The organism is Nonomuraea sp. NPDC049725 (assembly GCF_040674795.1).
In the GTDB taxonomy this organism is placed as follows: Bacteria; Actinomycetota; Actinomycetes; order Streptosporangiales; family Streptosporangiaceae; genus Nonomuraea; species Nonomuraea ceibae.
On record NZ_JBFANJ010000001.1, the window covers coordinates 660,171 to 768,823 of the forward strand.

The 108,653-nt window shown below is 71.3% G+C and carries 117 protein-coding genes, 3 tRNA genes and 1 riboswitch (2 of these 121 cut by a window edge); of the genes, 61 read left to right on the plus strand and 59 right to left on the minus strand.

Annotation, left to right across the window (positions count from 1 at the left end):
• Positions 1-211 carry the 3' portion of a SigE family RNA polymerase sigma factor gene (locus tag AB0J53_RS03425; protein ID WP_364168269.1) on the plus strand. 278 nt of this gene lie to the left of the window's left edge, so the window shows 211 of its 489 coding nt (coding positions 279-489); its start codon lies off the left edge, out of view; the stop codon is at positions 209-211.
• Here AB0J53_RS03425 and AB0J53_RS03430 read toward each other — a convergent pair.
• A complete protein-coding gene (locus AB0J53_RS03430) occupies positions 180-662 on the minus strand; it encodes a MarR family transcriptional regulator (RefSeq protein ID WP_364168270.1) in 483 nt (160 codons plus the stop codon). The two genes, AB0J53_RS03425 and AB0J53_RS03430, sit on opposite strands and share 32 nt — an antisense overlap.
• A gap of 95 nt (positions 663-757) precedes the next feature.
• Here AB0J53_RS03430 and AB0J53_RS03435 point away from each other — a divergent pair, with 95 nt between their 5' ends.
• The 3 genes from AB0J53_RS03435 (at position 758) to AB0J53_RS03445 (ending at position 2,356) form a co-directional block, all read left to right on the plus strand.
• Positions 758-1,327, plus strand: a complete 570-nt coding sequence (locus AB0J53_RS03435) for a YceI family protein (protein WP_364168272.1) — start codon at positions 758-760, stop codon at positions 1,325-1,327.
• Between the two features lie 216 nt (positions 1,328-1,543).
• Positions 1,544-1,632, plus strand: a tRNA-Ser gene (locus AB0J53_RS03440).
• Between the two features lie 106 nt (positions 1,633-1,738).
• Positions 1,739-2,356: a hypothetical protein gene (locus AB0J53_RS03445; RefSeq protein ID WP_364168274.1), complete on the plus strand. Its 618-nt coding sequence runs from the start codon at positions 1,739-1,741 to the stop codon at positions 2,354-2,356.
• Here the strand turns inward: AB0J53_RS03445 and AB0J53_RS03450 are convergent.
• The 3 genes from AB0J53_RS03450 to AB0J53_RS03460 all read right to left on the minus strand — a co-directional run bounded on the left by AB0J53_RS03450 (position 2,351) and on the right by AB0J53_RS03460 (position 4,668).
• A complete protein-coding gene (locus AB0J53_RS03450; protein ID WP_364168276.1) occupies positions 2,351-3,364 on the minus strand; it encodes a DUF418 domain-containing protein in 1,014 nt (337 codons plus the stop codon). The genes AB0J53_RS03445 and AB0J53_RS03450 overlap by 6 nt on opposite strands.
• Positions 3,365-3,480: 116 nt before the next feature.
• On the minus strand, positions 3,481-4,026 hold the full coding sequence (locus tag AB0J53_RS03455; protein WP_364168278.1) for an SMI1/KNR4 family protein: 546 nt from the start codon (positions 4,024-4,026) through the stop codon (positions 3,481-3,483).
• Between the two features lie 39 nt (positions 4,027-4,065).
• Complete coding sequence (locus AB0J53_RS03460) at positions 4,066-4,668, minus strand: hypothetical protein (RefSeq protein WP_364168280.1); 603 nt, start codon at positions 4,666-4,668, stop codon at positions 4,066-4,068.
• A gap of 76 nt (positions 4,669-4,744) precedes the next feature.
• Between AB0J53_RS03460 and AB0J53_RS03465 the strand changes: the two genes are divergently transcribed.
• Positions 4,745-5,347, plus strand: coding sequence for a hypothetical protein (locus AB0J53_RS03465; protein ID WP_364168282.1), 603 nt, complete (start codon positions 4,745-4,747; stop codon positions 5,345-5,347).
• Between the two features lie 36 nt (positions 5,348-5,383).
• Positions 5,384-6,523 (plus strand): MraY family glycosyltransferase, encoded by a 1,140-nt coding sequence (locus AB0J53_RS03470; RefSeq protein ID WP_364168284.1) that lies wholly within the window; start codon positions 5,384-5,386, stop codon positions 6,521-6,523.
• 81 nt (positions 6,524-6,604) lie between these two features.
• On the opposite strand, the gene AB0J53_RS03475 is transcribed toward AB0J53_RS03470, so the two are convergent.
• The 5 genes from AB0J53_RS03475 to AB0J53_RS03495 form a co-directional block, all read right to left on the minus strand.
• Complete coding sequence (locus AB0J53_RS03475; RefSeq protein WP_364168286.1) at positions 6,605-6,910, minus strand: YbaB/EbfC family nucleoid-associated protein; 306 nt, start codon at positions 6,908-6,910, stop codon at positions 6,605-6,607.
• A 4-nt stretch (positions 6,911-6,914) separates the two neighbouring features.
• Positions 6,915-7,292, minus strand: a complete 378-nt coding sequence (locus AB0J53_RS03480; RefSeq protein WP_364168288.1) for a YbaB/EbfC family nucleoid-associated protein — start codon at positions 7,290-7,292, stop codon at positions 6,915-6,917.
• Positions 7,293-7,297: 5 nt separating this feature from the next.
• Entirely contained in the window at positions 7,298-8,188 is an 891-nt protein-coding gene (locus AB0J53_RS03485; protein ID WP_219498706.1) for a hypothetical protein, read from the minus strand.
• Positions 8,189-8,201: 13 nt separating this feature from the next.
• Positions 8,202-8,690 carry a hypothetical protein gene (locus tag AB0J53_RS03490; protein ID WP_364168290.1) on the minus strand — a complete coding sequence of 163 codons (489 nt, stop codon included), beginning with the start codon at positions 8,688-8,690 and terminating at the stop codon, positions 8,202-8,204.
• A gap of 116 nt (positions 8,691-8,806) precedes the next feature.
• Positions 8,807-9,388 carry a YdeI/OmpD-associated family protein gene (locus AB0J53_RS03495; protein ID WP_364168292.1) on the minus strand — a complete coding sequence of 194 codons (582 nt, stop codon included), beginning with the start codon at positions 9,386-9,388 and terminating at the stop codon, positions 8,807-8,809.
• A gap of 158 nt (positions 9,389-9,546) precedes the next feature.
• On the opposite strand from AB0J53_RS03495, the gene AB0J53_RS03500 reads away from it, so the two are divergent.
• The 5 genes from AB0J53_RS03500 (at position 9,547) to AB0J53_RS03520 (ending at position 11,467) form a co-directional block, all read left to right on the plus strand.
• Positions 9,547-9,798: a hypothetical protein gene (locus tag AB0J53_RS03500; RefSeq protein ID WP_364168294.1), complete on the plus strand. Its 252-nt coding sequence runs from the start codon at positions 9,547-9,549 to the stop codon at positions 9,796-9,798.
• Positions 9,774-10,241, plus strand: coding sequence for a hypothetical protein (locus AB0J53_RS03505; protein WP_364168296.1), 468 nt, complete (start codon positions 9,774-9,776; stop codon positions 10,239-10,241). The genes AB0J53_RS03500 and AB0J53_RS03505 overlap by 25 nt, the downstream gene beginning before the upstream one ends.
• A gap of 216 nt (positions 10,242-10,457) precedes the next feature.
• Positions 10,458-10,685 carry a hypothetical protein gene (locus tag AB0J53_RS03510; protein WP_219498691.1) on the plus strand — a complete coding sequence of 76 codons (228 nt, stop codon included), beginning with the start codon at positions 10,458-10,460 and terminating at the stop codon, positions 10,683-10,685.
• A gap of 19 nt (positions 10,686-10,704) precedes the next feature.
• A complete protein-coding gene (locus AB0J53_RS03515) occupies positions 10,705-11,109 on the plus strand; it encodes a TIGR03668 family PPOX class F420-dependent oxidoreductase (RefSeq protein ID WP_364168550.1) in 405 nt (134 codons plus the stop codon).
• 67 nt (positions 11,110-11,176) lie between these two features.
• Positions 11,177-11,467, plus strand: a complete 291-nt coding sequence (locus AB0J53_RS03520) for a YiaA/YiaB family inner membrane protein (protein ID WP_219498689.1) — start codon at positions 11,177-11,179, stop codon at positions 11,465-11,467.
• A 3-nt stretch (positions 11,468-11,470) separates the two neighbouring features.
• On the opposite strand, the gene AB0J53_RS03525 is transcribed toward AB0J53_RS03520, so the two are convergent.
• From AB0J53_RS03525 to AB0J53_RS03550, 6 genes are all read right to left on the minus strand, one after another.
• The gene (locus tag AB0J53_RS03525) at positions 11,471-12,121 is read right to left on the minus strand and encodes a response regulator transcription factor (protein WP_219498686.1); all 651 of its coding nucleotides are present in this window, start codon (positions 12,119-12,121) and stop codon (positions 11,471-11,473) included.
• Entirely contained in the window at positions 12,118-13,221 is a 1,104-nt protein-coding gene (locus AB0J53_RS03530; protein ID WP_364168298.1) for a DUF5931 domain-containing protein, read from the minus strand. The genes AB0J53_RS03525 and AB0J53_RS03530 overlap by 4 nt, the downstream gene beginning before the upstream one ends.
• A gap of 20 nt (positions 13,222-13,241) precedes the next feature.
• A complete protein-coding gene (locus tag AB0J53_RS03535) occupies positions 13,242-13,679 on the minus strand; it encodes a GNAT family N-acetyltransferase (RefSeq protein WP_364168300.1) in 438 nt (145 codons plus the stop codon).
• A gap of 32 nt (positions 13,680-13,711) precedes the next feature.
• A complete protein-coding gene (locus AB0J53_RS03540) occupies positions 13,712-14,080 on the minus strand; it encodes a VOC family protein (protein WP_364168302.1) in 369 nt (122 codons plus the stop codon).
• Complete coding sequence (locus AB0J53_RS03545) at positions 14,080-14,457, minus strand: VOC family protein (protein WP_364168303.1); 378 nt, start codon at positions 14,455-14,457, stop codon at positions 14,080-14,082. Before AB0J53_RS03545 ends, AB0J53_RS03540 begins: the two co-directional genes overlap by 1 nt.
• Positions 14,458-14,559: 102 nt before the next feature.
• Positions 14,560-15,690, minus strand: coding sequence for a S1 family peptidase (locus tag AB0J53_RS03550; RefSeq protein ID WP_364168305.1), 1,131 nt, complete (start codon positions 15,688-15,690; stop codon positions 14,560-14,562).
• Between the two features lie 82 nt (positions 15,691-15,772).
• On the opposite strand from AB0J53_RS03550, the gene AB0J53_RS03555 reads away from it, so the two are divergent.
• The 5 genes from AB0J53_RS03555 (at position 15,773) to AB0J53_RS03575 (ending at position 20,072) form a co-directional block, all read left to right on the plus strand.
• On the plus strand, positions 15,773-17,695 hold the full coding sequence (locus AB0J53_RS03555) for an MDR family MFS transporter (protein WP_364168307.1): 1,923 nt from the start codon (positions 15,773-15,775) through the stop codon (positions 17,693-17,695).
• Positions 17,692-18,108, plus strand: coding sequence for a hypothetical protein (locus tag AB0J53_RS03560; RefSeq protein WP_357591224.1), 417 nt, complete (start codon positions 17,692-17,694; stop codon positions 18,106-18,108). The genes AB0J53_RS03555 and AB0J53_RS03560 overlap by 4 nt, the downstream gene beginning before the upstream one ends.
• Positions 18,105-18,359 carry a hypothetical protein gene (locus tag AB0J53_RS03565; protein ID WP_364168309.1) on the plus strand — a complete coding sequence of 85 codons (255 nt, stop codon included), beginning with the start codon at positions 18,105-18,107 and terminating at the stop codon, positions 18,357-18,359. Before AB0J53_RS03560 ends, AB0J53_RS03565 begins: the two co-directional genes overlap by 4 nt.
• 29 nt (positions 18,360-18,388) lie before the next feature.
• On the plus strand, positions 18,389-19,114 hold the full coding sequence (locus AB0J53_RS03570) for a M15 family metallopeptidase (RefSeq protein WP_246643587.1): 726 nt from the start codon (positions 18,389-18,391) through the stop codon (positions 19,112-19,114).
• A gap of 112 nt (positions 19,115-19,226) precedes the next feature.
• Positions 19,227-20,072 (plus strand): NUDIX domain-containing protein, encoded by an 846-nt coding sequence (locus AB0J53_RS03575; protein WP_219498662.1) that lies wholly within the window; start codon positions 19,227-19,229, stop codon positions 20,070-20,072.
• Here AB0J53_RS03575 and AB0J53_RS03580 read toward each other — a convergent pair.
• Positions 20,055-20,381: an STAS domain-containing protein gene (locus AB0J53_RS03580; protein WP_219498660.1), complete on the minus strand. Its 327-nt coding sequence runs from the start codon at positions 20,379-20,381 to the stop codon at positions 20,055-20,057. The two genes, AB0J53_RS03575 and AB0J53_RS03580, sit on opposite strands and share 18 nt — an antisense overlap.
• 51 nt (positions 20,382-20,432) lie before the next feature.
• Between AB0J53_RS03580 and AB0J53_RS03585 the strand changes: the two genes are divergently transcribed.
• A tRNA-Ser gene (locus AB0J53_RS03585) sits at positions 20,433-20,519 on the plus strand.
• Position 20,520: 1 nt separating this feature from the next.
• Here AB0J53_RS03585 and AB0J53_RS03590 read toward each other — a convergent pair.
• Complete coding sequence (locus AB0J53_RS03590; RefSeq protein WP_364168310.1) at positions 20,521-22,536, minus strand: AAA family ATPase; 2,016 nt, start codon at positions 22,534-22,536, stop codon at positions 20,521-20,523.
• Positions 22,537-22,647: 111 nt separating this feature from the next.
• On the opposite strand from AB0J53_RS03590, the gene AB0J53_RS03595 reads away from it, so the two are divergent.
• On the plus strand, positions 22,648-23,604 hold the full coding sequence (locus AB0J53_RS03595) for an NAD(P)H-quinone oxidoreductase (RefSeq protein ID WP_219498657.1): 957 nt from the start codon (positions 22,648-22,650) through the stop codon (positions 23,602-23,604).
• Between the two features lie 5 nt (positions 23,605-23,609).
• Positions 23,610-24,122, plus strand: coding sequence for a bacterial proteasome activator family protein (locus AB0J53_RS03600; RefSeq protein WP_364168312.1), 513 nt, complete (start codon positions 23,610-23,612; stop codon positions 24,120-24,122).
• Here AB0J53_RS03600 and AB0J53_RS03605 read toward each other — a convergent pair.
• On the minus strand, positions 24,113-24,919 hold the full coding sequence (locus AB0J53_RS03605) for an HAD family hydrolase (RefSeq protein WP_219498652.1): 807 nt from the start codon (positions 24,917-24,919) through the stop codon (positions 24,113-24,115). The two genes, AB0J53_RS03600 and AB0J53_RS03605, sit on opposite strands and share 10 nt — an antisense overlap.
• A 223-nt stretch (positions 24,920-25,142) precedes the next feature.
• On the opposite strand from AB0J53_RS03605, the gene AB0J53_RS03610 reads away from it, so the two are divergent.
• On the plus strand, positions 25,143-25,346 hold the full coding sequence (locus AB0J53_RS03610; protein ID WP_043619750.1) for a cold-shock protein: 204 nt from the start codon (positions 25,143-25,145) through the stop codon (positions 25,344-25,346).
• A gap of 164 nt (positions 25,347-25,510) precedes the next feature.
• Entirely contained in the window at positions 25,511-26,989 is a 1,479-nt protein-coding gene (locus tag AB0J53_RS03615) for a hypothetical protein (RefSeq protein ID WP_364168314.1), read from the plus strand.
• Positions 26,990-27,020: 31 nt separating this feature from the next.
• Here AB0J53_RS03615 and serS read toward each other — a convergent pair whose 3' ends face one another.
• The 3 genes from serS to AB0J53_RS03630 are packed head-to-tail and all read right to left on the minus strand — an operon-like array spanning position 27,021 to position 30,471.
• The gene (gene serS, locus AB0J53_RS03620) at positions 27,021-28,283 is read right to left on the minus strand and encodes a serine--tRNA ligase (RefSeq protein WP_219498646.1); all 1,263 of its coding nucleotides are present in this window, start codon (positions 28,281-28,283) and stop codon (positions 27,021-27,023) included.
• 41 nt (positions 28,284-28,324) lie between these two features.
• Positions 28,325-29,245, minus strand: coding sequence for a prephenate dehydratase (gene pheA, locus AB0J53_RS03625; RefSeq protein ID WP_219498644.1), 921 nt, complete (start codon positions 29,243-29,245; stop codon positions 28,325-28,327).
• Between the two features lie 2 nt (positions 29,246-29,247).
• Positions 29,248-30,471 carry a glycosyltransferase 87 family protein gene (locus AB0J53_RS03630; protein ID WP_364168316.1) on the minus strand — a complete coding sequence of 408 codons (1,224 nt, stop codon included), beginning with the start codon at positions 30,469-30,471 and terminating at the stop codon, positions 29,248-29,250.
• A 60-nt stretch (positions 30,472-30,531) separates the two neighbouring features.
• On the opposite strand from AB0J53_RS03630, the gene AB0J53_RS03635 reads away from it, so the two are divergent.
• On the plus strand, positions 30,532-33,348 hold the full coding sequence (locus tag AB0J53_RS03635; RefSeq protein ID WP_364168317.1) for a hypothetical protein: 2,817 nt from the start codon (positions 30,532-30,534) through the stop codon (positions 33,346-33,348).
• Here AB0J53_RS03635 and mptB read toward each other — a convergent pair.
• From mptB to AB0J53_RS03650, 3 genes are all read right to left on the minus strand, one after another.
• Positions 33,236-34,735 carry a polyprenol phosphomannose-dependent alpha 1,6 mannosyltransferase MptB gene (gene mptB / locus AB0J53_RS03640; protein WP_364168319.1) on the minus strand — a complete coding sequence of 500 codons (1,500 nt, stop codon included), beginning with the start codon at positions 34,733-34,735 and terminating at the stop codon, positions 33,236-33,238. The two genes, AB0J53_RS03635 and mptB, sit on opposite strands and share 113 nt — an antisense overlap.
• A gap of 73 nt (positions 34,736-34,808) precedes the next feature.
• Entirely contained in the window at positions 34,809-35,528 is a 720-nt protein-coding gene (locus AB0J53_RS03645) for a glycosyltransferase family 2 protein (protein ID WP_364168320.1), read from the minus strand.
• Complete coding sequence (locus AB0J53_RS03650) at positions 35,525-35,872, minus strand: STAS domain-containing protein (protein ID WP_082309855.1); 348 nt, start codon at positions 35,870-35,872, stop codon at positions 35,525-35,527. The genes AB0J53_RS03645 and AB0J53_RS03650 overlap by 4 nt, the downstream gene beginning before the upstream one ends.
• Before the next feature lie 273 nt (positions 35,873-36,145).
• Here AB0J53_RS03650 and AB0J53_RS03655 point away from each other — a divergent pair, with 273 nt between their 5' ends.
• Positions 36,146-36,547, plus strand: coding sequence for a hypothetical protein (locus AB0J53_RS03655; RefSeq protein ID WP_219498620.1), 402 nt, complete (start codon positions 36,146-36,148; stop codon positions 36,545-36,547).
• 19 nt (positions 36,548-36,566) lie between these two features.
• Here AB0J53_RS03655 and AB0J53_RS03660 read toward each other — a convergent pair whose 3' ends face one another.
• Both AB0J53_RS03660 and AB0J53_RS03665 read right to left on the minus strand, forming a co-directional pair.
• The gene (locus AB0J53_RS03660; RefSeq protein WP_364168322.1) at positions 36,567-37,751 is read right to left on the minus strand and encodes a HAMP domain-containing sensor histidine kinase; all 1,185 of its coding nucleotides are present in this window, start codon (positions 37,749-37,751) and stop codon (positions 36,567-36,569) included.
• Complete coding sequence (locus tag AB0J53_RS03665) at positions 37,748-38,437, minus strand: response regulator transcription factor (RefSeq protein ID WP_219498615.1); 690 nt, start codon at positions 38,435-38,437, stop codon at positions 37,748-37,750. Before AB0J53_RS03665 ends, AB0J53_RS03660 begins: the two co-directional genes overlap by 4 nt.
• Positions 38,438-38,546: 109 nt before the next feature.
• Here AB0J53_RS03665 and AB0J53_RS03670 point away from each other — a divergent pair, with 109 nt between their 5' ends.
• From AB0J53_RS03670 to yidC, 3 genes are read left to right on the plus strand one after another with little or no spacing between them, the layout of a single operon-like run.
• Entirely contained in the window at positions 38,547-38,705 is a 159-nt protein-coding gene (locus AB0J53_RS03670; protein WP_219498614.1) for a hypothetical protein, read from the plus strand.
• On the plus strand, positions 38,702-38,923 hold the full coding sequence (locus tag AB0J53_RS03675; protein WP_219498612.1) for a DUF6412 domain-containing protein: 222 nt from the start codon (positions 38,702-38,704) through the stop codon (positions 38,921-38,923). The genes AB0J53_RS03670 and AB0J53_RS03675 overlap by 4 nt, the downstream gene beginning before the upstream one ends.
• A gap of 46 nt (positions 38,924-38,969) precedes the next feature.
• Positions 38,970-39,617, plus strand: a complete 648-nt coding sequence (yidC, locus tag AB0J53_RS03680) for a membrane protein insertase YidC (protein ID WP_364168325.1) — start codon at positions 38,970-38,972, stop codon at positions 39,615-39,617.
• On the opposite strand, the gene AB0J53_RS03685 is transcribed toward yidC, so the two are convergent.
• Positions 39,601-40,035, minus strand: coding sequence for an ATP-binding protein (locus AB0J53_RS03685; RefSeq protein WP_308125557.1), 435 nt, complete (start codon positions 40,033-40,035; stop codon positions 39,601-39,603). The two genes, yidC and AB0J53_RS03685, sit on opposite strands and share 17 nt — an antisense overlap.
• Positions 40,036-40,177: 142 nt before the next feature.
• On the minus strand, positions 40,178-42,001 hold the full coding sequence (locus AB0J53_RS03690) for an ATP-binding protein (protein ID WP_364168327.1): 1,824 nt from the start codon (positions 41,999-42,001) through the stop codon (positions 40,178-40,180).
• A 133-nt stretch (positions 42,002-42,134) separates the two neighbouring features.
• Between AB0J53_RS03690 and AB0J53_RS03695 the strand changes: the two genes are divergently transcribed.
• A complete protein-coding gene (locus AB0J53_RS03695; protein ID WP_219498599.1) occupies positions 42,135-42,695 on the plus strand; it encodes a methylated-DNA--[protein]-cysteine S-methyltransferase in 561 nt (186 codons plus the stop codon).
• Here the strand turns inward: AB0J53_RS03695 and AB0J53_RS03700 are convergent.
• The 3 genes from AB0J53_RS03700 to AB0J53_RS03710 form a co-directional block, all read right to left on the minus strand.
• Positions 42,670-44,013 (minus strand): cytosine permease, encoded by a 1,344-nt coding sequence (locus AB0J53_RS03700; protein ID WP_364168329.1) that lies wholly within the window; start codon positions 44,011-44,013, stop codon positions 42,670-42,672. The genes AB0J53_RS03695 and AB0J53_RS03700 overlap by 26 nt on opposite strands.
• Positions 44,005-44,118: riboswitch (TPP riboswitch) on the minus strand. (Overlaps the previous gene by 9 nt.)
• Before the next feature lie 25 nt (positions 44,119-44,143).
• Positions 44,144-44,467: a rhodanese-like domain-containing protein gene (locus tag AB0J53_RS03705; protein WP_219498509.1), complete on the minus strand. Its 324-nt coding sequence runs from the start codon at positions 44,465-44,467 to the stop codon at positions 44,144-44,146.
• On the minus strand, positions 44,464-44,901 hold the full coding sequence (locus tag AB0J53_RS03710; protein WP_219498505.1) for a helix-turn-helix domain-containing protein: 438 nt from the start codon (positions 44,899-44,901) through the stop codon (positions 44,464-44,466). The genes AB0J53_RS03705 and AB0J53_RS03710 overlap by 4 nt, the downstream gene beginning before the upstream one ends.
• A gap of 79 nt (positions 44,902-44,980) precedes the next feature.
• On the opposite strand from AB0J53_RS03710, the gene AB0J53_RS03715 reads away from it, so the two are divergent.
• Positions 44,981-46,378 carry an MFS transporter gene (locus tag AB0J53_RS03715; protein WP_364168332.1) on the plus strand — a complete coding sequence of 466 codons (1,398 nt, stop codon included), beginning with the start codon at positions 44,981-44,983 and terminating at the stop codon, positions 46,376-46,378.
• Position 46,379: 1 nt separating this feature from the next.
• On the opposite strand, the gene AB0J53_RS03720 is transcribed toward AB0J53_RS03715, so the two are convergent.
• Together AB0J53_RS03720 and AB0J53_RS03725 are read right to left on the minus strand one after the other, a co-directional pair.
• Positions 46,380-47,258 carry a DNA-formamidopyrimidine glycosylase family protein gene (locus tag AB0J53_RS03720; protein WP_364168334.1) on the minus strand — a complete coding sequence of 293 codons (879 nt, stop codon included), beginning with the start codon at positions 47,256-47,258 and terminating at the stop codon, positions 46,380-46,382.
• A gap of 39 nt (positions 47,259-47,297) precedes the next feature.
• Complete coding sequence (locus AB0J53_RS03725; protein ID WP_219498498.1) at positions 47,298-47,903, minus strand: transcriptional regulator; 606 nt, start codon at positions 47,901-47,903, stop codon at positions 47,298-47,300.
• A 23-nt stretch (positions 47,904-47,926) separates the two neighbouring features.
• On the opposite strand from AB0J53_RS03725, the gene AB0J53_RS03730 reads away from it, so the two are divergent.
• Positions 47,927-48,568 (plus strand): GPP34 family phosphoprotein, encoded by a 642-nt coding sequence (locus AB0J53_RS03730; RefSeq protein ID WP_364168336.1) that lies wholly within the window; start codon positions 47,927-47,929, stop codon positions 48,566-48,568.
• Between the two features lie 4 nt (positions 48,569-48,572).
• On the opposite strand, the gene AB0J53_RS03735 is transcribed toward AB0J53_RS03730, so the two are convergent.
• Positions 48,573-49,844, minus strand: a complete 1,272-nt coding sequence (locus AB0J53_RS03735) for an LCP family protein (RefSeq protein WP_364168338.1) — start codon at positions 49,842-49,844, stop codon at positions 48,573-48,575.
• A 258-nt stretch (positions 49,845-50,102) separates the two neighbouring features.
• Here AB0J53_RS03735 and AB0J53_RS03740 point away from each other — a divergent pair, with 258 nt between their 5' ends.
• Both AB0J53_RS03740 and AB0J53_RS03745 read left to right on the plus strand, forming a co-directional pair.
• Positions 50,103-51,437, plus strand: coding sequence for a hemolysin family protein (locus AB0J53_RS03740; RefSeq protein WP_246643583.1), 1,335 nt, complete (start codon positions 50,103-50,105; stop codon positions 51,435-51,437).
• Complete coding sequence (locus AB0J53_RS03745; protein WP_364168339.1) at positions 51,434-52,450, plus strand: hemolysin family protein; 1,017 nt, start codon at positions 51,434-51,436, stop codon at positions 52,448-52,450. Before AB0J53_RS03740 ends, AB0J53_RS03745 begins: the two co-directional genes overlap by 4 nt.
• A gap of 231 nt (positions 52,451-52,681) precedes the next feature.
• Here the strand turns inward: AB0J53_RS03745 and AB0J53_RS03750 are convergent.
• Positions 52,682-52,764 (minus strand) — tRNA-Leu (locus AB0J53_RS03750).
• A 199-nt stretch (positions 52,765-52,963) separates the two neighbouring features.
• Between AB0J53_RS03750 and AB0J53_RS03755 the strand changes: the two genes are divergently transcribed.
• The 7 genes from AB0J53_RS03755 (at position 52,964) to pknB (ending at position 61,652) form a co-directional block, all read left to right on the plus strand.
• On the plus strand, positions 52,964-53,704 hold the full coding sequence (locus tag AB0J53_RS03755; protein ID WP_219498484.1) for a DUF3662 and FHA domain-containing protein: 741 nt from the start codon (positions 52,964-52,966) through the stop codon (positions 53,702-53,704).
• Positions 53,705-53,721: 17 nt separating this feature from the next.
• Positions 53,722-54,192: an FHA domain-containing protein gene (locus AB0J53_RS03760; protein ID WP_219498481.1), complete on the plus strand. Its 471-nt coding sequence runs from the start codon at positions 53,722-53,724 to the stop codon at positions 54,190-54,192.
• On the plus strand, positions 54,189-55,463 hold the full coding sequence (locus AB0J53_RS03765; protein WP_219498479.1) for a Stp1/IreP family PP2C-type Ser/Thr phosphatase: 1,275 nt from the start codon (positions 54,189-54,191) through the stop codon (positions 55,461-55,463). Before AB0J53_RS03760 ends, AB0J53_RS03765 begins: the two co-directional genes overlap by 4 nt.
• Positions 55,464-55,493: 30 nt before the next feature.
• On the plus strand, positions 55,494-56,858 hold the full coding sequence (locus AB0J53_RS03770) for an FtsW/RodA/SpoVE family cell cycle protein (protein ID WP_364168342.1): 1,365 nt from the start codon (positions 55,494-55,496) through the stop codon (positions 56,856-56,858).
• On the plus strand, positions 56,855-58,315 hold the full coding sequence (locus AB0J53_RS03775; protein ID WP_364168344.1) for a penicillin-binding protein 2: 1,461 nt from the start codon (positions 56,855-56,857) through the stop codon (positions 58,313-58,315). Before AB0J53_RS03770 ends, AB0J53_RS03775 begins: the two co-directional genes overlap by 4 nt.
• Positions 58,316-58,339: 24 nt before the next feature.
• Positions 58,340-59,698, plus strand: coding sequence for a protein kinase (locus tag AB0J53_RS03780; protein WP_357591192.1), 1,359 nt, complete (start codon positions 58,340-58,342; stop codon positions 59,696-59,698).
• Positions 59,699-59,783: 85 nt separating this feature from the next.
• A complete protein-coding gene (gene pknB, locus AB0J53_RS03785) occupies positions 59,784-61,652 on the plus strand; it encodes a Stk1 family PASTA domain-containing Ser/Thr kinase (RefSeq protein WP_364168346.1) in 1,869 nt (622 codons plus the stop codon).
• Positions 61,653-61,778: 126 nt separating this feature from the next.
• Here the strand turns inward: pknB and AB0J53_RS03790 are convergent, their stop codons facing one another.
• Genes AB0J53_RS03790 through AB0J53_RS03800 form a run of 3 tightly spaced genes read right to left on the minus strand, consistent with a single transcriptional unit; the run spans position 61,779 to position 63,119 of the window.
• Complete coding sequence (locus AB0J53_RS03790) at positions 61,779-62,351, minus strand: gamma-glutamyl-gamma-aminobutyrate hydrolase family protein (protein WP_364168348.1); 573 nt, start codon at positions 62,349-62,351, stop codon at positions 61,779-61,781.
• Complete coding sequence (locus tag AB0J53_RS03795; protein WP_219498462.1) at positions 62,348-62,506, minus strand: hypothetical protein; 159 nt, start codon at positions 62,504-62,506, stop codon at positions 62,348-62,350. Before AB0J53_RS03795 ends, AB0J53_RS03790 begins: the two co-directional genes overlap by 4 nt.
• Before the next feature lies 1 nt (position 62,507).
• The gene (locus AB0J53_RS03800) at positions 62,508-63,119 is read right to left on the minus strand and encodes a class E sortase (RefSeq protein ID WP_219498461.1); all 612 of its coding nucleotides are present in this window, start codon (positions 63,117-63,119) and stop codon (positions 62,508-62,510) included.
• 139 nt (positions 63,120-63,258) lie between these two features.
• Here AB0J53_RS03800 and AB0J53_RS03805 point away from each other — a divergent pair, with 139 nt between their 5' ends.
• The gene (locus AB0J53_RS03805) at positions 63,259-63,504 is read left to right on the plus strand and encodes a cell division protein CrgA (RefSeq protein WP_219498459.1); all 246 of its coding nucleotides are present in this window, start codon (positions 63,259-63,261) and stop codon (positions 63,502-63,504) included.
• Between the two features lie 37 nt (positions 63,505-63,541).
• Here AB0J53_RS03805 and AB0J53_RS03810 read toward each other — a convergent pair whose 3' ends face one another.
• Positions 63,542-64,402, minus strand: coding sequence for a rhomboid family intramembrane serine protease (locus AB0J53_RS03810; protein WP_364168350.1), 861 nt, complete (start codon positions 64,400-64,402; stop codon positions 63,542-63,544).
• A 74-nt stretch (positions 64,403-64,476) separates the two neighbouring features.
• Entirely contained in the window at positions 64,477-65,016 is a 540-nt protein-coding gene (locus tag AB0J53_RS03815) for a peptidylprolyl isomerase (protein ID WP_364168352.1), read from the minus strand.
• A 158-nt stretch (positions 65,017-65,174) separates the two neighbouring features.
• Here AB0J53_RS03815 and AB0J53_RS03820 point away from each other — a divergent pair, with 158 nt between their 5' ends.
• From AB0J53_RS03820 to AB0J53_RS03830, 3 genes are all read left to right on the plus strand, one after another.
• Complete coding sequence (locus AB0J53_RS03820; RefSeq protein WP_364168353.1) at positions 65,175-65,675, plus strand: hypothetical protein; 501 nt, start codon at positions 65,175-65,177, stop codon at positions 65,673-65,675.
• 74 nt (positions 65,676-65,749) lie between these two features.
• Positions 65,750-68,602 carry a LuxR C-terminal-related transcriptional regulator gene (locus AB0J53_RS03825; RefSeq protein WP_364168354.1) on the plus strand — a complete coding sequence of 951 codons (2,853 nt, stop codon included), beginning with the start codon at positions 65,750-65,752 and terminating at the stop codon, positions 68,600-68,602.
• A gap of 55 nt (positions 68,603-68,657) precedes the next feature.
• Positions 68,658-69,557 (plus strand): alpha/beta fold hydrolase, encoded by a 900-nt coding sequence (locus AB0J53_RS03830; RefSeq protein WP_364168356.1) that lies wholly within the window; start codon positions 68,658-68,660, stop codon positions 69,555-69,557.
• Here the strand turns inward: AB0J53_RS03830 and AB0J53_RS03835 are convergent.
• Entirely contained in the window at positions 69,538-70,140 is a 603-nt protein-coding gene (locus AB0J53_RS03835; RefSeq protein WP_364168358.1) for a TetR/AcrR family transcriptional regulator, read from the minus strand. The genes AB0J53_RS03830 and AB0J53_RS03835 overlap by 20 nt on opposite strands.
• A gap of 61 nt (positions 70,141-70,201) precedes the next feature.
• Between AB0J53_RS03835 and AB0J53_RS03840 the strand changes: the two genes are divergently transcribed.
• Positions 70,202-71,488, plus strand: a complete 1,287-nt coding sequence (locus AB0J53_RS03840; protein WP_364168359.1) for a cytochrome P450 — start codon at positions 70,202-70,204, stop codon at positions 71,486-71,488.
• On the opposite strand, the gene AB0J53_RS03845 is transcribed toward AB0J53_RS03840, so the two are convergent.
• Positions 71,451-71,621, minus strand: coding sequence for a DUF3073 family protein (locus AB0J53_RS03845; protein WP_219519304.1), 171 nt, complete (start codon positions 71,619-71,621; stop codon positions 71,451-71,453). The two genes, AB0J53_RS03840 and AB0J53_RS03845, sit on opposite strands and share 38 nt — an antisense overlap.
• Positions 71,622-71,707: 86 nt before the next feature.
• Here AB0J53_RS03845 and AB0J53_RS03850 point away from each other — a divergent pair, with 86 nt between their 5' ends.
• The gene (locus AB0J53_RS03850) at positions 71,708-72,040 is read left to right on the plus strand and encodes a metalloregulator ArsR/SmtB family transcription factor (protein ID WP_049574618.1); all 333 of its coding nucleotides are present in this window, start codon (positions 71,708-71,710) and stop codon (positions 72,038-72,040) included.
• Between the two features lie 22 nt (positions 72,041-72,062).
• Positions 72,063-72,941: a 1,4-dihydroxy-2-naphthoyl-CoA synthase gene (locus AB0J53_RS03855; RefSeq protein WP_357591183.1), complete on the plus strand. Its 879-nt coding sequence runs from the start codon at positions 72,063-72,065 to the stop codon at positions 72,939-72,941.
• Here AB0J53_RS03855 and AB0J53_RS03860 read toward each other — a convergent pair whose 3' ends face one another.
• Positions 72,942-74,690 carry an ABC transporter ATP-binding protein gene (locus AB0J53_RS03860; RefSeq protein WP_364168362.1) on the minus strand — a complete coding sequence of 583 codons (1,749 nt, stop codon included), beginning with the start codon at positions 74,688-74,690 and terminating at the stop codon, positions 72,942-72,944.
• Positions 74,691-74,763: 73 nt separating this feature from the next.
• Here AB0J53_RS03860 and AB0J53_RS03865 point away from each other — a divergent pair, with 73 nt between their 5' ends.
• On the plus strand, positions 74,764-75,321 hold the full coding sequence (locus tag AB0J53_RS03865) for a TetR/AcrR family transcriptional regulator (protein WP_364168364.1): 558 nt from the start codon (positions 74,764-74,766) through the stop codon (positions 75,319-75,321).
• The gene (locus AB0J53_RS03870; RefSeq protein ID WP_364168365.1) at positions 75,306-76,232 is read left to right on the plus strand and encodes an aminoglycoside phosphotransferase family protein; all 927 of its coding nucleotides are present in this window, start codon (positions 75,306-75,308) and stop codon (positions 76,230-76,232) included. Before AB0J53_RS03865 ends, AB0J53_RS03870 begins: the two co-directional genes overlap by 16 nt.
• Here AB0J53_RS03870 and AB0J53_RS03875 read toward each other — a convergent pair.
• Entirely contained in the window at positions 76,219-77,004 is a 786-nt protein-coding gene (locus tag AB0J53_RS03875) for an aminotransferase class IV family protein (protein ID WP_364168367.1), read from the minus strand. The genes AB0J53_RS03870 and AB0J53_RS03875 overlap by 14 nt on opposite strands.
• 133 nt (positions 77,005-77,137) lie before the next feature.
• Here AB0J53_RS03875 and AB0J53_RS03880 point away from each other — a divergent pair, with 133 nt between their 5' ends.
• Positions 77,138-77,710, plus strand: coding sequence for a dihydrofolate reductase family protein (locus AB0J53_RS03880; RefSeq protein WP_219519298.1), 573 nt, complete (start codon positions 77,138-77,140; stop codon positions 77,708-77,710).
• Between the two features lie 6 nt (positions 77,711-77,716).
• On the opposite strand, the gene AB0J53_RS03885 is transcribed toward AB0J53_RS03880, so the two are convergent.
• On the minus strand, positions 77,717-78,580 hold the full coding sequence (locus tag AB0J53_RS03885; protein WP_364168369.1) for an alpha/beta hydrolase: 864 nt from the start codon (positions 78,578-78,580) through the stop codon (positions 77,717-77,719).
• An 88-nt stretch (positions 78,581-78,668) separates the two neighbouring features.
• On the opposite strand from AB0J53_RS03885, the gene AB0J53_RS03890 reads away from it, so the two are divergent.
• Complete coding sequence (locus AB0J53_RS03890; protein ID WP_357591175.1) at positions 78,669-79,184, plus strand: CGNR zinc finger domain-containing protein; 516 nt, start codon at positions 78,669-78,671, stop codon at positions 79,182-79,184.
• Here the strand turns inward: AB0J53_RS03890 and AB0J53_RS03895 are convergent.
• The gene (locus AB0J53_RS03895) at positions 79,162-80,097 is read right to left on the minus strand and encodes an NADP-dependent oxidoreductase (protein ID WP_364168371.1); all 936 of its coding nucleotides are present in this window, start codon (positions 80,095-80,097) and stop codon (positions 79,162-79,164) included. The genes AB0J53_RS03890 and AB0J53_RS03895 overlap by 23 nt on opposite strands.
• 132 nt (positions 80,098-80,229) lie before the next feature.
• On the opposite strand from AB0J53_RS03895, the gene AB0J53_RS03900 reads away from it, so the two are divergent.
• Genes AB0J53_RS03900 through AB0J53_RS03910 form a run of 3 tightly spaced genes read left to right on the plus strand, consistent with a single transcriptional unit; the run spans position 80,230 to position 87,677 of the window.
• On the plus strand, positions 80,230-80,775 hold the full coding sequence (locus AB0J53_RS03900) for a hypothetical protein (protein ID WP_364168373.1): 546 nt from the start codon (positions 80,230-80,232) through the stop codon (positions 80,773-80,775).
• Positions 80,775-82,871: a flotillin family protein gene (locus tag AB0J53_RS03905; protein ID WP_219519273.1), complete on the plus strand. Its 2,097-nt coding sequence runs from the start codon at positions 80,775-80,777 to the stop codon at positions 82,869-82,871. Before AB0J53_RS03900 ends, AB0J53_RS03905 begins: the two co-directional genes overlap by 1 nt.
• Positions 82,872-82,874: 3 nt before the next feature.
• Positions 82,875-87,677 (plus strand): DNA repair ATPase, encoded by a 4,803-nt coding sequence (locus AB0J53_RS03910; RefSeq protein WP_364168375.1) that lies wholly within the window; start codon positions 82,875-82,877, stop codon positions 87,675-87,677.
• Here AB0J53_RS03910 and AB0J53_RS03915 read toward each other — a convergent pair.
• Both AB0J53_RS03915 and AB0J53_RS03920 read right to left on the minus strand, forming a co-directional pair.
• The gene (locus AB0J53_RS03915) at positions 87,664-89,613 is read right to left on the minus strand and encodes an ATP-binding cassette domain-containing protein (RefSeq protein WP_364168376.1); all 1,950 of its coding nucleotides are present in this window, start codon (positions 89,611-89,613) and stop codon (positions 87,664-87,666) included. The two genes, AB0J53_RS03910 and AB0J53_RS03915, sit on opposite strands and share 14 nt — an antisense overlap.
• Positions 89,614-89,763: 150 nt before the next feature.
• Entirely contained in the window at positions 89,764-90,213 is a 450-nt protein-coding gene (locus tag AB0J53_RS03920) for a MarR family transcriptional regulator (RefSeq protein WP_364168378.1), read from the minus strand.
• A gap of 84 nt (positions 90,214-90,297) precedes the next feature.
• On the opposite strand from AB0J53_RS03920, the gene AB0J53_RS03925 reads away from it, so the two are divergent.
• Positions 90,298-91,443, plus strand: coding sequence for an FAD-dependent monooxygenase (locus AB0J53_RS03925; RefSeq protein WP_364168380.1), 1,146 nt, complete (start codon positions 90,298-90,300; stop codon positions 91,441-91,443).
• On the opposite strand, the gene AB0J53_RS03930 is transcribed toward AB0J53_RS03925, so the two are convergent.
• Complete coding sequence (locus AB0J53_RS03930; protein WP_364168382.1) at positions 91,405-92,283, minus strand: 4-hydroxy-tetrahydrodipicolinate synthase; 879 nt, start codon at positions 92,281-92,283, stop codon at positions 91,405-91,407. The genes AB0J53_RS03925 and AB0J53_RS03930 overlap by 39 nt on opposite strands.
• 71 nt (positions 92,284-92,354) lie before the next feature.
• Here AB0J53_RS03930 and AB0J53_RS03935 point away from each other — a divergent pair, with 71 nt between their 5' ends.
• Together AB0J53_RS03935 and AB0J53_RS03940 are read left to right on the plus strand one after the other, a co-directional pair.
• A complete protein-coding gene (locus AB0J53_RS03935) occupies positions 92,355-93,236 on the plus strand; it encodes a LysR family transcriptional regulator (RefSeq protein ID WP_364168384.1) in 882 nt (293 codons plus the stop codon).
• Positions 93,237-93,345: 109 nt separating this feature from the next.
• Positions 93,346-93,777: a GNAT family N-acetyltransferase gene (locus AB0J53_RS03940; RefSeq protein ID WP_364168386.1), complete on the plus strand. Its 432-nt coding sequence runs from the start codon at positions 93,346-93,348 to the stop codon at positions 93,775-93,777.
• Here the strand turns inward: AB0J53_RS03940 and AB0J53_RS03945 are convergent.
• Both AB0J53_RS03945 and AB0J53_RS03950 read right to left on the minus strand, forming a co-directional pair.
• On the minus strand, positions 93,753-94,730 hold the full coding sequence (locus AB0J53_RS03945; protein ID WP_364168388.1) for a serine hydrolase: 978 nt from the start codon (positions 94,728-94,730) through the stop codon (positions 93,753-93,755). The genes AB0J53_RS03940 and AB0J53_RS03945 overlap by 25 nt on opposite strands.
• 82 nt (positions 94,731-94,812) lie before the next feature.
• Positions 94,813-96,066 (minus strand): ATP-binding protein, encoded by a 1,254-nt coding sequence (locus AB0J53_RS03950; protein WP_364168390.1) that lies wholly within the window; start codon positions 96,064-96,066, stop codon positions 94,813-94,815.
• Positions 96,067-96,581: 515 nt separating this feature from the next.
• Here AB0J53_RS03950 and AB0J53_RS03955 point away from each other — a divergent pair.
• Together AB0J53_RS03955 and AB0J53_RS03960 are read left to right on the plus strand one after the other, a co-directional pair.
• On the plus strand, positions 96,582-97,241 hold the full coding sequence (locus tag AB0J53_RS03955; protein WP_219508221.1) for a hypothetical protein: 660 nt from the start codon (positions 96,582-96,584) through the stop codon (positions 97,239-97,241).
• A 51-nt stretch (positions 97,242-97,292) separates the two neighbouring features.
• Positions 97,293-97,901 (plus strand): hypothetical protein, encoded by a 609-nt coding sequence (locus tag AB0J53_RS03960; protein ID WP_219508220.1) that lies wholly within the window; start codon positions 97,293-97,295, stop codon positions 97,899-97,901.
• Here the strand turns inward: AB0J53_RS03960 and AB0J53_RS03965 are convergent.
• Together AB0J53_RS03965 and AB0J53_RS03970 are read right to left on the minus strand one after the other, a co-directional pair.
• Complete coding sequence (locus AB0J53_RS03965; protein ID WP_364168393.1) at positions 97,828-99,267, minus strand: MFS transporter; 1,440 nt, start codon at positions 99,265-99,267, stop codon at positions 97,828-97,830. The genes AB0J53_RS03960 and AB0J53_RS03965 overlap by 74 nt on opposite strands.
• A gap of 43 nt (positions 99,268-99,310) precedes the next feature.
• Positions 99,311-99,988, minus strand: coding sequence for a class I SAM-dependent methyltransferase (locus AB0J53_RS03970; protein ID WP_364168395.1), 678 nt, complete (start codon positions 99,986-99,988; stop codon positions 99,311-99,313).
• 206 nt (positions 99,989-100,194) lie between these two features.
• On the opposite strand from AB0J53_RS03970, the gene AB0J53_RS03975 reads away from it, so the two are divergent.
• Positions 100,195-101,520, plus strand: a complete 1,326-nt coding sequence (locus AB0J53_RS03975; RefSeq protein ID WP_364168397.1) for an LCP family protein — start codon at positions 100,195-100,197, stop codon at positions 101,518-101,520.
• Between the two features lie 117 nt (positions 101,521-101,637).
• On the opposite strand, the gene AB0J53_RS03980 is transcribed toward AB0J53_RS03975, so the two are convergent.
• The 3 genes from AB0J53_RS03980 to AB0J53_RS03990 form a co-directional block, all read right to left on the minus strand.
• Positions 101,638-102,756 carry an SRPBCC family protein gene (locus AB0J53_RS03980; protein ID WP_364168399.1) on the minus strand — a complete coding sequence of 373 codons (1,119 nt, stop codon included), beginning with the start codon at positions 102,754-102,756 and terminating at the stop codon, positions 101,638-101,640.
• A 10-nt stretch (positions 102,757-102,766) separates the two neighbouring features.
• Positions 102,767-103,441, minus strand: a complete 675-nt coding sequence (locus AB0J53_RS03985; protein ID WP_364168401.1) for a VC0807 family protein — start codon at positions 103,439-103,441, stop codon at positions 102,767-102,769.
• Positions 103,442-103,553: 112 nt separating this feature from the next.
• Complete coding sequence (locus tag AB0J53_RS03990; RefSeq protein WP_364168403.1) at positions 103,554-104,033, minus strand: tetratricopeptide repeat protein; 480 nt, start codon at positions 104,031-104,033, stop codon at positions 103,554-103,556.
• Positions 104,034-104,104: 71 nt separating this feature from the next.
• Here AB0J53_RS03990 and AB0J53_RS03995 point away from each other — a divergent pair, with 71 nt between their 5' ends.
• Positions 104,105-105,043, plus strand: a complete 939-nt coding sequence (locus tag AB0J53_RS03995; RefSeq protein ID WP_364168405.1) for an ATP-binding protein — start codon at positions 104,105-104,107, stop codon at positions 105,041-105,043.
• A gap of 86 nt (positions 105,044-105,129) precedes the next feature.
• On the plus strand, positions 105,130-105,516 hold the full coding sequence (locus AB0J53_RS04000; RefSeq protein ID WP_219508212.1) for an SCO5389 family protein: 387 nt from the start codon (positions 105,130-105,132) through the stop codon (positions 105,514-105,516).
• A gap of 5 nt (positions 105,517-105,521) precedes the next feature.
• On the opposite strand, the gene AB0J53_RS04005 is transcribed toward AB0J53_RS04000, so the two are convergent.
• Genes AB0J53_RS04005 through AB0J53_RS04015 form a run of 3 tightly spaced genes read right to left on the minus strand, consistent with a single transcriptional unit; the run spans position 105,522 to position 108,196 of the window.
• Entirely contained in the window at positions 105,522-106,544 is a 1,023-nt protein-coding gene (locus AB0J53_RS04005) for an LLM class flavin-dependent oxidoreductase (protein ID WP_364168408.1), read from the minus strand.
• A 33-nt stretch (positions 106,545-106,577) separates the two neighbouring features.
• The gene (locus tag AB0J53_RS04010) at positions 106,578-107,249 is read right to left on the minus strand and encodes a ribonuclease HII (protein WP_364168410.1); all 672 of its coding nucleotides are present in this window, start codon (positions 107,247-107,249) and stop codon (positions 106,578-106,580) included.
• Positions 107,250-107,260: 11 nt separating this feature from the next.
• Positions 107,261-108,196: a LysR family transcriptional regulator gene (locus AB0J53_RS04015; protein ID WP_219508209.1), complete on the minus strand. Its 936-nt coding sequence runs from the start codon at positions 108,194-108,196 to the stop codon at positions 107,261-107,263.
• Positions 108,197-108,275: 79 nt separating this feature from the next.
• Here AB0J53_RS04015 and AB0J53_RS04020 point away from each other — a divergent pair, with 79 nt between their 5' ends.
• Positions 108,276-108,653, plus strand: partial view of a pyridoxal phosphate-dependent aminotransferase gene (locus AB0J53_RS04020; RefSeq protein WP_364168412.1) — the 5' end (the start) only. It continues 897 nt past the right edge of the window; only the first 378 of its 1,275 coding nucleotides appear in the window; it begins with the start codon at positions 108,276-108,278; its stop codon lies off the right edge, out of view.

Consider the following 108,653-nt stretch of genomic DNA (forward strand, 5'->3'; position numbering starts at 1 on the left):
AGAAGCCTGCGGCGACGTGCACGAGCGGCTCGAACTGGCCCTGCAGAAGCTGCCCGAGCGGATGCGGGCGGCCATCGTGCTGCGCTACTACGAGGACATGACCGAGCCGGAGATCGCCAGCGCGCTGGGCATCAGCGTCGGCACGGTGAAGAGCACGGTGTCGCGGGCCATGGCCAAGCTCAGGAGTGAATTGGGTCTGCCCCGGCCGTAGCGCAGGGCCGTACGACCTGCCGGATCTTGCGCAGCGTGGCCAGGAACGTCTCCAGCTCGGCGGAGCTCAGCAGCCCGGTCAGGCACTCGTCGATGTCCTCCAGGTGGCGGGGCAGCACCTCTTCCAGCTTGTCGCGGCCGGGCCCGGTGAGCGTGGCGTAGGAGGCGCGCCGATCGGTGGCGCACGCCTCGCGGGAGACCAGGCCGTCACGTTCCAAACGGTCGATCACGCGGGTCACGCCACTCGTGGACAGGCCGGTCTGCGCGGCCAGATCGGTCATCCGGAGCTGCTGACGCGGCGAACGCCCCAGCCTGACCAGGGTCTCGAAGTCGACGTCCGACAGCCCGGCCGCGCTGAACACCGGCTGCATCCTGGCCGTCAGCCCGGCATGCACCTCCGCCAGCAGGCCCATGGCCGTCAGCCTGGGGTCGTCAATGTTCGTCACGCTCATACCCTAACGGACGTTGGTTGACGCGCGGAATATTCCTCGTGTAGAAATTTGTTGGCGCAAACGTCCGCACAACAAGCTCCATCGGAGGGAACCCCATGAGCACCCGCACCTGGAACGGCCTGACCGTCCCCGCCGCCGGCACCTACACGCTCGACGTCGCCCACACCACCATCGGCTTCGTCGTCAAGCACATGATGGTCAGCAAGGTACGCGGCAACTTCTCCACCTTCTCCGGTTCCGTCACGATCGCCGAGAACCCGCTGGACTCGTCCGCCGAGCTCACGATCAAGACCGAGAGCATCTCCACCGGCGTGGCCGACCGCGACGGCCACCTGCGCAGCGACGACTTCCTCGCCGTGGACAAGTTCCCGGAGATCACCTTCAGGAGCACCCGCGTCACCGACCACTCGGGCGACGAGTTCACCGTCGTCGGCGACCTCACGATCCGCGAGGTCACCAAGGAGGTCGAGCTCACGGTCGAGTACGGCGGCGCCGGCACCAACCCGTGGGGCCAGGCCGTCTGGGGCTTCTCCATCAACACCGAGTTCGACCGCGAAGACTTCGGCCTCACCTGGAACCAGGCCCTGGAGACGGGCGGCGTCCTGGTCGGCAAGAAGATCAAGGTCGAGATCGAGGGCGAGGCGAACCCGGCGGCTGCCGCCTAGGCTTCGCGGTTGTCCACAGCGGGGGGTTATCCACAGCCCTGAGCCCGCTCCTGACCAGGAGCGGGCTTTGTCCACAGCCCGTTACCCACAGGGTGTGGACAACTCGTTGGACACTGGTTGGACAGCGGCGGGGCGGTCGCGCGGGGACGCGTGACGGGAACCGCTTTGCCGCACTGCCAGAAGGCCGGTACGCTGTCCTGAGCCACGTGGCTACCAGGAGGATTCGCCTAGTCAGGTCTATGGCGCCGCACTGCTAATGCGGTTTGGTGGCAACACCATCCGGGGTTCAAATCCCCGATCCTCCGCAGCTGAAAGGCCCTCGCCCCTTGAACGGGGAGAGGGCCTTTTGATTTTTTCGACGTGTGCTGTGACTGGCCGGCCGGGTCGTGCCCAGCGGATATGCGTTGGCCCATGATGCCCGTCTCGGGTGATGCTGTACCGATGTCGTCATCGTTGCTGACCCAGGCGGAGTACGAACGTACGGCTGCCATGTTGCGAGGTCGGCGTATCCAGAGGGTCGTCTACTACCCGTTGATGGGCGGCGACGACGGTTGCGACGTCGAGGAGTGGGACTTCGGGACGTGGCACCAACCCACCATGGGGGTGGAACTGTTCACCGACTGTGGTGCCTGCTTCTCGGCTGTGTGGGGCAGCAGTTTCGACCACTTCGGGCTTGAAGTCTTCCCTGAGCCGATGACCGCTCACCTGCGGATGATCGGGCAGCCCGGCGGGTCGGCGGCGGTGGACGTGACGGATCACCCACGCTGGTCGGGCCTCGTCGGCAGAAAAGTCACCCGCGTCGATATCGCCTGGTCCTCAGACTCCGAGAGCGGCCTCCCGACGCCGAACGCGATCAGGTTGTGCTCGCGGGAGGAGGCCGTGTGGATAGCCGTCGCGAGCCCGGCGGAATGGCCGCCAGCCGAGGTCTACCACCTGGGCACGGACGATGTCATGGTCGTCTTCACCGCTGAGTTCGCGGCCAAGGTAGGCATTCCCTCTGTCGGCGCCGGCCACGACTCCGGTTCATGACGTCCTAGCTCGGCTGAGGCGTGGGCGGTGCAGCCAGGTGGTCCAGCGCCAGAGCCACTCCAGGGGCCCCTGGCGGTAGTGGCGTAGCCAGAGGGCGCTGAACAGCCACTGGGTCAGAAGGATGGCCCCCGCGGTCCAGTACGCCGTCTCCAAGGACTGGCCGATCGGCAGGCCGAGGACACGACTGGCCGCCAGTACGAGGAGTGTGGCGGTCAGGTAGTTGGTCAGCGCCATCCGGCCCAGTGGCGCGAAGACGAACTGCAGCACCGGTCGCAGCGGCGTTCGGAGCAGGAGCAGCAGGCCGCACACGTACACGCCGACGAGCAGCAGGTCGGCGAGGCTCGTCACGGAGGGCAGGTGCGTCGTGGCGCCCACGGCCCGCAGGCCGGCCTTCGCCCACAGGGCGGTAGCCAGTGCCGCCGCGAAGAGCAGGCCCAGCAGGAGCGGCCCTCGGGTGGACTGCTCGATCCGCTCGATCACGCCATATCGGACCAGGGCCGAGCCCAGGACGAACAGCCCGGCGATCAGCAGGGGCCCGCCCATGCCGAAGATCATCGCCGCCGGGATGAGTGCGGCGGCGAGGCCGGCCAGGGCCCACCGCGGCAGCCAGGTCGAGGGCAGCAGCACCAGCATGCCGACGAGGGCGTAGATGGTGAGGATCTCGCCTGGCCAGAGCAGCATGTGTACGAGACCGATCGCGAGCAACGCCAGGAGCCGGCGCAGCAGGACCAGGCGGGGGCGGGGGGCGCAGTTCGCGGCGGAGTTCAGCAGCAGCGCGAACCCGATGCCGAACAGCAGCGAGAAGATCGGCAACCCCAGCCAGGGGTCCCAGTCGCCCATGGGCTGCACCACGACGGCGGAGGCGCCGGTGGCCATGAGCTGGATGTTGGCGAGCAGGATCTCGCACAGCGCGAACCCGCGCAGCACGTCGAGCGCGATGATCCGGGGCCGCCCCAGGGACGGGAGGCGGCGGCTGGACGGGGCCTCGGGGAGGTCTTCGCGTGGCATGGGGCCTCATCCTGTACGGCCTCCCGGGGGACGGCACCGGTCCAAAGCAGGATCCGGCGCGCCCGGGATCGTCCTTTCGGCCGGTTCGAGCTGAGGACGAGGCACAGCCGGTCAGGTCAGCTGGTCGCTGAAAGGCGTTGCCGGGCCGCCTCCCACGGCCGCATCCCGCCGTCTTCGCCGGCGTCCTCCTCGTACCAGCCCGTCCCAGAAAGCCACGTCTCCAGCCAGCCGGCCAGCCCTTCGGCGTCGACGTACCACGCCTGGGACCACCCGTCGTCGACGCCGTTCGGCTCGAAGAGCAGCACGGCGCCCTCGGCGCTGCGGCAGTCCACGGCGGCGAACATGCCGCACCCCCAGTCGAGGACCGGCAGGACGTCCGCAGGCCAGTGCGGAGCCCCGTCCGCAAGCTCCTCGCGTTCCTCGCGGTAGACACTGACCGCGGTACGGCCTTCACCCACGAGCGGAAGGAGCTGGTAGTCGGGGCCGAAGCCGCCGTTGGCCACCTCGCGGTAGAGCCGGACGAGCAGAGGAGGAAGGCCGAACCCCAGGGCGCTCTCCGCCTTCGCCATCTCCTCAGCCGTGGCAGGGGGAGGTAGCTGCTGCTCCGCGGTCGCGTACGCCTTCGCCCGCACCCGCTGAAGAAGATCGTCCAAGTTCGTCACAGCGATGATGCTGCCATCCGGCCCCGACATTCTCGGCTGTCAGGCGGAGGGAGCAGAGCGGTGGAGGCGATCCCAGGCGAAGCGCCGGCGTTCCGCTGACAGCCCCTGGTCCCTCATGGCTCGATCCAGCAGGTCCACCTCACACCCGTGCGCGCTCAGGTGGCGGAGAAGGGGCTCGTACCGGTCGGCTCTGTCCCGTACGAGCTCCGTCGCCAGCCGTAGCTCCAGCCGGACCGCGGGCACCCGGTGCGAGCCGCATGCGACCCATACGTAGTGCTGCCACGGGCCGCGCCCGATGCATTCCATCCCGTCGGAGTCGAACGGTTTCTCAACGGTGCTCATCTCCACCTTGACCCCGCGCACCTCGTACCTGGCGAAGTATTGCGAGGACTCCGCAATCCACGAGGCAGCGTAAAGGCAGGGAAACGAGGCGAGCGCGGCGCCGAACGTGTCGACGTCCTCCCGTCGCGCCACCAGAAGGTCGATGTCACCGACAGGAAGGTGAACCCCCTGAAGAAGGGCCGCGCTCGTACCCCCGAGGCGGTAGGTGATGTCGGCGCCTGCAGCTCGCATGGTGGTGAGCACCGTGTCCAGCGCCGCAGTGATGTCCGCCAGCCGGGGATGTGTTTCGCCGTTGTCCATGAGGCGCAGCGTAAGAGCCTGAGGATCCAGTATGTCAGGGCACCGGAGAGTCGGGGCGGGCCTACACTCGGCGCGCATGCGACTGAAGGCGATCTTGGCGCTGTTCGCCGTGTACGCCGTCACGGCGGCGCCTGAGTTCCTGCCCGGCGGGTGGCGGGTGATCGTGCAGCCCGCGACGAGCGACGCCGCCGAGGTCTACTACCAACCGGTTTCACCCGTGCTGCTCCGGTCGCACGAGGGCATCGAGCCCTTCCAGGACGCCCAGCAAGCCGCCCTGCGGCGGGCCGAGCTCCACCCGCACGATCTGGCTCCGCCGTACATCCTGTACGAGCCGTACCGGCTGGTCGCCCCCTACGTCACCGCGCGAGGACGCGCGCTGGCCTCGCCGCCGATCTCCGGGGTGAGCCGGTCGGACGGGAAACCCGTTCCGTACGTGATCGTGCCCCAGGTCCGGCCGGTGGAGAACAGCCAGGCGGAACTCACCGCGTTGATGGAGGCGGAACGCGGACCGATCGACGAGCCTGAAGTGTGGGGCATGGGAATCAGGCCGGAGCTCAACCGGATCGTCCTCCAGACCAATGCCTTCGATCAGGGCTTACGCCGCCGGATGGCCAAGCAATATGGCGGACTCGTCACCATCGAATGGGACCCCTCCGGCCAACGCCCGCAGCTCGACTGAGAATCGGGAGGCGGTCGGCGTGAAACACTGCACGGCGTGCGCGAATATCTGTACCTCGTTCTCACGGCAGCGGTGGCGACGTACATCCTCGTGCCACTCGTTCGCAGATTCGCCGTCTCCATAGGCGCGATGCCCGAGGTCAGAGAGCGTGACGTGCATGCCACCCCGACGCCCCGGCTGGGCGGGCTGGCCATGTGCGCGGGTTTGGTGACGACCCTTCTGATCGCCGCTCAGCTCGACAAGTCGGGCGCCAAGCTCGCGGACAGCGAATTCCTTTACGGGCTGATCATTTCCTGCGTCGTCATCGTGGCTCTCGGCTTTCTTGACGACTGGCTGGGTCTCGGCTCACTCACGAAGCTCTGCGGGCAGATCGCCGCAGGTGGAGTGCTGTCCTTCTTCGGGATCAGGCTACCGTGGATACCGCTTCCCAACGGGGCGACGTACATACTCGACAGCACGCTGAGCACGATAGTCACCATCGGCATCGTGGTGGCCATCATCAATTCGCTGAACTTCGTCGACGGGCTCGACGGCCTGGCCGCAGGCATAACGACGATAGCCGCGGCAGGGGTATGGCTCTATTCGATCATGCTTTCCCAGCATCTGAGCGGCGACCGCATTCAGGTGACCGCCATCATGTCCGCCATTCTGATCGGCGTCTGCCTAGGGTTCCTGCCGCACAACTTCCACCCCGCACGGATTTTCATGGGCGACACAGGCTCCATGCTCCTGGGGCTGGTGCTTGCGACCTCCATGGTGCTGGTGACATCGGATATCGCGCCGGACGCGGTTGCCGAGGTGAACCGCTTTCCGATGGTCATTCCGCTCATCCTGCCCGTCGCGCTGATCGCCGTGCCTCTCGTGGACCTTTTGAGCGCCGTCATACGCAGGACGTCCCACGGGAAATCCCCGTTCGCCCCGGATCGGGGGCACCTTCACCACGTCATTCTGGACAGCGGACACTCCCACACCCGGACGGTGCTCATTCTCTACGCCTGGGCCGGCATCTTCACGTTCGGCGTGGTGGCCCTCGCCCTGGGCGGTGTTCCGCTGGTCGTTCTCCTGGTGGCAGTAGTGTTCGCGCTGCTGGTCCTGGCGGCCACCCTTCACCCTCGCCTGCGCGCCGCAAGTGATTCCGCAACTGCACGGGAACACAGGGGCACAACGCGCCCATAGGCCCCAGGCAGTTCCCGGATCATCCTCGGAGACCGGCTTCGTACGGCAGCTCGAAGGCTCGTGGTCGAGGCGGAATGAGCCTCAGGGCTTCGTGCGGGGTCCTGGGTGCAGGTCGGTGAGCAGGGCGTCCCTGGAGGCGGTGGCGGCTTCCTCGGCCGTGGTGATGGCCTGCAGGATGGCGGCGGCGAGGTTGGTGGCGTCCAGGCGTCGTCGGGTGCGTGGGGAGATGTCCAGGCGGGTGAGGGCGCCGAGGGCGTCGGTGACGGCGACGATGCCGCCGTCGTCGGCCCGGCCGGTGAACTCGGCGGCGCTCCACTCGTCCACCCGCGCCTCCGCCCGTGCGGCGGCGGCGATCAGCTCCTCCAGGCGCGCGTTCGCGTCCTGCATGCGTTCAATGCCCTTTCAGCACGTTGCGGATGTAGCCCTCCAGCGGGTCGGCCGCGCTGCCGGCGGCGCCCGGGACGCTCAGGCCCTCGATGACCTCCTCCAGCCGCTCCCCCATCGTGGCGTGGGCGGCGGCGATCGCGTCCAACACGGCCTGGGCGAGCTGCAGGTGGTCCAGGTCGCGGGAGAGGCGCGGGTCGATGGTCAGGGCGCGCAGGCGCCCGCCGCCGGACACCACGGCGCGTACGGCCCCGCTCGGGTCCGTGCCTTCCAGCCGTTCCTGCTGCAGGTCGCTCATCGCCCCGGACAGCGCGCCGGCCCAGCTCTCGGCCTCGCGCAGCAGCCCGGAGAGGTTGTCGGGCCGCCCTTCTGCGAACGATTCCACGTGCCTCATGTCGTGGCCTGCGGCTGCTTGGGCTGCTGGGGCTGTTGCGGCTGGGAGGCCGGGACCCAGTATTCCTTCAGCCGGAAGGGGTCGGCGATCGCGGGCGTGAGGTTGAGGTCGCGCGCCCCCATGTCGGGGTTGCCGCTCTTGTAGAAGGCGCCTCGCAGCTCGTTGAGCTTGAGTTCGAGCTTGTTGAGATCACCTTCGTACGAGTTGTACACGTCGGCGAACTGCTTGACCATGTTCCCCGCCATGCTCATGAACACGCCCACCTGGGTCCACAGCGCGACCTTGCCCACCGGGTGGGCGCTGAGGGAGGCGATGGTGCGCAGCACGGGCGCGGAGGAGGCGTACAGGCTGAACACCGACAGGTCGTACTCCAGCACCTCCTTGAACTGGCTGTGCATGGTGCTGCTCATCTCGCCGGAGATCTTGCCGAGCTGGCTGTAGAGGCCGTTGACGTTGAATCGCACGTACTGCTGCAGGGTTTCGACCGCGCGGCCCTTCCAGTTGGGCGCGATGTCGTCGAAGAACGACCGCCACAGGTCAGAGCGGCTGCCTTCGAGCTGCCCGGCCATGTCCTTCCACTGTTCGCGCCGGTCGTAGAACAGGAACGGGTTGCCCATGTTGAGGGTGGCCGCCACGTCCAGCGCGAGTGCCGCGACGCCGAGGCCGGAGATGACCATGGCGCTGCGGGTGGTCTGGCGCAGGGGGTTGAGCTGCGAGATCAGCCGCCGGTAGAAGCCGGGGTCGGTGCGCGGCTGCGGCGGCGAGACGGTGATGGTGCGCTGCACGGCGCCCCGGGCGTTGGCGACGTGCAACTGCTGGCCGCCGGCAGGAGGCGTGGTCTGACCCGGCACGATCAGTTTCGGCGGTTCGCCGGATGGGGTGGTCATCGCGGGGTTCCTCCTACTTGATGGTGCTGGCCTTCTGGGCGGCGACGTAGTTCGCGGCGGCGGTGGAGATCTTGCCGCTGTCGGTGCGCAGCACGTCGGTGAGGATGCCGGCGCTGTCCCGCCAGGTGTCGGCGATGGTGTTGAGCCGGTTGACGAACATCAGCCCGACGATCGGGATGCCGGCCATCGGGGCCAGGTGCCAGCCTTCGAAGCGGGGCGTCCACTGCTTGACGCTGTCGACGCCGATGGCCGAGTCGCCCATCGTTCCGGCGAACTTGCGCACGTACCAGGCGTCGACCTCGTAGCCGCCCGAGGGGGTGCCGCCTCCGGGGTCGGCGACGGACGGCGGTGGCGCGGACGACGCCTGTACGGTCTGCGCCGACTGCGCGCGCACGGTGGGCGGGAGGCAGACCGGTGGCGGGCACGCGGGAGTGTGCGGGCACGGGCTCACCAGCGGCGGCGGCACCGTGCCGGCCTGGGAGGACGGGTCATCGGTCGACACGGCCTCGTTTTTACCAATTTGGATCAAGGCCGTGGGGTGATTCGGTGCCCCTGAAGCCAATGTTCAGCCGTTCGTCACCATTGCGACATTTACCCGTCCTCGGCACGCCCGGGGGCTCACGGGTAGATCTTCTGGTGCTCCCTCAGCATCGCGACGAACTTCTCGATCCGGGCCGCCCGCGTCGCGGGCCGCTTGGCGTCGCCGACGCGGTAGAGGATCGCGTAACGGTTGGCCCTGTCGAGCGTGGCGAAGAACTCCGCCGCCACGGGGTCGGCGTCGAGCGCCGCCTGAAGGTCATCGGGTACGGTCGCCGTGCTCGACGATTCGTAGGCCGCCTCCCACCGGCCGTCGGCCTTCGCCTTCTCGACCTGCGCGAGACCGGCCGGGCGCATCGCCCCGGCGGCGATGAGCCGTTCGACCTTGCCGCAGTTGACCTTCGACCACCGGCTCCTCGGCTTGCGCGGGGTGAACCGCTGGAGCCAGTGCTCGGCGTCGAACTTCACCTTCTGCCCGTCGATCCAGCCGAAGCAGAGCGCCACGTCCAGCGCCTCGGCGTACGTGACGGACGGGATGCCGGAGTCCTTCTTGGCGATCTTCAGCCAGAGGCCGGGCGAGACGACGTGCTCGGCGTCGAGCCACTTCTCGAACTCGGCCTGGGAGGCGAAGGCGAGGATGGGGAGATCTTGCTTGTCCGTCACTGCTTTGACGCGCTCCTTCGGAACGGGGTCGGTCCCGGCTCGATCGTCGCACCCGGGCGTACGTAGGGCACCTTGAAGTGCGTACTTCCTGGTAGAAAGCCGCTCTCCATACGGTAGTCCGCGATTCCTGAAATATCCGGAACTGGGGGCGATTCTTCATGCGTGCCGTTGTCATCCGGGCCTTCGGCGGGCCCGAAGTCCTGCGGATCGCCGACGTCCCGGCGCCGGTCGCCGCGGAAGGGCAGGTCCGCATCCGGGTCGAGGCCGCGACGGTCAACCCGGTCGACCTGGCCACCCGGTCCGGCGCGCTCACCGGAGCGGGCCTGCTGCCGGCGCGCGACGTGATCGGCATCGACTGGGACGCCGCCGGGACCGCCTGTCGCCCGTGGAGGCCGCCACGCTGCCCCTGAACGGCCTGATTGCCGCCCAGGCGCTCGACGGGCTCGGACTGGACGACGGGCAGACGCTGCTGGTGACCGGGGCGGCCGGGGCCGTCGGCGGGTTCGCGGTCCAGCTGGCCGTCGCGCGCGGGCTCCGCGTGGTCGCGGTCGCCGGGGCCGCCGACGAGCCGCTGGTCCGGCGGCTCGGCGCCGACCTGTTCGTGCCCGCACGGCCGAAGCGGGCACCCTCGCCCTCCGCGTCGCCGGCACCCTCCCCCTCGACCAGGTGGCCGCCGCCCACCACCGCCTCGCCACCACTCCCCTCCGCGGCCGCCTCGTCCTCACTCCGTAGCCGTACGATCACGCACGGCATGCGACCCGGACGAGGAACCGTACGGCGGGCAATCCAGAGGCCCGTCGACACCCTGCTGGCGTCCGGGCGGGCACCGGGTGCTGGAGGTCGCCTGGGGTGAGCCGGGTCAGGACCGGTTCGGGATGACGGTGGCGCCCGGTGTTCAGCGGATCTGGCCGGACCGGCCGGAGCGGGGTCTCACGCCTACCACATAGGCGGATTCGGAGGGGGATTCGGCCCCACAAGCCTTCTCCAGCCTGGTGCGAACAGTGTTCACCACGGACAAGTAACCTACCCCCGGTCGCGGGTAGTGGCCCGGGCGGCACATACTGGAGGGGTGAAGCCAGCTAGCGGCGCGCCCCGCCGCCACCTGCCTACCAGTCCCTTCAAACCCCCGCCTCCCGCTCCACCGGTCGAGCAGCTCAGCCTGAACGACCGGGTCACCCATGACCGTTTCGGCCTGGGTGTCGTCATCGGAGTGGAAGACGAGATCGCCGTCGTCGTCGACTTCGGGTCACGGCAGGAGCGGATCACGACACCTTTCCACAAGCTGTACAAGCTGTAGGACCGCTCAGGCGGTGCGATTGGATGCCGGGACGGCGCGCCGGCTGTTCGGGGCCGCGCGGGTCGCCCGGCTGGGCACCGCCGGTTCCGACGGGATGCCGCGTGTGGTGCCCGTGACGTTCGCCGTGCTCGGCGAACGGGTCGTGACGGCTGTCGACCACAAGCCGAAGCGCACCGCCGACCTGAGGCGGCTGCGCGACATCCGCGCGAATCCAAACGTCTCGCTGCTCGTCGACCATTACGAGGACGACTGGACGCGCCTGTGGTGGGCGCGTGCCGACGGCAGCGCGCGGATCGCCGACGAGGCCGAGCGTGCCGAGGCGCTCGACGCGCTGGTGGCCAAGTACGACCAGTACGCGGGCCGACGCCCGGAGGGTCCGGTGATCGTCGTGGCCGTGACCCGCTGGTCCGGCTGGCGCTACTGAGAACGGCGGCACGTACTCAGGTACTCGTACTCATGTGCTCGCCTGCCCGGTGGCGGATTCTGGGGGCATGACCAAACCAGTCCAGCCCACCATGACCGCCGCCTACTACGCGCAGAGTGTCATCTCGTTCGCCGTGGCGCTCGGCAGCACGGCGCTCGGCATCGTCTTCCTGCCGATCGACCCCTGGGTGCGGGCGTTCCTGGCGATCGCGGTGCTGTATACGGTGACGTCCGCGTTCGGCCTGGCCAAGGTCATCCGTGACCGGCAGGAGGTCGCCCACATGTCCAGCCGGGTCGACCAGGCGCGTCTGGACAAGCTGCTCACCGAGCACGACCCGTACAAGGTCGACAGTCTTTGACCGTCAGGCCTGGTCGAGCCCGCGTTCGATGGCGTAGCGGACGAGCTCGACGCGGTTGTGGAGTTGCAGCTTGTTCAGGGTGTTCTGTACGTGGTTCTGCACGGTGCGGTGGCTGAGCACGAGGCGTTCGGCGATCTGCTTGTAGGACAGGCCCTTGGCGACCAGGCGCAGCACCTCGGTCTCGCGGTCGGTGAGGCTGGGCCCGTCGGCGGCGGGGCGCTGGGTGGCGAGGCGGCGGTATTCGCCGAGCACGAGCCCGGCCAGGCCGGGGGTGAAGACGGGTTCGCCTTCGGCGGTGCGGCGGACGGCGTCGAGGAACTCCTCCCGGCTCGCCGACTTGACCAGGTAGCCGGAGGCTCCGGCCTTGACCGCCTCCAGCACGTCCTCGTGCTCGCCGCTGGCCGACAGGACCAGGACGCGGGGCGGCTGTTCGGTGGCGGCCAGCCCGCGGGCGACCTCGACGCCGGGCAGGTCGGGCAGTTGCAGGTCGAGGATGACCACGTCGGGCCGGATGGCGCCGGCGACGCGCAGCGCCTGGCGGCCCTCGCCGACGGTCGCCACCACCTCGTAGGCGGCGTTCTCCAGGTCGCGGGCGACGGCGTCGCGCCACATCGGGTGGTCGTCCACCACCATCACGCGCAGGGCACTGGTCATCTGGTCACTGTAATCTCGACCTCGGTGCCCTGGCCGGGCACGGAGGCGATCGTGACGGTGCCGCCGAGGCCGGCGATCCGGCCGCGGATCGACTGCGCGATGCCGAGCCTGCCTTCGGCCTCGGCTTCGGCGAGGCGGCCTGCGGGGATGCCGGGGCCCTCGTCGCGCACGGTGATGGTGATCGATCCGGCGTCGTCCTCGGCGAAGACCCAGGCGCGGGCGTCCTCTCCGCAGTGCCAGCGCACGTTGTCGAGCGCCGCGCCGACGGCCGCCTCGACCTCGCGGGCGTGGGCGGCGGGCAGTGGCAGCGGGGTGGCCGGGGCCGAGACGGTCACGGTGGGCGTGGTAAAGCGGCGTAACCGGGCGCCCACGTCGACCAGGCCGGCGTCGTCCTCGGCGGTGGCAGGACCGCTGCGGATCAGCTCGCGCACGGCCGCCTCCTGCTCGCCGGCGAGCCGGCCGAGCTCGGCGGCCTCTCCGCCGATCTCCAGGCCGCGCCGCTGCACCAGCGCCAGCACCTGCAGCACCGAGTCGTGGATGCCGCGCGCGATCCGCTCGCGCTCGCGCACGGCGGCCTCCCGCTCGACGGCCCGTTGCAGCCGCTCCTCCGCCTGCTTGGTGAGCCTGGCCACGTGGCCGACGACGGTGCCGGCCAGGATGAGCAGCACCGCGCCGTTGACCGGGACGGAGAGGTCGAAGCCGTGCGGGCCGCGCAGCCACAGGTCTGCGAGCGACAGCACGATCGCCGCGACGGCGCCCGCGCGCCGCCCGCCGTGGACCGCCCAGGCGAGCACCGGGCCGCCGACCCAGGTCGCCGTGACGGGCATCACCCCCGGCCCGGCGCCGGCCCCCTGGACGTACGGAGAGGCGGCCATGCAGCCGAGCGTGACGAGGACGTCGATCACCAGGAGGGCACGGCTGCGCGAGGTCGTGTAGGCGATGGTGGTGGCCACGGTCCACCCGGCCATCACGCCGAGGACGAGCCACCCGGCGACGGGCCGCGCGTAGCCGCCGGCACTGGCCAGCAGCAGCGCGGCGTAGCCCAGGGAGGCGAAGCGATAGACCGCGATGGCCCGCCAGAACGACCCCTCGATGCCCATGTGGCCCGACTATAGGCGGGTCAGCTCAGCACCAGCATGACGTGGCCGTCGGGGTCGGTGCCGGTCCGCCGGAAGCCGCACCGCTCCAGCAGCCGGACGGACCCGGCGTTGCCCTCGTGCGGGTCGGCGTGCAGCGGCCGCTCCCGCTCCAGCTCCAGGAAGCGGGTCAGGGCCAGCGTGCCGACGCCCTTGCCCCAGAACTCGCGGCCGAGCCAGTAGCCGACGAACCGCCGCTCGCCGTGCCACCAGGCCACCACGTTGCCCGCGAGCGCGCCGTCGACGGTCACCGCCTGGACGAGGCAGCCGGGGTCGCCGAGGACGTTGGCCTTCCAGTGGGCCATGAAGGCCTCGCGCTCCCGGGGCCGCCAGCGGGCCCGGGAGACCGCCTCCGGGTCGCACTCCTGCTCGTGGAAGGTGCCGAGGTCGGCCTCGGTGACATCTCGCAAACGCACGTCCATGCGCCCGAGTGTGCCGGTCGGCACCGACAGAACTACTCCTGCAGCACGGACAGCACGTTGCCCGCCGGGTCGGTGAACCAGGCGATGAGCGGACCGCCGCCCCGGAAGATCCCGCGCTCGTCGGTCTTCATGTGCGGGTAGCGCTCGAACCGCACCCCTCGGCGGACCAGCTCGTCCACCGCCTGCTCGATGTCGTCGACCGGGAAGTTGAGGATCGTGTACGTGGCCGGCACGTGATCCTCCTTCGGGTAGACCAGGATGTCGCGGTCGCCCGCGATGTGCAGGGTGAGCATGCCATGCTCTTCCGACACCCTGATGCCGAGCGTCCGGCCGTAGAACTCCTTGGCCGTGGCGATGTCGTCGACGGAGAAGCCGCTGAATGCCTTGGTCGTGCCGAACATCACATCGCCGCCCTGTGCTCGTCGCTGAGCTGGATGATCTGGACGTAGTTGCCGTCCGGGTCGATGGCCGTGGCGAACAGGCTGCCGTCGCGGTCCTCCAGCTCGGCCAGCCAGGCGGCGCCGGTGCTCTCCACCCGCTTCGCCACGGCGCGGGCGTCGTCGACGTCGAAGTTGAGGATCATCCTGCCGGGCTCGGGGTTCTTGTCCGAGATGTCCGTCCGGTGGTCGATGAGCAGGTGGAAACTCCCGTACGTGAGCACCCGGTAGCCGTTGACGTCGGCGGTCTCGGTGGCGTCGAGGACCGTCTCGTACCAGGTGGCGAGCCTGCGCGGATCGGCGCTGGCCAGGAGCATGCCGTCAAGTGCGGGCCGCTTCATGGTCTCTCTCCTTGCGGGTCGATGTCGCTGTCACCCATGAAGACCAGGCTGCCCGCCGAAACTCATCGGAGCCCGGCGGCGCGCCGCCGGGCTCCGACCGGGTCAGATCGTCCTGAGCGTCAGCCCGTACCTGCTGAGGATCTCGTTGACCGGCTGGTGGTACGTGGTCCCGCCGGTGCTGCAGTTGCCGGAGCCGCCCGAGGTGACGCCCTGGGCCTGGCCGTTCGAGATGAACGGACCGCCGGAGTCACCCGGCTGGGCGCACGCGCTGGTGCGGGTCAGGCCGCTGACCGTGCCCTGCGGGTAGGTGACGCTGGCGTTGTGCTGCTGGATGGTGCCGCAGCGCCAGCCGGTGGTGGAGCCGGAGCGGCAGATGGACGAGCCCACGGACGCCTGCGTGGAGCCACGGACGGCGACGAGCGAGCCGCCGGCGCCGCGGACGTACGGGGTGGCGTTGTGGCCGGGCGTGGCGACCCAGGCGTAGTCGTTGCCCGGGAAGGAGGAGCCCTGGAAGGTGCCCGACGGGCTGCTGGTCCGGGCGCCGGTGCGGCCGCAGTGGCCCGCGGTGACGAAGCCCGGGGTGGAGCCGCGGGTGACGGAGAAGCCGATGCTGCACCGGCTGGTGCCGATGTAGTAGGGGTCGCCACCGACGATGTCCTGGTAGAGCTGCGGGCTCTCGGTGCTGACGGTGAGCTGGACCGCGCTGCGGTCGACGCCCGCGGCGGCGGCCAGGGCCTCGGCGGCCTGCTGCTGCCCGGCGACGATGACGACGCTGTTGGTCGTCACGTCGACGTACCAGAGGGAGGCGCCGGAGCGGGCCTTGCGCGGGGCCTGGTCGATCTTCGCCTTGACGCCGTCGAGCTGGGCCAGCGTGCGGGTCACCACGACGGGTTCGGCGCCCTTGGCCTCGATGGCCGGCTTCTCGGCCGCGTCGGTGGTGGCGACCATGAGCTTGGAGGCGTCGGCGTTCAGCCAGGCGCCGCCGTACGAGTCGCCTAACGAGGCGGTCAGCGTGGCTTCGACCGCGGCGGCTCGCTGTTCGTTGGCGAGACGGGTGACGACCTGCTGCTCGGTGAGGCCGAGGTCACGCTCGAGTGCGTCGATGACGGCCGGCGGGGTGTCCGCCGGTGCCGCTTGGGGGACCGGTTCGGCGGCCAGCGCGGGGGTGAATGGAGTGGCCAGGCAGGCGGCCAGGAGGGCGGTTCCTGCCAGCGCACAGCGTTTACCGAACATGTGCACTCCTTGATGGGGGTGCTGTCAAGTTACCGCTGCGTATGTCGGCCGCCACGTACCAAACGACCCGTATTACGGAGTTATGGGGCCCCTTGCGGTCACAGACCGGAATCTTCCATGCTCGGGAATATATCCACTTGCCGAGCGGCTAGTAAACGGGCGTATACTCCAATGCGGACTTAAGAGGGGAAGTGGTGTCTTGGTAGCCCGGACACAGACCGCGACCCCCGCGGGACGGCACTACACCCACCGCGAGATTCTCGAGGTCATGTCGGGGCTCATGCTCGCCATGCTCACCTCGATGATCTCGACCTCCGTGGTGGGCACCGCGCTGCCGACGATCGTGGGGGAACTCGGCGGACAGGACCAGTACTCGTGGGTGGCGTCGGCGACCATGCTGACGATGACGGTGTCGACACCGTTGTGGGGCAAGCTGTCGGACCTGTTCGGCCGCAAGCTGCTCTTCCAGACCGCCCTCGGGCTGTTCGTCGCGGCGTCGCTCGTCGCCGGCCTGTCACAGGACATGGGCCAGCTCATCGCCGCCCGCGCCGTGCAGGGACTGGGCGTCGGCGGCCTGTCCGCCCTGTCGCAGGTCATCCTGGGCGACATCGTCTCGCCGCGCGAGCGCGGCCGCTACTCCGGCTACATGGGCGCCGTCTTCGGCATCTCCACCGTCGCCGGGCCGCTGCTCGGCGGGTTCATCGTCGACGCCGACTGGCTCGGCTGGCGCTGGTGCTTCTACGTGGTCGTGCCGTTCGCGCTGGTGTCCTTCTTCGTGATCCAGAAGGTGCTCAAGCTGCCGACGGTCAAGCGCGACACCACGATCGACATCTGGGGCGCCACCACCATCACGGCCAGCGCGAGCGCGCTGATGCTGCTGCTGACCTTCGGCGGCAACCAGTTCGCGTGGAACTCGCCCTGGACCTACTTCCTCGGCGCGCTCAGCCTGCTCATGCTGGCCCTGGCCGTGGTCGCCGAGCGCACCCACGGCAACCCGATCCTGCCGCCCCGCCTCTTCCGCAACCGCACGTTCGTGCTGACCAGCCTCGCCTCGCTGTTCGTCGGCATGGCGATGTTCGGCGCGATGATCTACCTGCCGCAGTACCTGCAGATCGTCAAGGGCATGTCGCCGACCGCATCCGGGCTCATGACGCTGCCGATGGTGTTCGCGCTGTTCGTGTCCGGCGTGGTCTCCGGCAAGATCGTCACCCGGACCGGCAGGTGGAAGCTCTTCCCCGTCGCCGGCCTGCTCATCGTGGCCGTCGGGCTGTTCCTGCTGTCGCGCTTGCACGTCGACTCCGGCGAATGGCTCATCGGCTTCGACGTGGCCGTGCTGGGCCTCGGGCTCGGGCTGTCCATGCAGATGCTGATCCTGGCCGCGCAGAACGGCTCCGAGCTGCGCGACATGGCCGCGACCACGTCCGGCGTGTCGTTCTTCCGGTCGCTCGGCGGCGCCGTCGGCGTGGCCGCGTTCGGCGCCATCCTCACCAACCGCCTCAACAGCGAGATGGCCGACATGCTGCGCGCCGCGGGCATGAAGCCCAGCGCCGACACCGCCTCGCTCGGCAGCCCCGACCAGATCCAGCACCTGCCCGAGCCGATCAAGAACATCATCCTGGAGGCGTTCACGCGCGGCCTGGAGACCGTGTTCATCGTCGGCGTGCCCATCGCGCTGCTCGGCTTCGTCGCCACGCTCCTGCTCAAGGAGCTGCCGCTGCGCGGCTCCGCGGCCCCGCCCGAGCCCGCCGCCCCGCCGCTCGGCAAGGACGACCTGGTCCTGGCCGGGCTGCTGCTGGAGCTCGTCGCCCAGCGGGTGGAGCGTACCAACGGACGGCCGTCCGCCCTGCTCACCGCGGTCGCCCGGATGGCCCCGCCCGACGACCGGTCCGAGCCGGAACGCGCCAGGTCGGTGGCGCAGAACGTGCTGCGCCCCACCTCGCGCGCGCTGATCGCGCAGGCCGCGCCGCCGCGCAAAGACCTCGTCACTGGAGGGATCCCGCAATGATTCGCAAGTTCATCGGCGCCGTCACGGCCGTCCTGGCGGCCCTGGCCGGCCTCTGGCTGATGCTCGCCCCGTTCGCCCTGGGCACCCAGCCGGCGAACGCCGACTGGACCGATCCGACCACCGCCGAGTTCTTCACCGGCCTCGGCGTGGCCGTCATCGGGCTCGCCGGCGCCGCCGCCTTCGCCGCCGCCATCCACGAGGACCTCGTCGCACGCGGCCTCGTGACCGTACGCGAGCGCAAGGCCGAGCCGGAGCCCGAGCCCGCCCCGGCGGCGCCGCAGACCTCATCCGCGGAGCTCGCCGCCCTGCTCGCGCCACTCGTCGAGGCGCTGCGCGAGGACCTGAACCACACCGCCCGCCCGAACCGCCAGAACGGCTCGGTCACCCTGGTCACCGCCGAGGAGAACCGATGAAGGCCAAACTGGGCGTCTCCGCCCTCGTCCTGCTGTTCCTGACCGGCCTCTGGCTGGTGGCCGCGCCGTTCGCGATCGGTTACCAGCCCGCCGGCGCCGCCTACACCGACGCCACCGTCAACGACCTGTGGATCGGCGGCGGGCTCGCCGTCGTCTCGTTCCTCGCCCTGGTCGTGTACGCGGCCGACGCCCTGCGCGAGCTCACCCGGGGGCGGCACGTCGGCTCGCCGACCGGTGACCGTACACCCTGACCTGGCACGACGTCGCATATGGTGGCCAGATGAAGCGTGCTGCCGCCATGACGTTCGTGATGCTCGCGTCCGTCGCGTGCGGCGGGCAGGCGCCGGTCGCGTCCTCCGCGCCCAGCCCGCCGGCCGCACCCACGACGCGGACGCCCGCCACCCCGGCCCCGACGCCGACCCCGACCGCCACCGAGCCGCCCGAGTTCAAGGCCGAGGTCAGCACCATCAGCCGTGACCGCCTGCGGCACTCGTGGCGCTCCGGCTGCCCGGTCCACTACCGCGACCTGCGGCTGATCACGATGTCCTACTGGGGCTTCGACGACAAACCGCACACCGGCGAGCTCGTCGTCAGGAAGACCGTCACCGACGACGTCGTCACCGTCTTCCGCAAGCTGTACGACTGGCGGTGGCCGATCCGGCGGATGGAGCTCGTCGACGTCTACCGGGGCGACGACTACGACTCCATCGACGCCGACAACACCTCGGCCTTCAACTGCCGCCGCGCCACCGGGTCCGGGAGCTGGTCCAACCACGCCTACGGCGAGGCCATCGACCTCAACCCGCGCGAGAACCCGTACGTCACCGCCGGCGGCGACACCGCCCACCCGAACGCCGAGAAGTACACCGAACGCCCGATGAAGGGCAAAGGCGTCATCAACCCCGGCGACAAGGTCGTACGGGCCTTCGCGGCCGTCGGCTGGGAGTGGGGCGGCGACTGGTCCGGCACCAAGGACTACCAGCACTTCAGCAAGGGCGGCGGCTGAGCCCGGACCCGGCGCGCGTCACGCACGGTGTGCCCAGGGTTACCGCAGGTCAGAAGGTACGTAGGATGATGACCACCACGTCATCTCAAGCGAAGGCTGCGACAATTTCGACATGGCGGACAAGGACGGCGACGGCTGGACCGAATGCGGACGAGGCCACCGGCACTGGGGGCTCCACGGCGCCTCAGGGCTCCTGGCCGTGCACCATGACGACCTCGGCACCCCGCATGTGCTGATGCAGAAGCGGTCCTGGTGGAGCCACCACGGCGGCACCTGGGGCCTGCCCGGCGGAGCCCGCGACAGCCACGAGGACGCCGTGGCGTCCGCGCTGCGCGAGGCCCACGAGGAAGCCGCGCTCGCCGCTGACGGGCTGCGCGTCCAGGGCGTCTACCTCGACGACCACGGCGGCTGGCAGTTCGAGACCGTGATCGCCGAGTCGGCCGAGCGGCTGGCCGCCGTGTGCGCCAACGGCGAGAGCGACGAGCTGCGCTGGGTGCCGCTGCCCGAGGTGCCGGGGCGCAAGCTGCATCCCGGGTTCGCCGAGACGTGGGACGACATCCAGGGCGCGATCAGCCCCGAGACCGTCGTGCTCGACGTGGCCAACATCGTCGGCGCCCGCCACGAGCACGGCTGGTGGAACGACCGGCTCGGCGCCGCCACCCGGCTGCTGCACGACGTGGCGGGGCTGCGGCTGGACCATCCGGTGCTGGCGCAGTGGTTCCCGCGCATGGTGGCGGTCGTCGAGGGCGCCGCCAGGGGCGTGCCCGACATGCCCGGCATCCAGGTGGTCGCCGCCACCGGCAGCGGCGACGACGCCATCGTGGACGTGGTGGCCCGGGCCAAACGGTGGGAGCGGATGCTCGTCGTCACCGCCGACCGGGCCCTGAAGGACCGCGTCACCGAGCTCGGCGCCGAGACCACCGGGCCGCGCTGGCTGCTCTCACAGCTGGGCAGGTAGGACCCCGTCGAAGACCGCCTTGAGCCCGGTCACGTCGAGCACGCGGCGCAGCACCCCGTGCACGCCCGTCAGGCGCAGCCCGCCGCCGTGCGCGCCCACCGCCCGCTGCAGCTCCACCAGCACCCACAGGCCGCTCGAATCGCAGAACTCCAGCCCGAGCGCATCCACCACCAGATCGAACCGGCCCTCGGCGGGCAAGTCGGCCAGCCGCTCCTTGAACCGGGGGGCCGTCAGCTTGTCGAGGTCGCCGGCCAGGCGCACGACAATGACGCCCTCGCCGCGCTCCACCTCGACGCTGAGATCCGCCACCTCCTGAACGTACACCGGCGCCACCGCAGCCGCTATCGTGGTGTGCGCACTGGAGGGTTCGCATAGTGGACGAGTGCAGCCGCCTTGAAAGCGGCCAGGTCAGCGATGGCCTCGTGGGTTCGAATCCCACACCCTCCGCTTACTCGTGGCTTCCCGCGAAGCCGTCGCCCACGCTGGCCGCGACCTGCAGAAACGCCTCCCGCGTGTCCTCCTGCAGCCGGTCCAGGTCGATTTCGGCGCCCTCCTCCAGATGCGGGTCGTAGGGCACCTGGATCACGGCACGGCAGCGGGCGGCGAAGTGGGCCTCCAGCTTCTTGATGTCGACCGCCGACTTCGAACGCGGCCTCACGCTGCACAGCACCACCGTCGCCTCGCGCACCAGGCCGCCGTAGTGGTGGGCCTCCAGCCAGTCGAGCGTCGCCGAGGCCGCCCGCGCGCCGTCGACCGAGGGCGAGCTGACCAGCACGATCTGGTCGGCCAGGCCCAGCACGCCGCCCATGGCCGAGTGCAGCAGGCCGGTGCCGCAGTCGGTGATGCAGATCGAGTAGAAGTTCTCCAGCACCTGCGAGACGGCCTGGTAGTCGGCGCCGCTGAACGCCTCCGACACCGACGGGTCACGGTCGGACGCCAGCACCTCCAGCCGCGACGGCGCCTGCGACGTGAACGCCCTGATGTCGACGTAACGCTTGACCTGCTCGCGCTCGTTGAGCAGGTCGCGCACGGTCGCGGACGTCTCCAGCTCCAGCTTGTCGGACAGGGTGCCGCGGTCGGGGTTGGCGTCGATGGCGATCACCCGGTCGCCGCGCATCTGCGCCAGCGTCGCGCCCAGGCCGACCGTGGTCGTGGTCTTGCCCACGCCGCCCTTCAGACTCAGCACCGCCACCCGGTGGTGACCTGCGGCCACGGGGGTGCGGGCCCTGGCCATCAGCGCGCGGCGGCGCCTGACCTCCGGGGGCTCGCCCGGCTTGATCCAGCCGCCTGACGCCTTGTAGATCAGGCGGCGCCAGCCCTTGGACGGGGCGTTGCGGCGGCCGCGCAGCAGGGTCTCGGGGTCGAGGCTGTCGGCCGTGGGCCTGCCGGTGACGGGCGGCTTCGGCGGCGCGTTGAAGACCGGCGCGGGGGCCGGGCGGCGGCGCGGCTCGGGGCGCTGGAACTCGGGGGCCTGCCGGTGCCGCGGCTCCACGGCCTCCTGCGCACGCTCCTGGCGTTCCGGGCGCTCTGGACGCTCTGGGCGCTCCTGGCCGCCGAACGGGCGGTCGGCGGCCTCGGAGGGCCACTCGGGCCGCGCGTGCTCGCCCGAGCCCCACCGCAGCCGGATCGGCTCCGACGCCCGCTCCTGCTCCGCGGCCCCCCAGCCGACGCGATCGGGCAGCTCACGCTCCCCAGCGCCCGAACCACCCCGCTCGGGCCCCTCGGGCTGCTGATGCTCCCCAGAGCCCCAACCAAGCCTCTCGGGCCGCTCATGCTCCCCAGAACCCCAGCCGGGCCTCTCGGCCTGGTCCTGCTTCTCGGACGCCCAGCCGCCCCGCTCGGGCCGGTCGTGCTCGCCGGAGCCCCAGCCGGGGCTGTCGGCCGGGTCCGGGCGGTCGGGTTCGGTCCGGTCGGGGGTCCAGACCGGGCGGTCGGAGGTCTCGGGGTCCGGCTCGCCCGCGTCGTCGGACGGCGGGGTGTCGGCGACGGCCGGCTGTGGCGCGGTGTCCTCGCGGGACGCGGGCCGCCAGGCCGGGGGCGCCGGCCAGGGCAGGTTCTCCTCCGTCTGCTCCTCGGCCCGCTCCGGCGCCGGCTCCTCGGGCCGGGGCAGCGGCCGCAGCGGCGCCATGAACGCCTCGTCGGCGGACACCGTACGGGCGGCGGCGGGCTCGGCCTGGTCCGGCCACTCCCCCGCCTCACTCCCGGCCGAGGGCGCAGGCGGCGGCTCCTCAGCCGCGGCGGCCCCGTACACCGAGTCGACCGCGGCCCGGAACAGCGGCGGGGGCGGCGTGTCGTGCTGCGGCACCGCGAGCCACGGGTCCTGCGGGTACGGCGACACGACGGCGGTGTCGTCGGCGGACGCCGACGACGCGCTGACCTTGACCGGAGCGTCTTCCGTCTCCTTGATGGCGTCGAGCCAGGCCAGCTGTTCCTCGAGGGATTCTTCCCGATCGTGCCTTGCCACCGTGTTCCCCCTGTGGGTCTAAAGGGGCAGCAAATACTTCGCAGGTTAACGTCAAGAGTGGAGGGTAACGCCGCCAACCCACAACTTCTCTGCCCCGTTACCGTGGATCGCATGCGAGCCATCGAGATCACCCGCAGCGGCGGGCCAGAGGTGCTGGAATGGCGTGAGGTGCCGGATCCGCGGCCGGGGCGCGGCGACGTGCTCGTCGAGGTGACGGCCTCCGCGGTCAACCGGGCGGACGTGCACCAGCGCATGGGCCGCTACGATCCGCCGCCCGGCGCGCCGGCCTACCCGGGGCTCGAGGTGTCCGGCGTGGTGGCCGAGGTCGGCGCGGACGTGGAGCAGTTCAAGGCCGGCGACGAGGTGTGCGCGCTGCTGGCCGGGGGCGGCTACGCCGAGCGCGTGAGCGTGCCGTGGCAGCAGGTCATGCCGGTGCCGCAGGGCGTGCGGCTGGTGGAGGCCGCCGGGCTGCCGGAGGTGGCGTGCACGGTGTGGTCGAACGTGTTCATGACGGCGCGGCTGCGGCGCGGCGAGACGCTGCTGGTGCACGGCGGGGCGAGCGGGATCGGCACGTTCGCGGTGCAGCTCGCCAAGGCGCTGGGCGCGCGGGTGGCGGCGACGGTGGGGTCGGCGGCCAAGGCCGAGCGGGTCAGGGAGCTGGGCGCCGACGAGGTGGTCAACTACCGCGAGGAGGACTTCGCGGACAAGGTCGAGGCGGATGTGATTCTCGACATCATGGGCGCCAAGTACCTGTCCGGAAATATCCGGGCGCTGCGTACGGGCGGGCGGCTCGTCGTCATCGGCCTCCAGGGCGGCCGCAAGGCCGAGCTCGACCTGGGCGCGCTGCTGGCGAAGCGCGCCTCGGTCCACGGCACCACGCTGCGTTCCCGGCCCGTCGACGAGAAGGGCGCCATCGTCCGCAGCGTCGTCGACAACGTATGGCCGCTGGTCAGCGCCGGGGCCGTGCGTCCCGTCGTGTACGCCGAGCTGCCGATGTCCGACGCCGCCGAGGCGCATCGAATGGTCGATTCCGGGGAGCACGTCGGGAAGATCCTGCTAGTACGGTGAGACGTATGAATGCTGAGGACAACAACACCCCCCACATCGTGGTGGTGGGCCCCGACTTCCAAGGTCAGGGCGATAACGGCGAGGAAGAGCGGTCGGTCACCAACCTGGTCGAGCAGCCCGCCAAGGTGATGCGCATCGGCAGCATGATCAGGCAGCTCCTGGAGGAGGTGCGCGCGGCTCCTCTCGACGAGGCCAGCCGCAAGCGGCTGAAGGAGATCCACGAGTCCTCCATCAAGGAGCTCGAGGACGGCCTGGCGCCGGAGCTGGTCGAGGAGCTGGAGCGGCTGTCGCTGCCCTTCACCGACGACAACGGCGCGGTTCCCAGCGACGCCGAGCTGCGCATCGCGCACGCCCAGCTCGTGGGGTGGCTCGAAGGGCTCTTCCACGGCATCCAGACGACGCTGTTCGCGCAGCAGATGGCCGCCAGGGCCCAGCTGGAGCAGATGCGCAGGGCGCTGCCCGGCGTGCCGCAGGGGGAGGACCAGCCGCGGCCGCACGGCTCCGGCCCCTACCTGTAAAGCTCCTCCAGCACCCGCGCGACGCCGTCGTCGTCGTTGGCCTCGGTCACATGGTCGACCGCCGCCAGCACGCCGGGGTGCGCGTTGGCGACCGCGTAGGACGTGCCTGCCCAGCTCAGCATGGGCAGGTCGTTCGGCATGTCGCCGAACGCCACGACCTCCGACGCCTTGATCTCGTGCCGCTCGGCGAGCGTGGCCAGCGCCGTGGCCTTGGTGACGCCGTGGGCGCTCATCTCGATGAGGCTCCGGCCGCTGGAGTGGGTGGCGGTCACCAGATGGCCCACGAGGCCCTGCACGGTCGCGTGGAGGGTGTCGGGGTCCATCTCGGGGTGCAGAGCCAGGAGCTTGGCGCAGGGGCGCCCCGTGAGCGTCTCGCAGCCGGCGTCGAGCCCCTGGACGGCCTTGCGGTCCCAGCTCCCGAGCGGGAAATCTGACTCGTGCGCAAAACCGCCTTCATACTCGACCGAAAAGGCGAGTTCGGGCACGTTCGCTCGAAGCTGAGCGACGACTTCCTCCAGCACCTCCGCGTCGATGAGGTGAGATTCAACTATCCGTTCGGTATGCAGATCGTAGATCAGCGCACCGTTGGCGCAGATGGCCAGGCCACGGTGGCGCAACGCGCCCGCCACGCCGCCCATCCAGCGGGGCGGCCGCCCGGTCACGAACACGAGCATGGCTCCGGCATCCTCCACCTTGGCGAACGCGGCAGCCGTGCGGGGAGACACGGTTCCGTCGGTACGCAGGGCAGTGCCGTCCAGGTCGGTGGCCACTAGACGCGGCGCGGGAAGGCTGTACATAACAGGTTCCAGTTTGCCCGGTGATGCGACCGGCCAGAAATCTTCCTACCGACGGGAACACCAACGCGCCAGAATGGTGTTAGATGTGGAGGCGTTGTATTAGCTGATCCCGTAGTGAAAACCAGCATGACATTGTCTGAGCCACCCCGGGTGCTTGCTGTACGACACACCGGGACCCACGAGGTGTGGGTCCCATAGATTCACATCCTGAGGGAGAGCTTTTATGGCTCAGGGAACCGTCAAGTGGTTCAACGCTGAGAAGGGCTTCGGCTTCATCGCCCCGGACGGCGGTGCGCCGGACGTGTTCGTGCACTTCTCCGAGATCGTCGGCAACGGCTACCGCAGCCTTGAAGACGGCCAGCGGGTCGAGTTCGAGATCACGCAGGGACAGAAGGGGCCGCAGGCCTCCCAGGTCCGTGCCATCTGACCTGTAGCAGCGAGACAGGCCGGGGTTCGCTTCCAGCGGGCCTCGGCCTTTCGCATTCCGGACTGAACCCCGGCCGATCCCGTGCCGATCCCGGGCCGATCACGGATGTGACTCGATTCACATCCCCGCCGAACCACGCGGCCTTTCGCGACATCAAGCCATATATGAGGCATGCGTGGTTATCGCACCCCGCGACGCTCGTCGCGGCACTCGTTCTGCTTCTCAACGACCACCTGCTCAAACACGCCTGGTCAAGCCCTGTCACGGGCAAGCTCAGCGACGTGGCCGGGCTGGTGGTCGCGCCGCCTCTGGTGGCCCTCCTGCTGTGCCGCCGCGCCGATCTGGCGGCCACACTCCTGACCGGTGTGCTCTACACGCTCGTGAAAACGACGGAGACGGGCGCTGAGGCCGCCTCCCATGTCTGGACAGCCGTGGCGGGCCCGTCGCGCGTCCTGACCGATCCCACGGATCTTCTGGCCCTGCCGGCGCTCGGCCTGGCGTGGTGGATCCGGCGGCGCAGCCTCACGGGCGTCCCGCGGCGCTGGCTCGTGATCACCACCATGCCGCTGGCCGTGCTCGCCGTCACCGCCACCGCGGCGGCGCCCGGTCCCCCGGCCGCCCACGTCGTCGTGGTACGCGAGGACTCCATCGTGGTCGCGGGCGAGTCCATGGGCCCGCTGGCGTCCTCCGACGGCGGGCGCACGTGGACGGACTGGAAGAGCGAGAGGGCGTCGGCCGCTCTGGAAGGCGACGAGCCGCCGATCGGCCCCGCATGGGACGGGCAGGAGCTCGGCCCCGGCCAGCGCGCCGCCTGCCTGCGCGAGCACTGCTACCAGATCGTCGAGGGCGCGATGAAGGTCATGCGCTCCGGCGACGGCGGCGCGACGTGGGACCCCGGCTGGGAGGTGTCGCCGGGGCGCGTCAAGATGCTGGAACGCGCCCTCTCCGACGGCGCTCCCATCGTGTCGAGGTCGCTGGCCGTCCAGGAACACGGCGACGGGCACGTGGTCGTCGTGGCCAACGGCCGCGACGGCGTGGCCGTGAAGGACGCCGACGGGGCCTGGCGGCGGCTCGGCCTCACACCCCAGGGCGAGCTGTCGGACGCCGCGGCGATCCCGCTGAGCCGGTCCGCCGACGTCTCCGGCGAGATGCGGGTCGCCGCGCTGGCCGCCGTCCTGGCGGCCCTGGCCGGGCTGAGCGCGCAGGCCGCGCGGCCCACCCGCCGCACCCGCCCCTGGGCGGTCGTGGCGCTGGCCGCCGGAGGCGCCCTGGTCATGGCGCCGTGGCCGTACGAGTACTGGCTCTTGCCCGTGACCCCGCTGTGGATGGCGGCCATGTTCGTCGGAGGCGTCCTGCTGATCTCCGCGATGATCGTGGCCGCCTCGCTCGTCTCCGACGCGTGGCTCGGCGCGCGCGGCGTCTGGCGTGCCGTGGGCGCCGGGGTGCTGGTCGGGGTGGGCGTGGCGGCGCCGTTCAGGGCGTGGAGCGCGGGCCTGGTGGACGACTACGGCCTCGCCCTGGCGGCCGCCGCCCTGCTCGGCGTCGGGGCCGCCGCCGCCGGGCTCGTCACGCTGCGCAGGCGCGCCCTGCTGGAGGCACGCGAGCCGCGGCCGGACGCGTACACGCTCCCAGGACGCGGCTGACGGCCCGCGCGGGCCGTCAGCCGGCGATGGGCTACTTGGCGGGCTCCAGCACGTCCAGGCCCACGTACGGGCGCAGCGCGGCGGGCACCACGACCGAGCCGTCGGCCTGCTGGTGGTTCTCCAGGATGGCGACGATCCAGCGGGTCGTGGCCAGCGTGCCGTTGAGCGTGGCCAGATGCTGCGGCTTGCCGTCCTTGTCCCGGTAGCGGACGGCGAGCCGGCGCGCCTGGAACTCGGTGCAGTTGGACGTCGAGGTCAGCTCGCGGTAGCGGCCCTGCGTGGGGATCCACGCCTCGCAGTCGAACTTGCGCGCCGCCGACATGCCGAGGTCACCGGCCGCCGTGTCGATGATCCGATACGGGACCTCGATCTTGGCGAGCATCTCCTTCTCGTACTCAAGCAGCCGCTGGTGCTCGGCGGCGGCGTCCTCGGGACGCACGTAGGAGAACATCTCGACCTTGTCGAACTGGTGGACGCGGATGATGCCCCGGGTGTCCTTGCCGTAGGAGCCCGCCTCGCGGCGGAAGCACGACGACCAGCCCGCGTAGCGCAGCGGCAGCTCGTCACCGCCGATGATCTCGTGCGCGTGGTAGCCCGCCAGCGACACCTCCGACGTGCCGACCAGGTAGAGGTCGTCGTCAGGCAGACGGTAGATCTCCTTGTCGTGGGCCACGTGGAACCCGGTGCCCTGCATCGTCTCCGGCTTGACCAGCACCGGCGTGATCATCGGCGTGAACCCGCGCTCGATCGCGTGCTGCATCGCCATGTTGAGCAGGCCGAGCTGCAGCCTGGCGCCCACGCCCTTGAGGAAGAAGAACCGCGAGCCGGACACCTTGGCGCCGCGCTCCATGTCGATGGCGTCGAGCCGCTCGCCCAGCTCCAGATGGTCCTTCGGCTCGAAGTCGAACACCCGGGGCTCGCCGTGCGTCTCCAGCACGACGTAGTCGTCCTCGCCGCCGGGCGGGGCGGCCTCCTCGACGATGTTGGGCACCGTCTGCAGGACCTCGTCGAGCTCGCCGGCCAGCTTTTCGGCCTCGGCCTCGGCGGACTTGACCTGCGAGGCGAGCTCCTTGGCCCGCTGGAGCAGCGCGGCCTTCTCCTCGCCCTGCGCCTTGGAGACCGACTTGCCCATGCTCTTCTGCTCGGCGCGCATGGCCTCGAACGAGGTCAGCGCGGATCGGCGGCGCTCATCGAGCGCGAGCAGCGTGTCGACGACGGAGTCGTCCTCACCGCGGGCACGCTGCGACGCCCGTAGCCGGTCGGGATCCTCACGAAGGGTACGCAGGTCAATCACAAGGAAAGGCTACCGGCGCGGGCCCCTCACCCGCTCCCGGATTAGACCTCGCCGGCGCGGACACGGGCCAGCCAGCCCGCCGCCTCGGCGAACTCCGCGTCGGCGGTGCCCCGCTTGATCTGCGGCGCCACCCCGTCCGCGCGCGGATAACTGCCCAGGAAGCGCACCTCGCCGCAGATGCGGTGCAGCCCGGAGATCGCCTCTCCCACCCGCGCGTCGGCCACGTGACCCTCGAAGTCGAAGTGGAAGAAGTAGCGGCCGATGCCGTTGCCGGTGGGCCGCGACTCGATCCGGCTCAGGTTGACGCCGCGCACCGAGAACTCGGTCAGCATCTCCAGCAGCGCGCCCGGATGGTCGTCGGCCAGGAAAGCCACCAGCGTGGTGCGGTCGGAGCCGGTCGGCTCGGGCAGCGGGCCCGGCCTGCTCACCCTGACGAACCGGGTCACGGTGTCGGACCGGTCGCCGATGTCGCCCACCAGCTCGACCAGGCCGTAGTGCTCGCCCGCGATGCGCGCCGCGATGGCCGCGTCGTACGGCGAGCCCGGCAGCGACACCTCCTGGGCCGCCGCGGCGGTCGACGGCGCGGACACCACGACCGCGTCGGGCAGCTCGCGCGACACGAACGCCCGGCACTGCGTGATCGCCGCCGGATGCGTGTAGACGCGCTTGATGTGCACCAGCTCGGTGTCGGGCCTGGCCAGCAGCGAGAACCGCACCGGCAGCAGCAGCTCGGCGGTGATCAGCAACGGCTCGCCCCAGGCGAACTCGTCGAGCGTCGTCGTGATGCCGCCCTCAAGGGAGTTCTCCAGCGGCACCACGGCCCCGTCGGCCTCGCCGCTCCGCACCGCGTTGAGCGCGGCAGGCACGGTGGCGCACGGCAGGCGCTCGGCCCCTGGCTCCAGCAGCCGCAGGGCCTCCTCGGTGAAGGTCCCCTCCGGTCCGAGATACGCGAGTCTGGGCATACTCACAGGGTATCCGCAGGTTGACGAGCCGCGTCGGGTATTTCGGAACGCCGTTTCGGCAGCCACCAGCCCAGCAGCCACACCAGGGCCAGCGCCCCCAGTCCGAAACCGTTCTGCACGATCTTGCCGAGCACCGGGCTGACCACCGGTATCTCCGCCGCCTTCAGCGACACCCCCCACCACGGGACCGGCACCACGTAGTACAGCCACACCCCCGCGGCCACCCGCAGCCGCACCGGATCGCGCCCGTCGCCCACGATCGCCCCCAGCACCACGACCACCCAGGCCAGATGGTGGATCCAGGCGACCGGCGACAGCAGCACCGCCATCAGCCCCACGAGCGCCACCGCGCGCACCCCGTCACCCGCCCGGTACGCCTCACGCGCGGCGCGGAACCCGTACCACCCGACCACCGCCACCAACGCCAGCCAGATCACCGTCGTCAGCGCGTCCGGCATGTACAGGCGGATCAGCATGCCGCGCATCGACTGGTTCGTCGTGGCGGCGTTCGCCCCCAGCCGCTCGGAGTCGAGCAGCGCCCCGAACCAGAAGTCCACCGCGTCCTGCGGCACCACCGCGAACGGCAGCAACGTCAGCAACGCCGTCACGAACGACGCCATGAACAGCGTCCGCCACTGCCGCGTCACCAGCAGATAGATCAGGAAGACGCCCGGCGTCAGCTTGACCGCCGTCGCCACCCCGATCAGGAACCCGCGCGGCCACCACGGCCGCCGCGCCACACAGTCCGCCAGGCACAGCGCCACCAGCAGGATGTCCACCTGCCCGAACCGCACCTGGTCGCGGATCGGCATCAGGTACGTGCACGCCACCATCAGGAACGCGAACACCCACGGCGCGTACCTGCCGCCCAGCACCCGCCGGAACGCGAACCCCACCGCCACGGCCAGCGCGACGAAGATCCCCGCCGTCCACGCCCACTGCGCCGTCTCCCACGACATCGCCGCGAGGCCCGCCGCCATCATCGCCGCCACCGGCGGGTACGTGAACGGCAGCAACTGCGGCGCCGGGGTGAAATAGTCGTAGACCGGACGCCCGTCGAGCAGCATCCGCCCGCCGGTACGGTAGACGTCGAGGTCCACCAGGCGCTGGTCGTCCGGGTTCGTCAGCCAGTGCTGCACCAGCGGCGTCACAGCCGCCGCGACGACCAGCACCGCCACGGCCCACGCCCACCACTGCCGCCGCCACGGCGCCTCGACACTCGTCACGGTGTGGCACGTTACCGTGGCTGTTGTTCACCGAGCGCGCCAACACCGGGGGTTCCGCACATGCCGCAAGCCACCTTCCGCGCGCCCTCCCCCCTCCCCAAGCACGGGAGCGACCTCCCGGAAGGCCAGCACAACCTCCCCGAGCGCCTGCGCGCTCTCCCCGCACGCCAGCACGACCTTCCAGGGCACCTGAGCGACCTCCCTGGGCGCCTGCCCGGTCTCCCCGAGCACCAGCGCAACCTCCCCGGCCGCCAGGGCACCCTCCCCGAGCACAGGAGCGACCTCTCCGGGCGCTGGCACGACCTCCCCGGGCATGGGCGCGAGCTCTCCGGGCGCCGGTGCGGCGAGTACGCGGTACGGCGGAGGTCGGCGCAACGGGTACGGCGAAGCGGCGCACAAGGCGCACGGCGACCGGCCCTCGGCGCACTGGCCGCCCTGCTGCTCACCCTCATGCTCACCACCGTCCTGGCAGCACCCGCCTCGGCCACCACCGCGCCGGCCACGACCGCACCGGCCACCGCCGCACCCGGCCGGGTGGCGCTCATCGGCGTCCCCGGCCTGGAGTGGAGCGACCTCGACGAGTCCCGCACCCCCAACCTGTGGAAACTCGTCACCCAGGGCGCCTCCGCCTCCATGTCCACCCGCGCCGTCCCGCCCCCGGACCGCGGCATCACCTGCCCGGTCGCCGGCTGGCTCACCGTCTCTGCGGGCCAGCGCGCGGGCACCCCCGGCAAGGGCTGCCCGCCCACCCCCGCCCCCCGGCCCACCGCGGACGGCGGCGCGGCGGTCCCCGGCTGGGCCGAGCTGTCCGCCCACCAGGCCGACACCGGGTACGCCGCCCAGCTCGGCACCCTCGGCCAGTCCGTGGCCGACGCCGGAGGCAAGGCGGCCGCGATCGGGCCGGGAGCCGCGCTCGCCGCCGCCGACAAGGCGGGAAATATCACCCGATACGCCGACACCCCCGAGGCCCTCCCGGACCCGTCCGCCTACACCCTGATCGTCCTCGACGCCCCCGAACTCGCCGACGCCTGGTCCCACCGTCCCCTCGACCAGTACGGCGTCCCCACCGCCATGCCCGCCGCCACCCGCCACGCCGCCGTGGCCAAGGCCGACGCCCGGATCGGCGCGTTCCTCGCCACCCTCCCGCCCGGCTTCACCACCCTCGTCGCGGGCATCTCGGACGTCACCCCCAGCGCCCACCTGCACGTCGCCATCGCCGCCGGCCCCTCGCCCACAGGCCAGCCGTACGGGCCCGGCCACCTCACCGCCACCTCCACCCGCCAGGACGCCCTCGTCACCATCTCCGACCTGACGGCCACGGCCATCCAGCTCACCGGCGCCGAACACCCGCGCCAGGTCGTCGGCCGCCCCTGGCAACCGAACGGCGCCGCGGCCACCCCGGCCGAAACGGTCACCGGCCTGGCGGACGCCGACCTGGCCAGCCAGGTCCTCCGCGAGGTCCGCGGCCCCTTCTTCGCCGTCTTCGTCGCCGTGCAGCTCCTCTTCTACGCCTTCGCCGCCCTGGCCCTACGCCGCCGCCGCACCCCCGAAGGCCACCCCACACAAGCCGGACACCCCACCCCACAGACCGACCAGGCCCGGACCGAAGAACTCGGCACCGCAGACCGCTCAGCCCAGGCCGAAGAGGCCGGGACCGCAGACCGCCCGACCCAGGGCGGAGAAACCGGGGCCGCAGGCCGTCCGGCGTCTCCGGGAGCGGCCCAGGGCGGGCGGTCGCCCCATGCCACCGGCAGTGGGCTCCGGGCGGCTGGGGGGATCGATGTGGCCAGTGCCTCACGGTTGCTGGTGGCCGTGCAGGTGGTGTCCGTCGTGAGTGGCGCCATCGCCGTGTCGACGTTCCTCGCCCAGCTGGTCCCGTGGTGGAGCCTGGGGGCGCCGATGACGGCGCTGATCGGCACCATCCTGGCCACCGCCGCCCTCATCACCGGTCTGGCGTTCGCGGGCCCGTGGCGGGCGCACGTGCTGGGCCCGCTGACCGTGGTGGCGGCCGTGACGTCGGTGGCGATGCTGGTGGACGTGATGACCGGCTCCACCCTCCAGGTGAACGCGGTGTCCGGCTACGAGCCCGTCACGGGCGGCCGCTTCTACGGCTTCAGCAACATCGCGTTCGCCATCTACGCGACGGGCACGATCCTGGCCCTGGCCGGGGTGGCGCAGTGGCTGAACGGCCGGGGGACGCCGCGGGTCGTGGTGATGGCGGTGTGCGCGGCGTACGGCGGGCTGGCGGTGTTCGCCGACGGGTGGCCGTCGTGGGGCGCCGACTTCGGCGGGGTGCCGGCGTTCGTGGTGGGGCTGGCGGTGTTTCTCATCCTCCTGTCGGGACGCCGGGTGTCGATCGTGAAGCTGCTGCTGGTGGGCCTGGCCGGGGCGGTGCTGATCGGCGCGATCGCGGTGTTCGACTGGCTGCGCCCGGACAGCCAGCGGACGCATCTGGGCACGTTCGTCCAGCAGATCATCGACGGTCAGGCGTTGACCGTGGTGGCCCGCAAGTTCGGGGCGATGGTGGGCGTCACGGTGGGGAACTGGTCGCTGACCCTCCTGTCGCTGGTCGCGCTGGCCTTCCTCTTCCTGGTGCTGAACCGGCCGTCGCGGTGGGGCGCCTCGGCGCTCGGCCAGGCGTACGCGCTGGCGCCCACGCTGCGTGCCGGGCTGTTCGGCGCGCTGACGTGCGCGCTCATCGGTTTCCTCATGAACGACTCGGGCATCGCCATCCCGGCCATGGCGCTGACCGTGGCGGTGCCGCTCACGCTCGCGGCGTGTGTAAGGGCCTTGCAGCTCGCCGCGCCCACCACAGCAGGGCCGCCGTCAGGGCCAGCAGCGCCCACGGCGTCATCTGGCCGCGCACGACGCTCCTGAGCCATTCGAGGTCGTCGGGCAGCACGTAGACCCGGGCCGGCAGGTAGGCCAGCGACAGCACGAGCAGGTGGGCGACGAGGAACTGGTCGAGCGTGGACGCGGCGACCAGGGCCAGCACCCCGAACGCCAGCCCGTCGTACCAGGGAAGCACGTAGGGCGAGGCGAACAGGTAGGCGACGACCAGCACCAGCGCCACCACCGCCGCGCTCTCGCCTGCGGGCCCGCGCGCCGCCCGGGTCACCCGGAACAGCGACCAGGCGATGAGCGCGAGCAGCAGCAGCGAGCCGATCTGGATCTCGCCCCGGTAGGCGCTGCCGGTGCCGACGATCTCCTGCAGCCAGCCCTGGACGAGCTTCCACGGCGAGGCGTGGGAGATCGACTTGCTGGTGCGGGTCACGGGCCCGACGGCCTCGGCCCCGACGAGGACGTAACCGGCGACCACCACCGCGAGCGCGATCCCGGCCACGAGGGCCAGCCGGCCGGGCCGCCGCCGCATCTCCCACGCGGGCCCGAGCGCCACGAGGCCGACGTTGACCTTGGCGGCGACCCCCAGCCCCAGCAGCGCGCCGGTGGCCAGGGCGCCGCCCCTGGACGGCAGGCCGTTCGCCAGCAGGGCGGCCACCACGCACGCGATGGCCAGCGTGTCGACGTGCATGCCCGCGACGAGCTGGTAGAGCAGCAGCGGGTTGGCCGTCCACAGCAGCGCGGCGCGCACGCGCCTGGCCGGGTCGTGCCGGGTGAAGCGGTCGATCAGGAGCCCGGTCGCGACGAAGGCGGCGGAGTTGACCAGCGCGAGAACGAAGATCGTGAGGCGCAGGGAGTCGCCGCCCACCCAGCTCGCCAGGGCCTGCACGAACGTGGCGACGGGCCCGTAGACGCTCGGCTCCTCCCGCCACGGCTCCTCGACCGCGTCGGCGATCGGGTCGCCGGGCAGGTCGGTCGCGCCGTGGGAGTAGGGGCTCAGGCCGAGCGTGAGCATGCGCCCGTAGGCGGCGTAGTTGAGGTGGTCACCGGAGCCGGACGGCGGCAGGAACGCCAGCACCCCGGCGGCCACGCAGCCGAGCGCCACAAGACGGCGGGCGACCAGAGAGCGGGCGACGCCCCCGCGCGAGGGCAGGACGCTCAGCCCGGCGAGCAGCCCGGCGGCGCCCAGGACGAGCGCGGCGGCGGCCATCGCGACGACCAGGTGCGGATCGGGCGCGGCGGACAGCGAGAACGGCGGATGCCAGGCCGCGCCGGTCAGCGCGGGCACCAGGGCGGACGGGCCGAGAAGACCGATGGTGATCGTCAGCAGGATCGACGCGACGATCGCCGCCGTGGCCAGGACGGCCACCGGCGTGGCGGCCGGCGCGGCGGCGGCCCCGGCACTCCGGGTCTCGGAAGTCACCCGCAAATTCCAGCACACTCGCCACGCCCGCCCGGACGCCGATCTCCAGCCTGTGGAAAACGTGACGGGGCGGTCAGCGCCGCAGCTTGCCGAGGTTGTCGGCGACCACCGGCTCGCGGCTGGCCAGGGCCAGCGCCACGTCACGCAGCTGCCGGGCCCGGTGGAGCTGCGCCCGCCAGTCGGAACCGGTCGCCCGGTGGGCCATCTCCACCTCCACCTCGCGGACGCGGAAGCCCTTGCGCAGCAGGTCGATGGTCAGCGCGGTCTCCACGCCGAAGCCGTGCGCCAGCGGCCGGGCCGCCTCGAAGGCGTCGCGGGTGAGGCAGCGCTGCCCGTTGAGCGGCTGGGTGGCCTCGAAGCCGGTCGCGCGGCGGATGCCGTCGCGGGAGACGCGGACGACGATGCCGTGGCCGGCGAGCTTGACCCTGGTGGCGAAGACCGCGATGGTCATGTCGGCCTCGCCGGTGCGCACGGGCTCGATTAACGGGGCCGCGGCCTGCGCGGTGCCGGCCAGGTCGGCGTCGAGGAACAGCAGGTGGCGCGGGATCTCGCCGTCGAGGAGCCGGACGGCTTCGGCGCCCGTCTCCATCGCGGCGGCCTTGCCGCGGTTGCGGCTGTGGCGGACCACCCTGGCCCCCGCCGCGCGCGCCACCCGGCCCGTCGGGTCGGTCGAGCCGTCGTCGACGACCACGACGAGGTCGACGCCGGGCAGGCCGAGCGCCGCCTCGACGGTGAGACCGATGCGGTCGGCCTCGTTCTTGGCCGGGACGACCACCGCCGTGTCGGCCGTCATGAGCCCTCGGCGATGAGGAACTCCTGCGGCACCTCGTCATGCACGGTGAACACCGAGTCGAGCCCGGTGACCTGCAGGATCTTGCGCACGGCGGGGCGCGGGGCGGCGACGTCGAGCGCGCCTCCCTGCTCCTTCATCCGTTTGAGCGCCGAAAGCAGCACGTTCATCCCCGTGGAGTCGCAGAAATCCACGGCGGACATGTCGATGACCACGCGGCTGGGCCCCTCCTGCAGCAGTCGCGTGAACTCCGACTGCAGGTGGGGTGCCGTATAGAGGTCGATTTCACCGGCGATCACGACGAGTGCGTGGCCGGCATGTGATCGAGTCGAGACCTTGAGCTCCACATGGGCAGGCTAGCGGCGCGAGCGCCCCGGGTCACGTTGTCACGCCGATAGGGCGACGACCGGTATGGAGCGACGCCGGGAAACGACGGGTTCTTGGCCGAGGCTCGCGAGAGACTTTGACCGCCGGCCGCGAGGTCGTACGAGAGTCGCCGTTTGGGCTCCACGGCGACGGAGAGTACGCGAAACTTGACGGTGCGAAACCTTGGGGTCCGGCGACGGCCCCACTTCACACAGGAGGAGGGGCTGGGCTGGAACCCGCGGGCCCGATCGTCCATGAACACAGACCGACTCGAAGATCCGCAGCGTCAGAGGCTCCGCGAACACCTGGAGGCCATCCTCATCCGCTCCGAGAAGGCCACCTCGTGGCATGACGAGGCCGCTCGCCTGCGCGGCCTGGTCAACCATGAGGGGTACGTGCCGGTCCGCACCCGGTTGGCGGGCGTGGACCTCGACTTCCTGGCGGGCGCCCGGGAGGACCTGCTGAGGTTCTCGGAGCTGGGGCTCCGGCTGCTCGACCTGCACCAGCCGCGCGACGCCGGGGGCATCACCAGCGACGCCGCGCATCCGATCCTGCGGTGCCGGAGCTGCATGTGGCGCTGGCCCTGCCCGACATTCCGCGCTATTTCCGACTCGTTCAACGCGCCTCCGGAGTCCGCCCTCCCGGAGTCGGCCTGACGGCGCCCACCCCGGCCCCTCACGGAGCCCGCCTGACGGCGCCCTGAGCGGGCCCTCCCCCCTCCACCGAAGCCGCAGCCGTAGCCGAAGCCGTAGCCGCAGCCGAACCCGTAGCCGAACCCGCTGGGAGCCGGATCTCGAACCGGCACCCAGGCCCCTCGTTGACCACGCCGATCGTCCCGTCGTGCGCTTCGACGAGGCCCCGGGCGATCGCCAGCCCGAGCCCCGCCCCGCCGTCGGCGGTCGGCGTCCGCGCCGCCTCGCCCCTGAACGCCACGTCGAACACCCGCGGCAGGTCCTCTGCGGGGATTCCGCCGCAGCAGTCGGAGACCGACAGGCAGGCCAGCCCGTCGTCGAGCCCGGCGCGCAACACGACGTCGCGCCCCGGCGGCGTGTGCCTGATCGCGTTCGCCACCAGGTTGAGCAGCGCCCGGCCGAGGGCTCCGGCATCGGCCGTGACCGGCGGCGCCGCGCCCGCCTCGGCCGTCAGCCGCACCCCTTTGGCGCGGGCCAGCGGCTCGGCCCCGGCGAGCGTGTCGGCGACCAGGTCCGCCAGCCCGATCCCGCTGCGCGACAGCCGCAGCGCCCCGGCGTGGATCCTGGACAGCTCGAACAGGTCGTCGACCATGGCCGACAGCCGGTCCACCTCCAGCCGGATCTGGGCGTGATAGCGGCCGACGGTCGCGGGATCGGACACCACGCCGTCCTCCAGCGCCTCGGCCATGGCGCGCATCCCGGCCAGCGGGGTGCGCAGGTCGTGACTGACCCAGGCGACGAGCTCGCGCCGGGCTCCCTCCAGGGCGCGTTCGCGCGCGTACGCCTCCTCCAGGGTGGTGGCGATCGTCTGGAGCTCGGCGGGCAGCCCGCGCGGCGCGCTGAACGGGACCTCGCGGACGGCGGCGACGAGCCGCCTGCTCTCCCCCACCACCCGCCTGGCCAGCACGAACGCGACTCCGAGCCCCACCAGGCCGCCCACCGCGACGACGCTGAGCACGATGTCGCGCGCCGGGCCTTCGAGGATCATGCGCATGGTGATCGCCACCACGCCGGCCAGGGTCGCCACGACCGCGACCACCACGACGACGGCCAGCATCACGCCGATCGAGCGGGTGCGCAGGCGGCCCATCACGGCCAGGCCGAGCCCGGCCACCAGGAGCCCGAGCCCGGCGGTGACGGCGACGATCATGCCGAGGTCGCCGGTCATGCCAGCGGCTCGTAGCGGTAGCCGACCCCCCAGACCGTGACGATCCTTCGTGGTTCGGTCGGATCCGGCTCGATCTTCTCGCGCAGCCGCCTGACGTGCACGGTCACGGTGGAGGAGTCGCCGAACGACCAGCCCCACACCTGGTCGAGCAGCGCCGAGCGGCTGAACGCCTGGCGGGGGTTGCGCATCAGGTAGGCGAGCAGGTCGAACTCGCGGGCGGTCAGCATCACCGGCGCGCCGCCGAGCCGGACCTCGTGCGCGCCCACGTCCACGACCAGGTCGCCGTCGCGGAGCACACCGGTGCCGGCGGTGACGGCTGCGCCGCGGGCGCGGCGCAGCACCGACTGGACGCGCAGCGCCAGCTCGCGGGGGCTGAACGGCTTGGTCACGTAGTCGTCGGCGCCGGTCTCCAGCCCGGCCACGCGGTCGATCTCCTCGCCGAGCGCGGTCAGCATGATCACGGGCACGGGCCAGCGTTCCCTGAGCTTCCTGCACACCTGGAGGCCGTCGAGCTTGGGCAGCATCAGGTCAAGCACCATCAGGTCGGGCGGGCTGGCCAGCGCGCGGCGCAGCGCCTCCGCACCGTCGCCGACGCACTCGACCTCGTGCCCGTCGCGCTCCAGGTAGCGGGCGACCACCTCGGACACGGTCGGATCATCCTCGACCACCAGGATTCGGGTGCTCACCCCTGCACGGTACGGCGCGGACCTGATCGGGCGGCACCCGCGTCATCGGTTCGTAAGGGTCGCAGATCGTCCCGGCAGGACGTACGGTGGCCTCATGGGTCGAGTAATCATGCTCGTGCTGGGCGCACTGCTTGCGCTCTTCGTGTTGTTCAACTTCATCGTCCCGATGGTTCTGGGGCTTCTGAAGGTCGCTCTCATCATCGGCGTCGTGGCCGTGCTGGTGTTCATCGTGGTCACGATGGTCGGTAAGTCCTCGTCGGCACGGTGACGCTCTTCCTGTTCGATCCGTGGCTCATCGCCGTGACCATGGTCGCGGTCCTGTTGCTGGCCTCCTGGGCCGCCAGGCTGCTGCCTGTCCTCGGCGGTGAGCCGTCCGGGTTTCCGCTGGTCTACGCGCGGCGCACGGCTTTCCAGCGCCAGCGCGATCCCGACGCGGCCGGGCGGCCCCGGCCGCGAGCGCCATCGGCGCGCCCCGCTTTCCGGTAAGCGGGGCTCATCCGAGCCCTGAGGTTCTCTCCCATGAGAAGGGCTCATGATCGACTCTCTTGTCACGTTCGTCATCGGCATGTCCGGGGGCCACGCCGCGCTCGGGATCGTGCTGTTCACGCTGGCGGTGCGGCTGCTGTTGCTGCCTCTGGCCGTCAAGCAGGCGCGCAGCGCCCGGGTCAGGGAACGGCTCGCGCCCAGGCTGCGGGCGCTCCAGAAGCGCTACGGGCGCGATCCGGCGAAGCTGGCCGGCGAGACGCGCGCCCTCTACGCCAAGGAGGGCACGTCGCCGTTCGCCGGGGTCCTGCCGGGGCTGGCGCAGTTGCCGTTCATGTGGCTGATGTACCGGGTGGCGACGCATCCGACCGCGCTGGCGGGGCACGACCTGTTCGGCGCGCCGCTCGGGCAGCACGTGGCCGCGATAACGGTGAATTACGGTCTGTTCAGCGTGCCGGTTTTGGTCTTTACACTCGTCATCACTCTGATGGCGCTGGTGGCGTGGTGGATGTCACACAGGACCAAGGCCATGATGACCGAGGAGCAGCCGGAGCTCATGCGCCGGATCATGCCGCTGCTGCCGTTCGGCTCGCTGCTGGCCGCGGCGGTGCTTCCCCTGGCCGCCGGGCTCTACCTGCTCGTGTCGACGGCCTGGACGGCCGGAGAGCGCGCGGTGCTGGCTACCCGGCCTCTCTGAGCGCGTGCACCTGCCCGTTGTTCACGGTCCCCGTGGGCGCGGGCAGGATCGCCCACACCGTGGTCGTGTCGCCGTCGTGGCGAACCCCCCAGCTCTCCGCGACGTACTCGACGATGCCCAGCCCACGGCCGCCCAGTGACGACAGCGCCGGCCGGCCCGCCCGCGGCTCGGTCGCCGCTCCCCCGTCGCTCACGGCGACCTCGATGTGATCGTCGCTGCGCAGCCAGGTCACCTTCACCATGCCCGACGGCAGCGGATGCGCATGCCTCAGCGCGTTGCTCAGCAGCTCGCTCACCACGAGGACGGCGTCGTCGATCGCGGCGGTGAACACCCCGCAATCCTGCAGGTCGGTGCTCAGACGCTGGCGGGCAACGGCGACGCTGGACGGCGCGTACGGCAGCAGCACCACGCTTGACACACCCACCTCCCCGCTCCCAGTGCCCCCCGCGGGAACACTCCCCGGTACGACCGAAATGCCCCGTTACTCAATCCCAGAAACCGCATCTCGATCACAGCTTGTACACATCGGACGATAGATCAGCTCAACCGTGACCACCTCGTTACCGCATCGGTGTGTCGGATCCGATAGGGGATGCACGCTTGAGCACGAGTCTCATACGGGTGCCGCCGCCGGGCCCCGGATGGGCGCTCACCTCGCCGCCCTGGGCCCTGGCCAGGCTCCGCACGATGTAGAGGCCTAAGCCGACCCCGCCGAACCGTCTTCGGTCACCGCTGTCGACCTGCACGAACCGTTCGAAGATCCGCTCCCGGTCGGCCGGCGCGATGCCCACGCCCTCGTCGTCGACGACCACGACCAGCGCGCCGTTCTCGGGCCGCGCGGAGACGCTGATCAGGCCGCCCTTGGGCGAGTACTTGAACGCGTTCTCCAGCAGTTGCGCGAGCACGATGTCGGTGGCCAGCGCGTCGCCCATCGCGAGCGGCAGCCCGTCGGCGACGCTCACCTCGACCCGGTGGCTGTCGGACAGCACGGGTAAGCCCAGCGTGGCCGCGCGCACCCGCTCGGCCAGGTCGAACGGCTCGTCCCTGACCACCTGCTCCTCCGCGCCGGCCCGCGCGCCCAGCAGCAGGTGGTCCATGAGCTGCCCGAGCGACCTGGACCGCTCGGCGATCGTGTGCACGGCGGAGCGGCGCTCGGCGTCGCTCAGCTTGTCCCAGCGGGAGTCGAGCGTGCTGGCGAAGCCGCGCACGATCGTGATCGGGGTGCGCAGCTCGTGGCTGGTCGTGGCCAGGAACAGGTCCTTGGCCTCCTCCAGCTCCTTGGCCGCGGTCACGTCGCGGAAGTCGACGACCAGCTCGCCGGTCTCCTGGATGCGCGCGCCCACCACGTCCAGCCAGCGCCCGTCGGCGAGCTGGACCGTCAGCTTCTCGCCCGGGGCGGGCTGCGGGAACGGCGGCGGCTGCCCCACGGCCTCCTCGGCCGGGACGGCGGTCAGCCGGGCGGCGGCCGGGTTCCAGCGCAGCACCCGCCCCTCGCGGTCGAGCACGGCGATGCCGTCGGCGCTGGCGTCGAACACCGCCCGCTCGTGGGCCCGCTGCCGCACCGCCTCCTGGTAGGCGACCGCGTTGCCGACGGCGATGCCGGCGTGCCCGGCCAGCAGCTCCAGCAGCTCCAGCTCCAGGTGGCCGGGCTTGCGCCGGGCGAACAGCGCGTAGAGCGCCCCGTACGGCCGCCCGCCGACGGCCGCCAGGCCGAGCGCGACCGTGTGCAGGCCCTTGAGGCTGGACCAGACCAGGCTGTCGAGCCCCTCCGACTCCAGCAGCACGGTCTTGCCGGTGCGCAGCAGCTTGCCGACGAGGCTGTTGTGCAGGTCGGTGGTGGTGCCCTTGGGCACGTCGGGAAGCTGGTAGGTGCTGACCAGCCGCAGCCGGTCGCCCTCGATGAGCACGAACCCGCCCGCGTCGGCCCCGGTGAGCTCGGTCAGGCTGGCCGAGATCCGGTCGAGCACGGCGGGCAGCTCCAGCTCGGCGTTGATGTCGCCGACCACGTCGGTCAGCCGCCGCACCAGCCGGGCCCGGCGGGCCATCCGGTTCTTGGCGGCGTCGTCGGCCTGCACCAGGTGGTGGACGCACACGTAACCGGCGACGGCGCTGCCGATGCGCAGCGCGCTGATGTCGACCCGGACGTCCAGCACCTCGCCGTCGCCGCGCACGCGCTTGGTGCGCAGCGAGACCTGCCCGCCGGTGCGCACCCGCTCCAGCACCGCGTGGTGCTCGGCGGTCAGCTCGTCCGGCACGATCGGCGCCCGGCGGCCCAGCATCGAGGCCGCCGTCAGGCCGAAGAGCCGCTCGGCCGCGGCGTTCCAGACCAGGACGGTCTGGTCCCGGTCGAGGACCACGACGGCATTGGGCGAGCTGTCGAGCACGGCACGGGCTATGTCATCGTCACTCCCAGCCCATTCGTCCCCCACGACTCCATAGTGCCCCCGGCGTGGCGGCCTTGTCGGGCGATCCGTCCGATACGCTGCGGTCACGGCGTTTCCAACAGGGGGTGAAGGCATGTCGGACGACATCGACGCCCTGTTGCGGGTGACCTCCGCCACCTATCGAGGCGACGGGCCGCCCGATGTCGCGTTCGGCACGTACGACGGCGCGGTCGGGCGGATGATCATCGCGGTGACGGGCCGCGGCATCATCTCGTGCAGCTTCGAGGACGAGCAGGACGTGTACGAGCGCGTCACCAACCACGTGGGCCGGCACATCGCCCCCAACCCGAGACGGCTCGACCCGGTGCGCCGCGAGCTCGACGCCTACTTCTCGGGGCGGCTGCGGGCCTTCGCCACGCCGGTCGACCTGGCCCTCGCCACCCCCTTCGCGCGCACGGTGCTGCAGAAGACGATGGCGGTGCCGTACGGGACGACCACGACGCTGGAGAGCATCGGCGAGCTGATCGGCAGGCCGCGCGCGCTGCGCGCGGTCGGCAACGCGCTCAGCGCCAACCCGGTGTGCGTGGTGGTGCCGTGCCACCGGGTGGTGCGTGACGACGGCGGGCTCGGCGACTACGCCGGGGGCGAAGCCGCCAAGCGCCACCTGCTCAACGTCGAGCGCCGCGCCGCCTGAGCGCGCCGAGCGCCAGCGTCACCAGGGCCGCCACGAGGGCGGCGCCGAGCGCGCCGTTCATCCACGGCTGCCGCTCGAAGCCGATCGCCTCGCGCACGGCGGCCCAGATGCCGTCCCACTGCTCCACCGTGGGCGTGGAGGTCGTCAGCCAGTAGGCGGCGAAGCCGAGCGCCCACGGCGCCAGCATGGACCAGCGGGCCGGGGCGTCCTCGGCGGTGTTCCACCGGGTGGCGCCGCCGAGCAGGAAGTAGTCCACGGCCAGCACCGCGAACATCGGCACGAACACCGCGCCGATCACGCCCAGGAACGCGCCGTAGGAGGTCACGTCGACCACCAGCGCGATCGCGACGGTCAGCACGCCGATGGCGACGCTGAGGATCCGCCGGTCCACCCGGGGCATGAGGTTCTGCAGCGAGACCGTGGTCGAGTAGACGTTCGCGAACGACTGGTCGGCCTCGCGCAGCACCAGGATGCCGAAGAACACCGCGCCCAGCGGCACGGCCACGAACGGCCCGAACACGGCGGTGCTGTCGTTCTGCACGGCGGCGGCCCCGGCGATCGCCACCGCGTAGACGCCCAGTCCCAGGCAGGCGACCTGGGCCAGCGTGTAGCCGCCGACGACGCCGGTGAAGGCGGCCCGGCTGGAGCGCGAGTGCCTGGCGAAGTCGGCGGCCAGCGGCACCCACGACACCGACAGCGCGATCACGTAGTCGACGGCCGGCGCGAACGCGGTCCAGGACCCGCCGCTCTGCGGAGGCGCGTCGCCCAGGAACTGGAACGTGAACCAGATCAGCGCCACGATCACCAGGGCCGTGATGTAGCGCCGCAGCAGCCTGATGGCGCCGAGCGGCCAGATCGTCAGCGCCGTGGTCAGCACCCCGGCGACGATCACCCACACCGCGTACGGGACGGTGTCGCCGAAGACGGCCATCGCGCCCTGGGAGATGACCCAGAGCTCGAACGCCCCCCAGCCGATCATCTGGATGATGTTGAGCGCGGTCGGCACGTACGAGAGCCGGGCCCCGAACAGCCCGCGCAGCAGCACCATCGCGGGCTGGCCGGTCTGGGTCCCGGGGATGGCCGACAGGCCGACCATCGCGGTGCCGATCAGGCTGCCGACGACGGCGGCGGCCAGCGCGGCGGTCAGGCTGAGCGGTGCGTTGCCCAGCGGGTCGAGCAGGAACAGGGCGCCCGAGAACCCCAGGAGGCTGACGGCCAGGTTGGCCCAGAGGGCTCCCTGGTCGAGGACTCCGAGGGTTTTGGGGGCGGCCCCTTCAAGAGTGAGAGGGACTTCGTCGTCGCGGACGTCATGCGCCATCGCACTGCTCCCTACGCCGGCATTACCCGGACAGGTTCATGCGGTCGGCGACGGCCTCGGTCGCCCTCTCAGCCCGGTACGCCCCGAGCTCCCGCGTTGTGTAATTTTCCGCCGCGCATTATGCCAGTTTTCAGGCTACGAAGGGAGTCTGTCCTGTTTCGCTGACCATGGGGCGCTTGTCGTGAGCCCATGCCTGCATGCCGCCGTCGACGTTGACCGCGTCGCGGCCGATCTGGTTGAGCCAGGCGGCGACCTGGAAGGACCGGCCACCCACCCGGCAGACGACGTAGACCTGGCGGTCGGCGGGGACCTCCTCGACGCGGGCCTGGATCTGCGTCATCGGGATGTGGACCGCCTCGGGGGCGTGACCCGCGTCCCATTCGTTCTGCTCGCGCACGTCGAGCAGGTAGGCGCCTTCGGGGACATCGCGTGCCTCGACTTCTGGAACCGTCATGCCTCCATCATCCCGTGCCTCGCGTCGTAGGCCGCACGTGCTTCGGCGATCTCCTGCTGGTGGGTCTCGGTCCAGGTCACCAGGGCCTTGATGGTCTCGTGCAGGGTGCGGCCGAGCGGCGTGAGCGCGTAGTCGACCCGGGGCGGCACCACCGGGTGGACGGTCCGGCTGACCAGGCCGTCGCGTTCGAGCTTGCGCAGGGTCACGCTGAGCATGCGCTGGCTGACGCCGTCGATCTCGCGGCGGAGCTGGGAGAAGCGCAGGCTTTCGCAGTCGAGCATGGCGATGACCAGCAGTGACCACTTGTCGGCGACGCGGTCGAGGATCTGCCTGACCTCGCAGCCCTCGCGGGCGTCCCAGTGGCGGACGTCGAAGTCGGCGTCGGTCGTGGTGCTGTCGACGTAACCAGGTGACTTCAAAGTGCCGTCTTCCATGTCGATCCATGCTGCCGCATGATTCTGACGGTTACAAGAGATAACCGACATGCGAGAACGTAACCACTGGAGTTTGATCATGCGTGCATCCGAACGGCTGACAGGCCGCCCGCTGGGCGTGCTGCTGGTGCTGTGCGGAACGATCTTCCTTGAGGGCGTCGACGTGGCCATGCTGAACGTCGCCCTGCCCGCCATCCGCGCCGACCTCGGCGTGTCCACGAGCATGCTGAGCGGCGTGGTCACCGCGTACGTGCTCGGCTACGGCGGTTTCACGCTGCTCGGCGGCCGGGCGGCCGACCTGCTGGGCAGGCGGCGCATGTTCCTGTTCTGGCTGACGGTGTTCCTGGTGTTCTCCGGGCTCGGCGGGTTCGCGAACGAGGGCTGGGTGCTGCTGGTCGCCAGGTTCGTGACCGGGGTGGCCGCCGGGTTCATGACCCCGGCCGGGCTCTCGTTGATCACCACGTCGTTCGCCGAGGGCAGGCAGCGCAACAAGGCGCTGCTCGTCTACGCCGGTACGGGCGCCGCCGGGTTCGCGCTCGGCCTGGTCATCGGCGGCCTGCTCACGGCGGTGGGCTGGCGCTGGGTGTTCTTCGCGCCGGTGATCCTGGCCGCCGGCATCCTGCTCGCCGCCGTCGTGCTGATCAAGGAGCCGGCCGTCCCGCGTCCCGCCGGTGGCCGCTTCGACGTGCCGGGCGCGGTCACGATGACCGGCGGCATGATGCTGCTGGTCTACGGCGTCGTACGGCTGGAGCATCCGGGCGAGGGCTGGGGCTGGACCGTCGCCGCGTTCGCCGGCGCGTTCGCGCTGCTGGCGGCGTTCACCGCGATCGAACGCCGCTCGGCCGACCCGCTGGTCCGCCTCGGCGTGTTCAGGTCGGCCTCGCTCGTGCGCGCGAACGTCGTCGCCACCCTGCTCACCGCCTCGTTCATGGGCTTCCAATTCCTCGTCACCCTCTACCTCCAGGAGCTGCGCGGCTGGACGCCCATCCAGACCGGGCTCGCGCTGCTCATCGCCGCCGCCGACGTGCTGCTCGCGCCGACGCTCACGCCGGTGCTGGTCAACCGCTACGGCAACGCGCGGGTGATCCTCGGCGGGCTGCTGTCGGGGGTGGTCGCCTTCGCGATGTTCCTCGGCGTCGGGATGGACTGGACCTACGCCGCGATGGTGCCCTCGATGCTGCTGATCGGGCTGATGTTCGCCTTCGTGTACGGGCCCGTGACCATCGTGGCGACGGAGGGCATCGCCGAGCACGAGCAGGGGCTGGCCGGCGGGCTGATCACCTCGTCGTTCCAGTTCGGCGCGGCGCTCGGGATCTCGATGGTGACCGTGGTGAACGTGGCGGCGCTCGACGGCGGCGCGAGCGGCATCGACGCCGTGCGCGCGGCCCTGGTGGTGCCGGTGCTGGCCACGCTGGTGTCGGTCGTCGTGGTGGCCTCCGGGCTGCGCCGCCGGACCCCGGTGCCCGTGGAGGCGTGAGCTACTTCAGCAGCTTGGACAGGCGGCGGTCGGCCAGCGGCTTGCCGCCTGTCTGGCAGGTCGGGCAGTACTGCAGCGAGGAGTCGGCGAACGACACCTCGCGGATCGTGTCGCCGCACACGTCGCACGGCTGCCCGGTGCGGTTGTGCACGCGCAGCCCCGACTTCTTCTCGGCCTTGAGGTCCTTGGCGGCCAGCCCGCGCGCCCGCTCGACGGCCTCGTGCAGCGTCGTGACGATGGCCTCGTGCAGGTCGGCGATCTGGGCGTCGGTCAGCGACGAGGCGATCTTGAACGGCGACATCCGGGCGGCGTGCAGCACCTCGTCGGAGTAGGCGTTGCCGATGCCGGCGATGACCTTCTGGTCGCGGAGCAGGCCCTTGATCTGGGTGCGGTTGCCGCCCACGATGGCCTTGAGCGCGTCGACGGTGAAGGTGTCGGCGAGCGGGTCGGGGCCGAGGGCGGCGACGCCGGGCACCTCGTCCGGATTTTTCACCACATAGACGGCCAGGCGCTTCTGCGTCCCCGCCTCGGTCAGCTCGAACCCGGGCGCCAGACCCAGCTCGTCGGGCGCCAGCCGCACCCGTACGGCCAGCGGGCCCTTGCCCGGACGCACCGGCTTGGCGCCCGACAGGTCGTCACGCCAGCGCAGCCAGCCCGCCCGGGCCAGGTGGATGACCAGGTGCAGCCCGTCACAGTCGAAGTCGAGGAACTTGCCGTGCCTCGACACGCCCGTGATCGTTAGCCCGCCGAGCGCGGTGACCGGCGGGTCGAACGTCTTGAGCGCCTGGATGGCCACCACGTCGACGCCCAGCACGGCGCGGCCCACCGCCCGCTCCCGCAGGAACGCGGCGAGCGATTCGACTTCGGGAAGTTCCGGCATGCCACCAGGGTACGATCTGCGTCCACAGGCTGTGGACGGCTACGGCACGTCCCAGAACGCCAGCTCGTGGGCCATGCCCTCGGTGAACATCGCCTCCGCCCGAGCCGGGTCGGGATCGGCCTCGTCGATCATCTGCGCGATCCTGGCCGCCAGCGCCGCGAACCCCGGATCGGCGTACGTGTCGACCCACGCGCGGTAGCGCGGCTCTGCGGGCGGGTTCTCGGCCAGGATCTGCCCCAGCGTCGAATATCCCCACATGCACGGGTAGAGGGCGGCCAGTCCTTCCGCGTACGAGCCCGCCGACTCCAGCAGGAACGCCGTGTAGGCCGCGCACGCCGGACCCTTGCGCGCCCCTTCCAGGTCGGCCCCGAACCCGGCCGACAGCGAGCGGTGCAGGTCGAGCTCCTCGTGGAAGGTCGCGTGCGCCAGGTCGACCAGATCGCCCAGGTGCCCGTCGGGCGCCTGCCAGGCCAGCCGGGCGAACACCCGCGTGTAGTCCATCAGGAACAGGTAGTCCTGCTCCAGCCACGACCTGAACACCGGCTCCGGCAGGTCGCCGCGCCCGATGCCCACCACCGTGGGGTGGGCGAGCTGGGCGTCCAGCAGCGGCCGGCCGATCGCGTGCAACTTCTCGGAGATAGTCATGGCCGAAACGTTAGTGTCGAAGCATGAAAGTGACGATTGCGGAGGAAATCCTCCTTCTCGCCCACAAGGAAGATGACGGCAAGCCCCTCATCCCCTCCACCCAGCTCGACCCCGCGCTCGCCGGCGCCCTGCTCGCCGAGCTGGCCGTCAACGAGCGGGTGACGCTGGACGGCAAGAAGGTCCAGCTCGTCGACGCCACGCCGCTCGGCGACGAGGAGCTCGACGCCGTGCTCGCCGCGATCGCCGAAGGCAAGGAGCGCAAGGCCGCCTGGTGGGTGCAGAAGCTCCAGTCGGTCAAGCTGCGCGCCCGCCTGCTCACCCGCCTCGCCCGGGCCGGCGTGCTGGCCGAGGAGCGCGCCAAGGTGCTCGGGCTGTTCCCCACGACCCGCTGGCCCGAGGTCGACGGCCGGACCGAGGCGGAGGTCCGCGAGCGCGTCGCCGCCGCGCTCGGCGGCGCCGACCCGACGGCGCGCACCGCCGTGCTCATCGCCGTCATGCACGCCGCCAAGCTCGACCGCAAGGCGTTCCCCGGAGCCGACAAGGCACGGGTCAAGGAGATCGCCGAGGGCGCCTGGGCGGCCGAGGCCGTGGCCCAGACGATCACCGCGATCCACGCGGCCATCGCGGTCACCGCCGCCACGACCGCCGTCGTGGCGGCGAGCTGACCCGTCAGTTCGCGTCGATGACGTCCTGAGGGACCGGCTTGTCCGCCTTGAGCGCGTCGAACAGCGCCAGCGCCTTGGTCCGGTCCCACTTGACGGCGGTGCCGCCGCCCGCGATCTCGCTGCCGCCGAACGGCACCACCGTCGTCACGGGGCTGTCGCCCATCGCCAGCCCCAGCGACAGCATGTCGAACACGCCGGTGCCGGAGTCGACCTCGACCGCGTCGGTGGCGCTGACCGCCAGCGGGATCGAGGTGAACGGGTTGATCAGCACCCCGGGGCTGGCGGCCTTCTTGACCACCGCGCTGAGGAACTGGCGCTGCCGCTTGGTCCGCTCGAAGTCGGGCAGCGCGCCGCCCTTGCGGGTGCGGACGTAGCCGAGCGCCTGTCCGCCGGTGAGCGTCTGGGTGCCCTTCTTGAGCTTCAGCCCCGCCTTCGGGTCGTTGACGGCGGCGCGTACGTTGATCTCCACGCCGCCGACGGCGTCGACGATGCCCACGAAGCCGGCGAACCCGATCTCCATGTAGTTGTCGACGCGCAGGCCGGTGACGGTCTCGACGGTCCGCACGAGCAGCCTGGGCCCGCCGATCGCGTAGGCGGCGTTGAGCTTGTTGCGGCCCTGGCCGGGGATGGTGACGGCCGAGTCGCGGGGCAGGCTGACCAGCGTGGGCCGGTCGCTGCCCTCGGGCAGGTGCAGCAGCATCATCGAGTCGGTGCGCTGGCCCGCGCTGCGGCCGGTGGCGAGCTTGCGGCGCTGGGCGGCGGTCAGGCCCTTGCGGCTGTCGGAGCCGACCAGCAGCCAGTTGGTGCCCGGCGTGTCGGCCGGGCGGCCCTCGTAGTCGTCGAGCACGCCGTCGATGCCGGCCAGCCGGCCGTCGATCCAGAACAGCATCCCGGCGGCCCCGACGAGCAGCACCACCAGGAACGCCCCGATGATCCCGGCGATCAGACGCCCGCGCGGCCTCCTCGGCCGCCTCGGCCCCGCCGGGCTCTGCGCGGCGGCCCCACCGCCGCCGTCACCGCCACCGCCGCCGCGGAGCGGCCTGATCGGGCTGTTGCCCGAGCGCTGCTTGCCGTAGACCCGCGAGGCGCCCTTGCGGGGCTCGCCCTGCGGCGGGGGGTTGATCCTGGTCGCCTCGGCGGCGCCCGGGATCGGCCGCCCCTGCGGCTGCGGATGCGCCGGCGCCCCCGCCGCGCGCAGCCCGTCGTCATGGCGGGGAGGCAGCGGGCGGCCGTCACCCGGCGAGCGCATGGCCCGCGTCCGGTCGTCCTCAGACACGTGGTTTCTTCTTCCCTTCGCTTGACATAGACGCTACGTCGATCGCCTTACCAGTGCAGACTTCTCGCCAAGGAATTCCTACGGAAAAGTACGCGGAACGCGCTCCCCGGACCCTCCGGAAACACAGCGGCCATCACGGTCGTTAGGTTTGTGGACGACCTCTATCGAAGGGAAGATCGTGTCCGCTCCGGACTCATGGAGTATTGGCCCGTGCACGAGCACGGGTACCCCTGAGAGCTCGCAACGGTGAGCGCCTATATGGGCCTTCTGGCCCTCTTCCTGCTCACAGCCGCGACCGGCTACTTCGTCGCCCAGGAGTTCGCCTTCGTCGCCGCCGACCGGGGCGTCCTGCGCGAGCAGGCCGCCGCCGGCGACCCGGCCGCCGAAAAGGCGCTCCGGGTCACCTCCCGCCTGTCCTTCATGCTGTCGGGCGCGCAGCTCGGCATCACCGTCACCGCGCTGCTGGTCGGCTTCCTGGCCGAGCCCGCCATCGCGGTCCTCGTACGTCCCTGGCTCACCGAGGCCGGGCTGTCCGACGGCCTGATCACCGGCCTGTCGGTGGCCATCGGCGTGTTCGTGGCGACCATCGTGCAGATGGTGCTCGGCGAGCTCGCCCCCAAGAACCTCGGCATCGCCAGGCCGGAGCCGGTCGCCAAGTTCCTGGCCGGCTCCACCCTCGCCTACCTGGCCGTCGTCGGCCCGGTCATCAGGCTGTTCGACTCGGCGGCCACCGGCCTGCTCAGGAAGGTCGGCATCGAGCCGGTCGAAGAAGTGGAGCAGGGCGCCACGCCCGAGGAGCTCTCGCGCATCATCGAGGAGTCGACCGAGGCCGGCGAGCTGCCGCCGCGCCTGTCGGAGCTGCTCGAACGGGCGCTGGAGTTCGGCGACCACACGGCTGAGGAGATCATGGTGCCGCGCCCGCGGGTGGTCGTGTTGCGCTCCTCTCAGCCGATCTCCGACCTCGTGGAGACCATGCGCGAGTGCGGGCACTCCCGCTATCCGGTGCTCGGCGCCGACGGCGACGTGCTCGGCGTGACGGGCGTGCGCGAACTGCTCGCCTCCGGGCTCGACGAGGGCCGCGTCGCGGCCATCACGCGCCCGCCGCTGCTGGTCCCCGACTCGCTGCCGCTGCCGGCCGTGCTCGACCGCATGCGGGTGGCCAAGGACGACATCGCCTGCGTCATCGACGAGTACGGCGGCCTCGCGGGCGTCGTCACCGTCGAGGACCTGGCCGAGGAGCTGGTCGGCGAGCTCGTCGACGAGAACGACCCCGACCCGGTCGGCGCGGTCGCGCAGGCCGAGGGCGTCTGGGACGTGCCCGGACGGCTCCGGCTGGACGAGGTCGAGCGCGCCACCGGCGTCGCGCTGCCCGAGAGCGACGACTACGACACGCTCGGCGGGCTCATCCTGGCCAAGCTCGGCCGGATGCCGGAGGCGGGCGACACGGTGACGGTCGAGATCGTCCCCGAGCTCGACCCGTTCGCCGAGGACGCCGAGCCGCCCCTGGCCGAGCTGACCGTGATGTCGATCAACCGCCGGGTGCCCGAATGGGTGCGCCTGGCCCCGGTCCGGCACGCGGAGGCGGCCCGATGACGATGATTCTCGTCAGCCTCGCGCTGCTGGCCTTCAACGCGCTGTTCGTGGCCGCCGAGTTCGCCTTCGTCTCCTCACGCCGGCACCGGCTGGAGGAGATGGCGGGCGGCGGCAACCGCCTGGTCAGGATCGCCGCCAGGTCCGCCGTGGGCGGCAGCCGCCAGCTCTCGCTCATGCTGGCCGGCGCCCAGCTCGGCATCACGCTGTGCACGCTGGGGCTCGGCCAGGTCACCGAGCCGGCCATCGAGCACTACCTGGAGCCGGTCTTCGCCACCATCGGCATCCCGGAGGCGCTGCGGATGCCGATCGCGCTGACGCTGTCGCTGGCGCTGGTCACGTTCCTGCACATGGTGGTGGGCGAGATGGCGCCCAAGTCGTGGGCGCTGACCCATCCCGAGCGGGCGGCGCTGCTGCTGACGCTGCCGTTCCGGGCGTTCACCTGGGTGATGCGGCCGCTGCTGTCGACGCTGAACGGCGTGACGAACGTCATGCTGCGCCTGTTCGGCGTCCAGACCCGGGACGAGCTGGCCACCACCAGGACGCCGCGCCAGCTCGCCATGCTGGTCGGCGAGTCGGGCCGGATGGGCCTGCTCGACCGCGAGGAGCACGACCTGCTGACGCGGGCGCTGCGGTTCGAGGCCGAGGGCATCGAGCGCCTGATGGTGCCGATCGACCAGGTCGTCGGGGTGGCCCCGGCCGCCGGCACCGCGGAGATCCGTGAGGCGGCCGCCCGCAGCGGTCACCTCAGGCTGCTCGTGAGCGGGCCGGCCGGCGTGGAGGGGGTCCTGCACGCCCGTGACGCGCTTCTGGAGCCCGGACGCACGGCGGCCGAGCTCGCCAGGCCGGTGCCGCGCCTGGAGTGCGTCACACAGGTCCCCGAGGCCGTCACGGCGCTCCAGGAGGCCCGCGCGCACCTGGCGCTGGTCACCGGGGCCGGTGGCGCCGTCATCGGCATGGTGAGTCTCACGGACCTGCTCGGCCAGCTTCTCGACACGAGGGCCCTGGCGGCCTGACCGACGATGCCCGGCCCCGGATTTCCCGGGCCGGGCATCGCGCGCGTACGGAAATGTGCGTTAAATCACGCAAGTCATCCGAAAGTGATCTGAAAGTGGGGAGATCTAGCGTCATCCCTGCGGGAGGCGGCCGCGCCAGGCAGCCTGTGAGAAAGAAGTAGCCCCGGCTCTTGCCAACCGGGGCTGTCTTTCGTCAGTGTGGGTCTGCCGATTTCATCGGTGAGACCGAAGTGGGCGAGGAGGGATTTGAACCCTCACGTCCTTTCGGACACACGGACCTGAACCGTGCGCGTCTGCCGTTCCGCCACCCGCCCTTGTGGGTGCGGAGAAACAGTAGCACGGAACAGCCACTGGTACTGAACCCGGATACGATCGCATAAGACACGGGAGCGGATGAGCAGGGCGCGACAGCCGACGAGCGCCAGGATCGCCGTGACCGTGGGACGAGCGGAGACCGGGCGCCACGAGCGTCTGGGGGCCGCGATCATATGCACGGAGGAAGGGAGGTACCCGGTGGGAGTCCTTCAGCGCTTCGAGCGACGGCTCGAAGGCTTGGTTGAGGGGGCCTTTGCGCGGGCGTTCAAATCTGACCTTCAGCCGGTCGAGGTCGCCAGCGCGGTGCAGCGGGAGATGGACGAGCGGGCGGCGATCGTCGCCCAGGGTCGCACTCTCGTGCCCAACGACTTCGTGGTTGAGCTGTCGACGACCGACAGCGAGCGGCTTGAGGTGTACGCCGACAGCATCAGCCACGAGCTGGCCAACCTCGCCAGGGAGTACGCCAAGGAGCAGGGCTACTCCTTCGTGGGACCGGTCCGGGTCCGATTCGAGACCGCCGGCGATCTGGCGGTGGGACTGTTCCGCATCCGGTCCGGCGTCATCCGTGGCGCGACCGTCGAGCAGGACGAGATCCGCCAGCCGGCGAGCGACCTGCCCCCGTCGCGGCCCAACGCTTTCGGCGGGCGGCCCCGGCTGCTCGTCTCCACCCAGGACGACCCGCAGGGCGACCGCTCCTACGAGCTCACCACTCCGGTGACCTTGCTGGGCCGCGGCACCGACTGCGACCTTCGTCTCGTCGACCCCGGCGTCTCGCGTCACCACGCGGAGTTGCGCGTCGAGGGTCAGCAGGTCGTCCTCGTCGATCTCGGATCGACGAACGGCACTTTCGTCAATGGCCAGCCGGTACGCAGAATCGAGCTCCAGAACGGCACGCGAGTGACGTTGGGGCGTACGACTCTGGTGTTCCGGCGCGATTAGGGGTAGACAAACGGTCCATGTCCGAGCTCACGCTGCTGCTGATCCGGCTCGCTTTCCTGGCGGTGCTGTGGTTCTTCGTCATTGCCGCAGTCGGCGTGATCCGGACGGACTTGTTCGGATCACGCACTGCTCCCGCCGGCCCGCGCAAGGGGGTCAAACCCGCCAAACCCATGGCAAAGCCCAAGAGCAAGAAGGGCGAGCCACGCCAGCTCATCGTGACAGGTGGCCCACTGCAAGGCACCACCATTAACCTCACGGAGACGCCCATCACCATTGGCCGGGCCAACGACGCGACGCTGGTCGTCAGCGATGACTACGCATCCAGCCGCCATGCCCGGCTCTTCCCTCAGGACGGTCAGTGGATCGTGGAAGATCTCGGCTCAACCAACGGCACGTATCTCGACCGCTCGAAAGTCACCCGTCCGACCCCGGTGCCGCTCGGTGTTCCGATCCGCGTCGGCAAGACAGTCATTGAATTGCGCAAATGACCATCGCACTCCGCTACGCCGCCCGCTCGGACGTCGGCCTCCTCCGCGAAGGGAACGAGGACTCGGCGTACGCCAGCGGCCGCCTGCTCGCCGTCGCCGACGGCATGGGCGGGCACGCACACGGCGAGGTGGCGAGCTCCGTCGCCATCGCCGCCATGGCCTCTCTCGAAGAGGCCCAGCAGGGGGGTGACCTGCTCAACGCCATCGAGGCGGCCGTCCGCGACGCCAATCGCAAGCTGCACGAGATGGTGGGTCGCGATCCCAGCCTCAAAGGCATGGGCACCACGCTCACGGCCATGCTGTGGAACGGCACCCAGGTCGCGCTGGTGCACGTCGGCGACTCGCGCGCCTACCTGCTCAGACGCGGGGAGCTCTACCAGATCACCCACGATCACACGCTGGTGCAGCAGCTCGTCGACGACGGCCGCATCACGCCCGAGGAGGCGGCGACGCACCCGCAGCGGTCGATCCTGCTGCGCGCGCTCGACGGCAGCGGCGAGGTCGACCCCGACCTGACGCTGCGCGAGGCCCAGGTCGGCGACCGCTACCTGCTCTGCTCCGACGGCCTGTCCGGCGTGGTGAGCGCGGAGACGCTGCACGCCACGCTGACCAACCTCGACGATCCCGAAGAGGTGGTGCGCCAGCTCATCGACCTGGCCAACCGGGGCGGCGGGCCGGACAACATCACCTGCGTGCTCGCCGACGTGCTGGAGATCGGCGACGAGCCGCAGCCGGTGACGGAGGCCGCGGTGGTCGGCGCTGCGGGCATGAACCGCCTGATGGCGGAGGAGACCTCGCCGGGCGGAGCGGGCGCGGCCACCGCGCCCCAGCCGGTGATCGGTGACGACGAGGACTTCGACGAGCCGGTCGCCAGGGCGGCCGGCCGGCCGCGCCGCCGCCGCGTGTGGCCCGTGCTGGCCTCGGTGGTCTCCGTGGCCGCGATCGTGGGCGTCGGCGGCTACTTCGGCTGGCAGTACACGCAGGACCACTTCTTCGTCGGCGCCTGGGACGACGAGGTGGTCGTGTTCCAGGGCATCCAGCAGGAGGTCGGGCCGCTGCAGTTCTTCAAGGTCGCCGAGCGCACCGGCCGTTCGCTGTCGGAGCTGTCCCCCCCGGACCAGGCCCTCATAAGGGACGGCATCGAGGTCACCAACGTCGCCGAGGGCCTCACCAAGATCAACAGCCTTGACTTCTCCGACCAGAAGGCCACCAGCACGCCCGAGGCGACCACGTCGCCATCCACCACGCCGACGAAGACGAAACCCCAATAAATGAGCGAAGTGGCCGCTTCCCCCGTCCCCATGCCCGCCAAGCGTCGCCTGGCCCAGCTGGTCATGCTCGCGTTCGCGGTCGCCATCACCATGGGCGCCTACGCGAACGTCGGCCTGGCGATGAACGGGGAGATCCCGTCGGGGATGCTGACCTACGGCCTGAGCCTGGGCGGGCTGATGCTGGCCGCCTACCTCGTGCTCGCCAAGTTCGCCCCGTGGGCCGATCCGCTGATCCTGCCGCTGGTCACGGTCATCAACGGGCTCGGGCTCGTGATGATCTTCCGGTTGTCCGAGTCGCCGTCGAAGCTGCCGTCGGCCACGCTGGCCTCGCCCAACTCGCAGATCCTGTGGACCCTGGTCGGCGTCGTGCTGTTCAGCGTCACCCTGATCTTCATGCGCGACCACCGCGCGCTCCAGCGGCTCACCTACACCGCGGGCGCGCTCGGGCTGCTGCTGCTCGTCTCGCCGCTCACCCCGGGCCTCGGCCAGGAGCTCAACGGCGCCCGGATCTGGATCGGCATCCCCGGCCTCGGCCAGCTCCAGCCCGCCGAGTTCGCCAAGCTCGCGCTGGTCGTGTTCTTCGCCGGCTACCTGGTGGCCAAGCGCGACGTGCTCGCCCTGGCCGGGCGGCGGCTGCTGTTCATCGACCTGCCGCGTGCCCGCGACCTCGGCCCGGTGCTCATCACCTGGGGCGTCAGCCTGGGCATCCTGGTCATGCAGAAGGACCTGGGCTCGTCGCTGCTGCTGTTCGGCACGTTCATCGTGATGCTCTACATCGCCACGCAGCGCAGCTCCTGGGTCATCATCGGCATCCTGCTCTTCGTCGGCGGCGCGCTGCTGGCCGGCGTGCTGTTCGACCACGTACAGGCCCGGTTCGAGGTCTATCTCAACCCCGAGGACCCGGAGCTCTTCAAGAAGATCGGCGGCAGCGAGCAGCTCATGCAGGGCCTGTTCGCCATGGGCTCGGGCGGCATCCTCGGCACCGGCCTCGGCCAGGGCCACCCGGAGCTGATCCCGCTGGCCTTCTCCGACTTCATCTTCGCCGCCACCGGCGAGGAGCTGGGCCTGACCGGCCTGATGGCGCTGCTGATGCTCTACGCGCTGCTGGTCGAGCGCGGCCTGCGCACCTCGCTCGCGGCCCGCGACCCGTTCTCCAAGCTGCTCGCCGGCGGCCTGTCCTTCCTGCTGGCCTGGCAGGTCTTCATCATCGTCGGCGGCGTGACCAACCTCATCCCGCTGACCGGCCTCGTCACCCCGTTCATGTCGCAGGGTGGCTCGGCGTTGCTGGCTAACTGGATCCTTATCGCGCTCCTGGTACGCATGTCTGATGCCGCTCGGCGCCCCCCGCCCCAGGCGATCCAGAACGAGGGAATGACGCAGGTGTTCCAGCGATGAACGGAACGATCAAGCGAGCGGCCGTAGCTTGCCTGGCCATGTTCGCGCTGCTGATGATCAACGTGAACGTGCTGCAGGCGGTCAGCGCCAAGGACCTGAGCGACGACGCCCGCAACACCCGCAACTTCTACGAGCGCTACGCGGTGCAGCGCGGTCGCATCACGACGGGCGGCAAGGTCATCCTCGCCCAGTCGAAGGAGACCGACAGCAACGAGTTCAAGTTCGTCAGGCAGTATCCCGAGGCCAAGCTGTACGCGCACGTGACCGGCTTCTTCTCGCCCGAGAGCGAGTCGGGCATCGAGCACTACCGCAACGACCTGCTCGACGGCTCCAGCGCCGACCTGCTGCTCCAGCGCGGCATCGACCTGTTCACCGGCGAGCCGACGCGCGGCGCGAACGTCGACCTGACGATCAACCCGAAGGCCCAGCAGGCCGCCTACGACGCGCTGCGGCAGAGCGGCAAGCGCGGCGCTGTGGTCGCGCTCAACCCGAAGACCGGCGCGATCCTGGCGATGGTCTCGCTGCCCACCTACGACCCGGCCGAGCTGTCCGGTACCAACAAGAGCCAGGTGTTCTCCCGCTACGACGAGCTCGCCAAGGACAAGAACCAGCCGCTGCTCAACCGCAACATCGACCGCACCTACCCGCCCGGCTCGACGTTCAAGGTCGTGACGGCCGCGGCGTACCTGGAGGACGACCCCAGCCGCGACGGGCAGACGGTGGTCGACGCTCCGCAGGTGCTCAAGCTGCCCAACACCACGGTCGGCCTGCCCAACTACGGCGGCGCGGCGTGCGGCTCCGGCCAGGTCACGCTCGTGTACGCGCTGGAGAGGTCGTGCAACACGCCGTTCGGCTCGATGGGCATGGACCTGGGCTACGACAAGATGCGCGAGCAGACCGAGCGGTTCGGCATGGGGGTGCCCGTCAGCGTCCCGATGCCGGTGGCCAAGAGCGACTTCGGCCCCCGCGAGGACCAGTCGGCGGTCGCCATGGCCTCGATCGGCCAGCGCAGCAACCAGATGACGCCGCTGCAGATGGCCATGATCGCGGCCGGCATCGCCAACGACGGCACCGTGATGAAGCCGTACCTCGTGAACAAGATCACCGACGCCAAGGGTGACACGATCGACGAGGCCGAGCCCGACGAGCTGGCCGAGGCGGTCAGCCCCGAGACGGCGGGCAAGCTGCGCGACATGATGGTCAGCGTCGTGCAGAACGGCACCGCGAACCAAGCTCAGGTCTCAGGCGTCCAAGTAGCGGGCAAGACCGGCACGGCCGAGACCGCTGAGGGACAGGCGCCGCACGCGTGGTTCATCTCCTTCGCGCCGGCCGACGACCCGCAGATCGCGATGGCGGTGCTGGTGGAGTCCGGCGCCGCCAGGGTCGGCGCCGAGGCGACGGGCGGCGGCACGGCCGCCCCGATCGCGCGGACCGTGATGGAGGCGGTGCTGAAGTAGTGAGGGACTGTAACGTGCAGGACCATGCGGCTCGGTAACCGCTATCTGCTGATCTCCCGCATCGCCACCGGAGGCATGGGGGAGGTCTGGCGTGCCCGCGACGAGCTGCTGGGCCGCGAGGTCGCCGTCAAGGTGCTGCGCAGCCACGTCTACGCCGACCACACCTTCCGCGAGCGCTTCCGCAACGAGGCGCGCATCACCGCGGGCCTGGCCGACAGCGGCATCGCGCAGATCTTCGACTACGGCGAGCACAGCGACCTCGCCTATCTGGTGATGGAGCTGGTGCACGGCGAGCCGCTGTCGGCCATCCTGGCGCGCAACGGCTCGCTCGGTCCCGAGGTGACGCTCGACGTGCTGCACCAGACGGCCAGGGCGCTGCACGCGGCGCACGCCTCCGGGATCATCCACCGCGACGTCAAGCCGGGCAACCTGCTCGTGACGCCCGAGGGCGCCATCAAGGTGACCGACTTCGGCATCGCCCGCGCGCTGGAGGCCGCGCCGGTCACGCAGACCGGCACCGTGCTCGGCACCGCCCAGTACGTCAGCCCGGAGCAGGCGCAGGGTCTGCCGCTGACGCCGGCGACCGACCTCTACTCGCTGGGCGTGGTGGCCTACGAGTGCCTGTCCGGCCGGACCCCGTTCCAGGCCGACAGCGCGGTGGCGATCGCGCTGCTGCACCTGAACGAGACGCCGCCGCCGCTCGGCGTCGACGTGCCCGCGCCGGTGCGCGAGCTCGTCATGGCGCTGCTGGCCAAGGACCCGGCGCGGCGGCCCGGGTCGGCGCTGGAGATCGCGGACCGCGCGTACGTGCTGCGTGAGTCGCTGGCGGGCGGCGGCGACGGCGGCGCGGAGCTGAGCATGCTGACCGACCCGTCCGGGTTCAAGGTGCGCCCGCCCGACCCCGAGGACGAGCGGACCACCGACAGCCTGGGCGAGAGCCCGTCGACGGTGCTGCACGAGCGCGCCCCCAAGCGGCGGCGCAGCCGCGCGCTGGCGCTGGTCGCGGGGGCCGGATGCGCGGCGGCGGTGGGGATCGGAGCGTTCGCGCTCACCCCGGCCAGGGCCCCGGTCCAGGCGCCGCCCCCGGTCACCGAGCCCGCCTCGCGGACGGCCTCACCGGTGAAACCGAAACCGTCGCCCGGTAAGAAGGAGACCCGGCGGCCCCCGGTTGTTACGGTGAAGTCGACGAAGCCGGTACCCTCGCGGTCGGCTACGGTAAGCAAGTCAGCAACACCGACGAAGACGCCGACGCCGAAACCGACCCCGACCACCACCCGAACCCCGACCCCCACACCGACCCCGACGCCGACGCCCACGCCGACACCGACGACGTCGGCCACACCGGACCCGGGTGAGACAAACCCGACGAAGGAGCAGACGTGACGTGCCAACGGGTCGACGATGGACACCGGCGGCCGCCCCCCGCGCAGGCCGGCACCAAGATGAACGGTAAGGGACAGTGCAGGAAATGACTCAGCCTCGGCAACTCGGAGGTCGTTACGAGCTCGACGGTGTCGTCGGGCGCGGCGGCATGGCCGAGGTGTATCGCGCCCGGGACATCCGGCTCGACCGGGTGGTCGCGATCAAGACCCTCCGGTCGGATCTGGCTCGTGACCACACCTTCCAGGCCCGTTTCCGCCGTGAGGCGCAGTCGGCGGCGTCGCTGAACCACCCGGCGGTCGTGGCCGTCTACGACACGGGCGAGGACGTCACGGACGGCACTCCCGTGCCCTACATCGTCATGGAGTACGTCGACGGGCGGACGCTGCGCGACCTGCTGCGCGCCGACCGCCGGCTGCTTCCCGAGCGCGCGGTCGAGCTGGTCGACGGCATCCTGCGCGCCCTCGACTACAGCCACCGCGGCGGCATCGTGCACCGCGACATCAAGCCGGCCAACGTGATGATCACCCGGGCCGGCGACGTCAAGGTGATGGACTTCGGCATCGCCCGCGCGATGGCCGACTCGGCCGCGACGATGACGCAGACCGCGCAGGTGATAGGGACCGCCCAGTACCTGTCGCCGGAGCAGGCCCGCGGCGAGCGGGTCGACGCGCGCAGCGACATCTACTCCACCGGGTGCGTGCTCTACGAGCTGCTGACCGGCCAGCCGCCGTTCACCGGCGACTCCCCTGTCGCGATCGCCTACCAGCACGTGCGCGAGGAGCCGATCCCGCCGTCGCAGATCGACCCGGAGATCCCCGCGTGGGCCGACGCGATCGTGCTCAAGGCCATGGCCAAGGACCCCGCCCACCGCTATCAGAGCGCGGGCGAGATGCGGGCCGACATCCAGCGTGCGATGTCCGGCATGCCGGTCGACGCCCAGACGATGGCGATGACGGGCAACTACGGCCAGGGCACCCGCATGATGACGGCCACCCAGGCCGCGCAGGGTCCGGCGACGCAGCGCACCGGTACGGTCCCGCCCTACGAGTACGACGAGGGCGGTGGCGGCGGCGGTCGCGGCCGGCGCCGGGCCAACAGCGGTGGCGGCAGCGCGGTCAAGACGGCTCTGTGGATCATCATCCCGCTGCTGATCATCGGCGCGTTCATCACCATCGGCTACGTGGTTCTGAGCGGCGGCGGCAGTGACACCCCGACCGACTCCCAGATCGCGGTGCCCGAGCTGGTCTCGACCGAGCAGGAGTACGCCGAGGCCCAGGTGAAGAGCGCCAAGCTCACGCCCAAGGTGGTCGAGGAGTTCAGCGCCGAGTTCGACAAGGGCACGGTCATCAAGACCGACCCGGCCGCCGGCACCAAGGTCGACGAGGGCGCCACCGTCACGCTGTACGTGTCGAAGGGCACGGAGAAGGTCGCGGTGCCCGACGGGCTCGTGGGCATGAGCGTCGACGAGGCCAACCAGATGCTCAGCGAGCTCGGGCTCAAGGGCGTGGTCGAGCCCCGGGCGTCCACCAAGGCGCAGGGCAAGGTCTTCCAGACCGACCCGAAGGCCGGCTCGGAAGTGGAGAAGGGCGGCACGGTCAAGCTCTTCATCCCCAAGGAGCTGGCCACGGTGCCCAGCGTGCTCGGCATGACCGAGCAGGAGGCCAAGGCGCTGCTGGAGTCGGAGGGCTTCAAGGTCAAGAGCGTCCCGCAGCCGAGCGAGCAGGCGGCCGGCACCGTCATCCAGCAGAACCCGGGCGAGGGCGCCAAGCTCGCGCCGAGGATGACGGTCACGATCGTGGTCTCGGAGGGGCCGGACGTGTCGACGCCCACGCAGGAGCCGACGGACGACTTCCCGACCGACGGCCTGCCGACCGACACGCCGACGGACGAGTTCCCGTCGGAGGACGAGCCTCCGGGTGACGACGGTCCGCTCGACGGCGGCCTCAACGGCTGACCAGGTGTGCCGAAGGCCGCCATCCCGTTCGCGGGGTGGCGGCCTTCGGCATGAAAGAAGCGCCCCCGCCGCTCGGGGGCAACGGCGGGGACGCTCATCTGGATGTCGCTCCGCGTTCGGCGTGCGTTACACCAATCCACGCAACCAGTTCAAAAGGAGCCGGTGGCCGTGCTCGGAAAGCACGGATTCGGGGTGGAACTGGACACCCTCGATGGGCGCCTCGCGGTGACGCAGGCCCATGATGACGCCGTCGGCGGTGCGGGCGCTCACCTCCAGCACGTCCGGGACGGTGCCCGGCAGCACGGCCAGCGAGTGGTAGCGGGTCATCCGCACGGGCGTGGGCAGCCCGTCGAACACGCCGCGCCCGTCGTGCTCGACGGCGCTGGTCCGGCCGTGCACCGGCTCGGGCGCCCGCCCGACCGAGGCGCCGAACGCCCGGGCGATGGCCTGGTGGCCGAGGCAGACGCCGAGCAGCGGCCGCGCGTCGCGGTGGGCCCGGTGGACGAGCGGGACGCTCACCCCGGCGGCCTCGGGCGTGCCGGGCCCCGGGCTGATCAGGACGCCGTCGAAGCCGTCGGCGTCGGCCACCCGCACCTCGTCGCGCGGGCGCACGTCGCACTCGGCGCCCAGTTCCTTGAGGTACTGGACGATGTTGTGGACGAAGCTGTCGTGGTTGTCCACCACGAGGACACGGGTCATCGGCGTACGGTCACCTCGTCGAGCGTCACCGCCGGCTCCAGGAGCGGAAACACGGCATACCAGAGTACGGCGACCGCGACCGCGCTCAGCACCACGGCCCAGGCCGCCTTGGCGCCGGTGCCGCCCGGCAGCTTGCGCCAGATCCAGCCGTACACGTCACTCCTTCCTGAGCTCGGTCTTCTTGAGCACCCCGTACACGATGAGCCGCTGGGCGGCGGAGTATTCGGGGTGGCAGGTCGACAGGGTGATGAAGGCGCGGATGGGCCGGATGTCGGGCTTGCCGGGCACCGGGGCGAGCACCTCGACCTCGTCGGGCTCCACGATGTCCTGTGAGGTCACCCGGTAGGTGTAGCGGGCCTCGCGGGCCTCGACGATGATCTCGTCGTCGCGTTCGAGCTCGTCCAGGCGGTTGAACGGGGCCGCGTACGTGGTCCGATGCCCCGAGACCACGAAATTTCCCACCTTGCCGGGTGGGGCGCTGGCCGGGTCGTGCCCCGGCCCCTTCTTCAGGTGCTCGGCGTCCACCCCCTCCACCACCGCGTACCGGTAGCCCCGGCCCAGCTTCGGGATGCGCAGCAACGCCACGGCCTCGCCCAGCTCGATCCTCGCCAGGCGGCCGGCGTTGCGCTCCTCCAGCTCGCGCTGCAGCAGGAGCTGCTGGCTCTGCGTGTACGCGCCCGTACCCCAGAGCAGGTAGGCGCAGAACAGCATCAGGATCAGGCCCGCGGTGACGCTCAGCTCCCCCACGGTCCGCAGCAAGGCCCGCACCCGCCCAGAGTAAGCAGGTCCGAACCGTGACCCTGGGGATCGCCATGTCGTGCGCGTGGCGACTATCCTGGGGCCGCTACCCTTAACGAAGAGCCTGCGGACGATCCGGAAGCCCAGGCCCTCAGCAGGAGTTAACCCAGTGCCCAAGTCGAAGGCCCGCAAGAAGGCGGTTTACACGCCGCCGCAGAAGTCCCAGCAGGTGAAGGTCAGCCCGCGCTGGCTCGCGCCGACGATGGTCGCCGCCTGGCTCATCGGCATTCTGTGGATCGCCACCTACTACGTGGCCCCTCAGGCGCCCTTCATCGGCGATCTGCAGAACTGGAATCTGCTGATCGGGTTTGTTTTCATCATCTTCGGTGTGGTGCTTTCCACTCGCTGGCGTTAGTTCTTTCCACAGTCTTTTCCACACCTGGGGACAGAGCTCAGAGGGTGAGGGTGACCGCCCGCACCACGACGAGCGCCGCGAGCAGCACCACCGCTCCCGCGATCGCCACCACGTGCCACAGGGTCCGGTTGTTCCCGGGGGCGTAGGCCATCCCGGCGGCCAGCGCCGCCCCCGTGATCAGCCCGCCGATGTGTCCTGTCCAGCTGATGCCGGGCACGAGGAACGTGATGGCCAGGTTGATCACGAGCAGCACGATGATGCCGCGCACGTCCATGTTCAGCCTGCGCCCGACCACGAACACGGCGCCGAACAGGCCGAAGATCGCCCCGGACGCGCCCATGCTGAACGTGTTGGCCGAATCGAACCACAGCCCCAGCACCGATCCGCCGAGCGCGCTGATCAGGTAGAGCGCCACGAACCTGACATGCCCGAACGCCCGCTCTAGGTACGGCCCGGTCACGTAGAGCGCCCAGCAGTTGAACAGGATGTGGAAGACGCCGAAGTGCCCGAACGCGGCGCTGAGCAGCCGGTAATACTCGCCGTCGACGAGCACCCAGTAGGGGTTCATCGCCAGCAGGCCGCTGACGACGTCTCCGGTCAGGTATTGCGCCCCGAACACCAGCACGTTGACCGCCAGCAGCGTCCACGTCACGAACGGCGTGCGCACCACCGCCCCGCCGAACGTCGACCTCGCCAGCCGGATCCCCCGGTTGCCCTCGGCGACGCACTCCGGGCACTGGAACCCGACCGCGGCATCCCGCATGCAGTCAGGGCAGATGGGCCGCTCACAGCGCTGGCAGCGCACCCACGTCTCACGATCGGGATGGCGGAAACACGTCGGCACCGCCTCGGCGGGCTGCTCGGGCTGCGGAGGCGTGCTGGGCGGCTGGGCGGTCATGACCGCAGCCTATGACTTGGCCGGGCATGCCGCGTCCCCCCTGCCATGCCCGGCCCGGTCGTGCGTCGGCGCTTCTACTCCTGGACGCGCTCGATGGTGACGCTCTGCAGGACGACGTCCTCGACCGGCTTGTTGTTGCGGCCGGTGCGGACCTTGGAGATCGCCTCGACCACGTCCTGGCCCTCCAGCACCTCGCCGAAGATGGTGTGCTTGCCGTTGAGGTGCGTGGTGTTGACCGTGGTGATGAAGAACTGCGACCCGTTGGTCCCCTTGCCGAAGCGGACGCCCGCGTTGGCCATGGCCAGCAGGTAGGGGCGGTTGAAGGCGAACAGGTCCGGGTGGATCTCGTCGTCGAACTCGTAGCCGGGGCCGCCGGTGCCCTGGCCCAGCGGGTCGCCGCCCTGGATCATGAAGTCGGGGATGACACGGTGGAAGATCGTGCCGTCGTAGTAGCGGTTGGTGCTCTTCTCGCCGGTGCCCGGGTGGGTCCACTCGCGCTTGCCCTCGGCCAGCTCGACGAAGTTACGGACCGTTTTGGGAGCCTTGTTGGGGAAGAGCTCTACCTTGATATTGCCGTGATTGGTCTGCAGGTTTGCGATCAGCTTCTCAGCCACGAGACAGCGGCCTTCCTCTATGCACCGGGTTGGTTTTGTGGTGATTTGACGACTATGGCCGTACGGCCTTCGGGCCCATCCTCCCACGCCCCGTCATGATTGAGCCGCCTTGTACCGGGAAGGTCAGGCGCGGGGCCCCAACGACAGGGGAGGTAGTCGTGTCCCTGACACTGAGGAAACGCCACGTGGCCATAGAAGTGCCCACCACGTGGTTGGGCCGGATGAAGGCCCAGGCCGTCAAGACCGGCCGCAGTATGGCGCCGATGGCCGACCAGGCAAAACTGGTCGCCAACCGGCGAGTGGAAGACGCCCGCTACTGGGCTGCTCCAAGGCTAGAGAACGCCGCGCACCGGGTCGAGGACCAACTCGCCCCGGCCGTGAGTTCGATGCTCAACTCGGCCGCGTACAAGGTGAATCCCGCGAGGCCGAAGTCGCGGCGCTGGCCGATGCTCGTCCTGATCACCGGTCTGGCTGTGGGGACGGTGGGCTACATGTTCTACCGCCGCAACGCCCAGCAGTGGACCGAGCACATGAAGGACTCCGCCTCCGACGCCTCGCGCTGGGTCGGCGAGAAGTCCGACAGGGCTGCGGACACCGTGCGCCACACGGGCGCCAAGGCGTCCGACAAGGCGGACGAGGTCTCGCGCAAGCTGCCGTGATCGGCGCCTGAAGCGCGCCCCCGACAACCGGGGGCGCGCTTTTCACGTGTTCAGGGGCCTATATCGTCACCTGCATGCTGTACGGCAGAACCGCGGAGACTGCCGCGATCGACGAGCTCATCGGATCGACGCTGGCCGGAGACGGGCGGGCGCTGGTGCTGCGCGGGGCGGCGGGGGTCGGCAAGTCGGCCCTGCTCGACCTGGCGGCCTCCCGGGCCGGAGCCGCGACCGTGCTGCGCGCCGGAGGCGTCGAAGGGGAGGCGGACCTGGCGTTCGCGGCGCTGCACCAGCTCGTGTGGCCGGTGATCGGGCTGCTCGACGCGCTCCCGGGGCCGCAGCGTGACGCCGTCGCCGGGGCGTTCGGGATGGCGGCGCCCAGCCAGGACCGGTTCCTGGTGTCGGCGGGGGTGCTCTCGCTGCTCGTCGAGGCGGCGGCCGACAGCGGGCTGATCTGCGTGGTGGACGACTTCCAGTGGGTGGACCGGGCGTCGGCCGACGCGCTGCTGTTCGCGGCCAGGCGGCTGCGTACCGAACGGGTCGGGATGGTGCTGGCCGTACGTGGGGACGCGCCCGTCAAAGGGGTGCCCGAGCTGCGGGTGGACGGGCTCGACGCCGAGAGCGCCGACGCCCTGCTGGACGCGCGGGCCGAGGTGGCGCCGGGGGTGCGGTCGCGGCTCGTGTCGCTCACCGGCGGGAACCCGCTCGTGCTCGGCGAGGCGGTCGCGGTGCTGACCGCCGACCAGCTCGCCGGGCGGACGCCGCTGCCGGACCCGCTGCCCGGAGGCGAGCAGCTGTTCGGCGACCAGGTGGCGCTGCTCTCGGAGGGGGCGCGGCGGGTCCTGCTGGCGGCCTCCCTGGAGAGCGACCTGGGGCCGGTGCTGGGGGCGGCGGACGCGCTCGCCGGGGCCCATGAGCGCGGGACGCACGAGGCCGGGCTGCAGGAGGCCGAACGGGCCGGGCTGGTGGTCGTGTCCGGGGCCGTGGTGCGGTTCCGGCACCCGCTGGTGCGGTCCGCCGTGCACGCCGCCGCCGGGGCCGGTGAGCTGCGGCGGGCCCATGAGGTGATGGCGGAGCTGGTCGACGGGGACCGGCGGGCCTGGCACCTGGCCGCCGCCGCCGTGGGCCGGGACGAGTCCGTGGCCGGCGCCCTCGCGGCCGCTGCCGGGCGGGCGCAGGCCCGGGGCGGCTACGGTGACGCGGCCACGGCGCTGGCTCGGGCGGCCGAGCTCACCCCCGACCCCCTCACCCGGGCGCGCCGGCTCAAGGACGCCGCCGAGGCCGCCTGGCTCGGCGGCCGCCCGGGCCAGGCCCAGACCTACCTGGCAGAAGCCCGCCTCCTGGTAGAGGCCCCGTCCGAGCGGGTGGACGCGCATGCCCTCGGGGAGACGGGCGCTCTCGGGGAGGCGGGCGCCCTCGGGGAGACGCGCGGCCCGGCGGAAGCGCGCCCCTCGGAAGAGGGCCCCTCCCGGCGGGTGGACGCGCACGCCCTCACGGAAGCGGGCGGCCTGGCGGAGGCGCGCGGCCTCGGGGAGGGGCGCGGGCCCGTGGAGGGGTGTGCCCTGGGAAGGGGCGGGCGGGGGGAGGTGGCTGGGGAGGTGGCTCGGCTGCGGGGGCGGTTCGAGCTGAACTCCGGGGACGCCGCCGAGGCGATGCGGGTGTTCGCGGCCGGCGACAGCCTGGAGATGCTGGCCGACGCGTGGGAGGCGGCCAGCGTGGTCGGGGACGTGGCGGCCATGGTGGACGTCGGCCGGCGGGCGGAGGGGTTCGCGCCGGGCTTCCTGCGCGACATCCTGGTGGGCGTCGCGGCGATGCTGCGTGACGGGAGCGGCGGCGAGCTGCTGCGCGGGGCGCTGGCGCGGACCGGTGAGCTGAGCGGGGCGGCGGAGTTCCTGTGGGCCGCGGCGGCGGCGTCGTACCTGGGGGAAGCGGACGTGTCGGCGGAGCTGATCCGGCGGGCGGGCCGGGTGGCGCGCGTGTCGGGGATGGTGGGGCAGCTCCCGGTGGTGCTGGAGTTCGTGTCGACGGCCGAGCGGGTCGGGGGCAGGCTGGCGGAGAGCGCGGCGGTGGCCGAGGAGGGCCTGGCGCTGGCCAGGGAGGCGGGCTACACGAACTCGGAGGCGGCCCACCTGGCGAACCTGGCGGTGGTGGCGGCGCTGCGGGGCGAGGAGGAGCGGTGCCGCGCGTACGCGGGTGAGGCGCTGGCCATCGCGGTGCCGCACCGGGTGGGGTTGCGGGCGGCGGTGGCGGCGTACGCGCTGGCGATGCTGGATCTGGGGATGGGGCGGTTCGCGGCGGCGCACGACCGGTTCGAGGCGATCCGGGCGGCGGGGCCGGGGGCGGGGCATCCGACCGTGGTGTGGCGTTCGACCCCTGACCGGGTGGAGGCGGCGATGGCCGCCGGGGACGCGGCGGCGGCGCGGGAGGCGCTGGAGGCGCTTGACCGGTGGGCGGCCCAGGCCAGGACCGACGAGGCGCGGGCGCTGCGGCTGCGCTGCGTGGGGCTGGTGGAGGGCGCGATCGAGCCGTTCGAGGAGGCGTTGCGGCTGCACGGGGAGCCGTTCGAGGAGGCGCGTACGGCGTTGCTGTACGGGGAGCGGTTGCGCCGGGGGCATCAGCCGGGGCAGGCGCGCGGGCCGCTGCGGGCGGCGCTGGAGACGTTCCAGCGGCTGGGCGCGGAGCCGTGGGCGCGGCGCGCGCACGCGGAGCTGCGGGCGGCGGGCGAGGCCGTGGAGCGGCCGGCGGGCGACGCGCTGGCGGCGCTGACGCCGCAGGAGCTGCGGATCGCGCGGCTGGTGGCGGAGGGGGCGTCGAGCAAGGAGGTGGCGGCGCGGCTGTTCCTCAGCCCGCGGACCGTCGAGTATCACCTGTACAAGATCTATCCCAAGCTGGGCATCACCAGCCGTACTGAACTGGCCCGCCTACTGTAGGAGGCCAGTAGTCCTACGGAAGGCGGCACGGGCCTGGTCCGGCAGGCTGACAGGCATGCAAACGAACCTGATTGACAGTGACGGCGTCGAGATCTGGACCGAGGAGTTCGGGGACGCGGCGCACCCGCCGATCCTGCTGGTGGCGGGCTCGGGCGCGCAGGGCGTCACGTGGCCGGACGAGCTCGTCGGCAGGCTGGTGGCGGGCGGTCGCCGGGTGATCCGCTACGACCACCGCGACACGGGCAGGTCGGGCACCGTGGACTTCGACGCGCATCCTTACAGCTGGCTCGACATCAAGGACGACATGCTGCGCGTGATGGACGCGTACGGGCTGGAGAGCGTGCATCTCGTGGGCCATTCGGCGGGCGGGCTGATCGGCCAGCTCGTCGCGGTGGAGCAGCCGGAGCGGGTGCGGACGCTCACGGTCGTCGGCGCGTCGCCGCTGGGCGGGGGCGAGGGCCAGGTGATCATGCGGGCGCTGATGGGCGAGCCGCAGCCGGAGGGCAGCCTGCCGCCGCCGACGCCGGAGTTCGTGGCGCACTTCCGCGCGGTGATCGCGAGCCCGCCGCCCGCGAGCCGGGGTGAGGAGATCGACGCGCTGATCGCCGAGGCGCGGGTGATGAACGGCACCGCGCTGCCGTTCGACGAGGACGCGGAGCGGCGGCTGGCCGAGCGCGTGCACGAGCGGGCGCGTGACCTGGGGGCGGCGATGAACCATCGGCGGGCCGGCCAGACGGCTCCGGACTTCGAGCCGGTGGGCGCGCTGCCCCGGATCAAGGCGCCGACGCTGGTCGTCGAGGGCACGCACGAGCCGGCCAAGCCGGGCCACGGGGCGCTCATCGCCGAGCAGATCCCGGACGCCGAGCTGCTGATGGTTCAGGACATGGGGCACATGGTCGCGCCCCGGTTCGCGGACGAGCTGGCGGCGGCCATCCTCACTCACACGGCCCGGTGAACGCCCCCAGCGCGGCGAGCACGTCGACGACCTGGCGGGCGTCGGGCGTGCTCGCCGGGTCGAGCAGCCACTGGATCATCAGCCCGTCGGAGATCGCGATCAGCACCGACACCAGCGCCTCGGGCGGGACCGGCAGCTCGATGCCCAGCTCGGCGGCGCCCCGGTGGAGCATGGCGACGCCCGCCTCGCGGCCCCTGCCGTAGGCGGCGGCCAGGCGCTCGCGCAGCACGCTCTCGCGCAGCGCCGCGGGGTAACCCTCGATGCAGACGACGAGCTGGGGCCGCATCTCGTCGAACACGTCGATGAGCGCGACCATCGCCCGCTCCAGCAGGTCGCGCGGCGAGCCGACGGCGTCGCCGAACATCGCCTCCTCCACCCGCGCGGTCCACGCCTCGTAGCAGCCGGCGATGGCCTCGTTGAGCAGGGCGTCCTTGCCGCCGAAGTGGTAGCCGATGGAGGCCAGGTTGGTCCCCGAGGCGGCGACCAGGTCGCGGGCCGTGGTGCGGGCGTAGCCCTTCTCCTGAAGGCAGCTCACCGCGCCGGCAAGGAGTTTTTCGCGGTATCCCGCCTCTTTTCGTGCCACGTGATCCATGCTACAGATGTATACGGGCGTATATGACGTACGTACATATCAATTGGAGCTGATGCACGTGCTGCCACCCGGGCCCCGGCTGCCCGCCGCTCTCCAGACGGCCTGGTTCATGCGTGATCCCGCCGGGCTGATCGAGCGCTGTCACGCCAGATACGGGGACGTCTTCACGATCCGCTGGTTCGGCTTCCCGCCGGAGGTGTACGTCGCGACGGCCGAGCTGGCCGAGCAGGTCTTCAGGACCGACCAGGGCGGCGGGCGGGCCGGCGCCGCCCGGCGCGACTTCCTCGAACCGCTGGTGGGGGCGCACTCGGTGCTGACGCTCGACGGCGACGCCTGGGCCGGGCACCGCAAGTCTCTGACGCCGCCGCTGCGCGCCAGGCAGGTCGCCGGCTACGCGGACGAGATCGCGGCCATCGCCGCCGAGAAGATCGCCGCCTGGCCGCTCGGCAGGCCGTTCGCGCTGCGCGACCGCATGCAGGAGATCACGCTGGAGATCATCATCCGGTTGATCTTCGGCATCCGCGACGCCGAGCGCATGGGCCGCCTGCGCGCGCTGCTCCCCCGCCTGATCGAGTCGGGCGGCTCGGCCTCCGTCGCGATGCTCCCGGCACGGCTGCGCGGCCCGGCGGCGGCGCTGCCGTTCCTGCCGTACGCGCGGTTCCTGAGGCTGCGGGCGGCCGTCGACGCCATCCTGTACGACGAGATCCGCCGCAGGCGCGCGGACCCGGACGGCACGGACGTGCTGAGCCGGCTGCTGAACGCCGGGCTCGGCGACGAGGAGGTCCGCGACGAGCTGATCACGCTGCTCATCGCCGGCCACGAGACCACGGCCACCGGGCTGGCCTGGACCTTCGAGCGGCTGCTGCGCCTGCCCGACGTGCTGCGGCGGCTGCCCGACGACGAGCCCTACCTCGACGCGGTCGTCAAGGAGGCCCTGCGCGCCAGGCCCGTGGTCTATGAGGCGCCCCGGCTGCTGGACGCCCCGCTCCGGCTGGGCGGCTATGACATCCCCGCAGGATGGTACGCGGGACCGTTCATCCCGCTCGTGCACCAGGACCCCGCCGCGTTTCCGTCACCGGCGGAGTTCCGCCCGGAACGCTTTCTGGAGGGGCAGCAGAGCCGGGCGTGGATGCCCTTCGGCGGCGGCCGGCGCTTCTGCGTCGGCGCGCAGCTCGCCCTCCTGGAGATGCGCGTGATCATCCGTGAGGTGCTGCACCGCCTGGAACTCGTGGCGCCTGATCAGGCGCCCGAGGCCAGGCGGCTCGCGAACGTCACCCTTGCCCCGGCGGAGCTGACACGCGTCATTGCGCGCGCTCGGACTCCTGCTCGGACGCCGTAGCCGGCCGCATCTCGTCGCGCCCGGCATCGGCGCCCAACTCCTCGCGGAGCCGGTCATAGTCGATGTGATGGTTGGTGTACTTCAGCTGGCGAGCGACCTTCGTCTGCTTCGCCTTGGCTCTTCCTCGGCCCATGGCTACTCCCTAGTCCCCGCTGTCATGCTATCCAACAACGTTACGACTTGAAGAATTATGCAACTGCGCTGGATTAGTCTGGCACTATGCACGTGGAGGTCAACCAGGCCAAGGCCGACTTCTTCCGGACGCTCGGCCACCCCGCTCGCATCCGAGTGTTGGAGCTACTCCAGGAAGGGCCACTACCCGTGAGGGATCTGCTGGCCCAGATCGACATCGAGGCGTCCAGTCTCTCCCAGCAGCTCGCGGTCCTGCGCAGGGCGGGCATCGTCAGCGCGATCCGCGAAGGCAGCACCGTGGTCTACACACTGGCCACGCCGGAGCTCGCCGACCTGCTCGGCACCGCCCGCCGCATCCTCACCGACATGCTCGCAGACCAGGGGCAGCTTCTGGCCGAGCTCCGCGCGGAGGTCCCCTGACCCACGCGTTAGGCTCTGCCCCATGGTCTCCGAGCTGTTCGATCCCCGGGCGTGGCAGGCTGTCGACGGGTTCGACTTCACCGACATCACCTATCACCGCGCGGTCGACCAGGGCACGGTCCGCATCGCCTTCAACCGGCCGGAAGTGCGCAACGCCTTCCGGCCGCAGACGGTCGACGAGCTCTACCGCGCGCTCGACCATGCCCGCCAGAGCACCGACGTGGGCTGCGTGCTGCTGACCGGCAACGGCCCGTCGCCCAAGGACGGCGGCTGGGCGTTCTGCTCCGGGGGCGACCAGCGCATCCGGGGCAAGGACGGCTACCAGTACGCCGACGGCACGCCCTCGACCGGCCGGCTGCACATCCTCGAGGTGCAGCGGCTGATCAGGTTCATGCCCAAGGTGGTCATCTGCGTGGTGCCCGGCTGGGCGGCGGGCGGAGGCCACAGCCTGCACGTGGTGGCCGATCTCACACTGGCCAGCGCCGAGCACGCCCGGTTCAAGCAGACCGACGCCGACGTGGCGAGCTTCGACGGCGGCTTCGGCTCCGCCTATCTGGCCCGGCAGGTGGGGCAGAAGTTCGCCCGGGAGATCTTCTTCCTGGGCGACACCTACAGCGCCGCCGACGCGCACCGGATGGGCATGGTCAACGCGGTGGTGCCGCACGCCGAGCTGGAGTCGACGGCGCTGGAGTGGGCGCGCAAGGTCAACGGCAAGTCGCCGACCGCGCAGCGGATGCTCAAGTTCGCCTTCAACGCGATCGACGACGGGCTGGTGGGCCAGCAGGTGTTCGCCGGTGAGGCGACGCGGCTGGCGTACATGACCGACGAGGCGGCCGAGGGGCGCGACTCCTTCCTGGAGAAGCGCGAGCCCGACTGGTCGCCGTTCCCCTGGCACTACTGATCAGCGCGCGGCGGCCGTGGCCCCGGTCGCCGCGATGCGCAGCGCCGCGACAAGTTCGCGGTAGAGCTCGTCGGCGGCCAGCAGCTCCTCGTGGCGGCCCTGGGCGCGGACGCGTCCGCCGTCCATGACGACGATGCTGTCCGCGTCGATCACGGTCGACAGCCGGTGGGCGATGGTGATGACCGCGCCCGACCGCGCACGTGACCGTACGCAGTCCTGGACCGCGGCCTCGGTGATGCCGTCGAGCTGGGCCGTGGCCTCGTCCAGCAGGAGCACGTCGGGGGTGCGCAGCAGGGCGCGGGCGAGCGCGATGCGCTGACGCTCGCCGCCCGACACCTGGGTGGACGACAGGGGCGTGTCGAGGCCGTCGTCGAGCGTGGCGACCTTGTCGGCCAGCCGCACCTCGGCCAGCACCCGGTGGAGCTCCTCCTCGGTGGCGTCGGGGTGGGCGAACAGCAGGTTGTCGCGGACCGTGCCGGGCACGATCGGCGTCTCCTGCTCGACGTAGGCCAGGCGCGCCCTGATCTGGTCGCGCCCGTACTCCTGGTACGGGCGGCCGTCGAGCAGCAGCGTGCCGTCGCCGGGTTCGAGGAAGCCGAGCAGGAGCGAGAACAGCGTCGTCTTGCCCGCCCCCGACGGGCCGACCACGGCGAGGTGGCCGTGCCTGGGGATGACCAGGTCGACGTCGCGCACGGCGGGCCCGGCTCCCGGCGCGTACGCGGCGGTGACACCGCGCAGCTCCAGGACGGGACCCCGGCCGGTCACCGGGGCCAGGTCGCGGCGCGTGGCGCTCACCGGGGGCTCGGCCTCCATGGCGTCCAGCTCGCGGATGCGGGTCGCGGCGGCGACGCCCGACTGCAGCGCGGTGAGGTTCTGGCTCAGCTCGGTGATCGGCTCCATGAGGCCGAACGCGTACAGCAGGAACGCGATGAGGCTGGACACCTCCAGACTGCCGGCGCCCACCCGCCAGGCGCCGACGGCGAGGATCAGGATGATCGCGAGCTGGAGACCGGACCAGGCCACGGTCCACGCGGTGGCCTCGGCGCGCACGGCGCGCACGCCCTGCTCGGCCGAGGCCCGCGCCTCGGCGAGGATGCGGTCGCCCTGTCGCTCCTCGGCGCGGACGGCCTTGACGGTCCTGATGGCGCGCAGGGTGCCTTCGAGGACGCCGCCCATCCTGCCGACGTGTTCCTGCGCCCGGGCCTGCGCCTTGGCGATGGCGGGCATGAGCAGCGCGAACAGCAGGACGACCGCTAGCACCGCCGCCGCGGTGACGCCGAGCAGGGCCAGGTCGAGCACGCCCATCAGGACGAGCGTGCCGACCAGCATGACGGCTCCGTTGATCAGTCCGATGACGCTGGAGGTGGCGGCCTCGCGCAGCAGCACGGTGTCGGAGGTCACGCGGGTGACCAGCTCGCCGGGCGAGTGCCGGGTGAGGGCGGGCACCTTGGCGCGCAGGAAGCGGCGCACCATCGAGTCGCGGGCCTCCAGGACGACGCGCTCCCCCAGCGAGCCGAGCATGGTCCACTGCCAGCGCCCGATGGCGGCGCCGACGACCATCAGGACGAGCAGCGCGGTGATGGGCCCGGCCAGCGAGCTGCCGGTGCCGAGCGTGTCGAGGACCCACTTGGTGACCATCGGGGTCGCCAGTCCGAGCGCCGACCCGAGCAGCGCCAGCACGAGTCCGGACAGCAGCGTGCGCGTGTGCGGCCGGGCGAAGGACCACAGGATCCGGAATGAGTCAGCCATGACATTTATGGAACACGACTGTTCTGTTCTCGTCAAACTCGTTCCGTTCCGGGTTAGGGAGTACCGTAGACGCATGGACGTTCTCACGGGCACCCGGGCGCGGACCCGGCGCGCGATCCTCGACGCCGCGGTGGCGGTCCTGTCGAAGAACTCGGGCGCTTCGCTGACCGACGTGGCCACCGAGGCCGGGGTGGGGCGGACCACCATCCACCGCTACTTCCGCGAGCGCTCCGACCTGCTGGCGGCGCTCAGCGTCTACCTGCTCGAACGCATCGAGACCGCCACCGAGCGGGCCCGCCTCGACGAGGGGACGGCCCTGGAGGCGCTGGAGCGGGTCTGCCAGGAATACTTCGAGCTGGGCGACGGCCTGCTGTTCGCCTTCGACAACCCCCAGCTCACCACCTGGGAGGGATGGGACGAGGAGACCGACGCCGACCGCGCGCTCACCCGGCTCGTCCAGCGCGGTCACGCCGACGGGAGCTTCGATCCCGGCCAGCCGGCGGAGTGGGTGACGCAGATGCTGTGGGCCATGCTCTACACCGCCTGGCAGCACACCCGCGACCAGGGCGCTCCCAAGCATTCCTCGCTGGAGCTGTGCCTGCGCAGTCTCAGGAAATGCGTGGCGCCATGAGGATCGTGGTGCCGCCCGCACTGACCGAGAGTCACGTGAAGTGGGACGGCGAGGCGGGCCGGGCGTGGTCGGCGGGGCTGCCCGCGCTGGCCGAGCGCTACCTGGAGGAGTGGGAGCTGCGGCTCGACGGGGAGCCGATGCACGGCGTGGTGTCGCTGGTGCTGCCCGTGGTGCGGGCCGGCGGCGCCCCGGCGGCGCTGAAGCTGCAGCCGGTCAGCGACGAGAACGCGAGCGAGGGGCCCGGGCTGCTCGCCTGGGCGGGCCGGGCCAGCGTGCTGCTGCTGGAGTCGGACCCGGCGACGGGCACGCTGCTGCTGGAGCGGCTCGACGGGGGCACGACGCTGTCGTCGGTGCCGGACGACCTGGCGGCGCTGGAGATCCTGACCGGGCTGCTGCGGCGGCTGGTGGCGGTCCCCGCGCCGGCCGGGACGCGGCGGCTGGCCGACATCGCCCGGGGCATGCTGGACGACGTGCCCGGCGCGCTGGACGCGCTGCCCGGCGAGGACGACCGGCGCTGGCTGCGGGTGTGCGCCGGGGCCGTCGGCGAGCTGGCGGGCGAGGCCGGCGACCGGCTGCTGCACTGGGACCTGCACTACGACAACGTGCTGGCCGCCGAGCGTGAGCCGTGGCTGGCGATCGACCCCAAGCCGCTGGCCGGCGACCCGGGGTTCGACCTGATGCCCGCGCTGCACAACCGCTGGGACGACGTGGTCGCCACCGGTGACGTGCGGCGGGCGGTGCTGCGGCGCTTCGACCTGATGACCGATCTGCTGGGCCTGGACCGGCAGCGGGCCGCGGGCTGGACGCTCGGCCGGGTCCTGCAGAACTCGCTGTGGAGCGTCGAGGACGGCGAGACCCGGCTGGACGACGTGCAGCTCGCGGTCGCGGAGGCCGTCGTCACGGTGTGGTGAGCGGCTCCGCCTCGAAGGCGCGGTGCAGCAGCCCGACGAACTCCGGCGCCTCGGGCAGCGCCTCGCCGCCGATCCGGTGCACCGGCACGCCGGGCGTCCACGAGTTCATCACCACGGCCCCGGCCAGCGACGGCAGGTCGGCTATCGTGATCTCCCTGGCCCGCTGGGGCACGCCCAGGTCGTCGAGCCGCCTGCGCAGGATGCCCATCGTGGTGCCGGTGAGCATCGCGGCCTCGGGCCACACGACGGCCTCGCCGTCCCAGAAGGCCAGGTTCCAGATCGACGCCTCGCTCAGGCGGCCCCGCCGGTCCACGAACGCCGCGTCGTCGAAGCCCTGCTCGACGGCCTGGCGGAGCACATACGTCTTCGCGGACTCGCCGACGTGCTTGATGACGGGCAGGAAGCGTTCGTGCTCCACGACGGCCAGCGCCAGCGGGCCGCGCGGGCCGTCGGAGGCGGGGCCGGTGCTGACCAGCACCTCGGGTTCGGCGTCGGCGGCGGTGAACTCGCCCGCGGGCGAGTAGACGGTGGCCCTGAGCGAGAGGTCGGCGGGGCCCGCCTCCACGGCCGACCTGATGTACGCCAGCACCCGGTCGTCCGGAACCGCCCGGCCGAACAGCTCCTTGGAGGCGTTGCGCAGCCGCTCCAGGTGCAGGTCCAGCCCTCGTACGCGGCCGTCGCGCACCTGCATGGCGGTGAAGTGGGCGAATCCGGCGAAGGCCAGCGGCGAGAGGTCCTCGACGGTGACGGGCTTGCCGTTACGGGTGTCCATGATGCTTGCTCCCCGATGTACTGAGCGTCTGCAAATGTTGCATATGCATACATATCACGGGTTGCGGCAAAGTGTCGATCGGGGATGAGTGTGTTCGACGCTTCAGTGACAGCCGATCCGGAGGAGCGCCATCATGAGCAAGGTCATCGCCGACATCAGCATGTCCCTCGACGGTTTCGTCGAGGCCGACGGACGCACCCCGGAAGAGCCGATGGGCGTGGGCGGGGAGCGGCTGCACGAGTGGTTCTTCGACCTCGGCGAGCGCGCCGTCGCCGACGTCCCGGCGATGGGGGCGATGGTCGCCGGGCGCCGCACCTACGACGCCTCCCTGCGCTTCTGGCGGGCCGACGGCCCGTCCGGCCCCGCCCGGCTGCCGCTGATCGTCGTCTCCCACAGCGTCCCGGACGACGTCCCCGCCAACAGCGTGTACGAGTTCGCCCCCGGCATCGAGGAGGGCGTGGCGCTGGCCAAGGAGGCGGCGGGCGGCCAGGACGTCGCGATCATGGGCGGCGCCGAGACGATCTGCCAGGGCATCAGGGCGGGCCTGGTGGACGAGCTGTCCATCCACCTGGTCCCGGTGCTGTTCGGCGCCGGGACCAGGCTGTTCGAGCAGGTGGAGCGGCACGTGCACCTGGAGATCCTGCGGACCGCCCAGGGCCGCGAAGCCGTCCACCTGCGCTTCCGGGTGCTGCCCCGGGAGCGGTAGCCCGCCCTACGGCCGGTCCGACAGCGTGCGCAGGAAGTCGCGCACCAGGCCGGCGATCTGGCGGCCGCGGGTCTCCAGGGGGAAGTGGCCGGCGTCCAGGAGGTGGATGCGGGCGTCCGGGAGGTCGCGGGCGAAGGCGCGCGCCCCGTCCGGGCCGAAGATCTCGTCGTTGCGCCCCCAGACGGCCAGCAGCGGGGGCCGCTGCTCGCGCAGGTACTCCTGCCAGAGCGGGTAGAGCCCCGGGTTGGTCCCGTAGTCGCGGAAGAGCGCGAGCTGGATCTCGTGGTTGCCCGGCCGGTCGAGCCTGGCCTGGTCGAGCGCCGCCTTGTCCGGGTTGACCAGCGACAGGTCGGACACGCCGTGGGCGTACTGCCAGCGGGTGGCCTCCGGGGTGAGCAGGCCGAGCAGCGGCGCGACGTCGGCGGACGGGTCGGCCCAGATCTTCTTGAACGGCTCCCAGAACGGCGTCAGCCCCTCCTCGTAGGCGTTGCCGTTCTGCGTGACGATGCCGGCGATGCGCTCCGGGTGCCGCAGGGCCAGCCGGAAGCCGACCGGCGCGCCGTAGTCGTGCACGTAGAGGGCGTACGAGCGCAGCCCGAGCGAGTCGAGCAGCGCGTCCACCACGTCGGTGAGCCGGTCGAAGGTGTACGTGAACTCGTCGGCGGCGGGCGCGGAGCTGTGCCCGAACCCCGGGTAGTCGGGCGCGATGAGGTGGAACTCGTCGGCCAGCTCGGTGATCAGCTCGTGGTAGGCGACGGACGAGGTCGGGAAGCCGTGCAGCAGCACGAGCGTGGGCGCGGACGGGTCTCCGGCCTCGCGGTAGAACACGTCGAGCCCGTCGACGACGGCGGTGCGATAGCGAATGGTCACAGCAACCCCTAACCGGTCAAAGCGATTTAGACGGTTAAGTGATAGCATGGCAGTCGATAACCGGTCAAACTCGTTTCAGGGGTTAGTAGTGAGAATCCGGCCGCTGCGCGGTGAGCCCTTGGGGCTCGACCTGGTCGACACCGTGTGGGTGGAGCAGGGCGGGCTCCTCGACCAGTTCGACGATCTCGACGGGGTCCGCGCCTGGCTCGCCGACCACGACCTGCCCGGCGCGGACGACGCCGAGCGGGTCCGCGACCGGCTGGTGACCACCCGCGACGCGATGCGCACCCTGCTCGGCGGCGGCCCTCCCGACCGGCTCAACGCCGTGCTCGACCACGGCGGCCGACGGCCCCGCCTCGGGGAGACGGGGCCGTACGAGCTGGTGGTGGTCGACGCGGCGGACTGGCACGCGGCCTGGGCCGCGGCGGCCGACCTCGCCCGGGTGCTGGGCGAGCGGCCGGAACGGGTGCGCAAGTGCGCCAACCCTCAGTGCGTGCTGTGGTTCCTCGACGTCAGCAAGAACGGCAGCCGACGCTGGTGCTCGATGGAGGTCTGCGGCAACCGGTCCAAGGTGGGCCGGTTCAACCAGCGGCGCCGACCGTGATCACGATCTTGCCGCGGCCGTGGCCGGTCTCGCTCTCCCGGTGCGCGTCCGCGGCCTCCTCCAGCCGGTACGTCCTGCGCACCGGGAAGACGAACTCCCCGGCGGCGATCAGGGCGGCGTAGCGGCCGAGACGCTCGGCGGAGCGGACGCCCTGGGTGACCTTGACGCCCAGCCCGGCGGCCTTGTCGTGCTCGACCAGCGTGAGGATGCGGGAGCGGTCCTTGACCAGCTCCAGCGAGACCTCCAGCGCGTGGCCGCCGGCGCCGTCGAGCGCGGCGTCGATCCCGCCGGGCGCGAGCGCGCGCACCCGGTCGGCCAGCCCGTCCCCGTACACGACCGGGATCGCGCCGAGCTCGCGCAGGTAGGGGTGGTTCTCCTCGCGGGCGGTGCCGATCACGGTGGCGCCGCGGCGCCGGGCGATCTGGACGGCCGCGGTGCCGACCGAGCCGGCGGCGGCGTGCACGAGCAGCGTGTCGCCCTCGCCCACGCCGAGCCCGTCGATGGCCAGCTCGGCCGACTGGACCCCGGAGGTCAGCCCGCCCGCCACCTCCCACGGCAGCTCCGGCGGCTTGGGCGTCACGTCACCGGCGGCCACCACCACGTACTCGGCATAGCAGTTGAGCAGCGAGAAGCCGAGCACCTCCGCGCCCACCGCCACCTCCGTCACGCCCTCGCCCACCTGGTCCACCACGCCGGCGAACTCGTTGCCGGGGATGCGCGGCAGGTCGCCGGTCACGTTCGGCGGGGTCCAGCCGGCGCGCACCGCCGTGTCGAACGGCTGCACCCCGGCCGCCCTGATCCGCACCCGCACCTGGCCGGGGCCCGCCTGCGGGGCGGGCAGCTCCATCACACGCAACACCTCGGGGCCGCCGAAGGCGGAGAACGCCGCGGCCCGCATCATCTCTTGGCTCATGCCGCCCAGCCTGATCCCTCAACCGCACTTGAGGTCAAGCCAGCTAACCTTTCGGGAACTTTTTCCTTTACTCGCTCTTTATCTCGATATAGTCCGACAACGGATACGCACCGGGGGACGGGGCAACCAGCATTGGGCGAGTTTCTGCATGTCGCGTTCAGCTATCCGATGGCCGTTTTCACCTACCCGCTGATCGTGGTCGTCGGCTACTGGATCGTGGTCGTGACCGGTCTGTTCGACACCGGCGACCATGACGCGCCATGGCTCGGTCTCGGCGGTGTGCCGGCCGGCGTCACGCTCTCGCTGCTGATCGCGTTCTCCTGGCTGCTGACGCTGATCGGCAGCCAGATCACCACCCTTCCTGTCGTGCCGCTGCCGGCCCTGGCCGGCGGCTGGCTTGGCACGCGCGCCCTGCTCGCGCCGCTGCGGCGGCTGGCGCCCCGCGAGCGGCAGCCCTCGCGCGGCGACTTCGTCGGCCAGATGTGCGTGATCCGCACCGGCTCGGCGACAGCCGACTTCGGTCAGGCCGAAGTCACCGCCGCCGACGGCTCCTCGGCCGTGATCCAGGTCCGCACGACCGGTCAGGACAGGCTGTCCCGCGGCGACAGCGCATTGATCTTCGAATACGACGCAGACGGCGAATTCTTCTGGGTCATGCCTTACGAAAGTGAGCACTGATGGATGTCATCTCCACCGGATTCGGTATATTCCTCGCCGTCGTCCTGGTCATCGTCATAGGACTGCTCATCCTCGTCGGCCGCCTTTTCCGGAAGGTCGAGCAGGGCAAGGCGCTGATCATCTCGAAGGTCAACAAGGTCGACGTGACGTTCACCGGGGCCATCGTGCTGCCTGTCGTCCACCGGGCCGAGATCATGGACATCTCGGTGAAGACCATCGAGATCGGGCGGACCGGCCGGGAAGGGCTGATCTGCCGCGACAACATCCGGGCCGACATCAAGATCACTTTCTTCGTCCGGGTGAACAAGACCGCTGAAGACGTCATCAAGGTCGCCCAGGCCATCGGCACCGTCCGGGCCAGCGACGAGTCGACGCTCCAGGAGCTGTTCAGCGCCAAGTTCTCCGAGGCGCTCAAGACCGCCGGCAAGCAGCTCGACTTCGTCGACCTCTACACCAAGCGCGACGAGTTCCGCGACCAGATCGTCAGGCTGATCGGCACCGACCTCAACGGCTACAGCCTGGAGGACGCGGCGATCGACTACCTGGAGCAGACCTCGCTCAACCAGCTCGACAAGAGCAACATCCTCGACGCCCAGGGCATCCGGAAGATCACCGAGCTGACGGCGCTGGAGCACGTGCGCACCAACGAGTTCCAGCGCACCGAGGAGAAGGAGATCACCCGCCAGAACGTGGACGCCCGTGAGGCCATCCTGGAGCTGCAGCGCCGCCAGGCCGACGCCGAGATCAAGCAGAAGCGCGAGATCGAGACCATGAAGGCGCGCGAGGAGGCCGAGATCGCCCGCGTCCAGGCCGAGGAGCGGCTCAAGGCGCAGGCCGCCAACATCAAGACCGACGAGCAGCTCGGCGTCCAGCACGAGAACCGGGCCCGCGAGGTCGCCGTCGCGGAGAAGAACCGCGAGCGCGTGATCGCCATCGAGTCCGAGCGCATCGAGAAGGACCGCCTGCTGGAGGTCATCGCCCGCGAGCGGGAGACCGAGCTGTCGCGCATCGCCAAGGACAAGGAGGTCGAGACCGAGAAGCGGTCGATCGCCGAGGTCATCCGCGAGCGCATCGCCGTCGACAAGACCGTGGCCGAGCAGGAGGAGGCCATCAAGCGGCTGCGCGTGGTCGAGGAGGCCGAGCGCACCCGCCAGTCGGTGATCATCGCCGCCGAGGCCGAGGCGCAGGAGAACCTGGTCAAGGGCATCAAGGCGGCCGAGGCCGCGGAGGCGGCGTCGAAGTTCCGGGCCCGTGAGGAGCTCGTGCTCGCCGAGGCCAAGCAGCAGGCCGCCGAGCTGGAGGCCCGGGCCAAGATCCGGCTGGCGGAGGGCATCCAGGCCGAGTCGGCCGCGGCCGGGCTGGCCGACGTCCAGGTCAGGGAGCGCGACGCGGAGGCGATCGAGAAGGTCGGCCGCGCCGAGGCGCTGGTGCTGAGCGAGAAGCTGCGGGCCGAGGCCGACGGCGCCAAGGCGATGGCGCTGGTCGAGGGCGACCGGCTCAAGGCCAAGGCCGAGGGCGAGCAGGCGATGGCGCTGGCCACCGCCGCGGCGGTGGGCGAGAAGCTCAAGGCCGAGGCCGAGGGTCTGACGGAGAAGGCCGCCGCGCTGGCCGCGCTGGACGAGGCCAGCCGGGCGCACGAGGAGTACCGGCTGCGGCTGGAGGCCGACAAGGAAGTGCGGCTCAAGCAGATCGACGTCTCCCGCCAGGTGGCCGAGTCGCAGGCCGGTGTGCTGGCCGCCGGGCTGGCCAAGGCCAACATCGACATCGTCGGCGGCGACACGATGTTCTTCGACAAGGTCGTCGGCTCCATCACCGCGGGCAAGGTGGTCGACGGCTTCGTCGAGCACTCCGGTGTCGTCCGGTCGATGGCGACCCCGTACCTGAACGGGAGCGCCAGCCTGGTCGAGGACATCGGGCGGCTGGTCGGCGGGATCGGCAGCGAGGACCTGAAGAACCTGACCGTGTCGGCGCTGCTCATGCAGCTCATCCAGCGCGGCGGGCCGGACTCCGGGCCGCTCGGCGAGCTGCTGGAGACGGCGCGCCGGCTGGGCGTGGCCGACTCCCCCGTGGCGGCGCTGACCCCGGCGAAGGTCTGACGCGTGGCCGAGGACGTCCGGCCCGATCTGGAGGCCGGCACCTACGAGGTGCTCAGGAACCGGCTCGGAGCCCAGGCCAAGGCGCTGACGAAGGCGGCCGAGTCGGTCAACGCCCAGCGGCTGGAGGTGTTCGGCGGGGCCGAGCTGCGGCTGCTGGGCACCGAGCGGATCCGCACCGAGAACAACTGCGTGCCCAGGGACATCGTCTCCCTGGGCGGGGTGATGCTGTTCGGCTACAACGTGTTCATCGGGCTCAAGCCGGAGACCGCGGTGTCGGACGTGTTCGCGGTGCACCGGTTCACCCGTGACGGGGACGCGTTCCGCTTCGACCAGGACAAGCTGGAGACGCTGGACGACGAGGCGTTCAGGAAGGACTTCGCCGAGCTCTACCGCTACTACAAGGAGACCCGGCTGGCGCAGCTCAGGCGGGTGGAGGGCAAGCTGCTGGCCGTGTTCAGGACGGGGCCGGCGGACATCCGGGTGCTGCGCTGGACGGTCACGCCCACCGGGGTCCCGAAATATCAGGACAATCGGGGGGAGCGGGACCACATCTTCCCGCCCTCCCACGACTTCGAGTGGACGCCCACCACCCGCGACGACCACGTCCTCGGCCGCCACCCGCACATCTCCGTGCAGGGCGAGGTGTTCGTCGAGACCGTCGGCGGCGACCTCACCATCAAGATCGAGAACAACACGGAGTCCGGCGAGGGCATCTACGCCGAGCCCGTCACCGAGCAGTTGCAGAGCCTGGCCGACGCCGACGTCGAGCACGCCCGCGTCGGCCCGCTCATCCTCATGCGGATCAGGCCGTACAAGGAGACCGCCTGGCGCCACCTCGTCTTCAACACCCGCACCAAGGCCGTGACCAGGCTCGACGGCATCGGCCAGGCCTGCCAGCGGCTGCCCGAGGACCAGGGCCTGATCTTCCCCGGCGGCTACTACCTGGCCACCGGCGTCAGCAAGACGTTCGACACCGACGTGACCGACCTGGAGTTCGAGCGGGTGGTGCGCTCCCCCAACGGCGAGGACGTGCTCTACGTCTTCCACGCCAGGGGCGACGGCCGCTCGCTGCTGCTGCCGTACAACGTGATCAGGAAGGAGGTGGCCAACCCCATCGTGTGTCACGGCTACTCGCTGTTCGACGACGGCACGATGGTGGTCTTCCGCGCCACCTCCGAGGAGCCGACGCGGGTCCACCCCATGCAGGTGTGGCAGACGCCGTACGTCTCCGACACCTACGCGGCGGCGCAGCCCGCCGGCACCGGGCCGCTGGAGCGGATCGGCAACGCCGAGCTGGTGCGCGGCATCTCCGACTGCCTGTCGGTCGCCCGGATGATCGAGGAGATGGCGCCGTCGGCGGCCACGTTCGAGGCGCTGATCGCCGCCTGCACGCGCGCCTTCGACAGCTACCACTGGCTCGGCGAGCAGGGCTTGGACGGCCCGCTCGGCGACGTCCGCGCCACCGCCGAACAGGTCCTCGACGAGTACGAGAACGTCGAGCAGCTCACCCGGCAGGCCGCGCGGACCCTCGAAGAGGCCGAGGACGAGGTCACCCAGCTCGTCCGGCGCTCGCGCGGCGACACGCCCGCGACCGCCGACGCCTGGGTGACGCTGCTGGCCACCCTCCGCCGCGCCCAGGGCCACCTGGTGACGCTGCGCGAGGTGCGTTACGTCGACCTGGCCCGGCTGGACGAGCTGGCCACCGAGGTGCGCGCCGAGCTGGACGCGGCGGGCCGGCGCGCGGTGGCGTTCCTGGAGGGCGCCGACGCGTTCACCGGCTACCACGCCGCCGTCGAGGAGCTGGCTGTCCAGGCCGGCGCGATCACCACCGCCGCCGAGGCCGAGCCCGTCGCCGACCGGCTGTCGACGCAGGCCGAAGGGCTGGAGGTCGTCACCGAGGTCGTCGGCTCGCTCGACATCGCCGACGCCACCGTCCGCACCGCCATCCTGGGCCGCATCGCCGAGGTGCTCGGCGGGGTCAACCGGGCGCGGGCCGTGCTCGACGGACGGCGGCGCGAACTGCTCGGCAGCGAGGGCCGCGCCGCGTTCGCCGCCGAGTTCGCGCTGCTCGGGCAGGCCATCACCGGCGCGCTCGCCGTCGCCGACAGCCCCGAGAGCTGCGACGAACAGCTCGGCCGGCTGATGATCCAGGTGGAGAACCTGGAGTCGCGGTTCGGCGAGTTCGACGACTTCGCCGCCCAGCTCGCCGCCAAGCGCGACGACGTCTACGAGGCGTTCTCCTCCCGCAAGCAGTCACAGCTCGACGCGCTGGCCCGGCGCGCCGACCGGCTGTTCGCCTCCGCCGAACGCATCCTGACCGGCGTCACCCGGCGGCTCGGCGGCCTCGGCACGCTCGACGAGGTCAACACCTACTTCGCCACCGACCCCATGATCACCAAGCTCCGCTCGGTCGCCGCCGAACTGCGCGAGCTGGGCGACGCCGTACGCGCCGAGGAGCTGGACGGCCGGGTCAAGGCGGCACAGCAGGAGGCCGGACGGGCACTGCGGGACCGGCTCGACCTGTTCACCGACGGCGGCGACACCATCCGGCTCGGCCACCACCGCTTCGCCGTCAACACCCAGCCCATCGACCTCACGCTGGTGCCGCACGGCTCCGAGATGCACTTCGCCATCACCGGCACCGACTACCGCGCCCCCGTCCCCGCCTCGTTCGCCGACACCCGGCCGTTCTGGGACCAGCTCCTGGTCTCCGAGACCCCCGAGGTCTACCGCGCCGAACACCTCGCCGCCTCACTCCTCGACGCCGCCGTGCCTGGCGCCGACCTCCAGGCCCTCGTACGGCAGGCCGCCCAGGACCGCTACGACGAGGGGTACGAGCGCGGCGTCCACGACCACGACGCCGCGGCCATCCTCGACGTGCTCGTCCGGCTCCGCGACGGCGCCGGGCTGCTGCGCTACCCGCCCGAGGCGCGGGCCGGGGCGCAGCTCTTCTGGGCGCACGGGATCGACGAGGTTTCACGTAAAACATTGACCACCCGGGCCGTGTCGCTGGTGCGCGCCCGCGACGTCTTCGGCCCCACCCCGGCGCTGTCGGCACTGGCCGCCGAGCTGGGCGCGCTCATCTCCGCCTTCCTGGCGACCGCCGGGGCCTGGGACGCGGGCGACCTGGCCGGCGAATACCTGGTCGAGGAGCTGGCCGGGCAGCCCGCCGGGTTCGTGACCAGCAAGGCGGCGCGCGACCTCGTCGCCGGGTTCCACCAGGCGCTCGGGCCCGGCCGCACCCGCGAGTTCGAACAGGACCTGAAGGCCGTCCCGCTGCCCGAACGGGTGCAGCTCGCCCGCGCCTGGCTCGGCGCCTTCGACCAGGGGCCCGAGCTGACCGAAGCCGTCGCCGTGCAGCTCTGCGACCTGCCCCGGCACGACTCCGGCGCCGCCGTCACCGCCACCGCCGACGGGCTCCTCGGCGCCCACACCCGCATCACCGGCCGCACACTGGAGATCCGCCTCGACGAGACGCTGGCCAGGACCCGGCGGTTCGCCACCGAACGCGTCCCCGCATTCCGCGCCTACCAGAAGCGCCGCGGCGAGCTCGTCGACGCCGAACGCCGCCGGCTCCGGCTGGAGGAGTACAAGCCCAAGGTGATGAGCGCCTTCGTGCGCAACCGGCTGCTCGACGAGGTCTACCTGCCGCTCATCGGCGACAACCTGGCCAAGCAGCTCGGCGCGGCGGGCGCGGGCAAACGGACCGACCAGATGGGGCTCCTGCTGCTCATCTCACCGCCCGGCTATGGCAAGACGACGCTCATGGAGTACGTCGCCAGCCGGCTCGGGCTCGTGTTCGTCAAGGTGAACGGGCCCGCCCTGGGCCACCGCGTCACCTCGCTCGACCCCGCCGAAGCGCCCGACGCCACCGCCAGGCAGGAAGTGGAGAAGATCTCGTTCGCGCTGGAGACGGGCAACAACACCCTGCTCTACCTGGACGACATCCAGCACACCTCGCCCGAACTGCTCCAGAAGTTCATCTCGCTCTGCGACGCCCAACGCCGCATCGAAGGCGTCTGGAACGGGCGCACCCGCACCTACGACCTGCGCGGCAAGCGGTTCGCCGTGTGCATGGCCGGCAACCCGTACACCGAGTCCGGGCAGCGCTTCCGCATCCCCGACATGCTCGCCAACCGGGCCGACGTGTGGAACCTCGGCGACGTGCTCTCCGGACGCGAAGAGCTGTTCGCGCTCAGCTTCATCGACAACGCGCTCACCTCCAACGCCGTCCTCGCCCCCCTGTCCGCCCGCGACCGCTCCGACGTCGAACTCCTCGTCCGGCTCGCCCGCGGCGACCAGGGCGTGCGCCCCGACCAGCTCAAGCACCCCTACACCAAGCCCGAGCTCGACCAGGTGCTCAGCGTGCTGCGCAAGCTCCTGCGCGTCCAGGAGGTGGTGCTGGCCAACAACCGCGCCTACATCGCCTCCGCCGCCCAGTCCGACGCCGCCCGCACCGAACCGCCCTACCGGCTCCAAGGCTCCTACCGCAACATGAACAAGCTCGCCGAACGCATCGTCCCCGCCATGAACGACGACGAGCTCGAAGCCGTGCTCGACGACCACTACCTCGGCGAGGCCCAGACCCTCACCTCCGACGCCGAGGCCAACCTGCTCAAACTCGCCGAACTCCGCGGCCGCCTCACCCCCGCCCAGGCCGCCCGCTGGGCCGAGATCAAAGCCGCGTACGTGCGCGCCAAGGCGCTCGGCGGCAGCGGCGACGACCCGATGACCCGGGCCGTCGGCGCCCTCGGCCTCCTCGCCGACCGCGTCCGCGAAGTCGGCTCGGCGATCAGGGAGACCTGAGCTCCAGCCGCGAACCCGTGAAGGCGGCGCGCATACGCCGGTCATGCGTCACGACCACCAGCGCGCCGCCATACCCGGCCAGCGCCTCCTCCAGCTCCTCCACCAGCAGCGGCGACAGGTGGTTCGTCGGCTCGTCCAGCAGCAGCAGGTCCGCCGGGCTCGTCACCAGCCGGGCCAGCTCCACCCGGCGCCGCTGCCCGTACGACAGCTCGCCCATCCGCAGCAGCAGGTCCCGCGGCCGGAACAGGCCCAGCGCCAGCAGCGTCTCCGCGTGCTCCTCCAGGTCACCCGTCCGGCCCTCGGCGAACGCCCGCAGCAGCGTCAGGTCCCCGGCAGCCGGGGCCTGGTCCTGCCGCAGGTACCCGACCCTGGCCGGCCGCCGCACCGTCCCCCCGTCGTGGGTCAGCTCCCCGGCCAGCACCTGCATCAGCGTGCTCTTGCCCGCCCCGTTCGGGCCCGTGACCAGCAGCCGCTCCCCTTGGCGTACGCACAGCCCCGCCAACCGCAGCCGACCCCGTACCACGAGGTCACTCGCCTCCACCACGACCTCCGACCGCCCGGAGCGTTCCCCGGGCCCACCTGCGGCCTCCGGCGAGGCGGTCCGTTGCGCCGGGCGTACCCCCTCCGAGAGGCGCGCCTTCTCCGAGGGGAGCAGCCCCTCCCCCGGCCCCGCCGCCTCCGACGGAACCGTCTCCTGAGGGCCCTTGGCCCCTGAAGGGGCCGCACCCTCCGCAGAGAGCGCCACCTTCGAGGACGTCGCCCCTTCCTGGGAACGCGCCCCCTCCGGAAGGGGGGCCTGCTCCAGAGGTGGGGTCCACTCCTGGGAGGCGCCCTCCAGGGGAAGCGCGCCGTCCGAGGGAGGCGTCTCCGGGGGTGAGGGCCAGGCCGTGGGGGGCGTTGGCGGGCCCGGAGGGTGGGGGGTGGTCAGGAGGGGCGGGGTGGTGAAGTGGAGGCGGGGCGGGGGTGGGGGGACGGGGTGGGCGCGGAGCCAGGCGGCGCGTTGGTGGGACTGGCGGATGCGCCCGGCGGCGCCGTGGGTGCGGGAGCGGGCGCGCCAGGCGCCGGTGCCCATGCCGGCCTTGGCGACCTTGCGCGGGATGGCGGCGAGCCGGCCGGCGTTGGCGGTGACGAGGCCGGCGTGCCGGGCGAGCTCGGCTTTCCACTCCTCGTGCGCGAGCGCCTGGGCGGCCCGTTCGGCGGCCTTGGCGGCGAGGTAGCCGCCGTAGCCGTTGCCGTAGCGGCGGACGGCGCCGTGGTCGACCTCCAGGATGCTGGTGGTGACCCGGTCGAGGAAGACCCGGTCGTGGGTGATGGCCACGACGGTGCCCCGGTGCGCGCGCAGGTGCTGTTCGAGCCAGGCGACGGCCTGGTCGTCGAGGTCGTTGGTGGGTTCGTCGAGCAGCAGCAGTTCGGGCGCGGAGGCGAGCGTGGCGGCGAGGGCGAGCCGGGAGCGTTCGCCGCCGGAGAGGGTGGCGACGGGCCGGTCGCGGGGGAGCCCGGGCAGGCCGAGGCCGTGCAGGGCGGCGTCGACCCGGGCGTCGGCCTCGTAGCCGCCGCGCGCTTCGAAGCGTTCGACGAGGGCGGCGTACGCGTCCAGGGTGTCCTCGGTGAGCGTCTGCTCGGCGGCGCGCATGCGGGTTTCGAGGTCGCGCAGGTCGGCGAGGGCGTGGTCGACGGCGTCGCCGACGGTGGCGCCGGGCGGCAGTTCGAGCGCCTGGGGCAGGTAGCCGACGCCGCCGGGCGCGGCGACGGTGAGGTCGCCGTTGTCGGGCCGCTCGGCTCCGGCGAGGAGTTTGAGCAGCGTGGACTTGCCGGAGCCGTTCTCGCCGATGACGCCGGTCTTCTCGCCGGGCTTGACGGTGAACGACACGCGGTCGAGCACGACGCGGTCGTCGTAACGCTTGGTGACCTGGGAGAGGGAAAGTTGGGTACGCAAGGAAGCACCAGCTCCTGTTTTTCGCGCGAACATGACGGCAGAGCGGGCGCGTGGCGGAGCGGTACGGCTCTACGCGGGGGCGCCCGGCGCGAACATCACAGGAAGCAGTAACCCATAGGGCGATGATCTAAGGCGATAAATCGGGATAAGTCAAGGCCCTTTCCCCTCCGTCAGCTTCGCCGTGGCCGCGACCTGGATGGCGGTGGCGCGCTGGAGGAAGTCGACGATCACCTCCACCTCCTCGTCGGAGTAGCCCGCGTAGAGCTCGGTCAGCCCGGTCACCAGCGGCTCGAACAGCTCCCCGAACCCGGCGATCCGCTCGTAGTTGACCTCGACGATGACGCGCCGGCGGTCCTTGGGGTGGCGGACGCGCCGGACGAGCCACTTGGCCTCCAGCCGGTCGATGAGCCCGCTGACCGAGGCGGGGGCCAGCCCGGTGTGCTGCGCGATCTCCCCCGCGGTCAGCGGCCCAAGGCGTTGCAGCAGGTCGAGCGTCTTCTCCTCGCTCATCCCCAGGCCCATCCGCTCGCCCATGGCGGTGTGGTACATCACGGCGGCGTTGCTGTTGGCCCGTCCAGCGTCGGACAGGGCGTCGAGCAATTTCTTTCGGTGTTCCGAAATATCTCTGGACATCGGCACCTCCATCGTCATATATTTCGTTCAGCCGAACGAAAGGTTATCACGATGAAGGCTCTGGTCATAGGCTGCGGCATCGGCGGCCCCGCGCTGGCGATGGCACTGCACGAGGTGGGCATCGAGGCGGAGATCTACGAGGCGTACGGCGACACCGCGCAGGGCGTCGGCTCGTTCCTCAACCTGGCGTCCAACGGCCTGGACGCGCTGCGCTCGCTGGGCCTGCACCGCGAGGTCATGGCGGCCGGCATCCCCACGCCGGCCATGGTCATGTGGAGCGGCACCGGCAAGCGCCTAGGCACGGTGGCCAACGGGCTCGCCCTGGACGACGGCACGGTCAGCCACACGATCCTGCGCTCCGACCTCTACCGGATCATGCGCGACGGGGCCGCCCGCCGTGGCGTGCGGGTCTCGTACGGCAAGCGCATGGTGTCCTTCGACGACACCGGCGACCAGGTGACGGCCACGTTCGAGGACGGGACGCGGGCGACGGGTGACCTGCTGATCGCCGCCGACGGCGTACGGTCGCGCACCCGGCACCTGCTCGACCCGCAGGCGCCCGCCCCGCGCTACGCCGGGCTCTACAGCGGCGGCGGGATCATCCACGACCAGGACTTCACCGGCGAACCGGGCGTCTACCACATGGTGTTCGGGAAGCGGGCGTTCTTCGGCTACTCGGTGGCCGAATCGGGTGAGACGTGGTGGTTCGCGAACTTGCCGCGCGCGCTCGGCGACGTGCCGGACGACTGGCGGCCGGTTCTGGTCGAGGCGTTCAAGGACGACGCGAACTTCTCGGCCGAGCTGGTCCGGCGCGCCGAGATCGGGCCGATGCTGCCCATCCACGACCTGCCGCCCGTGCCGGTCTGGCACCGGGGCAGGGTCGTGCTGACCGGCGACGCCGCGCACGCCACCTCGCCCAGCTCCGGCCAGGGCGCCTCGCTGGCCGTCGAGGACGCCGTCGTGCTGGCCCGCTGCCTGCGCGACGAGGCCGGCCACGAGGCCGCGTTCCGCCGGTTCGAGGCCGAGCGGCGCGGCCGGGTCGAGCGCGTGGTGGCGTACGCGAAGACGATCAGCAACAGCAAGGCGGCCGGGCCGGTGGCGCGGGTGTTCCGCGACGCGCTGATGCCGTTCTTCCTGAAGAAGAGCGCCAGCCAGGAGTCACTGGCCTGGATGTACCGCCACCAGGTCAGCCTGTGAGACGGCCGCGGCGCTCGCGGGCAGCAGCGGCAGCCGCACGTCCGGGGTCGGGATGAGGCCCCGGGCGTGCAGGACGCCCTTGATGACCGTGGGGTTCGGCTCGGCGAACAGCGCGGCCGAGATCGTGGCCAGCCGGTGCCCGAGCGCCCTGGCCCGGGGCACGTCCCCGGCGTGCCAGGCGGCGACCAGCTCGGCGAACCGGTCGGTCACCAGGTGCGCGGAGGCCAGGATGCCGCCCGCCGCGCCCAGCGCCAGCAGCGGCGAGACGAACGCGTCGTCGCCGCCCAGCACCGCGAACCCGTCGGGCAGGTCGCCGAGCAGGTCGACCGCGTCCTGGTCGATCCCCCCGGCCGCGTACTTCACGCCGGCGACCATCGGGTGCGCGCCCAGGCGCCGCAGCGTGGCCGCGCTCACCGCCTGCCCGGTCCGATAGGGAATGTGGTAGATCACCAGCGGCACCGGCGTCCCTTCGGCCAGCGCCTCGAAGTGCGCGATCACCCCGCGCTCCGCCGGCCGCAGGAAGTACGGCACCGTGACCAGCGCCGCGGCGACCCCGTCGGGCAGCTCGCTCAGCGCCCGCGCGACGGATCGCGTGTCGTTGCCCGTGACGCCCACGGTCAGGGGCACCCCGCGCTCGCCGCAGATCCGCGCGCACACCTCGATCACCCCGGCCCGCTCGTCGGCGTCGAGCGCCGCCACCTCGGCGGTCGTCCCCAGCGCCACCAGCCCGGCCGCCCCCTGGTCGAGCACGTGCCCGGCCAGCTTCTCGACCGCGTCGTACGCCACCGCCCCCGTCTCGTCGAACGGCGTGATCAGCGGCACATGGATTCCACTCAGCATGCTTCGAGCTTGGCCCCTGGGCATTCGGTAGGTCCAGCGACGATTCGTGACGTCCACCGTAAGCTGGTCTTATGCTCGACCCTCGCAAGCTGCACCTTCTACGCGAACTGTCCCGGCGCGGCACCATCGCCGCCGTCGCCGAGGCCGTCGCGTTCACCCCGTCGGCCGTCTCCCAGCAGCTCAGCGCCCTGGAACGGGAGGCGGGCGTGCCGCTCCTGCGCCGCACCGGCCGCACCGTCACGCTGACCCCCGCCGGACACCTCCTCGTCGAGCACGCCCAGGCCGTGCTCGAACAGCTCGAACGCGCCTCCGCCGCGCTCGCCGCCGTCCGCGGCGGCCCCGCCGGCCCGCTGCGCATCGGCGCCTTCCCCACCGCCGCCCGCGTCCTGCTCCCGCCCGCGCTCGCCGCGCTCACCGGCGCGCACCCCGCCGTCATCCCGATGATCTCCGAGATCGACCCCGCCGACGTCTCCGCCGCCCTGCGCGCCGGCGAGCTGGACGTGGCGCTGGTCCACGAGTACGACTTCGTCCCGCCCGTCACCGACACGTCGCTGGAGACCGAGCCGCTGTTCAGCGAGCCGATGTACCTGACGAACCGCACCGCGATCGCCGACGCCTCCGGCGACCCGTGGATCGTCGGCAAACCCGGCACCCTCTGCCACACCATGACCATCCGGGCCTGCCAGGCCGCCGGCTTCGAACCCCTCGTCCGGCACTGCATCGACGACTTCGACACCGTCCTCGCCTTCGCCGCCGCGGGCGCGGGCGTCGCGCTGGTCCCGCGCCTGGCCGCCCTGTCGCCACCGCCCGGCGTCACCCTCACCCCGCTCCCCCTCAGCCGCCGCACCCTGGCCGCCTTCAGACGCGGACACGGCGACCACCCGGCCATCCGAGCCGCCCTCACGGCCTTCCACACGGCGATCGGCGAGGTTAAGTCGGATCCATCTAAGTAAGATTGCTTCTTACTAAGATGAAATCGACTTTCCGGAGGCCAGACCGTCCCTCCCCTCTGGATGGCGTCGGCTGAGCGGCCCGGCGGAGCGCCGAGGATATGGTCGGCGCATGACCGTCGAGATCTTGCGAGAGTCCAGTGACGAGGTGCTGGCGGCGTTCGGCCGGTTGCTGCCGCAGCTCTCGTCGTCGGCCGAGGCACTGGATCACGAGAGCCTGACGCGGCTCCTGCGCAGCGACACCACCACCGTGCTCGTCGCCCGCGTCGACGGCCGGATCGCCGGGACGCTCACCCTGTGCGCGGTGCCGCTGCCGACCGGGATGCGGGCGCGGATCGAGGACGTGGTGGTCGACGAGGAGGCGCGCGGGCGAGGCGTCGCGGCGGCGCTGGTCAGCCGCGCGGTCGAGCTGGCCAGGGAGGCAGGGGCCCGTACGGTCGACCTGACGTCCCGGCCCGCCCGCGAGGCGGCGAACCGGCTCTACCAGCGCGCCGGCTTTCACCCCCGCGACTCGGTCGTCTACCGGCTCGACCTGCGCTCCTGATCCTGCTCGATCGCCTTCATGACGGCCGTGGTGCTGGGCTGCCCGAAGTCGTTGTAGTCGCCCGCCGTCACGGCCACCACCAGCCCCTGCGACGGGTCCAGGAACAGCCGCTGCCCGCCGTTGCCGTGCGCGCCGATCTTGCGCGGTTCGCCGGTGTCGATGTACCAGTGATAGCCGTACGCGAAGTTCGCCCCGATCTCCACGCGGGGTCGCAGCATCTCGTCGAGCCATTCGGCCGGCACGATGCCGCGGCCGCCGTCCAGCACCATCTCCCCGATCGTCGCCAGGTCGCGCGGCCTGAGCCGCAGCCCCGCCGGAGCCAGCGGCACCCCGTCGTCGCCGGTCGTCCACTCGAACGCGCCGACCCCGAGCGGCTCGAACAGCACCTCACGCGCATACTCGGCCAGCGACCGCCCGGCGCCCCGCGCGATGATCCCGCCGACCAGCGTCGTGCCGCCCCCGCAGTACGACCACCGCTTCCCGGCCTCCTCGACGACGGGACGTTCCAGGACGTAGCGGTAGCGGTCGGGCGACTCCTCCATGGCGAGCTCGCTGTTGGCGGTGCTCGTGTACGGGACGCTCTCGTCCCAGTCGAGGCCGAGCGTCATGGTCAGGGCATGCTCGATCGTGAGATGCGCCCGGGACTGATCGGCGACCAGGTCCGGATATTCCGGGAACTGCGCCACCAGCCCGGCCCCCGGCACCGGCACCAGCCCGTCCTTCAACGCGATCCCGTACAGCAGGGCGACCACGCTCTTGCTCACGGACCGGACGTCGTGCAGCGTCGCGGCATCGAACGTCACATGCCCGAGCGCCTCACCGAGCCGGTAGTCCTCCCCCGCCCCGTAGTGCTCCACCAGCACCTCACCGTGCCGCCGGACGACCAGCCCGTGCAGGTTCGGCGCCTCGCCCGCCCGCAGCACGGCCTCGACGCGCTCTTCGATTGCCATCATGACCTCCCAGGATTCGGCACATCCTGGCATAGGGCATCACACGGTGTGAGAGTCAATTTCGCGGGCCCGGCGCCCCCGGGAGTCACGCTTCGAGCCGCCAGAGCGCGGCCAGCGGAAGCGCCTTGAGTCCGGCCCCGAAGGACAGCGACTCCTGCCCGGCATAGAGCACGAACCCCGCGATGAAACGGTTCCCGAGCCGGCTCTGCAGGTGGCGAAGGCCGCGGAAATCGTCGCCGCGCACGGTTTCGGCCGCCTTGATCTCAACGCCCACGATGTCGCCGGACGCGTGTTCGAGCACGGCGTCCACTTCCACCTTGTCCCGATTGCGGTAATGAAAAAGCTGCACCGGCTCATCGGCCCACGTGAGCTGGCGAGCGATCTCCCCGAGCGCGAAATTCTCCACGAGCGGCCCCACGGGACTCGTCACGTCCATCGCGCGCTCGGGCGAGATCCCGACCAGCCGCGCTCCCAGGCCAGAGTCCACGACCAGCAGTTTCGGCGTGCCAACCGCACGCGTCGTGAGGTTGGAGGACCAGGCCGGAATTCTTTTGATGACGAACACCAGCTCCAGGAGATCCAGATAGCGCGACAACGTCACGCGGGGCATTCCCGCGTCATTGCCGAGAGCCTGAGCCACCGCCAGATTGCCCATACGCGCGGCGACCACGCTAAGCAGCCTCCGCATTTCAGCCGGCCGTTCGATGTCCGTCACCTGGCGCACGTCACGAGTGATGAGATCGGAGACATAGGAATCGAAGAAACGAGCACGGCGGCGGCCCGGGTCACGCCGAACCGCCTCCGGATAGCCGCCACGAAGTGCCCGCGCCACATAGTCGTGTTTGCTGAGTTCAGCCTTGACGTCGACATCCGCGCCTCTGCGGAAGACGGCGTCGACGAAACCGTCCGGAGCCGAGTCGATCTCGCCCTGGGACAGCGGCCACAACTCGATCGTCTCCGTCCGTCCGGGCAGGGCGTCGGGAAGGTCGCGCAGGTCGAGCAGGCGCGCCGAGCCCGTCAGGAGAAAGCGTCCAGGGCGGGGGTCCCGGTCCACCTCACGTTTGATCGGGAGCAGCAGTCCGGGTGCCCGCTGGATCTCATCGATCAGCAGCAGGCCGTCGTGCTGGACGAACCCGACCGGGTCTTCATGTGCCGCGTCGAGCACCGCCGGATCGTCGAGGTACAACTCCTTGGCCCCGGGCGTCCTGCCCAGGATCGAGTGCGCCAGGGTGCTCTTGCCGACCTGGCGGGCGCCATTGACCACGACTACCCGAGTGTCGGCGAGGGCTTCCAGAGCCATGCCGTGCGCGCGTCTGCCATAGAGATTGCCGTCGACCATGACTCAGACGTTATCACTGGTAGAAGGGGATGTGGTCGTTCTGCCGCATGGTGTGTGGTCGTTCTGCCGCTGTACCTGTGGGCGATCTGCCGCACCCTCCGTGGTCGTCCTGCCGCACCCTCCGTGGGCGTTCTGCCGCACGCTCCGTGGGCGTTCTGCCGCACCCCCTGTGGGCGTTCTGCCGCACCCCGCGTGGTCGTCCTGCCGCTCCGGTATCGGCCCCAACCACCCCCACCACCCGACCGCGTAACGGGCGGCGGAGCGCGAGGGCTTGCCCTCGCCTCATGGAGGGGCCGAAAGCCCCGGGAAGCGCGCCGAGCGGGTGAGGGCGCGAAGCGCCTGACGGGCGAGCCCTTTGCCGACGGGGACGAGCGACACGGTGGGGCACTGCCGGGGCTGGTCACCGCTGCGAAGGCGACTTCCTGACGATTTGTTGGTACCAATGGTAAGAATCCCCGTCATTTCCCAAAGAGTGTGCTCATACTGGGGTTAAGGGAGAATGCGGGAGCACGCTCATGCGGAAACCACCCCCGGCCGACGGGCTCGGCCCGGCCCAGTTCCTCCAGTTGGCCACGGCCGATTTCACCGGGATCTACGCGGTCCATCTCGCCGCCAAGGAAGAGCGCCTGAAGATGACCAGGCTCGCGATGAGCCTGCTGTCTGGACCGTTCCTGGCGGCGATCGCGCTCACCAGCGCCAAGGTCGTCGACCCGGAGAGCCTGACCGCCTGGCAGAGCGTGCCGTGGTACCTGTTCGCGCTGGTGGTGGCGTTCGGGGTGCTGGCGGTGCTGCCGTTCCTGCGGCTGATCGAGGCGGTCAACGCGCACGCCAGGACGGCCCGCGCGATCAACAACTTCCGGCTCCTGTACGCGACCCGCCTGGCGGCGGACCTCGGCTGGTCGCCGAACCTGCCGGTCGACCCGCGCTTCCCCGAGACGTACGCGCCGCTGGCCTGGCCGGGCGTGAACGTCATGGTGCTGTCGCTGGTGAACTCCGCCTACCTGACGGTCGGCGTGACCGGCCTGGCCAGGCAGGAGCCGAACGCGCTGCTGCTGCTGTTCGGCGTCCTGATGGTGGCGCTGGTGCACTACTCGGTCTATTACGTGCGGTGCAACGTGTCGCGGCGGCGCCGGCTCCCCCGTAACCCGTACGAGTTCCCGAATCTGGAGACCTGAATGCCCGATCCTGCGGAGTGGGCGTCATGTGGGGAGGCGTGGATCTGGTTGATGCGCCATGTGTGGACGGAGGGGGCGCTGGCCGACGACGACCGGGGCCCGGTGATGGAGGGGCCGTCGGTGCTGTTCGAGATCGCCGAGGTGCGCCGGGACGACCCGATCGTGGAGCGCTACGGTGACGCCGAGCGGCTGGCGCTGTACGGCAGGAAGTTCAGCCAGGACACGGTGGTGGCGCCGTTCAAGTACAGCTATGGCGCCCGGATCAAGGGGCAGTTGCGCTGGGCCGCCGATCTGCTGCGCGTCAAGCCGTACAGCAAGAGCGCGTGGATCTCGCTCACGGTGCCGGGCGAGCCGTACGACTGCGTGCCGTGCCTGATCGGGCTGGCGTTCCGGATCAGGGAGGGCGCGCTGGTGATGACGGCGACGTTCCGCTCGCAGAACGCCTTCACCAGCTACCTGAACTACCTGCCGCTCGCCGAGGTGCAGGCGGGGATGGCGCACGAGCTGGGGCTGACGCTGGGCCCGATGCGGGTGTTCGTGGACGTGCCGCACCTCTACCTGGCCGACAGCACGCAGGTGCTGCGCGTCATGCGTCCTTGCCTGTCGAGGCCGCTGAGAGCGGGGCCGCGATGTCCTCCAGGCCGCGACGTTCGGCCTTGATGCCGAAGATCAGCTCGACCACGCCGGCCAGGATCATCAACGTCGCGCCGATGGCGAAGGCGAGCGCCGTGTCGCCGGGGGCGCCGCTGGAGACCAGCTCGGCGAAGATCAGCGGGCCGGCGATGCCTCCGGCGGCGGTGCCGATGGCGAAGAAGAACGCGATGGCCATGGCCCTGGTCTCCATCGGGAAGATCTCGCTGACCGTCAGGTAGGCGGAGCTGGCTCCGGCCGAGGCCACGAACAGCACCACGGACCAGCACGCCGTCAGCGTGACGGCGGTGAGCACTCCCTCGTTGAACAGCCACGCGGTGCCGAGCAGCAGCAGCCCTGAGCCGACGTAGGTGGCCGAGATCATCGGCACCCGTCCCACGGTGTCGAACAGCGGCCCGAGCAGCAGCGGCCCGAGGAAGTTGCCGACCGCGATGACCGCGAAGTAGTAGCCCGTGTGGGTGTCGATGCCGTAGAACGTCGACAGGATCTGCGCGTACCCGAAGGTGATCGCGTTGTAGAGGAACGCCTGCCCGATGAAGAGCGAAAGACCCAGCACGGTGCGCTTCGGATAGAGGGCCACCATCGTGTGCGCGATCCGGACGAACCCGATCGACTTGCGCTGGTGGATCGTCATCGACTGCGCGGGCTCCGGCAGGTGCCCGCCGACCTGCCGCTCGATGTCGTCGACGATCGCCTCGGCCTCCTGTTCACGCCCGTGGATGAACATCCAGCGCGGGCTCTCCGGCACGTGCCTGCGTACGAGCAGGATCGCCAGGCCCAGCACCACGCCGAGCCCGAACGCCACCCGCCAGCCGATGTTGACGGGCAGGTCGTTCAGCAGCGGCACGGTCAGCAGCGCGCCGCCGGCCGCGCCGAGCCAGTAGCTGCCGTTGATGAGGATGTCGATGCGCCCCCGATGCCTGCTGGGGATGAGCTCGTCGATGGCCGAGTTGATGGCCGCGTACTCCCCGCCGATGCCGAACCCGGTGAGGAACCTGAACAGGAAGAACCACCATGCGCTGAACGAGAACGCCGTCATCAGCGTCGCCACGAGGTAGACGATCAGCGTGATGATGAACAGCTTCTTCCTGCCGAACCTGTCCGTCAGCCAGCCGAAGAACAGCGCCCCCGAGCAGGCCCCGGCCACGTAGAGCGCGGCGGCGATGCCGGCCACCTGCTGCTGGGTGATGTCCAGGCCGCTGCCCGGCTTGGCGAGCTGGGCGGACAGGTTGCCGACGATCGTGACCTCTAGGCCGTCGAGGATCCAGACGGTGCCGAGACCGATCACGATCATCCAGTGCCAGCGCGACCAGGGGAGCCGATCCAGCCGGGCGGGCACTTTCGTGCTGATCGTGCCGATCTCCACGTCGCTCATAAGGTCACGTCGATACCCGCGTGGCGAACGGCAAACCCGGCGGTTACGGCTTACGCGCCTCCAGCAGCCACGTCGCTGCCCACGGCCCGCCGTACCAGAAGCGCGCGCCCAGGTCGCGCCTGCGCACGTCGGTGACGCCGAGCTCGCGCAGCGTGGCCTCGTACGCCTGCGTGTGCTTGACGTCGGCGACGAGCAGCAGCCCGCCGGGCCGCAGCACCCGGTACGCCTCCTGGATCGTCAGCTCGCGCGTCGGCCGGCTCGACACCACCACGTCGTACGACTCGTCGGGGCACGGCAGTTCGCCGGGGTCGCCGGTGACCACCTCGACCCGGTCGGCGACGCCTTCGGCCTCGGCGTTCGCGCGTACGGCGGCCTCGCCCCGCGCGTGCCAGACGACGCCGGTGGCCCGTCCGCCCTCCAGCAGCCTGGCCGCGGTCATGAGCACGGCGCCGCGGCCCGTCCCCAGGTCGAGCAGCTCCTCGTCCCCCTTGAGCCGCGCCAGCTCGCGCTCCCACACGGCGAACCTGCCGCGCCGCGCGGTGTAGAAGTAGCTGCCCGCGCTGGCCAGCGTGTAGCAGGCGCCGAACACGAAGGCGACGCCCGCCTCGGGGACGTCGTTGGCGTACGCGAGCGCCGCGAGGGCGGCCAGCAGCGCGCCTCCCGCGACGAGCCCTGCCAGAGCCCAAGCCGCGTCGAACCCGTAGTTTCCACGCACAATCACGTTATAACTCAAAGAATCTCTTGACCGGATATTGGCACGCCCCTTCCCTGAGGGCAGGTCATACAACGGCAAAGCGTCACTAACGTGGGAGGGATTGGCCAGAAGCGGGGGTTTGACCAGGCATGACAGGTAAGGAACGCGGTTTCGGGCCCGGAGCGAGCATCGTGCTCACGTTGGGCTCGGCCCTGCTGTGGGGCGTGGCACACATGGCAACACACCGCCACAAGACCGGCATCCTGCTCATGTCCATATATGTCCTGATGCTGGGCTTCATCCTCACGGTGCTGACCGCGTTCAGCGCCCGCCTGCTGTCGCTCGCCGTGCAGCCGCGCTGGATCACCGTGCTCGCGCTCGCCCTCGCCGTCCTCGCCGTCGCCTGGACCACCGTGATCATCTGGTCGTACCTGCTGGTCCGGCCCACCTCCTCGCACGCGGTCGCCCGCGGCCTCACCGCCGGCCTGACCATCGCCCTGTGCGCGCTCGTCCTGGCCCCCACCGCGTACGCCGCCCGCCTGGCCTACCTGTCGCGCGACGTCGTCCACACCCTGTTCGCCGGCAACTCCTCGCCCGTCGTCGCCCAGGACCCGTGGAACGGCGCCCAGCGCGTCAACTTCCTGCTCATCGGCGCCGACTCCGCGCCCAACCGGCCCGGCGTCCGCACCGACAGCATGACCGTGGCCAGCGTCGACACCGCGACCGGCGCCACCACCCTGTTCGGCCTCCCGCGCAACCTCCAGAACGTCCCGATGCCGGCCGGCCCGCCGCGCGACCTGTTCCCCTACGGCTTCACCGGCGCGGGCGCGGCCACGCCCGGCCTGCTCAACGAGGTCTTCCAGTACGCCGAGGACCACCCCGAGATGGTCCCCGGCCAGCCTGACGGCAAGCGCGGCCCGGCGCTGTTGAAGGAGACCGTCAGCGGCATCCTCGGCATCCCGGTCAGCTACTACGCCATGATCGACATGAAGGGCTTCGCCGAGATCGTCGACGCGATGGGCGGCGTCCGCGTCACCGTCGAGGAGCCCATCGTCTACGGCAGGCACCGCGAAGGGCTGCTGCCCGCCGGCACCCGCAAGCTGAGCGGCGAGGAAGCCCTCTGGTACGGCCGCTCCCGCACCGACAGCGACGACTACGTGCGCATGGGCCGCCAGAAGTGCCTGCTCAACGCCGTGGTCAAGCAGGCGGACCCGGTGACCGTGCTCAACAGCTTCGAGAGCCTCGCCTCCGCCACCAAGCGCGCCATCTCCACCGACCTGCCGCAGGACGTGCTCCCGGCGCTCGTCGAGTTGTCGCAGAAGGTCAAGGACACCCACATCAGGAGCCTCAGCTTCGTCCCGCCCCTGATCAGCACCGGTGACCCGGACTGGCACCTGATCAGGCGCAAGGTCTCGCAGGTGCTCTCCGAGCGCCCCACGATCGCCACCGGCCACACCGCCCCCGACGGGACCGCCGCGCGCGGGGCCACGCCCGACCGGTCGTCCGACGCCAGCCCGAGCCCCGAACGCCCGCTGACCCTGGACAGCGCCTGCGGCTAGACCCGCCGCAGCAGCATCGTCACGAACCCCAGCCGGTCCCGGTAGCCGTCGAGCCACATCTTCCCGGTGCGCCGGCGCGGCCGCCCCACGTGGACGACCGGCCCGACCGTCACCCCGTCACCCCGGCGCCTCGGCGGCGAGGCGGGAAGCCAGGTAGCGCTGGAACTGCCACAGGGGGCGTTCGAGGTGGGAGAAGCGGCCCGCGGGCGGGTCGGGGGCGGCCGACAGCCCGCGCTGGACGCCGTGAATGGCCACCAGGTCCTCGTCCTGGATCAGCCGCAGCCCGGCGACCAGCGAGTCCAGGTAGGCCGGGAAGCCCGGCTGCCCGGCGGCGCCCGGCGGGACGAGGACGTGGAAGACCGCGTCGTGCGTCACCGGCCCGGTCGGCCACCAGGTGGCCCACACCGCGAGGCCCGATTGCAGGGCCAGGACGGTGTTGGGGAAGATCCCGGCGATGGTCAGCCCGGTGCCGGGGTCGGCCGGGTCGGGGGTGTGCATGGTGAACCAGCGGCCGTCGCACTCGTCGACGCGGGTGGCGCGGGCGGGCGCGACGGGTTCGAGCGTGTCGGCGTGGGTGCCCATGTGGTGGTAGTTCTCCGACCCGTTCTCCAGGGCGACCTTCCAGTTGGCGGGCACGTCGTCCCAGCGGATGGTCGCGGCGTGCGTCCAGGACGCCAGGTCGAACCCGGCCAGCACGGCGTCGAGGCCGGTCAGCTCGGGGGCGAGCGGCGGCGCGCCGGGGTCGAGGTTGAGCATGACGAAGCCGTGCCATTCCTCCAGCCGGTAGGCGGCCAGGCGGCAGGCGGCGCGGTCGAAGCCGGGGGCGCGCATGAGCGGCGCCCCGGCGAGCCGTCCGGCGAAGTCGCCGTTGAGCCGGTAGGTCCAGGTGTGGTAAGGGCAGGTCAGGCGTTTGAGCCGGCCCTGCTCCGGGGTGGTCTCGGGCGGCAGGATGTCCATGAACCGGTGGCGGCAGACCCGCGAGAGCGCGTGCAGCGTGCCGTCCTCGTCGCGGGTGAGCACCAGGGGCCGCCCGGGCAGGTCGAGCCGCAGGTAGGCGCCGGGGTCGGCGAGCTGGTCGGCGCGGGCGACGCAGAGCCAGTCGCTGCGGAAGATCCGCTCCAGCTCCAGGGCGTGGAACTCGGGCGAGGTGTAGACCTCGGGCGGCAGCGTCTCGCTCTCGTCGAACGGCAGGCCGGCGATCCGTCGCACCTCGGCGGTGAGCTGGGTGGTCGTCATGGGTGCCCCCTCAGGTCGGGTAGTCGAGCACGATGCGGCCGTTGTCGGGGATCACCAGGCGGTGGCCGTGGCGCCGGTGGTAGCGGCGCGCGTGGATGACGCCCGCGGTGACGGCGGCGGCCACGAAGGCCAGCCCCGACAGCCGGACGAGCGGCACGAGGTCCGGCGGGACCGTGAAGGTCACCACCGCCGAGACGGCCGCGTCGAGCAGCAGCCCCGCGCCCCACAGGGCGGTGATCGTGCGGATGGCGCCGCGGTAGGCCGGGGAGGTCCGCCAGGCGGCCTCCCGCTCCGGCGCGCCGAGCTGGAGCGTGAGCTCCAGGGCGAGCGGCCGGGACGAGATCGCGGTGATCAGCGCCCAGCCGCCCGCGACGGCGCCGGTGAGCGCGTCCCTGAGCAGCAGCAGCCGTGGATCGCCGCTGAACAGCGAGCTGACGCCGGTCAGGGCCAGCGTGGCGATCGTGAACCGGTCGAGCCCGTCGATCCGCCCGCCGGCGATCACCTTGTGCGCCAGCACCGCCGCGGGCACCACGGCCCCGGCCATGAGAGCGAGCCACGGGCTCACTCCCAGGGCGCGCAGCCCGTAGAAGGCCGCGACGGGCACCACCACGAAGACCACCAGCATGATGGCCAGCAACACCTGCCAGGACGCCGTACGCGCCGCCGGCCGGGCCGTCACGGTCATCGCGGTCACCCCCGAGTCGATCCCCCGATTGGTCAGCTCAACGCTACGACGCGATCACCTGCCGTCACATCGGCCCAGGGTCTGATCCCGGCTACATCCTTAGGTTGACGCGCTAGACCGTCTCGTCCAGATTGTCCGCGTAATAGGTGACGGCCCGCTCGTAGCCGCCCACGTGCCCGGCCTCCACGAGCAGCTTGAGCAGCGCGGAGACCGCCTCCCGCGACTCCCCCGCGTTGTAGAGCGCCATCGCCTCGAACACCCGCAGCCCCGGGTCTCCGGGGAACTCCTCCAGCGCCCGCCGGAACAGCGCCCGCGACTCGGCCACCCGCCCCAGCACCCGCAACGTGCTGCCCAGGCCGGTGAAGGCCCCCAGCCGGTCGCCGGGCGTCAGCCCATCACCCGCCAGCGCCCGCTCGTAATAGGGCACCGCCTCGGCCTCCAGCCCGAGCGAGTCGTGCACCCAGGCGGTGTGGCAGGCGACCTCGGCGTCGTCCGGATACTGCTCCGCCAGGGCGAGCAGCACCGTCCTGGCCTCCTCCTTCCTGCCTTCTTCACGCAACCGCACGGCCATCGCCAAATCATCGTTTCGCATGCACCGAGTGTGGCATGATGGTCACCCGTACGAGCGGAAACGGTTTTCATAATCATCGCCAGGAGGTTCCCGTGAGGGTGGCGTTCGTCGGCAAGGGCGGCAGCGGCAAGACCACGATCTCGGCGCTGTTCGCCAGATACGTCGCGGGCAGGGGCGCGCCGGTGGTGGCGGTCGACGCCGACATCAACCAGCACCTGTCGCTGGTGCTCGGGCTCGACAGCCCGCCGGAGCCGCTCGGCGCGCACCTCACGGAGATCAAGGACTTCCTGCGCGGCGACAACCCGCGCATCCCCTCCGCCGACGCGATGGTCAAGACGACCCCGCCGGGCCGCGGCTCCCGGCTGGTGTCCGTCAAGGACCTGGCCGAGCACCGCTACGCGGCCCCCACGCCGGAGGGCTTCCGCCTGATGGCCACCGGCCCGTTCAACGACGACGATCTCGGCGTGGCCTGCTACCACTCCAAGGTCGGCGCGGTCGAGCTGCTGCTCAACCACCTGGTCGACGGCCACGGCGAGTACGTGGTGGTCGACATGACGGCGGGCTCCGACTCCTTCGCCTCCGGCCTGTTCACCCGCTTCGACCTGACGTTCCTCGTCGCCGAGCCGACCCGCCAGGGCGTCGGCGTCTACCGGCAGTATCGCGACTACGCGGCCGACTACGACGTGCCGCTGGCCGTGGTCGGCAACAAGGTGCACGGCCCATCCGACGTCGACTTCCTGCGCGAGCACGTGGGCGACGACCTGCTCACCTGGATGGAGCACTCCTCCGCCGTGCGCGCCATGGAGCAGGGCCGCGCCTTCAGCCTCGACGACCTGGAGCCGGCCAACTCCGACGCGCTCGCCGTGCTGCTCAAGCACGTCGACGAGCAGGAGAAGGACTGGGTGCGGTTCGGCCGCCAGGCCGCCGAGTTCCACCTGCGCAACGCCCGCGCCTGGGCCAACGCCAGGACCGGCCTCGACCTGGCCGGTCAGGTCGACCCCGGCTTCGTCTACGGCCCTCCGGCCGCCTGACCCACACGACTGTCGCCCTACGGCCATCTGGAGCGTTTCCGGAGGCTCACCTAGCGTCAAGTTGATGTCTTTCGAAAGGAGACAGCATGTCGCTGACCGTTCCGAACGATCTCCTCGACCAGGCCAGAGCCGGGGATGTCGACGACGCGGCGTTCGTCGCCTGCGTCCGCGACTCCCTGCCCTACGCCTGGTCGGTGATCACCGAGCTGGTCGAGCAGCGTGACAGGACCGGCGCCGAGTTCGCCGACAACCAGGTGCCGCCACCGGACGAGGAGGCCCGAGGGCAGCTCCTGCGCTGCCTGGCGAGCGACGCGATGCGGGGGGCCCTGGAGCGCCACTTCGGCATGAAGCTGGCCTTCCAGAACTGCCACCGCGTGGCCGTGTTCGACCCGGCGGCGCGCGAGGCGCTGAGCGAGTTCGTCACGCCGCGGGCGCAGATCCTCAACCAGAAGCCGGAGCTGGTTGACTGCTGATCCGTTCAGGGGCCGCCCGCCGCTCCGGGCGGGCGGCCTCTCAGCAGCGGCAGCACTTCGGCGCCGAGCCGCCGCACGTCCTCCAGGGCGTTCCCGGCCGCCTCCACCATCAGGATGAAGTGGTCGATCCCGGTCGTCTCGGCGGTGCGCAGCAGCGTGCGGGCGCAGTGCTCGGGCGAGCCCACGGGGTGGATCCGGGCCAGGAAGTCCACGTACGCGTCCACGTCCCGCTCGGGTCGTGGCCGCCCGTCCACCGGCGTGTAGCTCGCCAGGCCGGGCTTCAGCCAGGCGGGCATCGACTCCTTCAGCTCCCGCACGGCCTGCGGCGTCGTGTCGGCGACGTGCGCGACCGCCGCGGCGACGTGCCCCCCGGAAGAGCCGGGAACACCGGAAGAGCCGGGCACACCGGACGCGCCATGAGCCCGCACCGCCGCCGCCTTCTCCTCGTCGCCCACGTGCACGCCGAGCAGCATCGGCAGCCCGCGCGCGGCCGCCAGCGCGATCGTGGACCCCGACGTGCACGCGACCACCGGCCGCAGCCGCGCCGACGGCACCATCCGCACGTCGCGGAAGGCGAAGAACTCACCGGAGGCCGACACCGTCTCGCCTGACAGGGCGGCCGTCAGCAGGTCGAGCGATTCCGGGAAGCCCCGCTCGAACCGGTCCAGCCCGGTGCCGAACACCTCCAGGTCCACCCACGGCCCGCCGCGCCCGACGCCGAGCGTGAAGCGCCCGCCCGACAGGTGGTGCAGCATGGCGGCCTGCTCGGCCAGGGCGATCGGATGCTGCGTGGACAGCACGCTGACGGCGGTGCCGAGCCCGATCCTGGTGGTGCGCCCGGCGGCGACGGCGGCCAGCGTGATCGGCGACGGGCACACGCCGTAGGTCATGAAGTGGTGCTCGGCTATCCACGCGTCGTCGAACCCGGCCCGCTCGGCGGCGACGATCAGCTCGACGGTGTCGGCCAGGATCTGGCCCGGCTCCCCGCCTGGGAACTGGGCGGCGACCAGGAAGATGCCGATGCGCATCCCACCGATGATGGCCGACGCCCCGGCCCGGTGTCAGCCGAAGAGGCTGACCTGCCCCTCGACGGCGGCGGGGTCGCGGTGCCGCTTGAGGTGCCGCCAGGCCGGCAGGTCGTCCAGGTAGGACCAGGAGAGCCGGTGGTGCGCCGTCGGCCCCAGCTCGGCGAGCGCCTGCTGGTGCTGCGGCGACGGATATCCGGCGTTCTCCGCGAACCCGTACGCCTCACATCCGATCTCCGCCATGTACGCGTCGCGCCTGACCTTGGCCAGCACCGAGGCGGCGGCCACCGAGATGCTGGCCGCGTCGCCCCTGACCTCCAGGCGCACCGGCCAGGGCGCGCCGATGTAGTCGTGCTTGCCGTCGAGGATGACGGCGTCGGGCCTGGTGGGCAGCGCTTCCAGGGCGCGGCGGGCGGCCCGGCGCAGCGCCTCGGTCATGCCGAGCCGGTCGATCTCGTCGTGGCCCGCCTCGCCGAAGCCGATGCCGGCGGCCCAGGTCTCCAGCTCGGCGGCGACCTTGTCGCGTTTGGCGGCGGAGAGCTGCTTGGAGTCGGTGAGCCCGGTGGGCGGCGCGGACAGGTCGGTGACCACGGCGCACACGGTGACCGGCCCGGCCCAGGCTCCGCGGCCCACCTCGTCCACGCCCGCGACCGTGCGCACGCTCGGCTGGGCGAGCAGGAGGGTCTCGATGTCGTACGTCGGCGCCATGGCGCAGAACGCTACCGGTCGGCGAACCGTACCGGATCCAGATCGGCGGCGATGTAGCGGGCGGCCACGTGGATGGCCCGCAGGGTCACCGAGACCGAGGGCCGGTTGACGCTGGAGACGCGCGCCACCGCGTGCACGTCGCGGCCGACGGGGTTGCCGGGGAAGTGGCGGACCGACAGCCCGCGCACGCCGGCGGCCAGCGCGAGCGCGGGCACGGCGGCGATGCCGATGCCCTTGGCGACCAGCGACAGGATGGTGCCGAGCCCTTCGAACTCCCACGGCGTCGGCTTGGTGCCGCCCACGTCCACGAACAGCCGGTCCACCGCCAGGCGGGACGGCTCTCCGTCGGGGGTGGCCATCCACGGCTCGTCGCGCAGCTCCCTGAGGTCGAGCGGCACGTCGGGGTCGGCCAGCCGGTGCTTGCGCGGCACGACGAGCACCAGGGGGTCGTGCAGGAGCGGGAAGACGCGCAGGTTCTCGCTGTCGCGCGCCATGCCGTACCAGTCGTCGACGAGCGCGATGTCGACCTCGCCGGACTGCACTTCCCGCATGCCCTTTCCCGACCTGCTCTGCCCCAGCCTGAGCGTGAGTTCGGTGTGGCGGCGGAGGGACCTGGCGAGGGCCGGGGCGAATGCGACGGCCGCTGTGGGGAAGGCGGTAACCACGACACGTCCGGCGGGGCTGCCCGCGTGAGCCGAAAGGTCCGACTCAGCCTCCTCGACCATGGAAAGGATGCGTTCCGCGTGCGCCACCAGCCTGCGGCCGGCGTCGGTCAGCTCGGCACTGCGCGCGGTCCGGTCGATGAGCGCGGTGCCGGTCTCGCGTTCGAGCGCGGCGAGCTGCTGAGAGACCGCGGAGGGGCTGTAGCCCAGCGACTCCGCGGTCGCGGCGATGCTGCCGCGCCGAGCGAACTCGCAGATCAACGTCAAACGCCGCAAATCGAGCATCGGACTTCCTTACGCCTACCCACAAAAAGCCTCGCTTGTCCTGATGCCTTCCTACAACCACCCTGGGAACGTGACAAACATGACCGTGACTCTCTCCGCCACCCTGGCGGCGAACGAGGACATCGAACGAAGACGACGCGCCGGGGAACGCGTGCTGAACCTCGCCTTCGGTGAGGCAGGACTGCCCGTCCACCCGGCGCTGCGCGACAAGCTGGCCGCCGCATCGGAACGCAACGGCTACGGGCCGGTCGCGGGGGCGTCCGAGCTCAGGACGGCGGCGGCGGGCTACTGGACACGACGGGGGCTCATCACCGACCCCGAGCTGGTCGTCTGCGGGCCAGGCAGCAAATCCCTGCTGTACGGCCTGCTCCTGGCGATCGGCGGCGACGTCGTCCTGCCCATGCCCAGCTGGGTCAGCTACGCCGCGCAGGCCGACCTCGTCGGGTCACGCCCGATC

Coding starts and splice junctions, on each gene's coding strand:
- pknB (WP_364168346.1), top strand. CDS start 59,784: ATGACTCAGCCTCGGCAACTCGGAGGTCGTTACGAGCTCGACGGTGTC.
- AB0J53_RS03895 (WP_364168371.1), bottom strand. CDS start 80,097: ATGAGCCAAGAGATGATGCGGGCCGCGGCGTTCTCCGCCTTCGGCGGC.
- AB0J53_RS03760 (WP_219498481.1), top strand. CDS start 53,722: ATGTCCGAGCTCACGCTGCTGCTGATCCGGCTCGCTTTCCTGGCGGTG.
- AB0J53_RS03825 (WP_364168354.1), top strand. CDS start 65,750: ATGCTGTACGGCAGAACCGCGGAGACTGCCGCGATCGACGAGCTCATC.
- AB0J53_RS03445 (WP_364168274.1), top strand. CDS start 1,739: ATGATGCCCGTCTCGGGTGATGCTGTACCGATGTCGTCATCGTTGCTG.
- pheA (WP_219498644.1), bottom strand. CDS start 29,245: ATGCCCAGACTCGCGTATCTCGGACCGGAGGGGACCTTCACCGAGGAG.
- AB0J53_RS03695 (WP_219498599.1), top strand. CDS start 42,135: ATGTCGGACGACATCGACGCCCTGTTGCGGGTGACCTCCGCCACCTAT.
- AB0J53_RS03500 (WP_364168294.1), top strand. CDS start 9,547: ATGCGTGCCGTTGTCATCCGGGCCTTCGGCGGGCCCGAAGTCCTGCGG.
- AB0J53_RS03450 (WP_364168276.1), bottom strand. CDS start 3,364: ATGCCACGCGAAGACCTCCCCGAGGCCCCGTCCAGCCGCCGCCTCCCG.
- AB0J53_RS03575 (WP_219498662.1), top strand. CDS start 19,227: ATGGCGGACAAGGACGGCGACGGCTGGACCGAATGCGGACGAGGCCAC.
- AB0J53_RS03715 (WP_364168332.1), top strand. CDS start 44,981: ATGCGTGCATCCGAACGGCTGACAGGCCGCCCGCTGGGCGTGCTGCTG.
- AB0J53_RS03635 (WP_364168317.1), top strand. CDS start 30,532: ATGCCGCAAGCCACCTTCCGCGCGCCCTCCCCCCTCCCCAAGCACGGG.
- AB0J53_RS03960 (WP_219508220.1), top strand. CDS start 97,293: ATGCGCCATGTGTGGACGGAGGGGGCGCTGGCCGACGACGACCGGGGC.
- AB0J53_RS03485 (WP_219498706.1), bottom strand. CDS start 8,188: ATGACCACCCCATCCGGCGAACCGCCGAAACTGATCGTGCCGGGTCAG.
- AB0J53_RS03725 (WP_219498498.1), bottom strand. CDS start 47,903: ATGACTATCTCCGAGAAGTTGCACGCGATCGGCCGGCCGCTGCTGGAC.
- AB0J53_RS03535 (WP_364168300.1), bottom strand. CDS start 13,679: ATGGACGTGCGTTTGCGAGATGTCACCGAGGCCGACCTCGGCACCTTC.
- AB0J53_RS03435 (WP_364168272.1), top strand. CDS start 758: ATGAGCACCCGCACCTGGAACGGCCTGACCGTCCCCGCCGCCGGCACC.
- AB0J53_RS03990 (WP_364168403.1), bottom strand. CDS start 104,033: ATGCGAAACGATGATTTGGCGATGGCCGTGCGGTTGCGTGAAGAAGGC.
- AB0J53_RS03930 (WP_364168382.1), bottom strand. CDS start 92,283: ATGCTGAGTGGAATCCATGTGCCGCTGATCACGCCGTTCGACGAGACG.
- AB0J53_RS03950 (WP_364168390.1), bottom strand. CDS start 96,066: ATGGTCGACGGCAATCTCTATGGCAGACGCGCGCACGGCATGGCTCTG.
- AB0J53_RS03765 (WP_219498479.1), top strand. CDS start 54,189: ATGACCATCGCACTCCGCTACGCCGCCCGCTCGGACGTCGGCCTCCTC.
- AB0J53_RS03730 (WP_364168336.1), top strand. CDS start 47,927: ATGAAAGTGACGATTGCGGAGGAAATCCTCCTTCTCGCCCACAAGGAA.
- AB0J53_RS03925 (WP_364168380.1), top strand. CDS start 90,298: ATGAAGGCTCTGGTCATAGGCTGCGGCATCGGCGGCCCCGCGCTGGCG.
- AB0J53_RS03545 (WP_364168303.1), bottom strand. CDS start 14,457: ATGAAGCGGCCCGCACTTGACGGCATGCTCCTGGCCAGCGCCGATCCG.
- AB0J53_RS03740 (WP_246643583.1), top strand. CDS start 50,103: ATGGGCCTTCTGGCCCTCTTCCTGCTCACAGCCGCGACCGGCTACTTC.
- AB0J53_RS03980 (WP_364168399.1), bottom strand. CDS start 102,756: ATGACGACCACCCAGCTCACCGCCGAGGTGCGACGGATCGCCGGCCTG.
- AB0J53_RS04015 (WP_219508209.1), bottom strand. CDS start 108,196: ATGCTCGATTTGCGGCGTTTGACGTTGATCTGCGAGTTCGCTCGGCGC.
- AB0J53_RS03745 (WP_364168339.1), top strand. CDS start 51,434: ATGACGATGATTCTCGTCAGCCTCGCGCTGCTGGCCTTCAACGCGCTG.
- AB0J53_RS03540 (WP_364168302.1), bottom strand. CDS start 14,080: ATGTTCGGCACGACCAAGGCATTCAGCGGCTTCTCCGTCGACGACATC.
- AB0J53_RS03460 (WP_364168280.1), bottom strand. CDS start 4,668: ATGGACAACGGCGAAACACATCCCCGGCTGGCGGACATCACTGCGGCG.
- AB0J53_RS03940 (WP_364168386.1), top strand. CDS start 93,346: ATGACCGTCGAGATCTTGCGAGAGTCCAGTGACGAGGTGCTGGCGGCG.
- AB0J53_RS03790 (WP_364168348.1), bottom strand. CDS start 62,351: ATGACCCGTGTCCTCGTGGTGGACAACCACGACAGCTTCGTCCACAAC.
- AB0J53_RS03670 (WP_219498614.1), top strand. CDS start 38,547: ATGCTCGTGCTGGGCGCACTGCTTGCGCTCTTCGTGTTGTTCAACTTC.
- AB0J53_RS03810 (WP_364168350.1), bottom strand. CDS start 64,402: ATGACCGCCCAGCCGCCCAGCACGCCTCCGCAGCCCGAGCAGCCCGCC.
- AB0J53_RS03845 (WP_219519304.1), bottom strand. CDS start 71,621: ATGGGCCGAGGAAGAGCCAAGGCGAAGCAGACGAAGGTCGCTCGCCAG.
- AB0J53_RS03965 (WP_364168393.1), bottom strand. CDS start 99,267: ATGAGCGACGTGGAGATCGGCACGATCAGCACGAAAGTGCCCGCCCGG.
- AB0J53_RS03525 (WP_219498686.1), bottom strand. CDS start 12,121: ATGACCAGTGCCCTGCGCGTGATGGTGGTGGACGACCACCCGATGTGG.
- AB0J53_RS03865 (WP_364168364.1), top strand. CDS start 74,764: ATGGACGTTCTCACGGGCACCCGGGCGCGGACCCGGCGCGCGATCCTC.
- yidC (WP_364168325.1), top strand. CDS start 38,970: ATGATCGACTCTCTTGTCACGTTCGTCATCGGCATGTCCGGGGGCCAC.
- AB0J53_RS03520 (WP_219498689.1), top strand. CDS start 11,177: ATGACCAAACCAGTCCAGCCCACCATGACCGCCGCCTACTACGCGCAG.
- AB0J53_RS03605 (WP_219498652.1), bottom strand. CDS start 24,919: ATGTACAGCCTTCCCGCGCCGCGTCTAGTGGCCACCGACCTGGACGGC.
- AB0J53_RS03560 (WP_357591224.1), top strand. CDS start 17,692: ATGATTCGCAAGTTCATCGGCGCCGTCACGGCCGTCCTGGCGGCCCTG.
- AB0J53_RS04010 (WP_364168410.1), bottom strand. CDS start 107,249: ATGGCGCCGACGTACGACATCGAGACCCTCCTGCTCGCCCAGCCGAGC.
- AB0J53_RS03700 (WP_364168329.1), bottom strand. CDS start 44,013: ATGGCGCATGACGTCCGCGACGACGAAGTCCCTCTCACTCTTGAAGGG.
- AB0J53_RS03530 (WP_364168298.1), bottom strand. CDS start 13,221: ATGGGCATCGAGGGGTCGTTCTGGCGGGCCATCGCGGTCTATCGCTTC.
- AB0J53_RS03660 (WP_364168322.1), bottom strand. CDS start 37,751: ATGACCGGCGACCTCGGCATGATCGTCGCCGTCACCGCCGGGCTCGGG.
- AB0J53_RS03770 (WP_364168342.1), top strand. CDS start 55,494: ATGCCCGCCAAGCGTCGCCTGGCCCAGCTGGTCATGCTCGCGTTCGCG.
- AB0J53_RS03775 (WP_364168344.1), top strand. CDS start 56,855: ATGAACGGAACGATCAAGCGAGCGGCCGTAGCTTGCCTGGCCATGTTC.
- AB0J53_RS03615 (WP_364168314.1), top strand. CDS start 25,511: ATGAGGCATGCGTGGTTATCGCACCCCGCGACGCTCGTCGCGGCACTC.
- AB0J53_RS03830 (WP_364168356.1), top strand. CDS start 68,658: ATGCAAACGAACCTGATTGACAGTGACGGCGTCGAGATCTGGACCGAG.
- AB0J53_RS03935 (WP_364168384.1), top strand. CDS start 92,355: ATGCTCGACCCTCGCAAGCTGCACCTTCTACGCGAACTGTCCCGGCGC.
- AB0J53_RS03780 (WP_357591192.1), top strand. CDS start 58,340: ATGCGGCTCGGTAACCGCTATCTGCTGATCTCCCGCATCGCCACCGGA.
- AB0J53_RS04005 (WP_364168408.1), bottom strand. CDS start 106,544: ATGCGCATCGGCATCTTCCTGGTCGCCGCCCAGTTCCCAGGCGGGGAG.
- AB0J53_RS03610 (WP_043619750.1), top strand. CDS start 25,143: ATGGCTCAGGGAACCGTCAAGTGGTTCAACGCTGAGAAGGGCTTCGGC.
- AB0J53_RS03860 (WP_364168362.1), bottom strand. CDS start 74,690: ATGGCTGACTCATTCCGGATCCTGTGGTCCTTCGCCCGGCCGCACACG.
- AB0J53_RS03720 (WP_364168334.1), bottom strand. CDS start 47,258: ATGCCGGAACTTCCCGAAGTCGAATCGCTCGCCGCGTTCCTGCGGGAG.
- AB0J53_RS03570 (WP_246643587.1), top strand. CDS start 18,389: ATGAAGCGTGCTGCCGCCATGACGTTCGTGATGCTCGCGTCCGTCGCG.
- AB0J53_RS03655 (WP_219498620.1), top strand. CDS start 36,146: ATGAACACAGACCGACTCGAAGATCCGCAGCGTCAGAGGCTCCGCGAA.
- AB0J53_RS03645 (WP_364168320.1), bottom strand. CDS start 35,528: ATGACGGCCGACACGGCGGTGGTCGTCCCGGCCAAGAACGAGGCCGAC.
- AB0J53_RS03905 (WP_219519273.1), top strand. CDS start 80,775: ATGGATGTCATCTCCACCGGATTCGGTATATTCCTCGCCGTCGTCCTG.
- AB0J53_RS03875 (WP_364168367.1), bottom strand. CDS start 77,004: ATGGACACCCGTAACGGCAAGCCCGTCACCGTCGAGGACCTCTCGCCG.
- AB0J53_RS03550 (WP_364168305.1), bottom strand. CDS start 15,690: ATGTTCGGTAAACGCTGTGCGCTGGCAGGAACCGCCCTCCTGGCCGCC.
- AB0J53_RS03855 (WP_357591183.1), top strand. CDS start 72,063: ATGGTCTCCGAGCTGTTCGATCCCCGGGCGTGGCAGGCTGTCGACGGG.
- AB0J53_RS03850 (WP_049574618.1), top strand. CDS start 71,708: ATGCACGTGGAGGTCAACCAGGCCAAGGCCGACTTCTTCCGGACGCTC.
- AB0J53_RS03465 (WP_364168282.1), top strand. CDS start 4,745: ATGCGACTGAAGGCGATCTTGGCGCTGTTCGCCGTGTACGCCGTCACG.
- AB0J53_RS03985 (WP_364168401.1), bottom strand. CDS start 103,441: ATGACCGTGACGGCCCGGCCGGCGGCGCGTACGGCGTCCTGGCAGGTG.
- AB0J53_RS03710 (WP_219498505.1), bottom strand. CDS start 44,901: ATGGAAGACGGCACTTTGAAGTCACCTGGTTACGTCGACAGCACCACG.
- AB0J53_RS03840 (WP_364168359.1), top strand. CDS start 70,202: ATGCACGTGCTGCCACCCGGGCCCCGGCTGCCCGCCGCTCTCCAGACG.
- AB0J53_RS03430 (WP_364168270.1), bottom strand. CDS start 662: ATGAGCGTGACGAACATTGACGACCCCAGGCTGACGGCCATGGGCCTG.
- AB0J53_RS03880 (WP_219519298.1), top strand. CDS start 77,138: ATGAGCAAGGTCATCGCCGACATCAGCATGTCCCTCGACGGTTTCGTC.
- AB0J53_RS03475 (WP_364168286.1), bottom strand. CDS start 6,910: ATGCAGGACGCGAACGCGCGCCTGGAGGAGCTGATCGCCGCCGCCGCA.
- AB0J53_RS03945 (WP_364168388.1), bottom strand. CDS start 94,730: ATGATGGCAATCGAAGAGCGCGTCGAGGCCGTGCTGCGGGCGGGCGAG.
- AB0J53_RS03955 (WP_219508221.1), top strand. CDS start 96,582: ATGCGGAAACCACCCCCGGCCGACGGGCTCGGCCCGGCCCAGTTCCTC.
- AB0J53_RS03595 (WP_219498657.1), top strand. CDS start 22,648: ATGCGAGCCATCGAGATCACCCGCAGCGGCGGGCCAGAGGTGCTGGAA.
- AB0J53_RS03565 (WP_364168309.1), top strand. CDS start 18,105: ATGAAGGCCAAACTGGGCGTCTCCGCCCTCGTCCTGCTGTTCCTGACC.
- AB0J53_RS04000 (WP_219508212.1), top strand. CDS start 105,130: ATGTCGCTGACCGTTCCGAACGATCTCCTCGACCAGGCCAGAGCCGGG.
- AB0J53_RS03975 (WP_364168397.1), top strand. CDS start 100,195: ATGGCAACACACCGCCACAAGACCGGCATCCTGCTCATGTCCATATAT.
- AB0J53_RS03705 (WP_219498509.1), bottom strand. CDS start 44,467: ATGACGGTTCCAGAAGTCGAGGCACGCGATGTCCCCGAAGGCGCCTAC.
- AB0J53_RS03555 (WP_364168307.1), top strand. CDS start 15,773: ATGGGGCCCCTTGCGGTCACAGACCGGAATCTTCCATGCTCGGGAATA.
- AB0J53_RS03600 (WP_364168312.1), top strand. CDS start 23,610: ATGAATGCTGAGGACAACAACACCCCCCACATCGTGGTGGTGGGCCCC.
- AB0J53_RS03870 (WP_364168365.1), top strand. CDS start 75,306: ATGCGTGGCGCCATGAGGATCGTGGTGCCGCCCGCACTGACCGAGAGT.